An 85,216-nucleotide genomic window follows, 5' to 3' on the forward strand; every position below is an offset into this window, starting at 1 on the left:
AGAGTGAGTACACGGCGGGTAATTGTTGACTGCGAATACGCTCGGTAATCGTCAATTGCTGGAAGCGGGTGGCTTGTTGATAAACCACCTTATCTTTATACAGTAGGTTATTAAAGCCTTGTTCCCATTGCGGCCCATATAAGGTAGAACAACTAACAGTCCACTGGCAAAAATATGGCCAATGAGAATGAGTTTTGCATGGTTGATTTGTGCGTAAAAACGGCCAATAAAGGCAAAGCCTGCCAATAAATTAAAGCTGGCGGTGAGTGCGGCTGCCAATTGAATATCGATTGCCAGCATTAATGCGACCCATATTGCAGCGCCAATACCTGCACCAATATAGTCAGCCCCATAAATAGTGCCAGCATTATGTAGCAGATGTTGTTCACTTAAAGACTGCCTGACTCTGGCAATCAAAGGGATCTCCATGCCAATCATCAAACCTAAAATAACGCCCCACAAATAGGGCAAATACTTGCTGATAAGTTGTAATTGACCGATGAAGCCACCGCTCGGTGACATATCTGGCGCTAAATTAAAAGTTTGATTAATAAATTGCGGTAATTGGTGACTAAAACCGATGACCGCAGCGGTGATCATAATCGCTGAGGCGCCTGTGATTGCGACCAGTAATTCCAGTACGGCAAAACCTGTAAATGCACAGCGTATTTGCCTTGCTGCAAAAGCACCAATCCCCATCGCCACAATCATTAACCCGATCATGGTGTAAATAGCGGCTTCTAGGGCACCCAAAATACGTCCCGCATAATGCGACAGTAAATACTCATAAATCAGACCACAGCCAGCGAGTACCGCCATGATCCCTAGCAATAATACGTCATCAAACCAGCCAAGGCTTTTAGGTTTGGTTAATGCTATTGGTTGCGTCATTAAGCCATGAGTCCAGTCAGAATTAAGGCGATACTGATACTGATTGCCATCTCAACACTGGCGATACCAATATTATGTTGATGTTCTACTTCTATGGCTAAATTGATATTGGCGAGGATCAGTTTTTTGATCAGCGCAATTAACAGTGATAATGCCAATAACATCAGTATTGAGAACACTAACCAAGCAAGAATATTAGTCACGTATGCATTGGGCTCGTAAATAATAAAATGGCTAGCGGCATTAAAGCTTAACGCCATTGATAACATATAACCGCTATGGCGAATCGCTAATGCCATATGGCCTCGGGCTAAAGCGGTTTGCATTGGTGTCCCTTGATTACGACGCTCAAACCGAGATTCACGCCAGCGGGTCAGTATCACTAACATTAATTGTGAGACTAAGAAGGCACTAAAGATGGCAACAAAGGTGCTGAGAGTCAGATCTTCTGCCCACATTATCGCTGCTCTAATAATAATTGCGGTGGCAATTGCTGCGCAGGCATCAACGACTGCAACTGATGTATTGCCTTGCATAATCAATTCATTTTTATTGATTTGATTGAGGGCAACCTTGTCATGTAAATAGCGGCCAAACTTAATGAGGATTAAGCCAAACACACTATAAGTGGTCATGCCGATAGCTTCAGTAATATAGTCAACCGCGGCGGTGCCAGTGACTGAGCCATTAATGACGATAGCTAATGCTGCAATAGCACCTGCAGTACTGATACCAAAGGCAAAATTATCACGCTCTGCTAATTCATTTTTACTGCTAACACTGATACTCCAACCTTGCAGATAGCGCATCAATGTCAGTAGTACTACCGCAATGGTTAAATCGATGGCTAGAATGGTTAACAGGTGCTGATCTAGGCCAAAGGTTTCAAATAAATTCATTGGATATCCTTAATGGTTATTTGCCTCTGCTCACACCACGACTGGTGCGGCTAGATGAGTTACGAAAACTGCTTTCTTTGGCATAGTTAGAGCGAAATTTACTGTTGCTTGTCGCATTAGGTTTTGGGTTACTCATACTTTGGCGTGACAAACTGGTTGACCCCGTGCGTTGCTTTGCATAAGGACTTGCAAAAGGCTTGCCCATATTCTTATAAGTTTTGCTGGTTTGCTGATAAACCTTATTTTGCGCTTTGGCTTGTTTGGGCGAAGTATAGCGATAGCGTCCTACATCGTTGTAGTAGCTGTAATTACGACGTTTAGACCAATTATCATAATAAATTGGCCGATGGAATAGGTTAGAAAACATGGAGTACATGCCATACCAAGCCCAGAATGACATACCACTACTATTAGTTTGCCATTGGCCATAAGTTGGATTACCGACTAACTGGCTACCTGCACCAAAATCTTCAGCACTGTTGGCTAATTGTTCTGCTTGCTTACTAATGGCGTTTACTCGAGCAAGACTACCTTGAGACATATCGGCAATCACGTTGACGGGATCGGATAACATATCGTTAAATTGCGCTGGATCCGCCGCTTGGTAGATATTTTCAACTTCGCTTAATTGCTGATCTAAATCGACAAAATTACTGGCGTTGTAGCTTTGCTGTAATCGCTGTTGCAGGGCTTCAATAAGTGGGCCTGTTGGTGAGGCATCCAATGCTAATTGCTGTGCTAATGGTGCTAGTTGTGGCTGCTGGCTAGCAAGGTTATCGGCATATTGTTTGAGGATATAACCATTTTGCAATTTATTTTGGGACAATACTTGGGTTAAATTAGTTAATCGTTGCTGCGCTAATTGTTGGTATTTTTCAATTTGTTGGGGGCGATCATCTCCACAACCTGAAAGTGCTAGGCTTAATATCAGCGTGACTGCGCAGATAATAAATTTAGTCATACTTACTCCAGTGTTGAGCAGGTAATATAAAGCAATAAAAATATTGTTTAATGAGTCTCTCGCTTAATTTGTTAGAGGTATTTTGCTGCAAAATTATTCAGGCAGCATTAAATTAAGCCTAACCTGTCAATGTAATGATGTTATTTTGTTATAAATATGTACAGCAACTATTGTGCTTATTGGTTAATATTTAGCAAGTTAAATTATTATTTGAGTCAAAAAAGCTGCGTTAAGCCATTGAACATCAGAGGTGTTATGTCCATGGGGCAAGAGTGTAATAAATTATTTTCAGATGAAATGAATACGACCGCTACACAATATTGGCAGCAGCTGCAACAGGTATGGCCTCAAAGTGAGCACTTACTTGAATCGCAACAATCTTCATTAAAATGGGTGTTTGGCTTAAGTGATTTTGTCGCCACTCAATTAATTCGTCATCCGCATTGGATTGAGTGGTTATTTGCTGGCGCACTAGAACACGTAGATAGGGCACTGTTTTTTCAAGATTTGAAAGCCAAATTAGCGACAGTTACTGATGAAGAGCAAGTTAAGCGAATTTTACGAGATTACCGCAATAAGCAATTAGTTTGTTTAGCATGGCGAGAGTTTAGTGGTCGAGTATCGACTGAAGCATCGTTATTAGATATCTCTGCATTGGCAGAAGCGTTAATCATCAGTGCTAGAGATTGGCTTTATCAGCAATTATGCCAACAACTCGGTACGCCAACAGACCGCAAAGGAAATCCGCAACCATTATTAATTTTGGGGATGGGTAAATTAGGTGGTCGAGAGCTCAATTTTTCCTCTGATATTGATCTGATTTTTACCTTTCCAGAACACGGTGAAACCCAAGGTGGGCGTCGCAGTCTCGAAAATCAGCAATTCTTTATCCGTATGGGGCAACGGTTAGTCAACTTATTGGATCAGCATACCGTCGATGGTTTTGTCTATCGAGTTGATATGCGTTTGCGTCCTTATGGCGATAGCGGCCCATTAGTGGTTAGTTTTAATGGTTTAGAAGATTATTACCAGCAGCAAGGGCGTGATTGGGAACGCTATGCGATGGTGAAGGCACGTATTCTAGGTGAAGAAATTGGCTACAACGAAGCATTAAAAGATATGCTAAGGCCGTTTATTTATCGACGCTATATTGATTTTTCAGCGATTGATGCCTTACGTAAAATGAAGCTACTGATCGCTCAAGAAGTTAGACGACGTAAGTTGGTTGATAACATTAAGTTAGGTGCAGGTGGCATTCGTGAAGTCGAGTTTGTGGTGCAAAGCTTTCAGCTAATCCGTGGTGGTCGTGAGCGCGCTTTAAGAGAGCAAAGCTTGTTTGCTGCATTACAAACCTTAGTGGATATTGGTCAAATTGATTATAAATCGGCTGCTGATTTAAAACATAACTACTGTTTTTTACGTCGGCTAGAGAACTGTTTACAGGCGATTGATGATAAACAAACGCAAACATTACCGAATAATTCACTTGATTGGCAACGCCTCGCAGTGATGTTCGACATTGCTGATATTGAGCAATTTAAGCAACAGATTAGTCAAGTAATGGCTCAGAATCATGTGCAATTTCAAGAAACCATTGGTGGTGAAGAATCGCTTGATAATAAGCATGATGATTTAGCACAGTTATGGTTTGCCTTTGATGATGAAGATGGGCTGAGTATTGTAAAGCAATACAACGCTAACGAATCATTATGGCATGCGGTTAAAGATTGGCGCGTGCATTTACGGCAACGTACCATTGGCCCTCGAGGGCGCGATAAAATTGATAAATTAATGCCAACCTTATTATCTGAGGTGAGCCAACATCGCACTCCATACAAAGCATTTTCCTCTATTTTAAAAGTGCTTGATAAGATTTTAACTCGAACAACTTATTTAGAGCTATTGTGTGAAAACCCTGGGGCAAGACAGCAACTGGTGAGTTTATGCAGCGTCAGCCCATGGATTGCGACGCAATTAGCACGTTTCCCTATGTTGCTCGATGAGTTGATCGATCCATCTCATCTCTACGACACCACCTCTTTAGATGACTACCCAAGTGAGTTGAGACAATATTTACTGCGTATTCCTGAAGATGATGTTGAGCAACAGATGGAAGGCTTACGTCAATTTAAGTTGTCACAACAATTAAAAATTGCCGCTGCGGATGTCACTGGTGTCTTACCTATTATGCAAGTGAGTGATCACTTAACTTTCTTGGCTGAAGCGATTATTGAGCAAGTGATTAATCAAGCATGGCAACATGTCAGCAAACGGCATGGAGTTCCTCCCTATTTAGAAGGCGATCAAAAAGGATTTGCCGTTATCGCTTACGGTAAAGCGGGGGGATTAGAACTGGGGTATGGCTCTGATTTAGATCTGGTGTTTTTGCATAACAGTCAAAGCAATGTGCAAACCAATGGCGAGCGTCCAATTGAAACTGGTCATTTTTATCTTAAGTTAGCACAACGTATCTTACATCTATTTTCAACTCGGACAGTGTCGGGTGAGTTATATGAAGTGGATATGCGCTTGCGTCCGTCAGGTTCATCTGGCTTGATGGTAAGCGAGATTAATCGCTTTGATGAGTATCAGCGTGTTGAAGCGTGGACATGGGAACATCAAGCTTTAGTGCGGGCTCGTATGGTGTTTGGCGATAATGCACTGGCGACTAAGTTTAATGACACTCGTGATCAGGTATTATGCCAGCATCGTGATAATGCAGAGCTAAAACAAACTGTGCATGAGATGCGGCTCAAAATGCGTCAGCATTTATTAAAAGCCAATAGTGAGTTTTTTGATTTGAAACAGGGTGTTGGTGGTATCACCGATATCGAATTCATCGTGCAATATATGGTGCTTGCTCATGCAGAGCAGTACCATGAATTAACCACTTGGTCAGATAATGTGCGAATTTTGGCGCAACTGGCTGAGCTCGAATTATTACCAATGCAACAGGCACAATTACTCACACAAGCTTACTGTTTTTTAAGAGATGAGAGCCATCGCTTAACATTAAAAGATAAGCCTACGTTAGTCGCTATTGATGATCCTAAAACTCAGGCGTATGCGGTACCTGTAAAACAGATTTATCAACAAGTGTTTGATTTGACCTCAATATAATGTTGCAGATAAAACCGCTCTAGCGGGCGGTTTTATCTATCTTAATCTACTGTATTATCTATCTTAATCTACGGTTTTAGATATACTTTGCTTATCTTTATATCATGATTTATATGACATTATGCAAACCCTTCAGCAGATAGATGATTGCTCAATGACGACGGTGACGCCGAGCAATTTACCCCAATTATTGAACCTGTCATTGGCACCTTCACAACAGGGTTTTATTGAAACCATTAGCGATTGTTTAGCTGAGGCTAAGCAAGATCCTCGTTTTGTGCCAGTGGCACTGTATTATCAACAAGAGTTAGCAGGCTTTGCCATGTTTGGTGAGTTTTTTGAACCATTACAGCGGGTTTGGTTTGATCGATTCTTGATTGATATTAGTTTTCAAGGGCAAGGATTGGGTAAACGCTTTGCCACGCTAGTCATGACGTATTTGTATCAGCATTATCATGTGTCTGAAGTCTATCTCAGTGTCTATAACGACAATCCGCATGCGATTAGGCTTTATCAACAGCTGGGGTTTGAATTTACCGGTGAAGTGGATCAAAACGGAGAGTTAGTGATGTGCTGTGCTAGATAATAGCACTTGCTAGACACTATGCTATAATCCTCAATCCTTATATATGTTCTCTGTTGAGCCTGTCATTTATGTCGCAACCTGCCTTATTTACCCCAGATAATCTTCAGCATGTGTCTAATCGTATTGAGCTATTAGCACCTGCCAAAAATCTAGAATATGGCATGGCAGCCATTAGTCATGGCGCAGATGCAGTCTACATTGGCGGCCCTGCATTTGGTGCACGCGCAGCGGCAGGCAATAGTATTGAGGATATTGCTCAATTATGCGAATTTGCCCATCGTTACTATGCGCAAGTCTTTGTGGCGGTCAATACCATTTTAACGGATGCGCAATTGCCTGAAGTTGAACGCTTAATCTGGCAGATTTATGAGGCCGGAGCTGATGCTTTAATTGTGCAAGATATGGGTATTTTACAGCTGAATTTACCGCCGATTGCACTGCATGCTAGTACCCAAATGGATAATCGCAGCAGTGAAAAAGTGGCTTTTTTAGAGCAAGTTGGTTTTTCACAGGTAGTGTTAGCACGAGAGCTGAATTTAACTGAAATCCGCAGTATTGCAGCAATGACTAAGATGCAACTTGAGTTCTTTATTCATGGTGCTTTATGCGTCAGCTACAGTGGCCAGTGTTATATCAGTGAAGCCTTTACTGATCGTAGTGCCAATCGCGGTTCATGTTCACAAATGTGTCGTTTACCTTGTAATTTAAAGACAAGGCAAGGTGAAGTTTTAGCAGAAAACAAGCACCTTTTATCACTCAAAGATAATAATCAAACTGACAACCTTGAAGCGTTAATTGATGCGGGTATTCGTTCATTCAAAATTGAAGGTCGTCTTAAAGATTTAAGCTATGTTAAAAACGTGACTGCGCATTATCGCCAGCAACTTGATGCGATTATCGCTAAGCGTGCCGATTTACAAGCTTCATCACACGGCCGTTGTGAGTATCAATTTAGCCCCAATCCGGATAAAAGCTTTAACCGTGGTAAAACCGATTATTTTGTTAATGAACGAACCAATAAAATCAGTGACTTTGAATCGCCTAAATACTTAGGTGAGCCAGCAGGTACGATTAGCCATATTGGCCGTGATTTTATCGAGTTAGATTCACAACTTGAATTTAATAATGGTGACGGTTTCTGTTACTTCGTTAATGAACATCAGAATAAAGCCTTATCAGATGACAAATTAGGTGGCTTACGCATTAACCGCGCCGAAGCGAATCGCCTATATTTGGCTAAAATGGATAAAAACTTACGGGTGGGGATGATGCTTTATCGTAACCACGACCAAGCATTTGAAACCATTATGAGCAAGGATTCTGCTAAACGTCGTATCAAAGTTGATATGCAGTTAGTTGAAACTGAACAGGGATTTAAATTAACCCTAGATGATGGCCGCGGTCATCAAGCTCACGCTGAGCTCATTACCGATAAAGTGGCTGCTAATGATCCAATAAAGGGTAAGCAAACATTAGAGAAACAGCTTAAAAAGTTGGGCTGTACTGACTTTTATTTAGGTGAACTTGAGTTGTCTGGCTGCGAGCAATACTTTTTTGCGGCATCAGCTTTAAATAATTTACGCCGCCAAGCGATTGATGCATTGATCCAGCAGCGCGCAGATGCTTATCAACGACCTGAAAAATGGCAGCTGGATGATAAGGCTAAGTTTCCTGAAAATCATTTAAGTTATTTAGGTAATGTGGCTAATCAACAAGCTAAAAGCTTCTATCAGCAACATGGCGTAATAGAAGTGGAACCTGCTTATGAATTGCAGAAGTTGGAGCAAGATGCGCCATTGATGATCACTAAGCACTGTTTGCGTTATAGCTTTAATTTATGCCCTAAAGAAGTCGAAGGCATTAAAGCTGAACCTATGGTATTAGAGATGGGTAACGAAGTATTAAAGTTAGTGTTTGATTGCCATAAGTGTGAAATGATGGTGGTGGGTAAAGCTAAAATTAAAGCATAATTTATTAATCATTAAGGACAAAAAATGGGATTTTTTGATGCCGTAATGGGCAACGCTACTGAAGTTGATTTAAGTGAGCTAGCACAAGAGTTAGCACCAATTATGGCGGATGATGAGCAGCTAATGCTGGCTTATAAGTTGATCCGCGATATGTTTATCTTCACTAATAAACGGATGATTTTAGTTGATAAGCAGGGAGTCACAGGTAAAAAGACCAGTTATCACTCTATACCTTATAAATCGATGACTCACTTTGAAGTGGAAACTGCGGGCAGTTTCGATATGGATGCAGAGCTTAAGATTTGGATTTCAGGTCAATCAGAGCCACTGGTAAAAGAGTTAAAGCGCGGTACTGATGTGGTTGGTATTCAAAAGACCATTGCCAATATGATGCTATAAGGTGAGTTAAATAACCGCAAAAGCCGACATTGTATGTCGGCTTTTTAGTATGTGTTTAAACAACCGCTTTAATTGCATTGGCTAAGGCATATAAGCCATTGGTTCGTGATGGGCTTAATTGGCCGGCAATACCTAATTCAGTAAAATAAGCTGCAGGATCAAAAGCTGCAATGGTTGCACTATCTTGGCCTTGGCAGGCTCCTAATAATAATGCGATTAACCCTTTTACCACGCGGGCATCACTGTCAGCAATAAAGTAGTGTTTGCCATCAATTGGCATGTGGTAAAGCCAAGCATCACTCTCACAACCTTGTACTTGTGCTTGTTCTACTTTAAGGCTGTCATCCATTTTAGCCAACGACTTACCGAGTAGCATGATTTGGCGGTACTTTTCTTGCCAATGCTGAGCTTGCTCAAATGCAATAAGTAAGCTTTTTGGATCTGCAATAAATTCAAGGAAATGTTGCTGGCTTAAATGATTTTCGCCTTGTGACATGGTGCGAGCCTGTTTTATTAAATCGAGTCATGATATTGAGCCGACATTCTACCAGAAATCATCTTTTAGGGTGATGGTCAAATAATGGGATTCGCAAGATGATACTGAAACATAAATAGCTTGGGTGTAAACATGGATAAAATAAGAAAAATGGTAATGGTTGGTTTGCTATTAACGATGAGTGCTTGTAGTGCTAAAACCTCATTTGAGGCAATGCAGCCTAATGTGACAGTAAAAATTAATCAGTTTTCACCAGTGAATACCAATGATAAACAGAGGCATAAATATAAAACTACAAGTTTTGGTCAATATCGTTTTGTTGTCTATCAGGATAATGAGCCACAAATGTATGGCCTGGTTCCTCTAAAATTCAACGGCGGTTATTTGGCCGCTGATATTTTGTTTTTTGCTCCAGCGATGTTTTTTAATTTACGTGAAACATTTCCTTTTTATCAATTCGATATCGACCAGAAAGTGATTCGTTATAAAAAGAAAATAGATGCCCCTTGGATCACTTATAAACCGACTGAAGCCGAGATAAATCGCACTAAGCAGTATTATAATTAAATCCTGTTCATCTGATGTCAATTCGGGGATGAAAAGCCTATATTCTTCGTATGATATATTGCTTAAGGGTATAAAAATATGTGTGATTCTGGACTCGATAATATTGTGGCTGCTACCGTGTTTGATGAGCTTGCTACGGTTGATGACTGTCGTGTGAGTTTTATTGAATACTATCAAAGCCCACGGGTGCTGAATGCGCAAAATCAGGGATTAACGCAGCCAAGATTAGTATTTACTAGCGCAGCGGGTACTTGTTTAAATATTTGGCCTGCTGGTGGTCAATTATTTAATTTGCATATCGGTTTTGAACACCCTGATTTTGATGATGGCCGTTTTCAAAATCTGTTTGAAGCGTTAAGTGTTGATAATATTTTACTGTTATTAGCGGATGACTGGACTGATTCAGAGTTACTCATGCGCTGGCAACCGGTATAATTGATAAGTAAATGCGCAGTAATACTGCGCATTTTTTTATGAGTAAAACTATTTATTTGGTTAGCCTAATAGTTCAATCACATCTTTAAGTGCATTAATAAATATATCGATATCTTGTTGATTGCTATAAATACCCAGTGAAGCTCGGCAGCAACCTTTAATCTGTAGCGACTCGATTAATGGCATCGCACAATGATGACCACAGCGAATAGCCACCCCTTGCTGATCTAATAATATGCCGATATCTTGATGATGCTCGCCTTGTAAATTAAAGGCCACTGCACCTATGTTATCTGCATGAGCGCCATAGAGTTCGATACCCGTTATAGCTTGTAGTTGCTGCTGCAAATAATTAATCAGTTGTTGTTCGTGTTGCAGACAGGTGGCTCTATCTTGTTGATTAAGAAAGTCTATAGCGCTGCCGAGGCCTATCACTTCGGCAATCGCAGGGGTTCCTGCCTCTAGGCGGTTTGGTAATTGATTAAAACTGGTGTGGTTAAAGCTTACTTGCTTAATCATCTCGCCACCTGTAAGCAGCGGTATTAATTGGTCAAGGGCTGCATAATCCCCCCACAGTACGCCAATACCTGTTGGGCCATACATTTTATGGCCTGAAAACACATAAAAATCACAACCGAGCTGTTGAACATCTACTGGAAGGTGAGCTATGGCTTGGGCACCATCGATTAAGGTTAGTGCGCCAACGGCTTTAGCCATTGCGATCAGTTCAATGACTGGATTAACGGTACCCAGTACATTCGATACATGATTAAGCGCGACAACTTTAGGTTTTTGAGCGATTAATGCTTGATATTGCTCGAGGTCGATACGGCATTGTCCATTGAGCGGAATAGATTTTATGATAGCGCCAGTACGTTGAGCTAATTGTTGCCAAGGCACAATATTAGCGTGATGGGCTGCGCTATCAATGAGGATGATATCGCCCACCTTTAATTGATGGGTTAAGCCATACGCAACCGTATTAATCGCATGCGTAGTGCCTTGAGTGAAAATAATTTCTTCATGACGTTGAGCATTAATAAACTGGCTTAGTTTATGACGTACTTGTTCGTATTGGGATGTGGCTCTTGCTGATAATTGATGAGCTGCACGATGTACATTGGCATTATCAAACTGGTAATAGTGACTGATACTATCGATAACCATTTGCGGCTTTTGGCTGGTCGCAGCGGTATCTAAATAGCATAACGGGTAGTCATTTAAAATTTGATTTAATGCGGGAAATTGCGCCCGCAGTACAGCATGATTCATGGTTAACAAAACTCACATTTAATAGGCGCAGTGATCTTCGGTCATCTACGCCACTAATGCAAGTTTTGTCATTTTGCTATAACTGTTTTTTAAAATACAGCATAGGCGAAAATCCAGATTTAGTATTAGGGTCTTGGAATTGTTTAAAACCTAAATCAAGATAAATTTCGGTGGCGGCATCAATGCCAACAGGAAGTTCTGTCGTGCAAGTGTTAAACCCCATATTCTTAGCTTGTTTGAATGCCATAATGAGCATTCGTTTAGCTAAGCCTCGACCCCTTAATATTGGAGCAAAGAACACATGTTTAAGCTGGCAAGTCTGTGGGTTTTCAGGGGAAGGAATAAAGCCCACAATGCCAAGTGGTTTGCCCTTTAAATTAGCGACCCAATACTGACCATTTGCTTGTTGATAGCATTGATATAAGTTATCAATCCATTGATGTTTATTTTCTTCTACTTGATCAAATTCTATAATGGCTTGACGGATCATACTGGCTAATGCTTTATCTTGATGTGGTTCACCTAGACTCACATCACAATCAGCTTGTAGTTTTACCTGCTGCATTGCCTGTTGGTATAACTTTAAACCATCAATTACCTGTTTGGCATCATTTTCATTCAGTTGTGCCATTATTTGAGCATATTGTTGGTTTTGTTGGCTATCTAATTGAGATAAAAGTATTTTGCCTTTGTTGGTTAGGCTGACAATAAGGCTGCGTTGATCTTCTGGATTAGTGTGAGTTAACACTAAATTTTGATGGACTAAGCTGTTAACAGCACGGCTTGCATTCGATTTGTCTAAGTTTAAATTATAAGCTAACTCTTTGATAGTGAGAGACTTGTCTCCTAACTCTACGAGGCAGTGCCCCTGAATTGGGGATATTGGTAAGTCACCGCATTTGGGGCTCAGCATACCGAAATAGCGGATCATATAGCGTGAGAGTTTACGAACATCTATGGTATTGGCTTCAATAGTCACTAATGGCTTTGTCATTTTAGTTATGCTTAGTTTTTTTAGTCGTGAATAAAGTCATTTGCCTCATTATTTTAGGCAAGTTATTTTGTATAAATGGTGGGGTTTAATATCGGCGCAAGGGCTAATAACATTGCTTGCGTATAAATACTTTCACGTGTTGCTGCGCCGTGAGTTAATAAACCAATTGCCCCACCTTTTTGCTTAATATTTTGAGTATTAAACAATTTATCCATTACCGTTCCTAACTCTTCGCCTGCAACCAATGCATTATATACATTTATTGGTAACGGTAATAAAGCACTACGGCCTAAATAAAGTTGTTGTTGATAATAAATAGCAATACAGGCAAATGTCGCAGCACCTTCAGCAAATTGATCGACGCCGCCTTCAATTGCAACATAAATATCTGCACCGCCTTGTTGTTGGCAAAATTGACTACGATTAATAGCACCTTGCGAGTCTCTGCTTCTGTCATCGGTTGGTCGGCAACACCTGATGGTGCGTTTATACCTTGGCAATTTATCTTAGTATTAGGCCAAAGTTGTTTAAATGCTTGGGCAACCGCATTTATTTTTACCGGATTTTTAGAGCCAACAATTATCGATATTGAATTAGAAAACATATATTTATTAGACCTATTTATAGTAGACACTCGTTTAAATCATTGTTTAAATAAGTGTGATACCTAGTATTACCTGTGATTAGACAAGTTTAACTTGAATAACTCAAGGGTCTATATAGAGATATAAGGAAATTCCTTGGTCTGTTGTCATATTGATCCGTTACTTACAATAATAGAGACGAATATTATGACAATAACAAGACTCATGTACTTAATGAGTATATCCGCTATGGGATTGATGGTGGGTTGCTCTGATAATGACGATAATGATTCTCCTGCCCAAGCTGCTCCTGCCGTCAGTGCTATTCAAGCTTTCTCCTCAGATGGTGTTATTCGAGCAACGATTAAACGTACTGATTATGGCGTACCCCATATTCAAGCTGATAATTTAGAAGGTATTGGTTTTGGCAGTGGTTATGCTCAAGCACAGGATAATTTGTGTATTCTGGCCGATGGTTTTATTAAAGCAAATTCTGAACGCTCGCTCTACTTTGGCCCTCACGCATCATTAGATTTTAATACTGGATTACCGACAGCAGAAGATAATGGTAATTTGATTTCTGACTTTGGCTATAAGGCATTAAAAATTAGGCAGATGGCAGAGCAAAAATTGCCAGAGATGAGTGAAAATAGCCGTGCGCTTATTAGTGGTTTTACTCATGGTTATAATCAATATTTAGCCGATGTGAAAGCGGGTAAGCAAACGGCAGAACTATTTTGTGCCGGCCAGCCATGGGTGAAAGAGATTAGCTCGGTTGATATGTTAACTTACATTTTTTCGATTGCGCAATTACCCGGCGCAGCAAATTTCTTCGATTTAATCTTTTTTGCCAACCCTGGTGATGGCCAAGAATATCTGCCACGGATGAGTACTGCTAAAACGTCGGCTCAACCATTATTGGATGACATCAATCAAAAGTTATTAGCCCAAGCGAATGACATCAAAATGCCACAGAAAAATCCGCGAGATTTAGGCTCAAATGGCTGGGGTTTAGGTAAAGATAAGACCGAAAATGGCCGTGGTATGGTATTAGTTAATCCACACTTTCCTCATACAGGTAATCTACGCTTTTGGCAGTCACATATCACCATACCAGATCAATTGGATATGATGGGGGGCTCATTAGTGGGCATGCCTGGAGTGATTAATATTGGTTTTAATCATGATATTGCATGGACTCATACGTTTTCTACCGCGGAACATTTTGTAGTTTATAACCTTGAACTAACCTCAGGCGATAGAATGCAATATCTGTTTGAAGGTACGCCATTACCAATCACTAAAGAGACGATGACAGTACAGGTTAACGCAGGCCCAGCAGGTATCATTACTTTGGCAAAAGATATCTATTTCTCCGATAAAGGCCCTATTTTGGAAGCGCCAGCAGAGGTGGCGCCATTTGCATGGGATGATGCGCAAGCATTTACCATTCAAGATGTGAATGCGTTTAATATGGACCCGCTCGATCATTGGTTGGCGATGAATTTAGCTAATAATTTAGATGAGTTTAAGCAAGCTTATGTTGATTATGATGGCATGGTATTTAATAACACCATGGCGGCTGATAAAGAGGGCAATGCATTTTATATCGATGATAGTGCGACGCCGGGCTTATCTGATCAAGCAGTGGTCATTCTTAAAACCAGTAAAGAGTTAAAAGACTTACGCCAGCAAGCAGGATTTACCATTTTACCTAATAGCGGTTTATTCCATTTTTCAGGGGCAACGCCATACGCCAAAGTGCCGCAGTTAACACGGACTGACTATGTGCAAAACTCTAACGATTCGTTTTGGTCAACTAATTTAAATGAGCCATTAGAGTACTATTCTCCATTGTATGGACCAGAGCGTGAACAGTTGACGTTACGGACGCGGATGGGGCTTAAGCTATTAGCTGATAGTGCTGGAGATGACGGTAAGTTTAGTTTAGCCGAGTTAGAAACGGCAGCGTTGTCGAATCGTAGCTATTTAGCTGAGCTAGTATTGCCAGCACTATTAGCGCAATGTGAAGCGCATCCCGATAAATTAATTAGCTTTGTTGCTGGTGAGGTTACAACCGTGATTGACGTTGGTCATAGCTGTACCGCTTTGCAAGCATGGAATGGTAAGCAAGACAATGACAGCATTGGCGGCGCACTGTTACGTGAATTTGCGTTTTTATTTGAACAGGATAAGCACCTAACGCAAGGTTTTGATTATACCCAAGCTGCAACCACTCCGGCGGGGTTAATCAATGATGGTTCGGCATTAACAATTTTGGCCCATGCGCAATTTAATTTAGGTAATGCTGGATTTGAGGCTGACGCGCCGTTAGGCACGGTACAGTTTAGTGAGAAATCTTTACCTAATGGCATGCCATCAGGTGCACGCTTACCTTGGCCGGGTACGCATCATCAAGAGGGCGGATTTAACGTGTTTTCGACTCGTTTATCTGGTGATGATACCTTAATTCCACAGCATAGTTACCCTGCGGCTAAGGATGCAGTGACAGGAGTGCCATTGGCATCAGGATTAACTGCAGAAGGTTATCCTATTCGTTATGGTTCAAGTTGGATGATGGCGATTAGCTTTACTGATGCAGGGCCAGTTGCGAGGGGCATACTGACCTATTCACAATCAAGTGATATCACCAAAGCCAGTGCCAGTGATCAAAGCCTATTATATTCTACTGAAAAACGTTTCCGTGATTTACGTTTTGATGCGGCAGATATTGAAGCGAATTTAGTTTCAACCACTGAAATTGAAACTATTAGAAATTAATTTTAACGTTATCAAAGCCAGCTAGTTATTACGATTAGCTGGTTTTTTTTCGAGCTTTTTTATTTGAGTGACTAAGGCGAAGTTGAATGGCACGTCAAGATGATGTTGCTGCGCTCTCGTGACGATATAACCATTAATATAATCAATTTCAGTACGGCGTTGGTGGGCAATGTCTTGGTACATCGACGAGTAGTTATTAGCGGTTAACTGAATGACGTCATAGATACGTGTTAATAATGCCGCTTTATCTAAGACGATATTATCTCTCGTCACAACCTGATGCAGTTCCGTCACGATTTGGTCAATATGTTGTTTGTAGGTAGATGCAGCTAATTGGCCATTTTTGCACTGTTCTAGTGCAGTTAATGGATTGATGGCGGCATTAATTGCGAGTTTTTGCCATAGTGCATTAATAATATCTGGATGCCACTGACTTTGTGGTATCGCCGCTAATAGTTGTTGTTTGAGTGAAGAGTTCAGCGGTTTTCCGTGTAAATGGCCTAGTTGGGTCAAGCCGAGGCCTGTATGTGTTACTCGTTGTGGGCTTGTAAGAAGTGCGCCTTGTGAAGTTGTGCCTAAACTTAAACCGCGTTCGCCAATATGAGCCATTAATGCTAAATGTGGCCCCATGCCATTGTGCAATAATAAAATATGGCAATGAGGATTAAGCTTATCTAAAAGTGGTAATACTGCATCAACAACTTGATAGGCTTTAACGCATACAATAACAAGTTCAAATTGCTGTAAATCATCTGCGGCAGTAATGACAGGGGCTGAATATTGTTGGCGTTGTTGCGATGCGGTTTCAACTTGCCACAGTGAGTTAAAATTGGTGCGGCGAGTAATGAAGTGAACGTCAAAGGTAGATGATAATTGCGAAGCAATAAGCTGGCCTATTGCTCCTGCACCAACAATCGCAAGCTTAGTCATTTTGAGATTGCAAATGACGATAGCGATTGACTAGCCATAAGCAAAAATAAAATGCGGCAACACCGGCCATATCGGCAATCACATCACCCACTGAGGCACTGCGATATGGTAATCTCGATTGAACTAACTCAATAAATACGGCGTAGCAGCCATTGCAGCAGCAACTAAATACCATTTAGGTTTGAAGGCAAAATAGACTAAAAAAGAGAGACCAAAGAAACTGCCAAAATGGCCTACTTTATCAAGATTCGGGATATTTTGTGGATAGTTAGGCTTAGAAAAAACTAAGTAGCTAACCACTAAAATAGCGATTATTAATGCTAATCGAAAGATATTCTGTCTTTTGAACACAAGCGGCTTAATTAATGTAAATTTTGCCAATGATAGAAAAAACTCCAGCTAAAGTCACCAACTAGTCAAATTATGCCGCTAATTTGTGGTTAAAAGCTTATGCTCAGAATAGCATTAGGTTGTAATAGCGCCGTTTTTATCGGACTTTGTTAAATCTAATGGGCATTGCGCAATAGATCAGCGTAAAATAGAGGCATCATATATTTTTGTTAGGGTGAGAAAATGCCTTCATTTGATATTGTGTCAGAAGTTGATGCGGTTGAATTACGTAATGCTGTTGATAATACTAAACGTGAAATTGATACACGATTCGATTTTCGTGGCGTAGAAACTAACGTTGAGTATAAAGATAATCAAGTAACCTTAACTGCAGAAGGTGATTTCCAGTGCCAGCAGATGGTTGACATGCTACGTATGCAATTAAGTAAGCGTAAAGTGGATCCTGCAGCAATGGATGTTGACGAAAAAGCGATTCATAGTGGTAAGAGTTTCTCTTTAAAAGTACGTTTTAAAGAAGGTATTGAAACCGATATTGCGAAGAAGCTGGTTAAAAAAATTAAAGATAGCAAAATTAAAGTACAAGCTGCTATTCAAGGCGACTCTGTTCGTATTACCGGTAAAAAACGTGATGACTTACAAGCGGTAATGGCGCTAGCGCGCGAGGCTGACTTAGGCCAACCGTTTCAGTTTAATAACTTCAGAGATTAATTTTCTGGCAGTAAAAAGGGGAATTAAATTCCCCTTTTTTGTGGCTGAAAATATTAGTTATCCGACAAACTATTGACTTGCTCTGCGCCCTCGTTGGGCTCTGCGGGTTTAGCTTTAGGCGTATATTTTGCCACTAAAGCAATTAATATTAATACGGGGAAGCCAATTAAACTGGCTGCGATAAAGAAGTTAATATAGCCATAGGCATCAACATACTCACCACTAAAACCTGCAATAAATTTAGGGAATAACAACATTATCGATGATAACAGGGCATATTGGGTGGCACTGTAACCACTGCTTGTTAGGCTTGATAAATAAGCAATAAAGGCGGAAGTTGCGATCCCAGAACTAAAGTTATCGATTGAAATAATTACCGTCAGTAAGCTAGGGTCATAACCTATATAGGCTTGATAGGCGAATAACATATTGGTGACAGCAACTAAGAACGCGCCTAAAAATAGAATTTTAAAGGTGCCAAAGCGTGCTAATAATACGCCACCAAACCCTGCACCTACTAAGGTCATAATTAAGCCGTATATTTTGCTGATATAAGCAATTTCTTCTTTTGAAAAGCCCATATCCACATAAAACACATTCGCCATTACGCCCATCACAATATCTGAAATCCGATAACAAGAGATCAGTAATAAAATGAGTATGGCCGCTTTACCATAACGCTTAAAAAAATCTAAAAAAGGTAATGCTGCTGCGGTATAAAGCCAAGCGAATAAACGGGCTAAGGTTGGATTAAATCTTTCGCTAAAGGCTGCTGCGACTTTCGCTTCAGTTGCATCTAGTATATGAGTCGATACTTTGGGTTCTTTACTCATTAAGGTGGTAATGACACCAATTACCATAAATAGTGCCATGACTTTATAAGAGGTCTGCCACGCAAATAGATTGTAGGCATCATCATTCGGTTGCACCCATGCTGCGATTGAAAGCGCACCTGCGGTAGCAATAATCATCGCCACTCTATAACCAGTTTGATATGCCGCAGCCAGTGCCGCTTGCATGCTTTCTGGGGCGGATTCAATTCGAAACGCATCAATGGCAATATCTTGCGTGGCTGAAGCAAATGCCACCATCAGTGCAAATAGGGCGAGGTAAGTGAGATGTAGCTTAGGATCGCTAAAACTCATGCCTAAAATGGCACCAATAATCATTATTTGCGCAAACAGCATCCAACTTCGACGTTGCCCCAGTCGTTTTGATAACCACGGAATAGACAAACGGTCGACTAAAGGTGACCACATCCATTTAAAGCCATAGACCAAGGCTATCCAGCTAAAGTAGCCGATTGCAGCACGCTCAATACCTGCTTCGCGTAACCAAAATGATAATGTTGAAAAGACCAACATTAACGGTAAACCCGCTGAAAACCCCAGCAGTAACAGAACTAAAACACGTTTTTGTAAATAGATAGAAAAAGGTGCAAATACCTGTTTGAGTTGTTGAGCTAACGCCATAAAAAAACTCAAGTAATAATGATAGTGCTAGCTTAAGGTGGCATTGGTCACTATTCAAGTTAATCATCAAAAATGAATGCAGGGGCTAAGCCTATGCAATTGGCTGGCATTGGCCCATCTCCTTGTATAAAGTCACAACAGGCTAATAAGTGTTGTTTTAAGGAATGATTGCTACGCAGTTGATCAATTGACCAATGGTCGAGTTCAAATAGCAGATGCCAAAACACATTTTCTTGATTTTGTGGTGTTTGACTTGAGACGAGATTGAGTGTTTGCCATTGCGCTAATAATGACCAGTAATATTGATGGTATTGTTCTACATTAATTTGTTTTAGCAGCAACTCCTTTGCGTGTTTTGCTAAAGTGGGGGAATGAAAATGAACAAAATCTTGATTAGTCATAACGGCCTCCATGCCTACACTGTACCTATAATTCAGGTACAGTGATTATAGCCATAAATTTTAATTTCGAGGCAGTAATTTGACTGATTTTAATATAATTGGTTTAACGGGAACATCAGGCCAGCCTAATGTCGCATTGTGCGACGTGGGCACTTGGCTCATGGCATCTATAACTTCCATACCACTAACGACTTCACCAAAAACCGTATAGCCCCAACGGCGAGTTGATGGATTTAACGCTGAGTTATCTGCCACATTGAAATAAAATTGGTTGGTGGCTGAGTGAGGTGAGTTTTCTCTGGCCATCGCAATTGAACCGCGATCATTTTGCAGGCCGTTACCCGACTCGTTCACAATCGCATCTCGAATTTTAATTTCTTTAAGGTTTGGTTTTAAGCCACCGCCTTGCACGACAAATTCACTAATAACGCGGTGGAAGATAGTATTGTTATAGTCACCACTGACTGCATAAGTGAGAAAATTATCAACAGTAATTGGAGCTCTAGTGCGATCTAGTTCAACGATTACTTTGCCCATACTGGTATCAAACTCAACTTGTGGATAGAGACTGTTGGGTTGAATATCCAATTTGGCTGCTAGCACGGGAAAGCTCATCGCAGCGGCAACAACCAAACAATATAAACGCTTTTTCATAGGGTACCTTTGTGATTATTATTTTTGTGCGAGAAATTGGTTTAGTTCAGCATCGTTAACAATTTCACCTGTGAGCTTGGATATTAGCTTATTGAGCTCCAACTCCAATTGTGCAAAGTCAGCACTGAATGGCCCCTTTAAGTTGCCTTTGATACTGTATTGCTTAGTGAAAGTATGGCGATCATTAGTCGCTGTCACTTGAATGCTGATGACACTGTATGCATCAAACGAAAACATTGATTCATTAACGGTGGTAAGCAGTTGGGTGATATGCAGTTGCATTCGGTCATTACTGTCACTGTTTAATTGATAGCCGGCCTTTACAAATGCTTGTTTAAATAGGTTATCAACAATAGCTCTTGTTGGCTCTGATGGGCTAATTAACCGAGCAGCATCATCACCATTAGCAAATTTGACGATGTAGTTGGCTTTACGGGCATCGAACGTTTGGATAGCAACATCTTTAGTCGCTGTCGCTTGTTGGTTAATTGATGGCACCATTGGACTTAATGCCAAATGACTTGGCTGGTGGCCTGCGCATCCTGCCAGTGTTGCTAGCAAGGTACTGATTAAAACTAGTCTTTTCATTAGTCATTATCTGTTAGCAAAATATAGCGCTGAGAATATCATAAATTTGAGTGTGCGCATCTAGTCATCATTAGCCTTTTCTTCATTGCTCATTGTCTGTACAGTAAATGGACAATTATATGTTTTTGCAGGGAGCAGCATGATATATGCATCAACACACTAGTTCGTTAATGGATATTCATGGCAAACCAAAATTTGGTTATTTTGATCAAGCTGTGACTTCACTGGGCGTGGAGCAGTTTGAGTATTTAAATGAAATGGATAAGCCAGTATCGAAACTGCGTAAACATTTTTCATTTAAACAATTCCAATTTATAAGTTTGGTATCAAGCGAATGGGTTATTGGTATTGCGCTGGCTGATATTCGTTATGTTGGGAGCGGTTTTTGTTATTTATACAATGTAAAAACTAACGAATTACAAGAGTATTCATGGCTTAAACCATTGGGTATTGGCTATCAGTTAGCAAGTTCACCGTTTTGTGGTGAAGCTTGGTACAGAGTTCAGACTTTAAAGTTCAAATTAGTATCGTCAATGGTTTGTGGCATATCCTATTAAATCACCCCAATATTGTTGCCGATCTGCAACTACAACCGCCTTATCCTGATGAACCTTTGGCGATGTGTACCCCTACTGGATATAGCGGTTGGACTTATACTCAAAAACATAATGCTCTTAACATTGCGGGCTCATTAATCATTAATGGTGTTAGCCAAGATGTTAAGTCATTTTTAGGCGGTTATGATTTTTCAGCTGGATTTATGCGCCGCGAAACCAGTTGGCGCTGGGCCAGTATTAATGGCTTGGTCGGAGATGATCGATTAGGCTCAATTTGGCCGCAGGCGTGAATGAAACTGGATCGCTTGAAAATATATTATGGGTTAATGGTCAGCGTCATTTATTGCCAGCGGTACATTTCCAGTTTGAACGGATGTCTGCTGTACCAAGTTGTTGGCGAATCTACAGTGATGATGGCCGAGTAGAACTTATTTTTAATAGTCGAAATTGTCGTAGTGAGAAGCTGAATTTAGGTTTTTTGAAAAGTAACTTCAGGCAATACATTGGTTCATTTTCGGGACATCTTATTACTGCTGATGGGCGCGAATTTCAGTTACATGAGCAATTAGGTTTAACCGAAGATCATTTTGCAAAATGGTAGGAGAACAGGTGAATTTCTCTCAATTAATCGCACACCCAGAATGGTTACTGATTGTATTGGCGCCAATATTTTTTGTTTGTATTGCACTCGAGTGGTATATCGGTAATAGAAAACAACAGTTACCGCCATCAGCTCAATATCATCAAAAAGAGGTGTTATGCAATATGGCACTTGCGAGTTTGCATCAAGTGGCAGATATCACTGCTGGACTGTTTATCAGTAAAGTATATTTGCTGTTTTTTGGCTGGAAGCTGTTTGATATTGAGATGAATTGGGCGACATTTATATTACTGATGGTGGCGCAGGATTTTTGTTATTACTGGTTTCATCGTGCCAGTCATCGAGTGCGCTGGTTGTGGGCTGCACACGTGGTACATCATAGTTCAGAAAATATGAATTTTAGTACGGCATTTAGGCAGAGTTTAATGTATCCCATTGCGGGTATGTGGTTGTTTTGGCTGCCATTAGTGATATTAGGGTTTGATCCTAATTATGTCGTATTTGCGGTGCTATTAAATCTAGGATTACAGTTCTTTGTACATACTCAAGCAATCAAATCTATTGGCCCATTGGAGTATATCTTTAATTCGCCCGCACACCATCGCGTACACCACGGTAAAAACCCACAATATATTGATAAAAACTATGCTGGGGTGTTAATTATTTGGGATAAGTTATTTGGCAGCTTTGAGCCTGAAGTTGAGACGGTACAATATGGGGTCACTAAGCCAGTGAATAGCTTTAATCCATTGACGGTAACGTTTGCGGAATGGCGTGAGATGTGGCGAGAGCAGCGTCAATCTGAATTAACATTGAGGCAGCGATTAAAGCTAATTTTTGCGCCGCCAGCATCGCAGCAGATAAATAAAAAGGGCAGTTAATGCCCTTTTTAGTTATTTAGGTTTAACTTATTTGGTTTTTTGAGCTTGCAGGATCACAAATTTACCATTGCTGGCGACAGTGGTGCAGTTACCAAATAAACGTTTTAACTTAACGTGATAAGCAAGATGGCGATTGCCTACAATATGCAAGATGCCGCCGATTTTTAAGCGATTTCGAGCATCTAAGAACATCTGCCATGCAATATGATCGGTAATCGCTTCACCTTGATGGAATGGCGGGTTGCATAATACTAAATCGGCATTCACATCTTGAGGTAGGTGGGTGAGACAGTCATCCCAATAAAAATGACCTTTATCTGCAGGCAACGCGTTAAGTTGCCAATTGTGTTGGCAACTGGCAACCGCCATTTCTGAATCATCAACAAAGTGGATATCAGCGTTTGGCCATTGTTTCGCTGCGGTTAAGCCTAATACGCCGTTACCACAACCAAGATCAATAATTTGTTGATAATCACCTTGGGGTAAATTATCTAGCATAATACGCGCACCAATATCGAGTTTATTAGCGGCAAATACATTGCTTAAATTGGTAACGTTAAGTTGGCTATCTTCTATTTGCCATTGTTGAGGCGCAGGTAACTTACGCACTTTACCATCAAAAATAGCCGTGATAATGCGTGTTTTTTTCCAAGTTAAACTTGCGCTTGCTGGGCCGAAATGTTGTTCAATTAAGGCTAAAATAGACTTATTAATTGATTTTGCTTTAGCGCTAATTAACACCTGCATCCCTTGTGGTAATGCCTGTGATAAACGTACTAACTGCTCACTAAAATAGCTTAAGTTTTTAGGCAATTTACATAAAACTAATTGCGGTATTGTTGAAATTGGCTGACGGCTATTAATAAACTCAATATGGTCGCTATTTAATTGGTTACAGCTTAGGTTATGCTTAATCCCTAAATAACTGGTTTTAGCGTCGGTTTCTATTTGCAATGGCCACTGCGGATTTAGACTTTTAAGGGCGCAGGTCAGCGCACCAAAACTATCGTTAATGAGTAGGCTAGGCACGGCTTGTTGTTGCTGTTCTATTAAGTGTTTAATTAGGTGTTCATCAGCAGCATCCCATGCTTGCAAATTTGATTCTTGGGTTGCTGGATAGCGATGTAGTTGTAACTCAATATCAGCTAAACAAAAGTGTGTACTCATTAAGGGGCCTAGCAGTGTTCAATAATGTCGGTGATTATCGCTGATCGCTATGACAGACGCAATTTGTTAAGGAGAGTAAATGCAACAAGCTGACTTATTTGCTGATAAAGCACCTCAGCAATTACCTTTTACGCATATTGCCAATTACCTTAATCTTAAACAGCGACAGCTATTGTTGGCAGAAGCAGAAACTTATCCATTCTCACAGCCGATAGTCACGGTATACGGTAAACAACACCCTATTCCGCGTCAGCAAGTGTGGTTTGCAGATACTGGTTGCCATATCAAGTTTTCACATACGTTAATTGCTGCGCAAACATGGCGCCCGATGTTAACCAAGTTACGGCAAAAGTTGCTGGCAGATTTTGAGGTGGATTTTAATGGGGTGTTAGTGAATCAGTATCGTAATGGCTTGGATCAAATGGGAATGCATTGTGATGATGAACCAGAAATCGTGCCACAGACGCCTATTGTATCTATCAGTTTAGGGGCAAGTAGAGATTTTGTGGTGCAGCACAAACAAACTAAACAACGCCATATGATGAGTTTAAATGATGGTGATTTAGTGTTGATGCCTGCGCGTATGCAACAAACTTGGCTGCATGGTATTCCCAAGCGCAGCAAAGTGATGCAAATGCGCTTAAATTATACTTTTAGGCAAATTATTGCGGGTTACCATCAAGATTCGTTTTAACATTATTACTGCTCATTTGGTCATATCTTGCTATTTCAAAGGCGCAAGATTACTCTGCTAACCATCTTAGTTATTTACATGAGTTTACTGATGATGGATACACCTATTGCTAATCGTTTGACCGAGAAATTAACTGCAGCACTCTCCCCAACGCATCTTGAAGTGATTAATGAAAGTCACAATCATCACGTTCCTGCAAATTCAGAAACCCACTTTAAAGTGGTTATTGTCAGTAATACCTTTGAAGGCCAACGGTTGATTGCTCGCCATCGTGCTGTGAATGGCGCGTTAATGGATGAATTTGAGCACGGTCTGCACGCATTAACGATGCACACTTATACGCCTGATGAGTGGCAAGCATTAGACGCGGTACCTGAATCACCCAAATGTAAAGGTTAAGTTCATTTACCGGAATTAGACTTAACTTCAGGTCAACTTTTAAAAAGCGTATCAGTTTTTGATACGCTTTTTTTATGGCAAAAAATGGTCATTAATCTGTGCATGAAGTGAGCAGTATCTTTGGTTTTATGTTGAATATATGTAATGATTAGATCGATATTTGATTGTGAATAAGCAACGTAGATAGTTCTGTTCATATGTAGAAGATAATGGACCCAATTTATTCATTTAAGTTACTGGAGATAAGGATGCCACTACTCGATAGTTTCACTGTAGATCATACTCGTATGCAAGCGCCTGCGGTACGTATCGCTAAAACCATGGTAACCCCAAAAGGGGATACGATTACTGTATTTGATTTACGTTTTTGCATTCCAAATCAAGCCATTTTAAGTGAACAAGGTATTCATACCTTAGAGCATTTATACGCAGGCTTTATGCGTGACCACCTCAATAGTGAACATGTTGAGATTATCGATATTTCGCCAATGGGCTGTCGAACTGGCTTTTACATGAGTTTAATTGGTGAACCTTCTGAAGAAACTGTGAGTTCGGCATGGTTAAGTGCGATGCACGATGTGATCAATGTTAAACAACAAGCTGATATCCCAGAGTTGAATGAATATCAATGTGGTACCTATACGATGCATTCGTTAACAGAAGCAAAGAATATTGCTAAAAGTATTATTAATGCAGGTATCGCTATCAACAAAAATAATGATTTAAAGCTTAGCTCTGATATTTTGAAACAACTTTAATTAAATCAGATATTAACATTGGTCTATTCAAAAAATTTGAAACTTTACTTATAGCTACTCTTTGTTTTTGTGTAACTGATTGAATAGTAAGTTGTTAGTGTGGTGTAAAGGTCGTTTAAACACGGCCTTTTTTATTGCTTTAAATTTGAGACTGATTAAATAGTAGTAAAACCTAAAATAACAACAATGTTAATAAAAGGTGTTTAATTTTGTGCGATAAGGTTAATATATGCAGTCGTAGAACTGGTAAATTATTGTTATTTTTAAGTTATAAATAATTTATTAGTTAAAATAATTCTAGTTAACTAGCCATAGCTTTGGCTATTTTTAGGGAGTTAGCTACCGTTTTATACGGTTAACAGGGGCGTGCAGGGAAAACGTCTATGGTAACAACAAGGTGTTATTGTAAATTTATTGTTTAAAATGGATGCAATCAGGTTGCCTTATGGATATTTTCGTAGCAGTAAGTTTGTGGTTACGCTAAAATGCACGCGAGCAATTGTGATGTAGGTTGCAATTTTGTGATAAATTTGCGCTAGCTCAATAACCTTGTTGTCTAGGTGTGAGTAGGAACGCGGCGCATTGTCTTTCCTTCATAACGTAGTGCATTTGGATATGATTACAATAAAGAAAGGATTGGAACTGCCTATCGCAGGTAGACCAGAGCAAGTTATTTATGATGGCCCAGCTATCGAGCAAGTAGCTACTTTAGGTGAAGAGTATATTGGCTTACGTCCGACAATGAAGGTTCGTGTCGGCGATAAGGTTGCCAAAGGACAGGTGATTTTTGAGGACAAAAAGAACCTTGGCGTCAAATATACTGCTTTAGCCAGTGGCACTATTAGTCAAATTAACCGCGGTGAAAAACGTGTACTTCAATCGGTTGTCATTGATATTGAGGGTGATGACAAAGTAGAGTTTAGTCGTTACTCACCACAAGAGTTAAACACGTTAGATGTGGCTCAAGTACGAGACAATTTAATCGAATCAGGTCTTTGGACCGCATTGCGCACTCGCCCATTTAGTAAAGTTCCTGCCATAGATTCAACGCCTGCTGGTATTTTTGTGACTGCAATTGATACTCAACCATTAGCAGCAGATCCACAGCTTATTATTAATGAAAATAAACAAGCTTTTGCTGATGGATTGACGGTGTTGTCAAAGTTAACCGATGGCAAAGTCTATCTGTGTAAAGCGCCTAATGCTGATATAGCTTCAGATAATGCTGAAGTTCATGAGTTTGCAGGTGTGCATCCTGCAGGTTTAGCTGGTACTCATATTCATTACCTGATGCCAGCATCTGCAAAACGTACCGTTTGGTATGTTGGCTATCAAGATGTAATCGCAATCGGCATGTTGTTCACAACAGGTGAACTTTATACCAATAAAGTGATTGCAATTTGTGGCCCTAAAGCGACCAAGCCTCGTTTAGTTCGCACCCTTGTTGGTGCTAGCACAACGACACTAACAGCTGGAGAATACAGTGGTGATGATATTCGCGTTGTTTCTGGTTCAGTTTTAAATGGCCGAACGGCAGCAGGACCTCATGCGTTTTTAGGTCGTTATCATCAACAAATTAGTTTGTTAGAAGAAGGTACTGAAAAAGAGTTTATTGGTTGGGCAATGCCGGGTAGTGATAAATTCTCGATTACTCGAACCTTCTTATCTCGTTTAACACCATCAAAGCTTTTTGATATGACCACCACTACAGGTGGTTCTGATCGTGCCATGGTACCAATTGGTAATTACGAGCGAGTAATGCCACTTGATATTTTACCAACGATGCTATTACGTGACCTACTTTCAGGTGATGTTGATGGTGCAGCGGCATTAGGTGCGTTAGAGCTAGATGAAGAAGATTTGGCATTATGCACTTTCGTTTGCCCTGGTAAATATGATTACGGTTCATATCTAAGGGATTGTCTAGATACGATCGAGAGGGAAGGCTAATGAGCTTAAAGGATTTTATCGAACGTATTGAGCCGCAATTTGAAAAAGGCGGTAAATACGAAAAGTGGTATGCACTTTATGAAGCAGCAGCCACTATCTTTTATACACCGGGTAAGGTGAATAAAGGTCGAACTCATGTTCGTGATAATTTAGATTTAAAACGTATGATGATCATTGTTTGGGCATGTACTTTCCCTGCAATGTTTGTCGGTATGTATAACGTCGGTTTACAAGCGCAAGAAGCACTAGTTGCAGGTTTTGGCGTACCAGATGTGTGGCAAACAGCCTTATTTGGTATGTTTGGTACAGAGTTAACCGCCAATTCAGGTGTCGCCGGATTGATGTGGTATGGCGCTTGTTTCTTCCTGCCTATCTATGCCACAACCTTTATTGTGGGTGGTTTCTGGGAAGTGCTATTTGCGTCGGTACGTGGTCATGAAGTGAACGAAGGCTTCTTTGTTACTTCAATACTCTTTGCCTTAACGTTACCCGCAACGATTCCATTATGGATGGTTGCACTGGTATTACCTTTGGTGTGGTTGTTGCCAAAGAAATCTTTGGTGGTACGGGCCGTAACTTCTTAAATCCAGCACTTGCTGGCCGCGCGTTTTTATTCTTCGCTTATCCTCTGAATATGTCTGGCGATACTAGCTGGGTAGTTGCTGATGGTTTCTCCGGTGCAACGGCACTGAGCCAAGCAGCAAGTGGTAGCTTGCAATATAACGGTTTAGACCAACAGTGGTGGGATTCATTCTTAGGCTTTATTCCAGGTTCTGTGGGTGAAGTGTCTACCTTAGCAATCCTAATTGGTGGTGGCATTCTATTAATGACTCGCATTGCATCTTGGCGCATTGTCGCTGGCGTGATGGTGGGTATGTTTGCGGTTTCAGCACTACTTAATGCTATTGGTAGTGATACTAACCCTATGTTTGCTATGCCGTGGTACTGGCACTTAACCTTAGGTGGTTTTGCATTCGGTATGATGTTTATGGCAACAGACCCTGTGTCTGCATCATTTACTAATAAAGCAAAATGGGCATATGGCATCTTAATTGGTGCGATGGCGATATTTGTGCGTGTAATTAATCCAGCTTTCCCAGAAGGCATGATGTTGGCCATTTTATTTGCCAACCTATTTGCGCCGTTGTTCGACCATTTTGTGGTTCAAGCGAATATTAAGCGGAGGGTTGCACGTGGCTAGTAACAAGGACTCGTTCGGCAAAACGTTATTTGTCGTGATTGGATTATGCTTAATCTGCTCTATTTTTGTATCAACAGCAGCGGTATTACTTAAGCCAACACAAGAGCAAAACAAATTGCTCGATAGACAAAAGTATATTTTAGAGGCTGCCAATTTAATTGATCTTAAAGATGGCAGTATCACAAAACAGCAAATTTTAGCCCTTTATAAAAAGCACGTAAAAGCACAGGTTATTACCTTAAAAACAGGTGAAATCGACGCAAACGTCAATGGCGACCTTTTTGATGAAAAGAAAGCAGCTCGTGACCCTGCAACATCGTTTGTTCCTGAGCATGATATTGCTCAAGTAAAACGAGTTGCTAAAGACGCGGTGATTTATGAAGTGTTTGATGACGCTGGCCAACTTAAAACGGTTATTTTACCGATTAAAGGTTACGGTTTGTGGTCAACTATGTATGCATTCTTAGCACTAGAACCAGATCTTAATACCATTCAAAACCTTGTTTACTATGACTTCTCAGGTTCTGGTGAAACACCGGGTTTAGGTGGTGAAGTTCAAAATCCAAAGTGGAAAGCATTATGGGTAGGCAAGAAGTTATTTGATGCTCAAGGTCAGCTTGAGATTAAAGTAACTAAAAACCCTGCCGTTGCACAAACACAATATGGTGTTGATGCGCTTTCTGGTGCAACGTTAACCAGTAATGGTGTGCAGTATTCATTGGATTTCTGGCTCGGTAATGAAGGCTTCGGCCCATTTATTGACCGAGTACGCGAAGGAGGACGCATTTAATGGCTACTTCTAAAGAGTTAAAACAGGTTTTAACAGGCCCCGTTTTCAGTAATAACCCGATTGCGTTACAAATTTTAGGTGTCTGTAGTGCGCTAGCGGTAACCAGTAAGATGGAAACCGCATTGGTGATGACCATTGCATTAACCGTGGTAACAGCATTTTCGAACTTATTCATTTCGATTATTCGTAACCATATTCCTAGTAGTGTTCGTATTATCGTGCAGATGACGATTATTGCATCATTGGTAATTGTGGTTGACCAAGTGCTACAAGCGTACGCCTACGATGTTGCTAAGCAACTATCAGTATTTGTTGGTTTGATTATTACTAACTGTATTGTAATGGGACGTGCTGAAGCATACGCCATGAAAACGCCACCATTAATGAGCTTTATGGATGGTATTGGTAATGGTCTAGGTTACGGTATGGTATTGCTTTCTGTTGCCTTTGTTCGTGAACTATTTGGTAATGGTTCATTATTTGGAGTAGAGATCTTAAATAAGATTTCTGAAGGTGGCTGGTATCAGCCAAATGGCTTGTTATTACTACCGCCAAGTGCCTTCTTCCTTATCGGTATGTTGATCTGGGTTATTCGTATTTATAAGCCAGAACAAGTAGAAGCTAAGGGGTAACAGCGATGGAACATTATATTAGTTTATTTATTCGTTCAGTTTTCATCGAGAACATGGCGTTATCTTTCTTCTTAGGTATGTGTACCTTCTTAGCGGTATCGAAGAAAGTATCAACTTCTATGGGCCTTGGTGTTGCGGTAATTGTGGTATTGGCCATTTCAGTACCCGTTAACCAAATCATCTATCAAGGTATTCTTGCTCCAGGCGCCTTGGCTTGGGCGGGTGTGCCTGATGCCGATTTAAGCTTCTTGAAGTTTATTACCTTTATTGGTGTGATTGCGGCATTAGTACAGATACTCGAGATGACGTTGGATAAGTATTTCCCACCACTTTATAACGCACTGGGTATTTTCTTACCTTTGATTACCGTGAACTGTGCAATTTTTGGTGCGGTATCATTTATGGTCGAGCGTGATTATAACCTCACTGAAAGTGTGGTGTTTGGCGTTGGTTCTGGGGTGGGTTGGGCATTAGCAATTGTATTACTTGCTGGTATTCGCGAGAAAATGAAATATTCAGATGTGCCAGATGGACTTCGTGGCTTGGGTATTACTTTCATTACAGCAGGTTTGATGGCCTTAGGTTTTATGTCGTTCTCAGGTGTGTCTTTATAAACACTGAGGTTGTTGAATAGGATCTTCTAAGGGATAAATGAATGGATATTTTTAAAGCAACCCCAATAGACGTTTATTTAGGCGTGGGTATGTTTACGACTATTGTACTGATTTTGGTGCTGGTGATTTTATTCGCCAAATCAAAGTTAGTTGCTAGTGGTGATATTAACATTGGTATTAACGATGATCCTGAAAAAGGGATTAAGACGGGTGCCGGTGGTAAGTTATTAGGTGCATTGGCTGATAATGGCATTTTCGTTTCAAGTGCTTGTGGTGGCGGTGGCTCATGTGGTCAGTGCCGGGTTAAGATTAAATCTGGTGGTGGTGATATTCTGCCGACAGAACTTGATCATATTAGTAAAGGTGAGGCTCGTGAGGGTTGCCGTTTATCATGCCAAGTTAATGTTAAAAGTGACATGGAAATTGAGCTTGATGAAGAAATTTTTGGTATCAAGAAGTGGGAATGTTCTGTCATTTCTAATGATAACAAAGCGACCTTTATTAAAGAGTTAAAGCTAGGTATTCCTGACGGTGAGTCAGTACCGTTCCGTGCTGGTGGCTATATTCAGATTGAAGCACCTGCGCACCATGTGCGTTATGCTGATTATGATATTCCTGAAGAGTATCGTGGTGACTGGGAACACTTTGGTTTCTTCAAGTTAGAATCTAAAGTTGATGATACAACAATTCGTGCATACTCAATGGCTAACTACCCAGAAGAGCATGGCATTATTATGCTAAACGTACGTATTGCTACCCCTCCACCACGTAATTTGACTTTACCATGCGGTAAGATGTCATCTTACATTTGGAGCCTAAAGGCGGGCGATAAAGTGACTATTTCAGGTCCATTTGGTGAGTTTTTTGCTAAAAAGACTGATGCTGAAATGGTCTTTATTGGCGGCGGTGCCGGTATGGCGCCAATGCGTTCGCACATCTTTGACCAATTAAAGCGTCTAAATTCTAAGCGTAAGATGAGTTTCTGGTACGGTGCTCGTTCTAAGCGTGAGATGTTCTATGTCGAAGATTTCGATATGCTTGCAAATGAAAATGACAATTTTAACTGGCATGTGGCATTATCTGATCCGCAACCCGAAGATAATTGGGATGGCTATACTGGCTTTATCCACAATGTTCTTTATGAAAACTACTTGCGTGATCACGAGGCACCAGAGGACTGTGAGTTCTATATGTGTGGACCTCCAATGATGAATGCGGCAGTTATCGGGATGCTAAAAGATCTCGGGGTCGAAGATGAAAATATCCTACTGGATGACTTCGGCGGTTAATGTCCAATTTATAGATGTAGGTCACGATGACTAAGACCTTAGTAAACTGGCTAACCTTGATTGGGTTAGCCTTTTTTATCACAGCTTGTTCGAATCAACCTGAACAAGTCGCACTTTCTGGCAGCACCATGGGCACGACATACCATATCAAGTATGTGCCTAATAAGCAGACACCGGAGCCACAGTTACTGCAAGCACAAATTGATTTAGCGTTAGATCAAGTTAATGATCAGATGAGTACCTATCGTAAAGACTCTGAGTTATCGCGATTTAACCAATCATTGTATGAGCAAAGTGTACCTGTGTCGGCAGATACCTTAAAAGTGATTCAAGAGGGCATCAAACTTAATGGTATTACAGATGGTGCGCTTGATATCACCTTAGGGCCGTTAGTGAACCTTTGGGGGTTTGGTCCAGATAAAAGGCCAACGACTATACCAACAAAAGCTGAAGTGCGACGAGCTAAGTTAAAGACTGGCATAGATGCACTGCATATTAAAGGCAATATGATCAGTAAAACTAACCCTGACTTATATGTTGATTTATCATCAATTGCGAAAGGGTTTGGCGTTGATAAAGTTGCTAATATTCTGCAAAAATATCACGTGTCTGGTTACCTAGTTGAAATTGGTGGTGAGCTAAGAGTCAAGGGTAAAAAAGCAGATGGGGAACCATGGCGCATCGCCATTGAGCAACCATCAGATAATGGTAGAGCCGTACAACAGGTGATAGAACCAGGTACCATGGGCATGGCAACCTCTGGCGACTATCGTAATTATTATGAAGAGAACGGTAAGCGTTTTTCACATATTATTGACCCACGTACTGGTTATCCAATTAATCATCGATTAGCTTCGGTAACCGTATTAGCGCCGCAATGTATGGTTGCTGATGGATATGCTACTGCGATGATGGTATTGGGAACTAAAGCGTCACTAGCATTGGCCAACAAGCAAGGTTTAGCCATTATGCTAATTGAAAAGCAGGATGATGGCTTTAAGGTGTTTTATAGCGATGCTTTTAAACCTTACTTAAAGCAACATTAAGGAGTTGAAGATGAGTTCGTTTATAGCTGCATTTGTAGTATTACTCGCATTTTTTGTTTTAATGTCAATTGGTTATATTGTAAAACGAAAAGCTGTAGCAGGAAGCTGTGGTGGTTTAGGCGCTGTTGGTATTGCCAAAGCCTGTGACTGTGATGAGCCTTGTGATAGACGCAAAGCTAAAATGGCTAAAGAGCAAGCTAGATTAGATAAACTTAATCAAGATCGAATCATCTAAATAACACTTCTAAAGTCATACTTAAAAAACCGCAATTTGTTGCGGTTTTTTTATATCCACACTATTAATAAGAGTGATAATGATTGCCTTTATTATTCTTAACTAATTGAAAAGTAACATAAATATTGTTAATTCTTTGTTAATTGTACTAAAGTTAATACTAGGTACTAATAAAGGAATTTTGTAATGAAAGGTCAAGTGAACATTATTGGACTACTCAATAGGATGTTAACCATTGAGTTAACAGCGATTAATCAATATTTCTTACATGCGCGTATGTTTAATAATTGGGGACTTGAAGGGTTGAATCATGCCGAATATAAGAAATCAATTGAAGATATGAAGCATGCAGATAAATTAATCGAGCGAGTATTATTTTTAGAAGGTTTACCGAATTTACAGCAATTAGATAAATTGCATATTGGTGAAGACAGTGAAGAGATGCTCAATTTAGATAAGCAGATGATTGAAGGTCAAATCAGTGAGCTTAGGCAAGCAATCGCAGCGTGTGAAGTTGCGCAAGACTATGTCAGTCGCGATCTATTAGAAGATATTCTAGAAGATGAAGAGGAGCATTTAGACTGGCTAGAAGCACAGTTTGATTTGATCCGTATGACAGGTATTGAAAACTACCTACAATCACAAATTAATCAACAATAGGAGGCTATTATGCAAGGACACCAACAGGTTATTGATGCGCTTAATAAACTTCTTACCGGCGAATTATCAGCCATGGATCAATATTTTGTTCATGCCAGAATGTATGACGATTGGGGCATTACTGAACTGTTTGAACGCATTAACCATGAGTCAGACGATGAGCGAGTACATGCTTCCAAGTTAATTGAACGGATTTTATTTCTAGAAGGCACTCCAGATGTTGCCGCGAGACTGCCGCTTACTATTGGTAAAGATGTGCAGCAGATGCTGTATAACGATCTGCAATATGAGTATATGGTGGCTGATAATCTCCGTGAAGTGATAGCCCTTTGTGAGCAACTACAAGACTTTCAAACTCGTGATATCTTGATGGTATTACTCGAGGAAACCGAGTCTGATCATATGTATTGGTTGGAGAAGCAGCTTGGTCTGATTGATAAAGTTGGTTTACAAAATTATATTCAAAGCAAAATGTAGTCATATTTTTGTCCATAAAATAATAAAAAGTGCTGTGATATAGCAATGAATCACAGCACTTTTTATTGTTGTCGGTTATCTTCTACTTAAAAATAGTTACTGTAATTTTATACAGTGTATTATAATCAACTCGATCATAGTTAACCTTACTAATAGCTTATGCAACGAAAGATTATTCACATCGATATGGATTGTTTTTATGCCGCAGTAGAGATGCGTGACTTTCCCGAGTTGCGTGGTATCCCTATTGCGGTAGGAGGACGTAGTGATCGACGTGGGGTAATCAGTACTTGTAACTATGAAGCAAGAGCCTTTGGTGTCCGTTCTGCCATGGCGTCAGGTTACGCGCTCAAGCTCTGTCCACATTTGACCTTGGTAAAAGGGCGCATGGAGGTCTATAAACAGGTCTCAAATCAAATTAGAGCTATCTTCTATCGTTATACCGATTTAGTTGAGCCACTTTCATTGGATGAAGCTTATCTTGATGTGACTCACTGTAGCTTGCATCAAGGTTCTGCCACTCTAATTGCACAAGCTATTCGCGCTGATATTTTAAATGAGACGGGTCTAACGGCATCCGCAGGGGTAGCACCGATTAAGTTTCTTGCCAAAATCGCTTCTGATTTAAACAAACCGAATGGCCAATATGTGATCCCACCTGATGATATTGTGGGGTTTATGCCAAGCTTAGCACTGAAGAAAATACCGGGTGTCGGTAAGGTTACGGCAAAAAAACTGGCTGATATGGGATTAGAAACCTGCGGTGATGTGCAAAGTTTTGATGAAACTAAATTGGTACAACAGTTTGGTAAGTTTGGTCATTTACTGTTTGAGCGTGCACAAGGTATCGATGCTCGTGCAATAGAGCCTAATCGTGAGCGTAAATCAGTCGGTGTTGAAACTACACTGGCACAAGATATTTATACCTTGGCAGAGTGCCAACAAATTATGCCTAAGTTATTGCAAGAATTGTCAGTGCGGATGCAACGGGGCGCCAGTGGCCGACAAGTGCAAAAGCAGGTGGTTAAACTCAAGTTTGATGATTTCAAACAAACCACCATTGAGCAACGTAGCGATAAAGTGTCTGTTAAATTGTTTTATGCATTATTAGAAGAAGCATTAACAAGGCAAGAGGGACGAGGTATACGTTTACTTGGAGTGACGGTCGGGCTTGCGAGCGAGCAACAACCTGCTAGTTCAAATAGATTACAGTTAGATTTAGATTTGTAATCATCATCTGCAATTTCCTTCACTTATAGCCACTTGCCTAATTTACAATCAGCCTGTAGTGTTAAATCATTGTTGCTAAATGGAATGGGAATAATAGGCGGCATTGATGAAATACTTATGGATAACCTTATTAATATTTGTCAGTACAGTAAGTACAGCTGCACCCTCATTGGATGTGATGGTTGCTGACAAACAAGGCCAACTTGTGAGTTTAAGTGAGTTTAAAGGCAAAGTAGTGTATGTCGATTTTTGGGCATCATGGTGTGGTCCTTGTCGTAAATCCTTTCCTTGGATGGAGCAGATGCACAATCAATATCAAGCGCAGGGACTCGCCGTCGTTGCGATTAACCTTGATACAGAACCTCGTTTCGCTGAACAATTCTTAAAGGATCTGCCCGCTAGTTTTTCCATTTTATATAACCCCGATGGTGACATTGCCCGTCAGTTTGATCTGCAAGGAATGCCAAGCAGTTTTATTTTTAATCGTACAGGCGAGTTGGTTTATCAACATGTTGGATTTTTTAATAAGCAGCAGAAACAATATGAGCAACAGCTGATTGATTTACTAAAGGAGTAGTGATGAAGCTTAAAATTTGTCTTGGCTTATTGATGTTAACGTTAGGTGGTTGCTCAAGCCTCGGGGTTGAACCCTGGCAAAAACAGCATTTTGCTCGTGAAGATATGGCGCTTAATCATGAAAAACTCGATCTCTCTTTAGATGACCATATCTATTTTAGTAAAGAAGGCTCTAGTGGTGGCCGGGCTTTTGCTGGTGGGGGCTGTGGATGCAATTAACGCATAAAAAGAACATTGCTCAGGCATTAGCAATCGCCAGTTGTGGCTTAGTTAACCCTGTAGCAGAGGCTGCAACCGATGATCGTTTTTTTAGTGGCTGGGATATTGATGCCGCGTTAATGTATTACGGCGAACAAGATAGAGTTCAGGCCATTGAAGCGATAGGTGATTTTCAAAAACAGTATGACGATGAATCTCAACTTAACCTTAAAGTCGTATTTGATTCTCTAACAGGAGCATCTGCTTCGGGTGCGGTGGCACAATCTCAACATCAAACATTTACCAGACCTTCTGGTGATGGCCAATATATTGTCGGTGCGGGTGATACGCCGTTAGACGATAGCTTTAAAGATACTCGCTTACAGCTCAGTGCTAATTGGATTGAACAATTGTCGTTAGAATGGCAAAGCAATATTGGGGTATATGGCTCGCGTGAATTTGATTACACTTCTTTAGGGGTTAACGGTGGTATTGAGCGTAGCTTAAATAAAGATAATACCACACTGGCCATATCAGCAGCTTATACCTATGACTTGTTAGAACCTGTGGGTGCTAAACCTGTTCCCTTATCAGCAATGGCCATTCGGCAGGACTTTATTTCAGAGCAAGCTTTTAGACAAGCCTTTAACTTAACTCGTGGTGATGATTCTGATGATAAACAAACGCTTGATCTGATTTTAGGCTTAACTCAAATTATTAATGCCAATTGGTTAATGCAGTTTAATTATGGTTTATCGAGTGTTGCTGGGTATTTGACCGATCCTTATAAAATTTTATCAGTGGTGGACAACAGTGGCACCAGTCAACAATATCGTTATGAACATCGACCTGATTCTCGTTTAAAACACAGTCTATTTGCGTTAGCTAAAGGTGTTGTTGCTGGGGATATTGTCGACATATCCTATCGCTATAACAGTGATGACTGGGATATCAACTCACATACGTTTGATGGTCATTATCGACACTATTTTAGTGATGATTTTTATGGGCAATTACATCTTCGCTATTATTTGCAATCGGCGGCTGAGTTCTACCAACCTTTTTTGTTGATGGGATCAATATTACCCGAGTATGCCAGTGCTGATTACCGCATAGGTGAGATGACAACCTATACCTTTGGCATCAAGTTTGGCCATAAACTTAAAGGTGACCATGAACTCAGTTATCGATTGGAATGGTACCAGCAAACGCCTAAAAATAATGGCACAGCATTAGTGGGGCAACTACAGCAGCATGAGCTGTTTCCTAGCCTCACGGCGGTAATTGCTCAGGTGAGTTACTCTTTTTAATGCGTATGAATACTCAATTAAAGCAGCAAACATGGGGTTTTAGTGGTTCGTTCCGAGCAATGGCAAGTCCATGTGAATTACTTATTGCGACTGATGATAAACAAGTCGCAATGCAAATGTTGCAACTTGCCAGCGATGAAGCGCAGCGGATTGAAGCTAAATATAGTCGTTTTATCAGCGCAAATGTATTGTGGCAGATTAATCATGCTCAAGGAAAATCTGTTGCAATAGACGCTGAAACCTATCAGTTATTATTGTTTGCTCAGCAATGTTATCAATTAAGTGATGGTTTATTTGATATCAGTGCCGGTAAATTGATGCGACTATGGCGCTTTGATAAAAACTCAGCTATTCCGACGCCTGAAATATTGAATCAGGCATTGTTGGCGGTTGATTTTGAACAAGTTAAATTTACTACCACAGAGCTGCAAATACCAACCGAGATGTACTTAGATTTTGGGGGGATAGGTAAGGAGTATGCTGTTGACCGGGTAGCCAATACGTTGGCACAACGATGGCCTGATATCTCGGTTTTAGTTAATTTTGGTGGTGATATTGCTTGTCCTGTAAAACGTGTTGCTGAGTGTAGTCCATGGCAAGTGGGCATTGAAGATCCACAGCGGTTAGATCAAGCCTTAGTTAGCTTGCAGATCCGTCAAGGCGCACTGGCAACCAGTGGTGATACTCGTCGTTATATTGAGCTTGATGGTGTTCGTTATGGGCATATTATCAACCCTAAAACGGGCTACCCTGTGGTTCATGCTCCGCGTTCTGTGACGGTATTAGGCCCAAATTGTTTAACCGCGGGGATGTTAGCGACGATGGCGATGTTACAAGGTGAGCAAGCAGAAGATTTTTTAACTGAGCAGCAAGTGCAATTTAAGATTTATCGTTAGCCATAAAAAAACGCAACCGATAGGTTGCGTTTTGTCATATGATTTTGCGATTAAGCTTTTTCAGGAATCGCAACTAATACTGCAAGCAGTAACTGCCAGTACTGATCAACGGTTGTGATATTAACCATCTCATCAGGGCTATGTGGGAAGCGAATGGTTGGGCCAATAGAAACCATATCCATCATTGGATAAGGCTCTTTAAATAGACCACATTCAAGACCTGCATGGATCACCATAATTGTTGGTGACTTGCTGTAAATGCTTTCATAAACATTACGTACAATCGCCATAATAGGTGAGCTGTTATCAGGCTTCCAACCCGGATATGCACCGCTAAATTTAGCCGTTGCGCCCGCAAGTTGAGCTAATGATGTAAGATTACCTTCAATATTGATACGACCAGAATCAATCAGTGAACGAACTAAGCAAAGTAATGTCACTTTATCTGCGTCAGTAGTAACCACACCTAAGTTCAATGATGTTTCTGTCACACCTTCAATTTCATCACTCATGCGGATCACGCCATTAGGGCAAGCATGCATTAAGTTGATTAATTGCTGTTGGCAATTTGCAGTGAACACTTCTGCAACCTGCTCTGCTGCAGTTAGGGTTAGCGTAGTATCACCATCAGCAATGGCAAGCTCTTGTCTTGCTAATGCTTCAAATTCAGTGACTGCAGTTTCAAGTGCATTGAGTTTGTCAGCAGCAATATAGAAACTAGTGTGGGCTTCACGTGGGATAGCATTGCGAAGTGAACCGCCGGTGAAATCAAACATCTCTAAGCCAAGTGCATTGGCATTATCCGCTAAAAAGCGTGCTAATAACTTATTCGCGTTACCACGACCTAAATGGATGTTGACACCTGAGTGACCACCTTTTAAACCTGATAGTGTTAAGGTATAAGCTTCATAACCTTCGGTTGCAGCCTGACGCGTCATCGGTAGTGTTAATTCACCATCAACACCACCAGCACAACCCATATAAATCTCACCTTCTTGTTCAGAGTCGGTGTTGATTAGGATATCTGCATTCAAGTAACCCGCTTGTAGGCCGAAAGCACCTGTCATACCGGCTTCTTCATCAATGGTCAGTAGTACTTCTAGTGGACCATGAGGAATATCGCTAGCACCCAAAATAGCCAGTGCAGACGCCATACCTATGCCATTATCTGCACCTAAAGTAGTGCCTTTGGCTTTTACCCAACCTGTATCAATATACGGTTCGATAGGGTCGGTTAAAAAGTCGTGGATCTTTTCTGCATTTTTCTGCGGCACCATATCAATATGAGCTTGCAGCGCAACTGTTTTGCGGTTTTCCATTCCCTTGGTCGCTGGCTTGCGAATAATCAAATTGCCAACATGATCAATAGTCACATCTAATTGCTTGTCTTTAGCCCAAGCGACAATTTCATCACTCAGTGCTTGTTCATGTTTAGATGGGTGTGGGATAGAACAAATTTTATCAAACCATTGCCATAAAGGTTGCGGTTGTAACTGACTTAATGCTGTCACGAAAAACTCCTCTAACAGAAGTGAGGCGGAAAATTGCCGACATCATATCACAGTCGGACCATAGAAAATAAATGGGGTATTAAATCACCATTTTCAAGTGTAACTTCGAGTTGTTTTGGGGCCTCTGAAAATAGCAATTTTAGCTTGTTTAGGTATATGATTAAAAATCATACTGGATACTATTTCAGTATAAAAATATGAACGGCTATAACAGGAAGGATACCTATGGTACAGGCACACATTATTGATGTTTATGATAAGCAGGCGATCTGCTCTAGTGATTGGGATGCAGTGATTGTTATTGGTGAGCACGTTGAACGACTCAATATTGCTGAAATCGATGATGTTAGCCAACAGGCAAGTCAATATGATCAACGTATAGGTCAACAAACCACCTTGTTAATTGCGCCTGCACTCGCAGGGGGCAAACTGATCTTAGCGCCAGTGGTTGGTGCTAATAATGAATATCAAGATGTGCGCTTATATGCCAAGGCGGCGCAGCAAGCTATTGCTACTGCATTGGCCGCTGGAGCCACAAAACCTTTAATTATTGTTGATGCTCAACCGACTTTCTCACAGGCGCAACTTGTTGCTTTATTAGCTTGTGGTCAAGGTTTATGGCAACCATTAGAACGGCGTGAGGCAAAAGGCGAAGATTTACAAATTAGGCAAATTGGTCTCTTAACTGAGCAAGCCGCCGCAGTGAGCTTAAATGCGTTAGAAGCGGGGCGAATTTTGGCCAGAGATCTGTGTGGTACAGAACCTGAGCGTATGTCAGCAGCAGCGTTTGCAGATTATTGTCAGGCCGCCTTGCAAGACAGTGAACTAACCGTTGAGGTTGTGAGTGATCGTGCTGAACTGGAACGAGACTATCCACTGCTTTGCGCCGTCGCGCGTAGTTCTTTTATGGTGCAGAGGCATCATCCTCGGGTAGTTCGGATCAGTTATCAAAGTAAAGGCCCTATTGAGCGTAGTTATTTCTTTGCGGGTAAAGGCGTAGTCTATGACACTGGCGGTGCTGATATTAAAGTGGCTGGTGGCATGGCGGGAATGAGCCGAGATAAAGGTGGCGCTGCTGCGGTTGCTGGGTTAATGAAAACTTTATCAATCCTGAAACCCAAAGGTGTAAAAGTTGTGGCGGAATTAGGCCTAGTGCGTAATTCAGTGGGCAGCGATGCATTCGTGACTGATGAGATTATAACAAGTCATGCTGGTGTGAGTGTACGCATTGGTAATACCGATGCAGAAGGGCGTTTAGTATTAGCCGATCTGTTATCACATCTACGTTTACAAGCTGAAAATGCACCACAAGCACAATTGTTCTCGGTAGCAACGTTAACCGGTCATGTCGTGCGCTGCTATGGTGGCTATACCGCATTAGTTGAAAATAGCGTGGCTTATCAACAAGGATTTTCAAGTAAATTAGCCAATATTGCCGAGCAAGTTGCTGAGCCAATGGAAGTGTCACGATTACGGTCTGAGGATTTTGCTAAAATAATTGATCCATCGGGCGCGGCGGATGTGATCTCCTCAAATAATGCGCCATCATCTGTTACGGCTAGAGGTCATCAATATCCTGCTGCATTCTTATTAACGGCATCTGGCTTAAATGTACATGGTGTTAATAGTGATAAGCCATTGCCTTATATTCATATTGATATTGCAGGTAGTGCTACGGTAGGTGATCCATTGTATGGCGTACCTACAGCAACACCATTAGTGAGTCTGTTTCAATTAATAAATAATTAATCGCTTAATGCCGTCACCACTGCTGCTGGTTTTTTAGTCATCAGTAGTGGTTTTACAACATAAAAAACTCACAAAACAGTCAAAAACATGAATTTATGTAATTTTATTACGTAAAATTAAGCTATTTTGATTATTTTACAAAAAATACTTGTAAGTAAATTACCGTTATGTATAATTAGTTCCTCAGTCGCGGACGCGGCTGTCTCTAGTCAATCCAGGATGGATATATTCTCCAAGGAACCGAGTGACCAAGTTGTCTTCAAGGATTATGATCTGTTAGTTCCAGGGAACCGAGCCAAGCTTCACTAGAGTTTGCTTATTTACAACTTTGTTAGGAGTAGTGACCATGTCTTTTTTCAGTGGCCCAAACACAATTTATTGGCAGAATACTTGGTTTAACGCAAGTGTTATGCACTCTGGCATTTATGCAATGTCAATCAAAGGCTAACTGAGCCTTTAATCAGTTACTTTTTCCATCAACCTTTGTATCGCCTTTTAGGTGATTTTGGACACAAGTGCATGTTGTTAATGCATAGTTGATTTCTGCTGTACGCGTAATCTATTTCTCGTTTGAGACGCTTGAATTGTCTTTGCCTGCTTATTTATTTAAGCAGGCTTTTTTTTGCGTAAAATTTAGCGTATTTATGAACTGCTGATTAAATATTATCAATATTCATCAATTAGTTAGTGTGAAATGATGTATATCAAAAGTATCTCATTTCACTATCCTATAGTGAATAACCATATCGTTTTACTCTCATCAATAGGAGTTATTAGTTATGGGCGTTTCATTAATTACGCAAGAATATAGATTACAAACTAGCGAGCAACTATTACCCGAGTTAATTGCCAGTCGCGTCGAGTTCATTCGAGTTGGAGCCTTTCAGCGCAGTTGGGATATTACCAATATTCCGCACCGCTTATTAAGCTCACAAGCAATGCTTGATCATATTCGTGATATGGCTTTAGTTTCATCAAAAATATGTATCGGTAAGTTTGAACAGAGAGAAAACCCTAATCGTCAACAAATACCGCAACGCCAAGGCGTTTATTGCGCTGAGATATTTGATACGTTTACCGATAGCCCTATAGGTGAAATCTATGTGGTTTATGATAATCAGTCAGTAGCCGCTATAGAAACCATGTCGAAAGCATTTTCTATTTAATATTCTCAGTAAGATTGCCTATTAAAGAGATGTAATTAAGCACTTTTAGAGTAAGTGTTTAATTACATCGTAAACATAAAATGAATACTCATTATTAGAAGAAGTAAAACAATAGTTCTGTTTTGGAAACAGTGTTTCCCTAATATCTACTAGTTTGCTAGCTAGCCCGAATACCCCATTTTCCCTATAATCCACGCCTTAATGAGACCTATATTAGCGTTTCATACCATTCAATTTCAGTATCTTAAATATTTAGCATTAATATTTGAAATAACAGAAATGATTGGCCACTCCTACCCTTATTAAAAATTATAATCCAAGGCATCTTGTTCAATGTTAGAAAAACTGTTTCAACTTAAGAAAAATCAGACTTCGTTAAAACAAGAAGTGATTGCAGGGTGTACTACCTTTTTAACCATGGCATATATCATCTTTGTTAACCCAATGATGTTAGCCGATGCGGGGATGGATCACGGTGCGGTATTTGTGGCAACTTGTGTCGCTGCGGCGATTGGTTGTTTTGTGATGGGGTTACTCGCAAATTATCCGATAGCACTTGCACCTGGAATGGGACTCAACGCCTTCTTTACTTACACTGTTGTGGGTGAGATGGGCTATACATGGGAAACGGCATTAGGTGCGGTATTCTTATCGGGTATCTGTTTCTTACTGCTGTCGATGCTTAAAATTCGTGAGTGGATTGTCAATAGCATTCCGATGTCACTGCGTATTGGTATTGCTGCTGGTATTGGTCTGTTCTTGGCATTACTTGGCTTACAAAGTGCTGGTATCGTGGTTGCTAACCCTGCGACATTAGTCGCGATGGGAGATATTACATCTTTCCCTGCGGTAATGGCTTCACTCGGTTTCTTTATTATCATTGCGTTAGTGCAGCGTGGTGTTAAATCTGCAGTGATTATCAGTATCTTATCCATTACGCTACTCGGTTTACTGTTTGGTGACTTACAGTACAACGGTATTATGTCAACGCCGCCATCGGTTGCGCCTACCTTTATGCAAATGGATCTTGCCAGCGTGCTTGAAGTGAGCATGATTTCGGTCGTGTTTGCATTCTTATTTGTCGATTTGTTTGATACCTCCGGTACGCTAGTGGCAGTTGCGCAGCGTGGTGGTTTCTTAGATGATAAAGGTCGTTTACCTCGGATTAATCGCGCCCTTACCGCTGACAGTGTGGCAACGATTGCGGGTGCAACTTTGGGTACCTCGACGACTACCAGTTATGTTGAAAGTACTTCAGGTGTCAGTGCCGGTGGCCGTACTGGATTAACAGCTTGTGTGGTTGGATTATTATTCTTAGCAGCATTATTCTTCTCACCACTTGCCGGAATGGTACCTGCTTACGCAACCGCTGGCACTTTGTTCTACGTTGCTATCTTAATGATGTCTGGCCTTGTAAATGTTGAGTGGGAAGATTTAACCGAAGCGGCTCCTGTCGTTGTTGTGTGTATTTTAATGCCATTAACTTTCTCAATTGCCACGGGTATTGCATTAGGTTTTATCTCATATGCAGCGATTAAGTTATTAACAGGGCGCTACAAAGATCTGTCTGTAGGTGTGGTTGTATTAGCGGCTATGTTCGTTTTGAAGTTTATTTTTGAATAAACTTATTTGCATCAATAACGTTATTTTTTAACAAAAAGCCATACATTTGTATGGCTTTTTTATTGTAGCCAGTACAAATATCATTTTTTTTTAAACAACAGCGCATTCGCGGCTATCAATTGGCGACAGGATTGGGTATAAGGTGATTTCGGTTTAATTCTTTATCAGTAAATAATGAACTTAAGTGAAATTGCTTATCGCCGCGTAGTGGTGAAATTGGGTACAAGTGTGCTTACATCGGGTAGTAAACACCTAGATAAAGCACATATGGTTGAGTTAGCACGCCAAATGGCATTGTTAATGAAAGCAGGTGTAGAGGTCGTATTATGTACTTCAGGCGCAATTGCGGCTGGACGTGAACACCTTCAGTACCCCACACTCCCCGACACCATTGCTAATAAGCAATTACTTGCAGCTGTTGGCCAAAGTCAGCTTATTTTGGCATGGGCGCAGTTATTCAGTATTTATGGACTACATGTAGGCCAGCTATTATTGACGCGTGCGGATCTGCAAGATAGATATCGCTACCTGAATGCGCGTGATACCTTAAATGCACTGTTGGCTCAAAACATCATTCCAATTATTAATGAAAATGATGCGGTAGCGACCAATGAAATTAAAGTGGGCGATAATGACAATTTATCGGCTCGTGCAGCCTTACTTTGTGATGCTGATTTATTAATTTTGTTGACTGACCAAAAAGGGTTATTTGATTGCGATCCACGCTCGAATCCAGACGCTAAACTTATCTCTGAAGTGGTCAATATTGATGATAGCTTACGCAAACTAGCAGGCGGCTCTGTTTCTGGTTTAGGAACAGGCGGCATGGCCACTAAACTTGAAGCGGCTGATATTGCTCGCCGTGCAGGGATTGAGGTGGTGATTGCTTCTGGACAAGCTCCAGATGTCATTGGCCGAGTGGTTTGTAAGGAATCTGTGGGCACGCATTTCTGTGCAACGGATCATCCATTAGAGAATCGTAAGCAGTGGATCTTAGCCGGTCCAGCGCCTGAAGGTAAATTAGTGCTAGATGATGGCGCGGTACGTGCGGTATCAGAAAAAGGTCGCAGCTTACTTTCTAAAGGTATCTTAAAAGTGAAAGGCGAGTTTGATCGCGGCGCAACCGTTAAAGTGGTTGATACTAAAGGGCATGAAATTGCGCGTGGTATGGCGCGTTATAGCTCAGTTGCATTATTGCAAATCGCTGGCCATCACTCAGATGATATAGAATCTATTTTAGGTTATGACTACGGTGACGCAGTAGTGCATCGTAATGATATGGTGGTGTTATGACAGTCGACAATCAAGCTTATTTAACTCAATTAGGCCAACAGGCTAAACAAGCCAGTTACGTCCTAGCTAATTTATCAGCTACTGCAAAATCAGCACTGTTGACTGCAATTGCACAAGCATTAGCGGCACATAGCGCACAGATTTTAGCGGCTAATGGTGAAGATATTGCTGCGGCTAAAGCGAATGGCTTGACCGAGGCGATGATTGATCGCTTACTGCTGAATCAAGATCGTTTAGATGGCATTATTGCTGATATCGATAATGTAATCGCACTGGCAGATCCTGTCGGTGAAGAGTTCGGTTCACGTTTACTTGAAAATGGTTTGCGCCTGACTCGCCGCCGTGTACCGCTAGGGGTCATCGGTGTTATTTATGAAGCGCGTCCAAATGTAACCGTTGATATTGCGGTATTAGCATTAAAAACCGGTAACGCGGTTATCCTACGTGGTGGTAAAGAGACATTGCAATCTAACTTGGTGATAAGCCAAGTGATCCGTGATGCGATTAGCGCCCAAGGTTTGCCAGCTGACGCAGTGCAATTGATTAGCTCTGCAGATCGCAGTTTGGTGACAGGTTTACTTAAGCTTGATCAATATGTGGATATGATTGTACCTCGTGGTGGTCAACATCTACAGCGCCTATGTGCTGAACAGGCAACCATTCCTGTTATTTTAGGTGGTATTGGTATTTGCCATATGTATGTTGATGAGCAAGCCGATCTTACCAAAGCACTTGCGGTTATTGCTAATGCTAAAGTACAGCGTCCAACAGTGTGTAATGCATTAGATACATTATTGGTGCACGAATCTGTAGCGGTTTCAGCATTACCTGCTATTTGTCAGCATCTGTCTAATCTTGGGGTACGTTTTTATGCTTGCCCACAAACCATGCAAATTTGTCAGCAACTTGATATTGATATGCAAGCCGCTGAAGCTGATTCATTTTCAACTGAATGGCTATCTTTAACCTTAGGGATTAAAGTTGTCGCCAATTTAGATGAAGCCGTACAGCATATTCGCCAGCATTCAAGTGGTCACTCAGAAGCGATTTTGACCGACAATATTCATACCGCAGCAGCGTTTATGAATGAAGTTAATTCTGCGGCAGTTTATGTTAATGCGAGTACTCGTTTTACCGATGGTGCCCAGTTTGGTTTAGGGGCTGAAGTTGCAGTAAGTACCCAAAAGCTACATGCTCGTGGTCCAATGGGACTTGAAGCCTTAACGACCTATAAGTGGTTAGGTTGGGGCGATTATACTGCGCGTAAATAAACGCGAGTATTATCCAATAAAAAACAGAGCTTCGGCTCTGTTTTTGTTTATGGGTAGAGTCTTAATGTGTGCTAGCGCTTAATAAGATTTTATTATGTTCAACTGTCATTATGGCAATGGCGAGAAAGACAATATCTTTAACTAAAAAGAAGCTCGTTGTGGGTACACCATCAACTATTTTCCACGTATCAGGTGTTGTGGCTAAAAAGCTTAGTGTTGTGATAAAGATGACACTGGCGACAATGCCTGCGTAATAACCAACCTTGGCATTAAATAAGCCATATACAAGTGCCGCTGCGACGACTAACTCCGCTATACCAATCAGGTTTGATACTGCTTGTACTGATAAGATTTGATATAACCATGCCATCAATGGATGATTCGCCACTAAAGGCTCAATTGCGGCCGCTTCTGTCGGGGTAAATTTAAATACTCCAATCCATACTAGTGTTAACACCACCCCAAATACACCTAGCTTATAGCCAAGTTGATTATTGGAATGTAGGGGGGCATTGGAACTTACATCATGTAAAGGCTGGCTTGTATTCATTATAGTTATCCTCTAAAGTGAACTAAACGATTTAGTTCATTTTTGCAGTATCGGTGAATAACTGTCAAACAAAATAAACTAAACTGTTTAGTTTATTTTGTATAAATAGATTTAATTTAGTTATATAGGGAGTTTAGGGTGAGTAGTCGGCGTGAGCAAAAGCAGCGTGAAGCAATAGATAAGACCATTGAACTGTGTTCATTATATGGTTTTCACGGGACCAGTATTGACCGTATTACGCTAGCTACAGGTCTATCTAAAGCAACAATATATAAATATTTTTCATCAAAAGAGCAGCTCATTGCCCTCGCGTTGACTCAATATAGTCAGCAAGCGATTATGCAGTTTAATTTGCTGATGGATAATCAAGAGATGAGTTTTGAGCAACGCTTAGATGGACGTTTTGATAGTTTAATGAGTTTGCTTGAAAATGATTGTTTTCAAGGCTGTTTCTTCCAATTAGCTTACAGTGAATATTGTCATACTGAACCTAACATTGCCAATATCTGTGTTGACTATAAACAACAGCGAGTACAACGTCTTTGTTATTATTTAAATCAGCAAGGTATCGATGATGCGCAGCATAAAGCTGAATTAGCCGAGTTAATTATTAATGGGCTACTGTCATCATTACACCTTACTGGTGATCCTCGCTTAATTGAGTCGGCGAAAGCGTTATATAAACAAGTGATATTAAATTAAAGCGTATGTTGGTATTGCTTGGGTGTCAGTCCAAATTGTTGCTTAAAGCGGGCGCTAAAACGGCTTTCAGATTGATAACCACAAGCAAGTGCCAAACTTAATTGTGAGTGATCGTGGGGATTGGCCTGTGATTGTTGCATGAGTCCTAATGCATAACTCATGCGAATTTCAGCCAATATATCTCTAAAGCTGCAATTTTCAGCGGCGAGTTTCCGAATTAAAGTGGCGCGGCTCATATTAAAATGTGCGGCGACAATATCTAATTTATGATCGGCACCAGGATTCATCGCCAAATAACGACTCATTTTGTCACGTAAGCTATCAATCGCCGATGGAAATAATAGTCTTAATGCATCTTGCTGTTTTAACTCACTATAAAAAGCCATTAATAATTGCTTTTGAGTGTTATAGCCCAGTGATTGTTGACGCATCTCATCGAGCATATTAAAACACCAGCGCAGTTTGTCTGTGGTATTTATTTGTGGCGAGCTATGTAGTTTGTCATGTTCACTTTCTGCGAGCCATTCCATCGGTGGCGGCACTAATAAACTCATCGCTCTTGAGTGAAAACTCTGTTGCAGAGGTTGATTGATAAAGGTTAAGTATTGATTGGCTGGCGCAATTAACCAATGCTGAGCATCAATTTTAAGTTGCTGTTCATGCCACCATAACTGTTTATAACCTTTATCAACCCAGATAATAGTGGGAGCGTGCAGCAGTACGTTGCGCATAGTTTGTGGCTTAGCCGCATTAAAATGCCCAATTTGGATAACTGACTGACTCATATTGCTCCCTTAAAAATATTATTTATTAACGTAAGTTGCGGTTAAACGGGCATGTGCTAAAGATTTTGCATTTAGCATATAGCCGACTAATGCTTGCGAAGCATTTGCTGGAATGGCGAGCTTAGCATCAGGTAATGCCCATACCGTAAATTGATAACGGTGCATTTTGCCATTTGCAGGAGGACATACACCACCAAAACCTTTTACCCCATAATCGTTAGTTAACTCTGTTGCACCTTTAATATGGCCAGATTGATCACGGCTTAATGTATGGGTTGTCGCTGGAATATTAATGACTTGCCAATGCCACCAACCGCTGCCCGCTGTCGGAGCGTCAGGATCAAATGCCGTAATTGCAAAACTCTTCGTCCTTTCGGCGCGCCACTCCAATTTAATTGTGGTGATTGATTGTCTCCAGTACAACCAAAGCCATTATAGGCATAGGTGCTTGCCATTAATTGACCTTCGTGAATATCATGACTGGTTAATGTCATTGCTGAGCTGGTAAAAGAAACAAATGCCAGTAGTGGTAACAGTAGTTTTGCTTTCATGGTTTTATCCTCATCATCAAGTATGCAGCTAGTGTAGAGAAGATGAATACTGTTTTTACACCAATAAGTATCGTATGTTCATTATAAATAGTTATTTTGATACTTTTAGTATGTTTGTAAAAATTAATATGTCGCTAATCAATAAAAAAATAATGATTCAAAATATGATAAATTACTAATTTAGCTTTTAAAATCAGTCGATTAGAACAATCTATAAAATTGTTTACAGTTAAATTTACAAAGCGGTTAATAATCTGGCAGGTAATTACACTAACGCAGCAAAGCAATAAGGGATAACGAAAATGAAAAAATCGCTTTTAGTATGTGCAATGTCTTTAGGACTTATGGGGCAGGCTGTTGCTGCGCAATCTCTTAAGGTTGATATGACTGATTTATCAAGTGGTCAATCAGTAGGTGAAATCACTATTACAGCGAATCAATACGGCACTGTATTTAGCCCTGAGTTATCGGGGTTAGCGCCGGGGTTACATGGTTTTCATGTACATCAAAATCCAAGTTGTGCGCCACTTGAAAAAGACGGTAAAGTGATTGTTGGCGGTGCAGCAGGTGGTCATTATGATCCAACTAAAGCGGGTAAGCATGGTTATCCTTGGGGTAACGACAACCATAAAGGCGATTTACCTGCATTATATGTCAACCAGCACGGTATGGCTGATAACCCTGTTTTATCACCACGTTTAACCATTGACGAGTTAAAAGGCCGTTCGTTGATGATCCATGTTGGCGGAGATAACCATTCAGATCACCCTATGGCATTAGGCGGTGGTGGTGCTCGTATGGTGTGTGGTGTGATTAAATAATTTTATCTAAATTAAACAAGAGGCAGCTAAATTAGCTGCCTTTTTTGTACCTTACAAAAATGTAAACTAGCGGCAAAGTTACTGACAGCTTCTCTAGTTATGATGGCCTCATTGAATAGGGGCTCAGCTTGAGTACCTTATAATTTGAGGATAATCATCATGAATACATTTTTTAAATCTAGTTTAGCCATTGCCATCGTTTCAGCAACCCTAGCAACCGCACCAGCCTTTGCCGATGATCAACCTATGACCTTAGCTACGATTAATCAAGCGAAAGTGAGCCTAACCGATGCCATTAATCGTGCTGAGCAAGCCACTAAAGCAACAGCAATTAGCGCTGAATTCGAGCAAGGTTATATGAGCAATCAATATGAAATTAAGTTAATAAGTGCTAATGGTATCGAACTTGAGCGCTATATTAATACTCAAACAGGTGAGGTTACAGCCCCTACTTTTGCAGATAATGATTATGATCGTGAGGATCAGCAAATTGTTGCAGCATTAAATAGTGGTAAAGTGCAAACCTTAGTGGCGGCAATTAAGCAAACAGAGGCCGAGTTTAACAGCAAGGTTTATGACATTGAGCTTGATATGCACCACGGCAAAATTGGTTATGAAGCAAAGGGGTTAACAGCCAACGGCCGTTATCTTGAAACCCGCTTTTAGCACAAATTTATAACTGTTAGACCAATCACATACTGAGTGTGATTGGATTAAACCTTAAGAGAGGTTGTGATGAAACTACCGAGTAAGCAACAAGCAACATCGTTTTTGATTGGTGCGATTGAGTTAACTACTATGCTATTGAGCATTAGTTTCTTCTTTATTTTAGGCCTAATTAGCTTAGGTGGTTGTGTGTTGATGGGAGCGATTGCGCGCACTTTGCATTGGTTAGAAACTAAAGCAAAAAAGCCACAACAAGCAGTAAAAGCAGTTAATCCGCTTGACCGTCATCATGTAATCACTCCACTATGACCGCTTAAGTTATCGTGATTAATAAGATTATTTATGCAGATATTATTAGTAGAAGATGACCAGAGCTTAAGTCAGTATATTGAAAAAGGCTTAACTGAGTCTGGTCATAAGGTGGAAGTGTGCGATAACGGCAAGTTTGCCTTAGCCTTAATTATGGCAACTCAATATGATGTTGCCATTGTTGATCGCATGCTGCCAGGGCTTGATGGCTTATCATTAGTTAAAGCGATGCGAGCGGCGCAAGTGGCTACGCCTGTGTTGTTTTTAACCGCCTTAGGTGGTGTAGATGATCGTGTTGAAGGATTAGAAGCAGGTGGTGATGACTATCTGACTAAGCCTTTTGCCTTTGTTGAATTATTAGCACGGGTGACGGCATTATCTCGTCGTAATAGCCATGTGCAAATGGCGGCTAACACTGTGATGGAATTTGCAGATATAAAGCTGGATATGACCCAACATACCGTGAGTCGACAAGGTCAATATCTAGATTTACAGCCGAAAGAATATCGAATTTTAGAACTGTTTATGCGACATCCAGGCAAAGTCATTACCCGTACTATGTTGCTTGAGCATGTGTGGGATATCCATTTTGATCCACAAACCAGTGTGGTAGAAACTCACATTAGTCGTTTACGTAATAAACTTGAAAAACCTTTTAGTGATAGCCTGATTCAAACCGTGCGCGGGGCAGGTTATAAACTGGAGTTACGCCCTCTAAAAACGCAGGAGTAATTGATGCGTACTACTGCTTCCCGCTTTATTCAACAATTAAATATCGCTAGATTTATGCCGTCGTGGTTACGAAGCTCCGCTATTCAGCAAGGGATTATGCTGGTGGCGATTTTTTTAAGTAGCTTAGTGCTAATGGCGATGTTGACCTATGCCTATGTTGATCATCAACTTGATGATATGGAACATGATATTACCGAGCAGTCGAAAACCAGTTTGCAGGTTGGGCAGCAGGGCTATGTTGATGGCGATGATATTATTGATAGCGATGAGATGCTAACAGTATTGTCTACTGGTTTTGGTATTGCTGGCGTCTTAGTGTCCATTATTATTGGCTTGATTATGGCCGCCATTAGCCGCCGTAGTCAGCTTAAAATTGCACGTATTGAGCAAGTATTGATTAGCGCAGCTGAAGGCGATTTAAGTGTGCGCACTGGGGTTAAATATGGACATAATGATTTAACTCGAATTGCCCGGTCAGTGGATGACATGCTGGATCGATTACAGGCGACTGTTGCGGCAATGGGGGATATTTCGGCCAATATTGCTCATGAGTTAAAAACGCCGATTAGCCGCTTACGCCATAACTTAATTCAACTTGATGAGCACTTGAATGAACAAGCTGTAGCAGATGAGATGATGCAACAGCAGTTGGATAAAGCGTTGCGAGACTCACAACGGATCACCGATACTTTTGATGCCTTATTACGCATCTCACAAATTGAATCAGGTGCCCGCAGAAGTCGTTTTACCCAAGTTGATATTAATCAGATCTTAGCCTTAGTTGATGATATTTATGTGGATGTGGCTGAAGATGCACAAATGACGTTAACTATCTCGCCACTGACAGCGCAGCCATTGAATGTGTTAGGCGATAAAGAATTATTAACTCAATTACTGATTAATTTGGTTGAAAATGCCATTCGTTATTGTCCGCTACAGGCACAAATAATGCTGCAGGCCAAAATGGTGCGACTTGAACAACAAACAATTGTTCGTATTCGATTAGATGATAATGGTCCCGGTATTGCTAAAGAGCATATTGAGCGAGTATTCGAACGTTTATATCGAGTAGATAAAAGTCGTACTGATGGAGGTTTAGGCTTGGGCTTATCACTTGCAAAAGCGGTTGTTCAACTGCACCACGGACATATTCGCTTGTATGACAATATGCCCGGCCTTGGTGTTGAAATTGATATCCCTATTTGTGAACGCGGATAGAGAAAATCAAGTTGTCTGTTCATTTCATTAGCTTAGGATATGCGCTGTAAGATAAATACAGCGCATATTGTCAGTATTACGCCTGCCTTAAATACTCATCTCTTATTGAATAGTTTTATTAGTTTTTAGTTTTCAAATATTTAGTCTAAGTATTGGATTTGGTATCTGCGTGATTGGCTATTTTTAGCAATTAAGTATTTAGCGTTTTAGGTGCAATACAATCAATATCTGTTTATTTGTCTTTTACTTATGGGTAAGTAAAAGACAAATAAAGAGTTGTTATGAAGACTTGTTTAAGCATCATCATATTACTGAGTTTATTAATCTTAAATGGCTGTGATGGTGATGAAAATGGTATGAATCGCGCAGTGGTTGCTGAATTAATACCTAGCAGATTAACCGCTGAATTTGTCAAAACAGCGGTAAGTTGTGGGTATGAGCAAGCTAATACTGATGCAGTCATTATTGAACATGCGGCAGATGGTAGCATGGCCCAAATTCATCATGTTGATGGTCAAGGTAAGATAGATATTGTATGGCCTGATAATCAACGCCACCTTACGGTTATCGAAGATCCAAATCAGCTCGAACTGCAAAGTCATCTCTATTTAGCTGCTGGCGATTTTGGTAAATTCCGCTTATACCAATATTCGTTAGATGAGTTTTGCCATTGCCGTTCAATGCGCTTTGACCTTAGTCAAATTAAGCAAGATTACCCTAATCATGTTATCACTATTGCGGGTAGTGAAAGCGGCGCAGATGTCGTTGAGCATACTGTATGTGGGACTCGTGATACTGATTTACCTATGCTTGATATCACCTTATTTAGTGAGTCTGGTGATCCATCTTTTGCTGCTTTATTAAATCCCTACCATTATGGGGCATTAACTCAAACCACAGTATTACCCAGTACAATTTTTGAGGGCGAAACACAGCAAGGGGTGGAGCTTGATATCCCTCTTAAGAGTGAATTTCTTCAATATGTACGTAGTTATGCCAATACCATATATGGTCCTTTACAGCTAAGTCACTTTGAGCAACCCCGTGTCGTGATCTTTCCGTTATTACATGTCGATAATCGAGTACGAATGGCAATAGCCAAAATCCATGACGATGATGTTTGGGGGAGATTGTTGCAATATCAAGTTCAGGAATTAAGTGTTGATGTTAATAGTTCAATCGAGTTGGATGACTTTTCATATGACAATACGATATTTACTGAAGCAATACTGGCATTTTGGCAGCAGTTAGATAATGGCGTTAATGAGTATGATTTTAAATCAATAGCGAATGGTCGCAATGTACTTCAGGTCACTCGAGGGGCTAATGATTATTTTTGGCACATATATGCTCCCGTAACTGGCACATTTGTTGAATTAACCTTGCATGAAAGTATCAATAACCAGATTAGGTTATATCCTTTTGTTTCTCTGTCTAGTGCCATATTCGGTCATCAACAAGAGGGTGGCATTGATGAGTATCGGCGTCAACTAGCACTGGAATCTAGATTGGTACACGCTAAGCGCAGTGAATATTTTGCACCTTATCGCTTGGAACAACTTTCTATAATAGGTGCGGCTAATTAATGACTGATTTATATCTGGTAAATATGATTTATTTTAGTGTTTTATCGATGAATAGTTATAAAAATAAGCATTAAACATTATTAGAATTGATAAGTTTTAAAATAAGCATTAGATAAGTGTCACTTCAAATTAGTGCATTTTAGTCTCTTTATACTGTAGCGCTATACATAGTTACCGACTCAAACATGGAAGAGATACCTCATATGAATAACAAACTAATCAATGCATTCATCTTATCAACATCATTAGCTATTTCTGCTGGCGCACAAGCATATAACGCGGAATTAGCGAATAGTTACCAGACATTATTTACCCAAGTTAAAGGCGGCGCTGCGGGTAAACATATTGGGTTAATGCCGGTATCAGCGTTTATTAATGATGTAAAAGCAGGTAAAGATATGGTGGCGATTGATATTCGTACTCCTGCGGAAATGGATGTATTCGGCTTAACGCTGCCGCATAGCATGAGCATTGCAGCAGATCAGATATTTATCAAAGAGAATCTTGCTAAAATCCCGAAAGATAAGCCAGTTGTGATTGTATGTAAGTCAGGCGCACGTGCTACCGCAATTGGTACTGGTTTACGTCATATTGGCTTTACTAACGTTAAAATTTTAAAAGGTGGCATGAAAAGCCTAAGTGCTTACATGGGACCGAAAGAGATTAACTAATACTTGCAATAGTTTGTCTTAAGCCACTCATGTAGTGGCTTTTTTGTTTTTAACTGAATAAGAAAAATAGGGCATAGTAAAAAATAAACAGAGGTTTATACTGACAAACAGTTATCAACCAGTGAGAATATTATCATGTCATCCCCATTAGTCGATTGTGTTTGGTTAGCTGAACATTTAAATGATCAAAACTTAGTTATTCTAGATGCCAGTATGGAACATGTGGTGGCTAAAGAACCGCTAGTCTATGAACATTTTTGTTGCATCCCTAATGCGATAGCATGTGATATTGAACAGGTGTTTGTTGATAAAAATTCAGCACAAGTACATACCATGCCGACGGCTGAGCAGTTTACTCAAGCAGCGCAGCAATTGGGCATCAATCAAGATACGGTTGTGGTGATTTATGATAACCAAGGGGTTTATAGCGCGCCGCGAGCTTGGTGGATGTTTAAAGTGATGGGCTTTGATAAAGTCTATCTATTAGATGGTGGTTTACCACAGTGGCAGGCTCAAGGTTATACGGTATCTGAGCAATATGGCATTGCTAAAACTGGTTATGTCATCGCTGATAGGCAAGTTGAGTGTATAAAAGATGCAACTCAAGTACTTGCTAGTATTGATGATGCAAAGGTGCAAATTATTGATGCAAGAGGTCCCACTAGATTTGATGGCAGCGCACCAGAACCAAGAGCGAGAATGCGTTCAGGCCATATTCCAAATTCGATTAATTTGCCTTTTATGCAAGTATTAAGTGGTGATTGCTATTTAAGTGGCACTGAACTACAAGCCTTATTTGGCAGCCGTGATATCGATTTGAATAAACAACTGATCTTTAGCTGTGGTTCGGGTATTACGGCTTGTATTATTTTATTGGCGGCAGTTATTGCAGGAGCTAAAAAGATTAGCTTATATGATGGTTCATGGGCTGAATGGGGCGCCGATCCAAAGTGGCCCATTGCTTGAGAGCGGATAGTTAATGGCTAAATACAACAAAGGCTGCAATGCAGCCTTTGTTGTATTTGCAGCGTGAGCTTTGAGTATGGATTTAGCTCTCAGCCATAATCGCTAAAAACTCACCACGGCACAATTTCGCTAAATCTTGTGGTGCCATACATATTTCAAGTCCACGGCGACCGGCACTGACATAGATTTTGTCAAAACTAAGCGCAGTGGCATCAATTAACGTCGGTAGTTGTTTCTTTTGGCCGAGCGGGCTAATGCCCCCCACTAAATAACCTGATGATTTTTGTGCTAGTTGTGGGTTTGCCATCACCAATTTCTTTTGTTTTAGCCCTTTGGCAGCCGCTTTTAGGCTAAGTTGATGGCTTACTGGTACTAGTGCAACACCTAATGGTGCGGTTTTATCATCATGCGCGACCAATAATGTTTTGAATACTTGGTCAGGATTTAAATCAAGTGCATGTGCCGCTTCTTCTCCGTAAGAAGGGGCATCTTTACAGTGGGTATATTCAAGTAGCTCGTACACCACTTTGGCTTTCTTTGCCACGGCCGTTGCTGGAGTCATAGTTACATCTCAAACGCGGAGTAAAACGGTATTTTACGCTGTTCTTTATTGAGATGGAAATGTATCCAATGGTTTACTCTAGATCTAAAAGAATAAACAAGCGCTGTCCAGATAATGGTTTCGCGCTTGTTATTTGAGAATAAGGCTAGGTCAAACTAAGGCTTAATTGGCATATGTTTGTCGCACAGTTTTGGTAGTACTTTTTGTAAAATCATGCCACTTAAAATAAAGGCGAGACCAATATACGTAGCACTGGCAATCTGCTCTTTTAAGATAAGTGCGATAAAGACTATCGACATTACTGGGGTTAAAAAGGCTAGGGTGCTGATATTAGCTGTTCGTTCGCAATTTTTAAGTGCCATTAACCATAATACAAAAGTGATGCCCATTTCGAATAAACCAACATAAGCGCCAGCCAGTAATGCCTGAGGATTAAGATCTGGCATACCGTCAGTAAACATGAGTGTGGTAAAAATAAACGGCAATGCGATTAAGAAGCTCAGTAACAGGCTAACGATAGGATCGCCTTATCTTTAGTATTGATAATCCAATATAGACACCAAAATAGGGTACTGGCCAATGCCAGTAAAATGCCCATAGGGCTATCGAAAGTGAAGCTGGCAAGGTTGCCGCCTGTGGCAATAATAAAGACTCCAGCATAAGCAATGCTTGCTGCCAAAATATCAGTGGTTCTTAATTTTTGCTTTAACAGTGGCGCGGCAACCAATGGCAGCAATACCGCCCAAGTATAATTAAGCGACAATGCTTGCTGGGCAGGTAGTAAATCGTAAGCTTTAAATAACACCAAATAATATAGAAATGGATTAAGTAATCCCGTTTGCAGATAAAATAGGGGGCGCTGGTTAAATTGGCTGCATAATAAGCCTATTTTGCCTTGGTATGCCAATATAAGGCTTAGGCTCGTGATTGAAGTGATAACGGCCACAAACACCAGTTGCAGTGGGCTGAAATGGTTAAGGGCTAATTTGAATGCGGTTGCCACTGTTGACCAAAGACAAACGGCAGCAAAACCGTATAGATAAGCTAATGTAGAGCGGTTCAAGGTTAGTCCTGTTGCATCAGTGTGATCTAATGCTAATTATAGGTAGTCAGATTGTATACATTATACAGTGATATTAGCCATTCATCATTTTATTTCAATTTTTTTAGTTTTTTGCCCTTGTAATCTTTTTGGCTGTCCCAATATATGAATCAAGGACGAAATTGGGTACACAAAAAAAGTGTGAAGTTAGGGCTTGAAATTAAATTCGCCTATCCCCATATCGAACAACAGATAAAGATTTAAGTATTATATTAGAAGTTTTTGGAGGACCCCATGGGTAAAATTATTGGTATCGATTTAGGCACAACTAACTCTTGTGTAGCTGTATTAGATGGTGGCAAAGCACGTGTGTTAGAAAATGCTGAGGGTGATCGTACCACTCCTTCTATCATCGCTTACACTGATGATGAGACATTAGTTGGTTCACCTGCAAAACGTCAGGCTGTGACTAACCCAACAAACACATTCTTTGCGATTAAGCGTTTAATTGGTCGTCGTTTCCAAGATGACGAAGTACAACGCGACGTAAGCATCATGCCTTTCAAAATCATTGCAGCTGATAACGGCGACGCATGGGTTGAAGAGCGTGGTCACAAAATGGCACCACCACAAGTTTCTGCTGAAATCTTAAAGAAAATGAAGAAAACTGCAGAAGACTTCTTAGGTGAGCCAGTAACTGAAGCAGTTATTACTGTTCCTGCATACTTCAACGATTCACAGCGTCAAGCAACTAAAGATGCTGGCCGTATCGCAGGTTTAGAAGTTAAGCGTATTATCAACGAGCCAACAGCTGCTGCACTAGCTTATGGTATTGATAAGAAGCAAGGCGATAACGTTATCGCTGTATATGACTTAGGTGGTGGTACTTTCGATATCTCTATCATCGAAATCGACAATGTTGATGGCGAGCAGACTTTCGAAGTATTAGCGACTAACGGTGACACTCACTTAGGTGGTGAAGATTTCGATACTCGCTTAATTAACTACCTAGCTGATGAGTTTAAGAAAGATTCTGGTCTTGATTTACGTAACGATCCTTTAGCAATGCAACGTCTAAAAGAAGCTGCTGAAAAAGCTAAGATCGAACTATCAAGCACAACTCAAACTGAAGTTAACCTTCCTTACATCACTGCTGATGCAACAGGTCCTAAGCACTTAGTGGTTAAAATCACTCGTGCTAAGTTAGAATCTTTAGTTGAGGATTTAGTACAACGTACTCTTGAGCCACTACGTGTTGCACTTAAAGACGCTGACCTATCAGTTTCTGATATCAACGAAGTAATTCTTGTTGGTGGTCAAACTCGTATGCCTAAGGTTCAGGAAGCTGTTACTGAGTTTTTCGGTAAAGAGCCTCGTAGAGACGTAAACCCTGACGAAGCTGTTGCGGTTGGTGCTGCTGTTCAAGGTGGTGTACTAGCTGGTGACGTTAAAGACGTACTACTACTAGACGTGACTCCATTATCTCTAGGTATTGAGACTATGGGTAGCGTAATGACTAAGTTAATTGAGAAAAACACTACGATTCCAACTAAGGCATCACAAGTGTTCTCTACTGCTGACGACAACCAAAGTGCGGTAACTATCCACGTACTTCAAGGTGAGCGTAAGCAAGCAAGCGCTAACAAGTCTCTAGGTCAATTCAACCTAGAAGGCATTGATGCTGCACCACGTGGCATGCCACAAATTGAAGTTGCTTTTGACATCGATGCTGACGGTATCTTACATGTGTCTGCAACTGACAAGAAAACGGGTAAAGCTAAAGATATCACTATCAAAGCATCTTCTGGTCTAAGCGATGAAGAAGTTGAAAAGATGGTACGTGATGCAGAAGCGCACGCTGATGAAGATAAAAAGTTTGAAGAATTAGTTCAAGCTCGTAACCAAGCTGACGGTCTAGTTCACGCAACTAAGAAACAAGTTGAAGAAGCAGGTGAAGCATTACCAGCTGACGAAAAGACTAAGATTGAAGAAGCAATGGCTGCAGTAGACACTGCAACTAAAGGTAACGACAAAGAAGCAATCGAAAAAGCTTCTCAAGCATTAATCGAAGCTTCTGCTAAGTTAATGGAAATCGCTCAAGCTAAAGCACAGGCTCAAGGCGCACAAGGTGGCCAAGAATCTGCTGCTAAAGACGCTGCCGATGATGTTGTTGATGCTGAGTTTGAAGAAGTTAAAGACGACAAAAAATAATTGAGTTTTAACACTTAATTAGCACTGGCGGGCGTTATGGGGAAACTCTAACGCCCGTTCGTATAAAGTCGATATAGTAAAACTTCAATAAAAAGAAAGCGTGGGAATATGTCAAAGCGAGATTACTATGAAGTTCTTGGAGTGGGTCGTGACTCTAGTGAACGTGAAATTAAAAAGGCTTATAAGAAATTAGCCATGAAATTCCACCCGGATCGTAATCCAGGTGATAAAGCTGCTGAAGCAAGCTTCAAAGAAGTTAAAGAAGCTTATGAAATTCTAACTGATAGCGATAAGAAAGCAGCTTATGACCAATTTGGTCATGCGGGTGTTGATCCTAATCGCGGCGCAGGTGGACACGGCGGTTTTGGCGGTAACGCAGATTTCGGCGATATTTTTGGTGATGTATTTGGCGATATCTTTGGCGGCGGTCGTCGCGGTGGTGGACGTCAACGTCAAGCTGCTCGTGGTAATGATTTACGCTATAACCTTGAGCTTTCTTTGGAAGAAGCTGTTCGTGGTTTAACCAAAGAGATCCGTATTCCTACTCTAGCTGCGTGTGACGAGTGTGATGGTAGCGGTGCTAAAAAAGGCACTTCAACAAGCACTTGTACAACCTGTCACGGTGCCGGTCAAGTACAGATGCAACAAGGGTTCTTTGTTACCCAGCAGATGTGTCCAACTTGTCATGGCCGCGGTAAGATTATTCCTGATCCATGTCCTAAGTGTCACGGTGAAGGTCGTGTAGAAAAGAGCAAGACGCTATCAGTTAAGATCCCTGCCGGGTTGATACTGGTGATCGCATCCGTCTAACTGGCGAAGGTGAAGCAGGCGAGTTTGGTGCACCAGCGGGTGACTTATACGTACAAGTCACAGTGCGTGAGCACTCAATCTTTGTTCGTGATGGTAATAACCTATATTGCGAAGTACCAATTTCATTTACTACTGCTGCGGTAGGTGGTTCAATCGAAGTGCCAACATTAGATGGCAAAGTGACATTGAAGATCCCAGCAGAAACACAAACTGGCCGTATGTTCCGTTTACGCGGTAAAGGCGTTAAGTCTGTACGCAGTCATGCAGTAGGTGATTTACTGTGTAAAGTTGTGATGGAAACACCAGTCAATTTGAGCGAAAAGCAAAAAGATATGCTGCGTGAATTTGAAGCAACATTGACTGCAAAATCAAAGAAGCATAGCCCTAAGGCTGAAGGATTCTTTGATGGCGTTAAAAAGTTCTTTCAAGATTTGAATAAGTAATTAATTCAGTGATCTTGCAAAAAGCCCTGCCTTGCGGGGCTTTTTTAAAGGAGTACTTAATGAAATTAAAGCTTATTTTAATCTTACTGATGACCAGTTTTCTGGGTGGTTGTTTATTCGATAAATCACCAACAGGGCGGCATCAGGCGCTGTTATATTCTGAACAAGATATGGCAGCCATGGGTAAGACATCATTTGAACAGATGATTAAGACCCAACAAGTTAATCGTAATCCGGCAGTAAATGCGTATGTAAATTGCATTACTCAGCGGATTATTAACGAACTGCCAGGCCCTAAATTGCATTGGCAAGTCGTCGTATTTGATTCACCACAGGTGAACGCTTTTGCATTACCAGGTGGTTATATTGGTGTCTACACAGGCTTGCTTAGAGTGGCCAATACGCCTGACCAATTAGCGACAGTGCTCGCCCATGAAGTCGCGCATGTATTAGCGCAGCATGGTAATGAGCAGGTTTCACGTGCGCAAGCGACTGATTGGGGCTTAAAGCTCACCGATTGGGCCTTGGGACAAGCGGAAACAGAACATCGTCAGTTAGTGATGGCGGCATTAGGGTTAGGCGCCGAATATGGTGTGATTTTACCTTTTGGCCGCGCACAAGAAACTGAAGCTGATGTGATGGGATTAACTTTAATGGCCAAAGCGGGTTTTAATCCTAAAGCAAGTATTGCACTATGGCATAATATGGCCAAAGCATCTGGTGGCGCTAACCCACCTGAGTTATTGTCGACTCATCCGTCGAATGATAGCCGCATTGAAGAGTTAACTAAGCTGCAACGGGAAGCTGAACCTTTGTACCGCCAAAGTATGAAACAAGGTCTACCGCAGTGTCGACTTGGACGTTAACACAGTAATATACCCAGTGTATTACCTTTTTTTTAATAACATTGAGAGTAAATGATTATGTCTGATAAGTTCAGCACTATTGAACTGCAAGCAAGCTACGGCGTTGGTCGTCAATTAGGCGAGCAACTAGCTGCAAACTCATTTGAAGGTATCGATATCAACGCTGTTCAAGTGGGTCTAGCTGACGCATTTAATGGCCAAGCAAGTGCTGTTGCAATGGAAGATTTGCAAATTGCATTTACCGAGATCAGCCGTCGTCTACAAAAAATTCAAGAAGAAGCTGCTGAAGCTGCTTCTGCTGAAGGTGTTGCATTCCTAGCTGAAAACGCTAAGCGTGATGGCGTGTTCGTTACAGACTCTGGTCTACAGTACGAAATCATCACTGAAGGTACTGGCGCTAAGCCAACTGTTGATTCAACAGTACGTACTCATTACCATGGTTCATTCATCAATGGTGATGTGTTCGATAGTTCAGTTGCTCGTGGTGAGCCTGCTGAATTCCCAGTTTCTGGTGTTATCGCTGGCTGGACTGAAGCATTACAAATGATGCCAGTTGGTTCTAAGTGGAAGCTAACAGTACCTTCTCATCTAGCATACGGTGAGCGCGGTGCAGGTGGAGCAATTCCTCCATTCGCAACCCTAGTATTTGAAGTAGAATTACTTGATATTATCTAATATTGAGCCTAACGCCTGAGTTTATCTCGGGCGTTTTTTTATGGAGAGTTTCATGAGTGATTTGATTAAAGTTGCCATTACAGGTGCCAGTGGTCGAATGGGCCGGACCTTAATTGAGGCTGTCACTGAACATAAAAACCTTGAGTTAGGAGCGGCTTTCGAGCGTACAGGTTCAAGTTTAATTGGAGTGGATGCTGGTGAGTTAGCAGGAGTAGGGACATTAGGTGTCACTATTAGTGCTGATATTCATGCAGCAATAGATGATTTTGATGTATTAATTGATTTTACTGCACCAGAAGCCAGTTTACAGTTTCTTGAACTGTGCGCTCGTTACCAAAAACCGATGGTGATTGGTACGACAGGTTTTAACCAAGCGCAAAAGTTACAAGTGGCAACATTTGCAGAACAAGTTCCCGTTGTGTTAGCGCCTAACATGTCTGTTGGGGTTAATTTGATGTGGAAGTTGCTTGAAATGACTGCACAAGTCATGGGCGAATATACCGATATCGAAATTATTGAGGGTCACCACCGCTATAAAAAAGACGCACCATCGGGCACAGCGCTAAAAATGGGCGAGGTGATTGCCAATACGTTAGGTCGCGATTTAGAACAGTGTGCAGTTTATGGTCGGGAAGGAATCACTGGCGAGCGTAAGCGCGATACCATTGGCTTTGCCACTATTCGTGCAGGTGATTTAGTGGGTGAGCATACTGCTATGTTTGCTGATATTGGTGAGCGTTTAGAGATCACTCATAAGGCATCAAGCCGGATGACATTTGCTAATGGCGCTATGCGTGCAGCCTCTTGGCTCAATCATCAAGATCCTGGGCTTTACGATATGCAGCAAGTGTTAGGGTTGAGTTAAATTTGTAAAAACCGTCAATATGACGGTTTTTTTTGATTTTAAAAGAAAAAGCTGGACAACTTAATTAGTCACCTATAAAATGCGCGGAATTTGTCAAATTTTCGTATTTTTACGGATATTGGTATTTTAAAAATATATAAAAACCTTACATATTAATGGCTTGGCTCTTTTCGGAGGTCGCGTTGACAAAGTCTGCCTTACTCGTACTTGAAGATGGAACTGTATTTTCTGGAACAGCTATCGGAGCTGATGGAATTGCTGTTGGAGAAGTCGTTTTTAACACTTCTATGACAGGTTATCAAGAAATCCTTACTGACCCATCTTATTCTCGTCAAATCGTCACTCTTACTTATCCCCACATTGGCAACACCGGCACTAATAATGAAGATACCGAATCAGATGCAGTTCATGCATGTGGTTTGATTATTCGTGATTTACCGTTAGTGGCGAGTAGTTTCCGTAATCAACAATCGCTTTCAGATTATCTAAAAGCAAACAATGTGGTTGGTATCGCAGATATTGATACCCGTAAGTTGACCCGTATTTTACGTGAAAAAGGTGCACAATCTGGTTGTATCCTTGTAGGCGATACAGACAGTGCGAAAGCATTGGCTGCCGCGCAAGCGTTCCCAGGACTAAATGGCATGGACTTAGCCAAAGAAGTGACTACTGAGCAAAGCTATCAGTGGCGCCAAGGTAGTTGGCGTTTAGTCGGTGGTTTGCCTGATGATTCTCCAGCCACCGAGTTGAAATACAAAGTGGTTGCTTATGACTACGGTGTTAAGCGCAATATTTTGCGTATGTTGGTTGACCGTGGTTGTGATGTGACTGTTGTACCTGCTCAAACCCCTGCAGCTGAAGTATTAGCAATGAATCCTGATGGGATTTTCTTATCAAATGGTCCTGGTGATCCAGCGCCGTGTGATTACGCTATTGAAGCAATTCAAACCATTTTAGACACTAATATCCCGGTATTTGGTATTTGCTTAGGTCACCAATTACTGGCATTAGCGTCTGGTGCGAAAACCTTAAAAATGAAGTTTGGTCATCACGGTGCTAATCACCCTGTGAGTAATATTGATCAAGGTAATGTGATGATCACCAGTCAGAACCACGGTTTTGCGGCCGATGAAAGCACACTACCGAGCAATATTCGAGTGACTCATAAGTCATTATTTGACGGCTCATTACAAGGTATTCACTTAACGGATAAGCCGGCATTTAGTTTCCAAGGTCACCCTGAGGCGAGCCCTGGTCCAAATGATGCTGCTCCATTATTCGATCACTTTATCGAGTTGATTGAACAATATCGTTATTTAGCTAAATAGTCTGTTTCTAGGAGAAGAAATAAGCAATGCCAAAACGTACAGATATAAAGAGTATTCTTATCCTAGGTGCTGGCCCAATTGTGATTGGCCAAGCATGTGAGTTTGACTATTCAGGCGCTCAAGCTGTAAAGCCCTTCGTGAAGAAGGTTACCGTGTTATTTTGGTGAACTCTAACCCTGCCACCATTATGACCGACCCAGAAATGGCTGATGCAACTTATATTGAGCCGATTCATTGGGAAGTTGTGCGCAATATTATTGCCAAAGAACGCCCAGATGCCATCCTACCGACTATGGGTGGCCAAACCGCACTGAACTGCGCATTAGAACTTGAAGCTAAAGGTGTTTTAGCAGAGTTTAATGTGGAGATGATTGGTGCTACGGCTGATGCGATTGATAAAGCAGAAGACCGTAGTCGCTTTGATAAGGCGATGAAAAGTATCGGCTTAGCATGTCCTCGTGCGGGTATTGCCCATTCAATGGAAGAAGCTTACAAAGTTCAAGCTGATGTGGGTTTCCCTTGTATTATCCGTCCTTCATTTACTATGGGTGGCACGGGTGGCGGTATCGCTTATAACAAAGAAGAGTTTGAGGATATCTGTTCTCAAGGTCTTGAGTTATCGCCAACTAACGAATTATTGATTGATGAATCATTAATTGGTTGGAAAGAGTACGAGATGGAAGTGGTTCGTGACCGCAACGATAACTGCATTATCGTTTGTTCAATTGAAAACTTCGACCCAATGGGCGTCCATACTGGTGACTCAATTACGGTTGCACCAGCACAAACCCTAACGGATAAAGAATACCAATTAATGCGTAATGCCTCGTTGGCAGTACTGCGTGAAATTGGTGTTGAAACAGGTGGTTCAAACGTACAGTTTGGTATTAACCCTGTTGATGGCCGTATGGTCATCATCGAGATGAACCCTCGTGTATCTCGTTCATCTGCATTAGCGTCAAAAGCAACGGGTTTCCCTATTGCCAAGATTGCGGCTAAGTTAGCAGTGGGTTTCACCTTAGATGAATTATCAAATGATATTACTGGTGGTTTAACTCCAGCATCTTTTGAGCCTGCTATCGACTATGTTGTCACTAAAATTCCACGCTTTAATTTTGAAAAGTTTGCCGGTGCCAATGACCGCTTAACCACACAGATGAAATCTGTGGGTGAAGTCATGGCGATTGGTCGCACTTTCCAAGAATCATTGCAAAAAGCATTACGTGGCCTTGAAGTGGGCAAAAATGGGTTAGACCCAATTGTCGACTTAGAAGACAGTGAAGCGATGACACGTATTCGTCATGAGCTAAAAGAGCCTGGTTGTGACCGTATTTGGTATATCGCTGATGCCATGCGTGCAGGTTTAACGCTTGATGACATTTTTGCTCTGACCAATATTGACCCTTGGTTCTTAGTGCAGATGCAGGATTTAATTGCCTCAGAAGCTCAAGTTAAAGAACTTGGTTTATCCGGCCTCAATGACAACTTATTACGTCAATTAAAGCGCAAAGGTTTCTCTGATTCACGTTTAGCAGATCTTGCTGGTGTGAGCGAAAAAGAGATGCGTAAGTTGCGTTACCGTTTCAATATTTTGCCTGTGTATAAGCGCGTTGATACTTGTGCGGCAGAATTTGCGACAAATACGGCTTATATGTACTCAACTTATGAAGATGAGTGTGAGGCTAACCCATCAAATCGTGACAAGATCATGATTCTAGGTGGTGGTCCTAACCGTATCGGCCAAGGTATTGAATTTGACTACTGTTGTGTTCATGCGGCATTAGCGCTGCGCGAAGACGGTTATGAAACCATTATGGTTAACTGTAACCCTGAAACCGTATCAACTGATTATGATACTTCAGACCGTTTATACTTCGAACCTGTTACTTTTGAAGATGTGCTTGAAATCGTCCGTATTGAAAAGCCAAAAGGCGTTATCGTTCAGTACGGCGGCCAAACACCACTTAAATTAGCACGTGATTTAGAAGCCGCTGGTGTGCCAATTATTGGTACGAGTCCTGATGCTATTGACCGTGCTGAAGACCGTGAGCGTTTCCAGCAAGCCATCGTTCGTCTTGGCATGAAGCAACCTGAAAATGATACTGTAACAACCGTTGAAGGTGCGGTGATTTCAGCTGAGCGTATCGGTTATCCATTAGTGGTTCGTCCATCATATGTACTGGGTGGCCGCGCGATGGAAATCGTATACGATGAGCAAGATTTACGTCGTTACTTTAATGACGCAGTGAGCGTATCAAATGCATCACCAGTACTACTCGATCGTTTCTTAGATGATGCAATTGAAGTGGATATTGATGCGGTATGTGATGGTGAGAAAGTGGTTATTGGTGCGATTATGGAGCACATTGAGCAAGCGGGAGTTCACTCTGGTGACTCTGGTTGTTCGCTACCTCCTTACACGCTTAGCCAAGAAATCCAAACTCAGATGCGTGAGCAAGTTGCTAAGTTGGCGATGGAGCTTGGTGTTGTGGGCTTAATGAACGTACAGTTCGCGGTTAAGAATAACGAAATCTATATGATTGAAGTTAACCCGCGTGCAGCTCGTACTGTACCGTTTGTTTCTAAAGCAACCGGTGTGCCTCTTGCTAAGATTGCAGCTCGCGTGATGTCGGGACGTAGCTTAACTGAGCAAAACTTTACCCAAGAAGTGATTCCACCTTATTACTCTGTAAAAGAGGTGGTATTACCGTTTAACAAGTTCCCTGGTGTGGATCCATTGTTAGGCCCTGAAATGCGCTCAACAGGCGAAGTGATGGGTGTTGGTAATACTTTTGCTGAAGCATATGCAAAAGCGCAACTTGGCTCAGTTAAAGACATTCCAAAGACGGGCCGCGCCTTATTGTCTGTCCGTAATAGCGATAAAAAGCGTGTTGCAGACCTAGCGGCTAAGTTAATTGAGCTAGGCTATGCGATTGATGCGACTCACGGTACTGCGGTTGTGCTTGGTGAAGCGGGCATTAACCCTCGCTTAGTGAACAAGGTACATGAAGGTCGTCCACATATTCTTGACCGTATCAAGAATGGTGAATACACCTATATCGTTAATACCACGGAAGGTCGTCAAGCGATTGAAGACTCGCGTCAATTACGCCGTGGCGCATTGCGTTATAAGGTTAATTACACTACAACCATGAATGCTGCATTTGCAACGTGTATGGCGCATGCTGCGGATGACCGTTCAAATGTTAACTCAGTACAAGAGTTACATGAGCGTATCTTAAAAGCATAATTTGTTGTGTATTTCGCCCTGAAATAGATTGAAAGGCCACTGCAAAGTGGCCTTTTTACTTATCGATATTTTTATTTACCAACCATCTGTTGGATCTGTTTTATTTTCTCTTCGTCAGAAAGCTCTGATGGTGGTGGGGTTAGTATCCCTATTTGACATGCAGGCCGCTGCGCTAATTCATCTAACCAACGCTGTAGATGGGTTAAACCTGTTATATCAACGCCACTCCATTCATGAATGCGTGCCCATGGCCACGCGGACATATCAGCAATTGAATAATGGTTGCCTGCAAGGAATGGATATTGAGCCAGTTGGGTGTCCATCACTTCAAATAAGCGCCGACCTTCTTTTTGATAACGTTCAATAGCAGCTGGAATTTTTTCAGGGAAATAACGATAAAATACATTCGCTTGCCCCATCATTGGCCCTAATCCCCCCATTTGCCACATCAACCATTGGATCACTTGCGAGCGCTCGTTAGGAGATTGACCTAAAAAGCTGTCAGTTTTTTCTGCTAAGTAGAGCAGGATTGCACCTGATTCAAATACCACAAAATCATCATTACCAGTATCAACAATCGCAGGGATACGACCATTGGGATTAATGGCAGTAAACGCTGGCTGTTTTTGATCTAGGGCACTTAAATCGAGGTGATGGACACGGTAATCAAGCCCCATTTCCTCTAGGGCGATTGACACTTTATGACCATTTGGGGTTGCTGCTGTGTAGAGCTCAATCATGACTATTTCCTTATGTAAAAGACGAACAATAAGGTGCTGCTTTGATGAGCATGTCATTGATTGTTGTTTTATTCAACAGTCGTTTAAGGCGGAGTTATACGGCTTATGAGCAAGTTATAACCTTTGACTATATGGGGTTTGTTTTTTAACCATGATATAGCTATAGAACATAATAATTACTGCTGCTAATAATAAAGTTAACTACTTTGCCGTTTATTTAGCTGAACAGTATTTCTATATAGGGTATGGAGAATATATGCAGCCAAATAAATTGTGTTACCTGTTTTTACCTCTTTTTTTAAGTGCTTGTGGTGGTTCTGATGATAATAGTGCATCGCCAGTTGTCGAAGAAGCACCTGCGCCACAATATATTACCGCTTCATTTATGAAAACGATTAATAAATGTAGGGATGAACAGCCAAACCTCGCTTACGACATTTTTGTACATAATTCTGATGGTACAGTGAAGTCAGAACATAAGCCTGAAGCTGACGGCTCATTTAGTGTTGAGTGGCAAGCTGGAGAGCATATTTCTATTGTGCATAACAGTGATAATTCAGGATTAAGAGTCACGAGTTATGTTGCGGTTCCTGCTGGTGATTTAGGTAAGTTTGTTAGTTATAATCCTGATGCTTATATCGTTGATGAACAGTGTACTTGCCGTAATGTAAAACTTGATTTTACTGATGTAAAAGCGACTTACTCAAATTATGATATTACTGTGGGAGGATATAATCGAAATATAACAGATATTATCTATTCTCATGAAATTTGTAAGACATCTGAACAATTAGCTGAACCTTTATTTGTTCGTCTTCAATCTTTGGATTTAGAGGTAGCCTTTGCTGCAGTAATTGGTAGTGAGCAATTAACCAATGATGAGATTATGGTGCAGCCTAGTTGGTTTGAAAATGATGTTAATCAGGCTCAATTTTTGACTGTAACGGATATTGGTATTGATGGTGCGAGCAACTCAATGAGGACATTTGCGAATACGGAATATGGGCGTCAATATTATTATTTAGATGATGAAATTAATTTATATACTTTTGATGGGCTATATGAGGATAGTTTGCTTCAAGCTAACAATCTTAAATATATAAATAATGTTATGGGAGACTCTTTGTATTTTGCAATACAAAGACAGAAAATTACTGATGTGAACTTAGTTTATAATTTTGGATTTACTGATAACTCTGAAGTATTAATGTCAGAAGCTGAACAATTGTTAACGGGTTTTGAGGGAGATGCCAATCAAGTTGATTATGACTTTTCAGATGATATCCAAAAGCATATAGTCTTTGGGACGTACTTTTATGATGCTACAAATAATTACGGTATAGATGTATTTGCACCAATTAAGGGGACTATGCCTAATTTACGTTTAAATGGGTTTTATGAAGCAATGTTAGATAATATGCAGCCTGATGACTTTTATTTTGATAAATTTGGTTATAGAGGGTTGACTAGTTATTCACATTATTTAAGTGAACGAGCCAAATTTACTCGGTTACCTAATTTCAAATTACCTACTATTTTTAATCAATACAATAATGATTTTCTTTATATCAGTCTGAATAACACCAATAAACAAGCTGCTACTGCAACATCGAATATTAAACAATTAAATCAAAACCGTATGCTTAATAGAGAGGCGAGTATATTAAGAAAGTAACTAGATAATTACTAGCTTGTCTTATTTTTGAATAGATTATTCATTTGATTAGGCCGCAAATATTGCGGCTTTTTTTGTCTGTGGATTATAGAGTATCAAAAATTGTAGTATGGGTTGTAAATAAAAACCGCATCATTTGATGCGGTTTTTTAGTTTAGCTTATTGATAAAGCCTATTCACTCGTGGGCTTATTGGGTTCTGCTACAGAAGCGTCATCTTTAACTTCATTTGACGCCGCATCAGCATCTGGGGCTTTGGTCTCGGTCACCGTTTTAACTTCATCAATCGGGTCTGTTGCATCAAGCTCTGCTGCAAAGCGGCGAAGGTAGAAGCTTGCTAGCGCTAGCATTACACCTGTTACTGCGGCAATTAATGCTAATGAGCCGAACCAAACTAAGGCCACTATGCCGACCATTTGGCGTTCAACTTGCTCAGCAGACTCTTTACCGTATACGTACATCGCTAAACGATATACTTGGTTTTGGTTCATAAGGTGATTGATTTGGGTATTGAGTAAACGCTGATCATTACGCAGTTTGAAGATTTGCTCGTCTAATTCAAAAACGGCTTGGCTAATCACTTCAAGTTCAGCAAGTTTTTTTACTTGGTAACTTTCGATTTCAGCCTTAGTCATTTGGTTAAGCTCAAAATGTTTATTTTTTTCATTTTTAGCTTTATTAACAATGGCATTACGCAGACGTGCATTTTGTGAGTAACGGTCTACAATTTCTTGTTTTTTCTCATCAATACGCTCATTGATATCTTTAATTCGACGCTCGTATTTCTTGTTCACAAATTCAATTTGTTGGCGTAACTGGTTTTCCATAGTTGATTGTTGCTCAAGTGCTGTGCCACCTAAGAAACCTGTGGTAATTGTCGCTAATTGACGTTCTTTTTCAGTCACAAGTGCGCGATATTTTTTCTCAACTGCAGCTCTAGTGAAGAAGTTAGAATCATCTAGTTCACGTTTCATTTCAGCTTTTAATTCATTTAACTCAGTTAATAAGCGTTGGCGTTCTTCTTTACTGCCAGAAACATTACTGACGATGGTTGACGTAAAGCGCTCTTCAATTAACTCTTTTTCAGCATTCCAATCACGGTAATACTCATCACGAATTGCCATCATTTTTTCAATATCTTGCTTTATGCCTGGTTCAAAACCTGAATTAATATTGGCGAGTTGTTTTCTTTGGCTTAACTCTATAACTGACAGTGTTTGGTTAAGTTCTTCATCTGCAGTTTGAGTTTGAGTTTCAATTTCTGATAGCAGCTCATCTTCGGTGAATTTTTGACGATGTTGTTTGCGCTTCTCAAGCAATTCAATTTGCGCATCAACATTGATAATTTCATTTTTACGATTATCAATTGCTCGGCTTAAATTTGAAAAATTACGCTCAAAGCCATTGAGCATAGTTTCAAAAGTGATAATACATAGAAAGAGTACGAAAAATAGAAAAATGCCACGCCATAACAGGTTTTTGACATTCATAAAGGTGAATACTAACGGGATTTTACAGAGTTCAACTACCGCGACGAGTAGGAAGGGGAGACCTGCAATTAAAATGGCAGAAGTGCTGTCAACGGCATTAGTCTGTTCATAGGTTGCAATTGAATTATAAGCAGAAACGGCCATTAAAATTGAAATAGTAAAGCCGATTAGTACTGCTATAACTTCTACTGTCCAAGCCAGTCGAATAAGAAATTTTGAGTAATACTTTATATTTGTTCTGTCGTAATACATAGCAATCATCCGATCGTTAAGTTAAGCAAATCTATTTCAACTGAATGAAATAGCACCCCAAATATGTGGAAGTTGATTTTATGAGTGATCAATTTCTTACCAACATCCGATGTTGAGGGACTAGTTTTGCAGACGCAAGCTTGGGCTTTCACTGAGGCTTAATCGGTACAATTATCTAGTTCTGACTTGCTTCCATTACGTCGCACAGAAATAAAACAAAACAGTAACATATCGTTAAAATTTGTAAATATTATTTTAACTTTATCTTATTAATTTTTTGCTGTTTTAGGTGGATTTAATGCTTTGGTATGACTGACAAAAAGAGATGATGGGCTATGTGTAAAATGGAAGTGAGAAATAATAGATAAGGAGGATAACTATCTCTCCTTATCCTAAGTAATAGTTCATTGACTACTGTTTATTGATAATGACAGGACCTAAACCAATACGACATTTTTGGAAGCCTTTACTAAATGCATTGATATAGTCTTGCTTGCTTCCTGCTAACCCTTTTGGTGCTTGGGCATAATCTTTATCTGCATTTAGTGTACCTTGCAGCGCATTTTTACATCCTTGGTCATAACCATACTGACTAATATTTTTGTAATGAATAACAACAGGTTTAGTGTGAGTTGGTACAGGCGGTAAAGCTGGAGGCGTTTGGGCCTCTGGTAATTTAGCAGATTGTGCCGGAATTTGTGCAGGGCCTAAGCCATTTTGACAACGTTTGTAGCCGTGTCGCCAGCCATCAATAAATGCAGATTGGCTTCCATGATTTTTAGGTGCTGTTAACCATGCACTATCAGGCGATGGTTCACCAGTAAGTGCACTGCTACAAGCCTGATCATAGCCATATTGGTACATTTGGATATTAGCGGGTGTTAATGGATAACTCTCTACAATTTGGTTGAGATCCATTGTTTCTATCTGTTTAGGTACTTGAGGTGAGCTACTACATGCAGATAATAAGGTGACTAAACTTAGGGCTACCCAGTGCATTTTCATGGATTGTGCTCCTTTGAGCAAAATTGTCGCGAAACTGATACATATGTAGCGATTTTAGTCTCAAATACAATAAATGCCAGTGTATTTTAGTTAATCTAAATATATTTGTGGTCAGTTGATAATTATCTTTAAAACAATTAGATACCATACAGATTAATCTTAGTATTATGATGGCTTTATATATCCAGCATGAGTGATAGGGATAATGAGTTTATTGTTGCAGTTATTAACGGGAGGCCGAGAAGGTCGCTTATCACAATATTTAGGTAAAGATTCACAGCAATATATCGATTTATTATTGCAGGCTGAAGCTGATTTTTTTCAATTACATCAACCTAAATATGACTATCTAATTTTTAAAATGCAATTAGTGAGTCGATTATCAGCCAAGCAATTACAACTGTTACCTGAATATCAAGTAGGCGATAAACAGATTGTTCTTGTTGATGATCATAATATGCAGCAAGTCATTGATAACTTAAATCAAGCCAATATATTAGGGTTTGATACTGAAACTAGAGCCAGTTTTGAAAAAGGTCGGCAGTATCCTATTAGTTTAATTCAACTTGCCGATGTAAATGTTTGTTATCTATTTCAAATTGAACAACTTAGTGATTTGTCTTTGTTAGCCGATATTTTAAATAACGATAAAATTACGAAGGTGGGGATTGGTTTACGCCAAGATCAATATCAACTGCAACGTGATCTAGCTATAAGTTTACGAGCAGGATTTGATCTACAGTGGCTAATGCAACAATTAGGTGGGGCTAAACAATTGGGTACTAAAGCGATTGTTTCTCAGGTTTTACAATGCACTTTGGCTAAAAGTAAGCAATTGAGTTTATCTAATTGGCAAGCAATACCATTGACCAATGAACAACAGCTTTATGCAGCGCTTGATGGATTCGTTGCAAGGGAGTGTTTTATGGCTTTAATTGCACAATTGAAGCCATATCAAGCAAGCATGGAACCTGCAATATTACGACGATTAGGCTGTTTTTTTGAAGATTAAAACAACCTCGATTTATAAATTTATTGCGCTATAATGCGCGCCTTGATGCCTAGTTGAATACAACAAAAGTATATGACAGGCCGCCGTTGCAGGCACTTATTTTTTAAGGTATTTACCATGAAGCGAATTTTATCGATCCAATCTCATGTTGTATTCGGTTGTGCAGGCAATAGTGCTGCAGTTTTTCCTATGCGCCGTATGGGTATGGAAGTTTGGCCTATCAATACGGTCCAGTTTTCTAATCACACGCAATATCAGCAAGGTTTTAAAGGTATCGCCATGCCTGCTGGACATATTGAGGCGTTAGTTGAAGGATTAGAGGCTATTGGTGCAACCGCTAAATGTGATGCTGTACTGAGTGGTTACTTAGGTTCTGCGGAGCAAGGTGCTGAAATTCTAACTGCGGTCGCTAAAGTTAAAGCTGCAAATTCAAATGCGATTTATTTTTGTGATCCTGTGATGGGTCATCCTGAAAAAGGTTGCATTGTTGCTCCTGGGGTCTCAGAGTTCTTAGCGAATGATGCGTTGGCTGTTGCTGATGTGATTGCCCCTAATTTACTCGAACTTGAAACCTTAACTAATCAACGTATTGACACTATTGAGCAAGCAATTGCAGCGAGTCAGTCTTTATTAGCTAAGGGGGTTCAGGTTGTTGTTGTTAAGCATTTAAGTCGAGCTGCGCGTGATCATGGCCGTTTTGAGATGTTACTGACAACAAAAGAGGGCAGTTATATTATTGGTCGCCCACTTTATGAGTTTGAACGTCAGCCTGTCGGGGTAGGTGATTTAATCAGTGGTATTATGCTGGCGAATTTAATGGCAGGACACGAGCCTATCGTTGCTTTTGAGCGTATGAATGCTGCGGTTGACGCTGTATTATTAAAAACCTTTAGCGTGAATGAATACGAGCTACAATTGATTGCAGCGCAAAATGAAATTGCTGTGCCAACTATTCGTGTGAGTGCTGAAAAGATTGCTTAAATGCTGACTTAGTCATAAAAAACCGCGAATATTCGCGGTTTTTTTTATGAGCTAAATTGAGCTTATGCTTTATACCAATTCCACTAAATAAGTGATCAATTCAGAGCCACTCAGACTTTTCAATTCAAGGCGCATTGATGAAGAAATGGTTATTCCCTTTTAAGTCAATGCAAAGCAGAAGTGGAAGGTCTGAGAGGCTCACGTAGTGCGGGTTTCAAAGCCCTTCATGCTACGTTGGAGGCTCTCGATATACGACTGCATGGATGCAGAAGGTACTAGTCCATGGATGGACGTAGGTAGAATAATGCAGGAGCAATTATCGAGAGCAACGCAGGAGCTTGTTGCCGAGAATAACTATTAGCTTCAAGCCTCTGCAAGGCACATGGATGTGCCGAATGTCTGTATTGCACGACTATATGGATATAGGAGGTAGAATAACGCAGGAGCAGTTATCGAGGAGCAAATACTGACCTTGCCTACAGGGCTTTGAATTCCCGCTGAAAGAGCACATTATTAATGGAATTGGTATTATATATTCGGCAAGGTAAACCATTAATATAAAAACTACCGATATCACTATGTTGGCCAACATTATTACTGGTTAACACATTGTAATTAGCTTGGAATGCTCCATTAAGTGACTGCGCACCTTGTTCTGGAAACCACCAACTTAAGTCTGCGACAATGAGATTCTCGGTTAAATTCTCATCAAATTGTACTGTTTGATAAATGACTTTATTCGGTGCAGTTTCGATTGCAGCAAGATCGCCTTGATTCAAACCAAATTCATCAGCAAGTTCTGGGTGAATGCGCACTAAAGGTATTGGGTGAGCTTGTCTTAATGCATTAATTTGCCGACCATGAGAAAACATATAATGTCTTGGCTTTGCTGTGGTAACACGTAGTGGATATTGCTCTGTTACCGGTAAATTAGGTCGGTAAATAGGTAATGGATCTAATCCCAACTTAGCCAGTCGTTCACTATATAGTTCAACTTTAGTTGATGCAGTAGGGAAGCCGTGAGAGTGATAACTAATGGTGGCGGACTGGTCATGTGTTTGTAATAAACTGCCCTGTTGTTTTAATTGTTGAAAACTGATTGGACTTGGCGATAAAGCTTGTTGCCAGAATAGATCTTCATCATAAACAGGCATAACCCCCATTGCATGACCAATCTCTGCAATAATTTGAATATCAGCTTTTGCTTCGCCAACTTGAGTCATTGCCTCTTGGTAGTGAATCGACATCTTGACCTTGGCTAATACCTTGATACTCCATAAAGCTTGCTGCTGGAAAAACAATATCAGCCATTAACGCAGTAGGTGTCATAAATAGTTCTGATACTGCTAAAAAGTCCAGTTGCTCAAATGCTTGCTTTACTTGTTGGCTATCTGGCCAGCTTAGTAGCGGGTTGCTACCAACGATTAGGCCCGCTTTTATTGGGTAAGGCTTGGCTGTGAGCATCGCTTGAGTTAAGCCTTGGCTCGTTGCTCTGAAATACTCTGGAATAGCTGGGGTTCCAACACTATTAGCTCGGGCTTTTGCATCACAGTGATTGACATCATTTTCATCATAAGGCCAACGACCATTGATTAATGTGGCCCCTTGTGGGCGGCTGTGGCCTCCCGTCATTTCTAGATTACCTGAAATAGCCATTAACATGGCGATTACGCGGTTAACTTGCAAGCTGTCGGGGTTGTGGTCGAGAGCATTGCCACTCATTATTATTGCTGGTTTTGCTGTAATATAGTGTTCTGTTATTTCTTTAATTAAATCAAGATTAACACCGCATTGATTGGCAAGCTCTGTGAGTGAGAATGCTTGTAAGTGCTCAGATAACTCAGTAAATCCTAAGCAATACTGGCTCACAAATTGATGATCATATTGGTTAGAGTCAATCACTATTTTAAGCATTGCTAGCGCAAGAGCCAAATCACTGCCTGGGGTTAATGCTAACCAATAGTCTGCTTGTTTGGCATGATAACTACGTTGTGGGTCGATGCAAATTGTTGTTGCTCCAGCATCGATCGCTTGGTTAATCGCAGGCATATCAGTAAAGCGAGTATTATGTTTATTTACCCCCCAAAAAATAATGCATTCAGTGTGCTGATTAACATCATTACTCGGGTTATAACCCAAGGTATACTCCCGGCCAAACTTAGTCGGTGCCCAGCAAACTGTTTCTGGCCCATGAATATTCACACTATTACAATGATTAGCAAGTCGAAGTAGTTGAGTGTTAATAAAGTCTTTAGAGTAACCATAACTAAAAAATAAACTGTTATTACCATAGCGTTGTTGGCTTTGGTTAAACTGCTCAGCCGTTTCTGTTATAGCTTGTTGCCAGCTAATGGGTTGCCATTGCCCAGCGCCTCTTGCTCCTATACGTTTTAAAGGTTGGGTTAAGCGTGCTGGGTGTAACATTAAATCGATAGCGTGTAAGCCTTTTTTACATAATGCACCGTGAGTCACCGGATCATTTTTATCACCGCTAACTTTATATTGTTGTGGAGCGGTTTGGGTTATCGTTAGGCGGCAACCTGTACTGCATAGACCGCAAGTCGTTATTTTAGTTTGTTGATTCATGCTGCAGCCTGCATTGATTCTGGTTTTAGAATAGTTTTGCCTATCGCAACCAGCAGTAAGGTTATTAATGGCACCAGCCAAACATATACGGCATAAGGTGCGTATACGAGAGGGCTGACCCCCAATGTTGCAGTCATAAATGCACCTGCAGTCGTCCAAGGTAGTAACATGCCTGAAGTCATAGCACCTTCATTAAGTAACCGACTTAACATTTGCGGTGAAAAACCTCGTTCTTGGTATACCTCTTTATAAAGTGAGCCATTTAAAATCATTGAGATATAGACTTCGCTGGTGGCCATATTGCCTAAAACACAGGTGGCTAATGTCGTTGCAACTAGGCTAAGGTTAGATTTGATTTTAGGTAATATTTGTTTCAGTAGAACATGCAAAAAGCCAACGTGTTGTAGTAATCCACCCATTCCAAGAGCAATAAAAGCCAATGAGAAGGTCCACATCATGCTTTGGATACCGCCACGGATAAGTAGTTTATCCAAAAGTGCATCCCCTGATGTATGACTATAACCATAGTTGAGTGAAGCAAAAATTTGGGCAAGGGATTGGTCTTGTAGCAAGATGGCACAAATACCACCAACAACAACGCCCGCAAATAATGCAACTTGAGAGGCTACTTTTAATAAGGTTAATCCAAGTGTGATAGCAATCGGTAGCAACACCCAAGGACTGATATTAAAAATATGGGTTAAGGTTGTTTGTAATTGGTCTACATGACTAACACCCCCCGTTTCCATACCCATATAGTGATTACCCATAAAGTAATAAATAATGGTCACAATAAAGACAGTTGGTATGCCGACAAGGCTTAGTGATTTCAGATGATCTTGAACTTGGCTACCTACAGTTGCTGAGGCTAAAATGGTGACATCAGATACTGGTGATAGGTTAACACCAAATACTCCGCCAGAAATGATCATGCCAGCGATGACAGGCAGTGGGAATCCTAAACTAAGGCCCATTCCAATTAATGCAACACCAATGGTTGACGCTGCTCCCCAGTTTGTTCCAGTAGCATAAGTGATGGCACAACATACTAAAAATCCTGCAGGGAGAAAATATTGTGCAGATACAAAATTAAGGCCGTAGTAGATCAACGCCGGAATTGTACCAGCCAAAATCCACACACCAATAATCATACCGATAAGGATAAAAGCAAACATTGCCCCTGTCGCATTTTTAAGACTCTCACCAATGAGTTCAATCTGTTGGTTGAGGCTATAGCCGCAGCGCCAGCTCATTAGCATGGTAAATACAACTGCACAAATGAGTAAAATGTGAACATCTAAGTGTAAGGCGAGAATACCAAACATTAATCCAAAGGTAATTGCGCCTACAACGAGTGCAGATTCATTAAAGCTAGGAGGTCTGTGGGAGATTGCTGTCATAGTGATACAAATTGATAAAGATGGCGATTTTACGCTATATTGGATATATTCCAATCTGTAACGAGAAGCTAACGTGTTGTAAATTGCATGAAAAATTAAACTGTAGATAAATAATAAACAATAATGAAGTAGTTGAATGTGGAGTATGTTTATTGTTACTAATAGGTCACGTGCAAATAGTATTGATAACATGGTAATGATGAAAAAAACTATAAATAACATAGTATTACAATTATCGAGAGCGAAAGGTAAAATACAAAATCATCCTACAATATTAAAAGCAAAACAAATATGGCTATCACTTGGCATGGCGAAGAGGTGTTATTTAATTGCCATTATTTCTTTGTTCTGTTTTCAAGTTAAATTATCGGCATTATTAACTGTTATTGGTTTAGTTATAGAGTATTGGCCTAAGTTCGTTAGTTTATGGAACACCTTAATAGGTAAAGCCGTTATTCTATTTTTTTATGCGGCTATTGCCAATTTCGCTTTAGCCTTTAGTGCAATGATTGTTAATGAGGTCACCGGCGTTTCAGCCTCGGAATTTATATATACTCATAACTTTGGTTTACTGCTTTATCTGCCTGTATTAATAGTACTTATTTCACTGACTATGTTATTGGTGATTATCTTTATTGTGATGTTAGCAATACTATTAATGTTGCTATTAAAACCACTTCATTATTTTGGGATGAATTTTCTTAAGCAGCCTTATTTTATCCGATTAACGATTGTTAAAATTATTCTATTAATCAATATATTATCTATATTTGGTGAGTACGAGCAGGCTGAGTTTTTTACCATTAACAATACTAGATTGGTTGCTTTAGATAACAGTGGTAACAAAGAGGTTGAAACAACAAATCTTTCAGAAAATATCGATGTAGCTGAACATCAGGTAAAAACGAATTATCTATATTGGGTAAAACTGTTAGTTGCAAATTTTGCTTATCATTATGAAGGCGATAGCTATAGTCGTTGTCAAAAGAGCGATAATAGTAGTGTGGTTGAGCTTAATGATTTTGAAATTTTAGAAATAGTGCCAGATGATGCTCAACCTTATGGTTATCAATTTAACATCAAAAAGTGTCACTCAGTCGCTTTTCCATTAACATTATAGTTAAGCTGAGCAAGAGTTAAGGTTATCACTTGAGTAAATTGGGTAAAAGAAACACATTTTTTGGTGTTATTGGCAAGTTGCTATTGCTATGGATAGTGCTTTCTATGGCTTTAGTTGCAGTACTACGATTTATTAATCCTCCGACTTGGAGTTGGAAAATAATCCGTTCATTTTCAACGCCCCATGCAGCAGCCAAAGTACAGCATCAATGGTTGATTTGCAACATATCTCGCCCCAAATGCAATTAGCGGTTATTGCCTCTGAGGATCAAACATTTCCTGAAAATTTTGGGTTTGATATTGGCTCAATTATGGCGGCATTTGAACATAATGAACGTAGTGATCAGATTCGTGGTGCCAGTACGATTACTCAACAAACTGCAAAAAATTTGTTTTTATGGTCGTCGCGAAGCTATTTTCGTAAAGCGGTTGAAGCATGGTTTACTTTCGTGATTGAACTTGAGTGGGATAAATCTCGAACCTTAGAAGTTTATCTGAATATTATTGAATTTGGTCCAGGTATTTATGGCGTGGAGGCCGCCGCCCAACATTATTTTCAAGTACCAGCGGCTAAGTTAACGGCCTATCAAGCATCATTACTGGCTGCAATTTTACCTAATCCTTGGGGGTATAAAATAAAACCACCATCGGCATATATGTTACAGCGTTCAAGTTGGATCCAACAACAGATGCGGCAGCTAGGTTTACCTTATTTGAAATTAATGGATTAAAAGGGAGAAAACGATGGCTTATAACGATAAATTTAGATTGAGTTGTCATGCTGTTATTCTCAATGATACTGGGCAAGTATTATTACTTAAAGCAACCTATGGTGATTGTTGTTGGGGACTTCCAGGTGGTGCTATTGATGTTGGGGAAACCATTCACCAAACACTTGTTAGGGAATGTCTAGAAGAGTTAGGACAAACTGTGACTATTGATTACCTTTCAGGAGTTTACTATCACGCTCATTATCAATCACAAGTATTTATTTTTAAAGCGAAGCTAACTCAAGACAATATTTTATTGAGTCATGAACATAGTCAATATGGCTTTTTTGATATTGAGTCGTTATCAAGTGTGCAGCAGCGTCGTATTTACGATTGCTTGGCTTACAATGGACAAGTTAGAAGTTATCATTTTTAAACGATAAGGTAATATTCATCTTAGTTTTAGATTACCACCCGCTCCATGACCTGTAACATGCCAACCTGTATTAGTGCCACTAAACAAGTCAACATAAATGCGCCTTTCAACGTGGGTTGTAATACCCGCCAATAGATAATAAATAACCCTGTAAATATTAATGGTAAGGTGATGACGCCTTTAAAGAATGAAATAACTACAAAAATACATAAGCCAGCTAATATAGCGGCTGTGACGCAAGCTATTAGGCTAGTTAATTGTGCTCCTACAATTTCCGCTGCAAATTTAATTGGGATCAGAGTCAGTAACATCATTAATGCGATTTGCGATAAGTTGGTTGGTTGAATAAGCAGTATGTTTTCAGTTAAAGCCATTAATCTTGTCCATAAGCAATTAATTATATAAGTTGCATATTTGTAACACTTTACTACTAATAAATCGATACCAAGTTAATGTTTTTTACTGATAATCAAATGAAAAATATCGAATTGTTGTATTTATCCTATATTTGAAGGGTAGTAAATATGCATTTATTCAGGCATAACGAGTGTAAATAATAACGATATGTTTTTGAGTAGAATAACGTTTGTATTGTAGTTATTTATGCTAAAAAAAATGCATGTGGCAGTTACATTGGGATATGTATCTTTATGTTTATTATTTTTTATATGAGTAAAACATACTTGAACCATACACGGATTGATTAAAATATAATCAAGATGGTAGTATGTATTGCATAACTGATAATAAGCGCTACAGGGATACGTAGGGTGTAATTGAGCGAGGGGTAACATGCTTAGACATTTTTTGTGTTTATTGATGGCTACACAAGTTATTGCTTGTGCTAGTTACATTGATGATTTTAAACAGCTAATAGGTTTTAGCTCTGCAGAGATATCAAATGTTTATGTTGAACATGTGGTGTCATTTCCTAAAAATACCTACCAAATCAATTTTGATTATGAAATAGATGACTATATGGCGAATACTGGTGAGTATCATTGCCAAATTCATTTTCTTAATATTGATGGTGAACAATTTAATTTTTCAACCATTGATGGTGCCGTGTCTGCTTGTAATATTTCAGAGCAACATGGTGAGAAGTCTGTGACTTGGACTGTAGCTGCTGATGAATATGATCAAGGACGTTTGCCTGAGATTAATTATGTTATATCTATTAGTCATATGATAAATAATAAGAAGGTATGTATTGCCGAAACAAGGTTAAAAAAACTGAATTATTAAGGATTAATATAATATGTTAGCCATTACTCGAATTAATCATGTTGGTCTTAGAGTGAATGATTTAGATCGTAGTCGCCAGTTTTATCAAAAGTTAGGCTTTGAATTTATTGTTGGGCCGATTGGTCCTGAGCCTGTTGCGGTAATGGTACACCCTAGCGGTATCAATATTAATTTTATCTTAAATAGCAATATTGATGATGGCGTTAATATGCTAATGGATGTGACTGATAAATATGCCGGCTTTACTCATATCGCTTTACAAGTTGATAATTTAGCTATGGTAGAACAACAACTTATTGGATTAGGTCTTGAGATTAGTGGTGGGCCAATAAAAGTTGAAACAGGTGCTCAGTTTTTGTTTGTACGAGATCCAGATATGAATGTGTTAGAGTTTCATCAAACGGCTTAATTATGATTGTTGCTATTAAAATGCGATCCATGTTGGGGTCGCATTTTTGTTTTAACGCCTAATTGGTTTGTATAATAATTAGGACGTTTTTAGGTATGTTTTAATCCTACCATAATGATTTTATAGATAATTATTTATATTTATCCCCACCGTTTATTACCTCTGTATACCTGTTTGATTCCCTTTATTATCCTAGCGAAAGTGTCGATTGTCGCGCTTAATTAAATTGTACTTAGCATGTACTGAATTGCTGGTATGAATATTAGCTATTTATAAATGTGTTTAAGATAGTTAATAAATGGAGTCATCATAATTATCAAGATAATGACAAATTAGCTTTAATTGAACAGACGTTATTTGAATATATCTATGGTGCTACAGGTAAAGAGGTTTTCGCATATATGGTTGTTTCTTTGTTCCAAGATTATGCAAGACTAAATGTAGCTAAATATGTATGAGGTTATAGGTTAGTTAGATATTAAAAAACTGGTTATAAATAATAAGTTGGTTATTTAATAATTTATATTATAACAGTCAAGTAATTATTGTTGTTCAATAATAAAATTTTAACAACTAAAGGTGATAAAAATGAATAATCAAAATGAAAAAGTAGAGATCATTGAAGAAGCTTTAATAGATAGTGTCGCTGGTGGTCGTGAAGCTGGCTGTGAACTCGATATATGTCGTATTGATATATGCAGCTGTGAGTGGCCAT

Annotated in this window: 74 protein-coding genes and 10 pseudogenes (1 of these 84 running past the window's edge); 57 read left to right on the forward strand and 27 right to left on the reverse strand. The window is 40.3% G+C overall.

Annotated elements, in window-relative coordinates:
* The 3 genes and pseudogenes from JCM15074_RS21620 to JCM15074_RS08775 form a co-directional block, all read right to left on the reverse strand.
* Positions 1–891 (reverse strand): annotated as a pseudogene (locus JCM15074_RS21620) (polyamine aminopropyltransferase) (it extends 821 nt beyond the left edge of the window).
* Entirely contained in the window at positions 891–1,790 is a 900-nt protein-coding gene (locus JCM15074_RS08770) for a DUF350 domain-containing protein (RefSeq protein ID WP_025820858.1), read from the reverse strand. The pseudogene JCM15074_RS21620 and the gene JCM15074_RS08770 overlap by 1 nt, the downstream one beginning before the upstream one ends.
* 16 nt (positions 1,791–1,806) lie before the next feature.
* Positions 1,807–2,751: a hypothetical protein gene (locus JCM15074_RS08775; protein ID WP_025820859.1), complete on the reverse strand. Its 945-nt coding sequence runs from the start codon at positions 2,749–2,751 to the stop codon at positions 1,807–1,809.
* Between the two features lie 255 nt (positions 2,752–3,006).
* Here JCM15074_RS08775 and glnE point away from each other — a divergent pair, with 255 nt between their 5' ends.
* From glnE to JCM15074_RS08795, 4 genes are all read left to right on the forward strand, one after another.
* Complete coding sequence (gene glnE / locus JCM15074_RS08780) at positions 3,007–5,871, forward strand: bifunctional [glutamate--ammonia ligase]-adenylyl-L-tyrosine phosphorylase/[glutamate--ammonia-ligase] adenylyltransferase (protein WP_025820860.1); 2,865 nt, start codon at positions 3,007–3,009, stop codon at positions 5,869–5,871.
* 121 nt (positions 5,872–5,992) lie between these two features.
* The gene (locus JCM15074_RS08785; RefSeq protein WP_234400198.1) at positions 5,993–6,457 is read left to right on the forward strand and encodes a GNAT family N-acetyltransferase; all 465 of its coding nucleotides are present in this window, start codon (positions 5,993–5,995) and stop codon (positions 6,455–6,457) included.
* A 68-nt stretch (positions 6,458–6,525) separates the two neighbouring features.
* Complete coding sequence (locus tag JCM15074_RS08790; protein WP_025820862.1) at positions 6,526–8,427, forward strand: peptidase U32 family protein; 1,902 nt, start codon at positions 6,526–6,528, stop codon at positions 8,425–8,427.
* Between the two features lie 24 nt (positions 8,428–8,451).
* Positions 8,452–8,826: a PH domain-containing protein gene (locus tag JCM15074_RS08795; protein ID WP_025820863.1), complete on the forward strand. Its 375-nt coding sequence runs from the start codon at positions 8,452–8,454 to the stop codon at positions 8,824–8,826.
* 55 nt (positions 8,827–8,881) lie between these two features.
* On the opposite strand, the gene JCM15074_RS08800 is transcribed toward JCM15074_RS08795, so the two are convergent.
* Positions 8,882–9,322: a SufE family protein gene (locus JCM15074_RS08800; RefSeq protein ID WP_025820864.1), complete on the reverse strand. Its 441-nt coding sequence runs from the start codon at positions 9,320–9,322 to the stop codon at positions 8,882–8,884.
* Positions 9,323–9,454: 132 nt separating this feature from the next.
* Between JCM15074_RS08800 and JCM15074_RS08805 the strand changes: the two genes are divergently transcribed.
* Entirely contained in the window at positions 9,455–9,889 is a 435-nt protein-coding gene (locus tag JCM15074_RS08805) for a hypothetical protein (RefSeq protein WP_025820865.1), read from the forward strand.
* Between the two features lie 78 nt (positions 9,890–9,967).
* Positions 9,968–10,324 carry a hypothetical protein gene (locus tag JCM15074_RS08810; RefSeq protein WP_025820866.1) on the forward strand — a complete coding sequence of 119 codons (357 nt, stop codon included), beginning with the start codon at positions 9,968–9,970 and terminating at the stop codon, positions 10,322–10,324.
* A gap of 60 nt (positions 10,325–10,384) precedes the next feature.
* Here JCM15074_RS08810 and JCM15074_RS08815 read toward each other — a convergent pair whose 3' ends face one another.
* The 3 genes and pseudogenes from JCM15074_RS08815 to yjjX all read right to left on the reverse strand — a co-directional run bounded on the left by JCM15074_RS08815 (position 10,385) and on the right by yjjX (position 13,194).
* Complete coding sequence (locus tag JCM15074_RS08815) at positions 10,385–11,596, reverse strand: cysteine desulfurase (RefSeq protein ID WP_025820867.1); 1,212 nt, start codon at positions 11,594–11,596, stop codon at positions 10,385–10,387.
* A gap of 76 nt (positions 11,597–11,672) precedes the next feature.
* Positions 11,673–12,590, reverse strand: coding sequence for a bifunctional helix-turn-helix transcriptional regulator/GNAT family N-acetyltransferase (locus tag JCM15074_RS08820; protein WP_025820868.1), 918 nt, complete (start codon positions 12,588–12,590; stop codon positions 11,673–11,675).
* Positions 12,591–12,652: 62 nt separating this feature from the next.
* A pseudogene (yjjX, locus tag JCM15074_RS21625) lies at positions 12,653–13,194 on the reverse strand (inosine/xanthosine triphosphatase).
* A 187-nt stretch (positions 13,195–13,381) separates the two neighbouring features.
* On the opposite strand from yjjX, the gene JCM15074_RS08830 reads away from it, so the two are divergent.
* The gene (locus tag JCM15074_RS08830; RefSeq protein ID WP_025820869.1) at positions 13,382–15,955 is read left to right on the forward strand and encodes an acylase; all 2,574 of its coding nucleotides are present in this window, start codon (positions 13,382–13,384) and stop codon (positions 15,953–15,955) included.
* 21 nt (positions 15,956–15,976) lie between these two features.
* On the opposite strand, the gene JCM15074_RS08835 is transcribed toward JCM15074_RS08830, so the two are convergent.
* Together JCM15074_RS08835 and JCM15074_RS21630 are read right to left on the reverse strand one after the other, a co-directional pair.
* The gene (locus JCM15074_RS08835; protein WP_025820870.1) at positions 15,977–16,885 is read right to left on the reverse strand and encodes a ketopantoate reductase family protein; all 909 of its coding nucleotides are present in this window, start codon (positions 16,883–16,885) and stop codon (positions 15,977–15,979) included.
* Positions 16,878–17,236: pseudogene (locus tag JCM15074_RS21630) on the reverse strand (VanZ family protein). The gene JCM15074_RS08835 and the pseudogene JCM15074_RS21630 overlap by 8 nt, the downstream one beginning before the upstream one ends.
* 222 nt (positions 17,237–17,458) lie before the next feature.
* On the opposite strand from JCM15074_RS21630, the gene JCM15074_RS08845 reads away from it, so the two are divergent.
* Positions 17,459–17,944, forward strand: coding sequence for a YajQ family cyclic di-GMP-binding protein (locus JCM15074_RS08845; RefSeq protein ID WP_025820871.1), 486 nt, complete (start codon positions 17,459–17,461; stop codon positions 17,942–17,944).
* 53 nt (positions 17,945–17,997) lie between these two features.
* Here the strand turns inward: JCM15074_RS08845 and JCM15074_RS08850 are convergent, their stop codons facing one another.
* From JCM15074_RS08850 to JCM15074_RS08865, 4 genes are read right to left on the reverse strand one after another with little or no spacing between them, the layout of a single operon-like run.
* Complete coding sequence (locus JCM15074_RS08850; RefSeq protein ID WP_025820872.1) at positions 17,998–19,416, reverse strand: AmpG family muropeptide MFS transporter; 1,419 nt, start codon at positions 19,414–19,416, stop codon at positions 17,998–18,000.
* Positions 19,417–19,475: 59 nt separating this feature from the next.
* Positions 19,476–19,817 carry a hypothetical protein gene (locus JCM15074_RS08855; RefSeq protein ID WP_025820873.1) on the reverse strand — a complete coding sequence of 114 codons (342 nt, stop codon included), beginning with the start codon at positions 19,815–19,817 and terminating at the stop codon, positions 19,476–19,478.
* 60 nt (positions 19,818–19,877) lie between these two features.
* Positions 19,878–20,432 carry a peptidylprolyl isomerase gene (locus JCM15074_RS08860; RefSeq protein ID WP_234400201.1) on the reverse strand — a complete coding sequence of 185 codons (555 nt, stop codon included), beginning with the start codon at positions 20,430–20,432 and terminating at the stop codon, positions 19,878–19,880.
* 57 nt (positions 20,433–20,489) lie between these two features.
* Positions 20,490–21,059: a YajG family lipoprotein gene (locus tag JCM15074_RS08865; protein ID WP_025820875.1), complete on the reverse strand. Its 570-nt coding sequence runs from the start codon at positions 21,057–21,059 to the stop codon at positions 20,490–20,492.
* Between the two features lie 146 nt (positions 21,060–21,205).
* On the opposite strand from JCM15074_RS08865, the pseudogene JCM15074_RS21635 reads away from it, so the two are divergent.
* Positions 21,206–22,217 (forward strand): annotated as a pseudogene (locus JCM15074_RS21635) (DUF2804 domain-containing protein).
* Between the two features lie 8 nt (positions 22,218–22,225).
* Positions 22,226–23,098 (forward strand): sterol desaturase family protein, encoded by an 873-nt coding sequence (locus JCM15074_RS08875; protein WP_025820876.1) that lies wholly within the window; start codon positions 22,226–22,228, stop codon positions 23,096–23,098.
* 27 nt (positions 23,099–23,125) lie between these two features.
* On the opposite strand, the gene JCM15074_RS08880 is transcribed toward JCM15074_RS08875, so the two are convergent.
* Positions 23,126–24,265, reverse strand: a complete 1,140-nt coding sequence (locus JCM15074_RS08880; protein ID WP_025820877.1) for a methyltransferase — start codon at positions 24,263–24,265, stop codon at positions 23,126–23,128.
* Between the two features lie 79 nt (positions 24,266–24,344).
* Here JCM15074_RS08880 and JCM15074_RS08885 point away from each other — a divergent pair, with 79 nt between their 5' ends.
* From JCM15074_RS08885 to JCM15074_RS08970, 18 genes and pseudogenes are all read left to right on the forward strand, one after another.
* Entirely contained in the window at positions 24,345–24,959 is a 615-nt protein-coding gene (locus JCM15074_RS08885; RefSeq protein ID WP_025820878.1) for an alpha-ketoglutarate-dependent dioxygenase AlkB family protein, read from the forward strand.
* Between the two features lie 90 nt (positions 24,960–25,049).
* On the forward strand, positions 25,050–25,358 hold the full coding sequence (locus JCM15074_RS08890; protein ID WP_234400200.1) for a BolA family protein: 309 nt from the start codon (positions 25,050–25,052) through the stop codon (positions 25,356–25,358).
* Positions 25,359–25,606: 248 nt separating this feature from the next.
* Complete coding sequence (gene luxS, locus JCM15074_RS08895; protein WP_025820880.1) at positions 25,607–26,116, forward strand: S-ribosylhomocysteine lyase; 510 nt, start codon at positions 25,607–25,609, stop codon at positions 26,114–26,116.
* A 615-nt stretch (positions 26,117–26,731) separates the two neighbouring features.
* Positions 26,732–28,066: a Na(+)-translocating NADH-quinone reductase subunit A gene (locus JCM15074_RS08900; protein WP_025820881.1), complete on the forward strand. Its 1,335-nt coding sequence runs from the start codon at positions 26,732–26,734 to the stop codon at positions 28,064–28,066.
* A pseudogene (locus JCM15074_RS21640) lies at positions 28,066–29,267 on the forward strand (NADH:ubiquinone reductase (Na(+)-transporting) subunit B). The gene JCM15074_RS08900 and the pseudogene JCM15074_RS21640 overlap by 1 nt, the downstream one beginning before the upstream one ends.
* Complete coding sequence (locus JCM15074_RS08910) at positions 29,260–30,057, forward strand: Na(+)-translocating NADH-quinone reductase subunit C (protein WP_025820882.1); 798 nt, start codon at positions 29,260–29,262, stop codon at positions 30,055–30,057. The pseudogene JCM15074_RS21640 and the gene JCM15074_RS08910 overlap by 8 nt, the downstream one beginning before the upstream one ends.
* Complete coding sequence (locus JCM15074_RS08915) at positions 30,057–30,689, forward strand: NADH:ubiquinone reductase (Na(+)-transporting) subunit D (protein WP_025820883.1); 633 nt, start codon at positions 30,057–30,059, stop codon at positions 30,687–30,689. Before JCM15074_RS08910 ends, JCM15074_RS08915 begins: the two co-directional genes overlap by 1 nt.
* Before the next feature lie 5 nt (positions 30,690–30,694).
* Positions 30,695–31,303: an NADH:ubiquinone reductase (Na(+)-transporting) subunit E gene (gene nqrE / locus JCM15074_RS08920; protein WP_025820884.1), complete on the forward strand. Its 609-nt coding sequence runs from the start codon at positions 30,695–30,697 to the stop codon at positions 31,301–31,303.
* 41 nt (positions 31,304–31,344) lie between these two features.
* Positions 31,345–32,592: an NADH:ubiquinone reductase (Na(+)-transporting) subunit F gene (gene nqrF, locus JCM15074_RS08925; RefSeq protein ID WP_025820885.1), complete on the forward strand. Its 1,248-nt coding sequence runs from the start codon at positions 31,345–31,347 to the stop codon at positions 32,590–32,592.
* A 26-nt stretch (positions 32,593–32,618) separates the two neighbouring features.
* Positions 32,619–33,638 carry an FAD:protein FMN transferase gene (locus JCM15074_RS08930; RefSeq protein ID WP_025820886.1) on the forward strand — a complete coding sequence of 340 codons (1,020 nt, stop codon included), beginning with the start codon at positions 32,619–32,621 and terminating at the stop codon, positions 33,636–33,638.
* A gap of 10 nt (positions 33,639–33,648) precedes the next feature.
* Complete coding sequence (nqrM, locus tag JCM15074_RS08935; protein WP_025820887.1) at positions 33,649–33,873, forward strand: (Na+)-NQR maturation NqrM; 225 nt, start codon at positions 33,649–33,651, stop codon at positions 33,871–33,873.
* Between the two features lie 186 nt (positions 33,874–34,059).
* Positions 34,060–34,533, forward strand: a complete 474-nt coding sequence (bfr, locus tag JCM15074_RS08940; protein WP_025820888.1) for a bacterioferritin — start codon at positions 34,060–34,062, stop codon at positions 34,531–34,533.
* 9 nt (positions 34,534–34,542) lie between these two features.
* Positions 34,543–35,010 (forward strand): bacterioferritin, encoded by a 468-nt coding sequence (gene bfr / locus JCM15074_RS08945; protein ID WP_025820889.1) that lies wholly within the window; start codon positions 34,543–34,545, stop codon positions 35,008–35,010.
* A 159-nt stretch (positions 35,011–35,169) separates the two neighbouring features.
* Positions 35,170–36,240 (forward strand): DNA polymerase IV, encoded by a 1,071-nt coding sequence (gene dinB / locus JCM15074_RS08950; protein WP_025820890.1) that lies wholly within the window; start codon positions 35,170–35,172, stop codon positions 36,238–36,240.
* 106 nt (positions 36,241–36,346) lie between these two features.
* Positions 36,347–36,817, forward strand: coding sequence for a TlpA family protein disulfide reductase (locus JCM15074_RS08955; protein ID WP_025820891.1), 471 nt, complete (start codon positions 36,347–36,349; stop codon positions 36,815–36,817).
* A 2-nt stretch (positions 36,818–36,819) separates the two neighbouring features.
* A complete protein-coding gene (locus JCM15074_RS08960; protein WP_037469444.1) occupies positions 36,820–37,035 on the forward strand; it encodes a DUF4266 domain-containing protein in 216 nt (71 codons plus the stop codon).
* Positions 37,026–38,324: a DUF3570 domain-containing protein gene (locus tag JCM15074_RS08965; RefSeq protein ID WP_025820893.1), complete on the forward strand. Its 1,299-nt coding sequence runs from the start codon at positions 37,026–37,028 to the stop codon at positions 38,322–38,324. Before JCM15074_RS08960 ends, JCM15074_RS08965 begins: the two co-directional genes overlap by 10 nt.
* Positions 38,324–39,220 (forward strand): FAD:protein FMN transferase, encoded by an 897-nt coding sequence (locus JCM15074_RS08970; protein ID WP_037469447.1) that lies wholly within the window; start codon positions 38,324–38,326, stop codon positions 39,218–39,220. The genes JCM15074_RS08965 and JCM15074_RS08970 overlap by 1 nt, the downstream gene beginning before the upstream one ends.
* A gap of 50 nt (positions 39,221–39,270) precedes the next feature.
* Here the strand turns inward: JCM15074_RS08970 and JCM15074_RS08975 are convergent, their stop codons facing one another.
* Entirely contained in the window at positions 39,271–40,731 is a 1,461-nt protein-coding gene (locus tag JCM15074_RS08975; RefSeq protein ID WP_025820895.1) for an aminoacyl-histidine dipeptidase, read from the reverse strand.
* A 225-nt stretch (positions 40,732–40,956) separates the two neighbouring features.
* On the opposite strand from JCM15074_RS08975, the gene JCM15074_RS08980 reads away from it, so the two are divergent.
* The 5 genes from JCM15074_RS08980 to JCM15074_RS09010 all read left to right on the forward strand — a co-directional run bounded on the left by JCM15074_RS08980 (position 40,957) and on the right by JCM15074_RS09010 (position 47,833).
* Positions 40,957–42,480 (forward strand): M17 family metallopeptidase, encoded by a 1,524-nt coding sequence (locus tag JCM15074_RS08980; protein WP_025820896.1) that lies wholly within the window; start codon positions 40,957–40,959, stop codon positions 42,478–42,480.
* A 779-nt stretch (positions 42,481–43,259) separates the two neighbouring features.
* Positions 43,260–43,646, forward strand: coding sequence for a hypothetical protein (locus tag JCM15074_RS08990; RefSeq protein ID WP_025820897.1), 387 nt, complete (start codon positions 43,260–43,262; stop codon positions 43,644–43,646).
* A gap of 333 nt (positions 43,647–43,979) precedes the next feature.
* Positions 43,980–45,269, forward strand: a complete 1,290-nt coding sequence (locus JCM15074_RS08995) for an NCS2 family permease (protein WP_025820898.1) — start codon at positions 43,980–43,982, stop codon at positions 45,267–45,269.
* A gap of 174 nt (positions 45,270–45,443) precedes the next feature.
* A complete protein-coding gene (gene proB, locus JCM15074_RS09005) occupies positions 45,444–46,562 on the forward strand; it encodes a glutamate 5-kinase (RefSeq protein WP_025820899.1) in 1,119 nt (372 codons plus the stop codon).
* Positions 46,559–47,833 carry a glutamate-5-semialdehyde dehydrogenase gene (locus JCM15074_RS09010; RefSeq protein ID WP_025820900.1) on the forward strand — a complete coding sequence of 425 codons (1,275 nt, stop codon included), beginning with the start codon at positions 46,559–46,561 and terminating at the stop codon, positions 47,831–47,833. The genes proB and JCM15074_RS09010 overlap by 4 nt, the downstream gene beginning before the upstream one ends.
* 61 nt (positions 47,834–47,894) lie before the next feature.
* Here the strand turns inward: JCM15074_RS09010 and JCM15074_RS09015 are convergent, their stop codons facing one another.
* Entirely contained in the window at positions 47,895–48,383 is a 489-nt protein-coding gene (locus JCM15074_RS09015) for a DUF417 family protein (protein ID WP_025820901.1), read from the reverse strand.
* Positions 48,384–48,521: 138 nt separating this feature from the next.
* On the opposite strand from JCM15074_RS09015, the gene JCM15074_RS09020 reads away from it, so the two are divergent.
* Positions 48,522–49,085 (forward strand): TetR/AcrR family transcriptional regulator, encoded by a 564-nt coding sequence (locus JCM15074_RS09020; RefSeq protein ID WP_025820902.1) that lies wholly within the window; start codon positions 48,522–48,524, stop codon positions 49,083–49,085.
* On the opposite strand, the gene JCM15074_RS09025 is transcribed toward JCM15074_RS09020, so the two are convergent.
* Complete coding sequence (locus JCM15074_RS09025) at positions 49,082–49,870, reverse strand: helix-turn-helix domain-containing protein (protein WP_025820903.1); 789 nt, start codon at positions 49,868–49,870, stop codon at positions 49,082–49,084. The two genes, JCM15074_RS09020 and JCM15074_RS09025, sit on opposite strands and share 4 nt — an antisense overlap.
* Before the next feature lie 18 nt (positions 49,871–49,888).
* Positions 49,889–50,421 (reverse strand): annotated as a pseudogene (locus tag JCM15074_RS21645) (YbhB/YbcL family Raf kinase inhibitor-like protein).
* A 302-nt stretch (positions 50,422–50,723) separates the two neighbouring features.
* Between JCM15074_RS21645 and sodC the strand changes: the two are divergent.
* The 8 genes from sodC (at position 50,724) to JCM15074_RS09070 (ending at position 57,390) form a co-directional block, all read left to right on the forward strand.
* The gene (sodC, locus tag JCM15074_RS09035; RefSeq protein ID WP_025820904.1) at positions 50,724–51,242 is read left to right on the forward strand and encodes a superoxide dismutase family protein; all 519 of its coding nucleotides are present in this window, start codon (positions 50,724–50,726) and stop codon (positions 51,240–51,242) included.
* A 159-nt stretch (positions 51,243–51,401) separates the two neighbouring features.
* Positions 51,402–51,908: a PepSY domain-containing protein gene (locus JCM15074_RS09040; protein ID WP_025820905.1), complete on the forward strand. Its 507-nt coding sequence runs from the start codon at positions 51,402–51,404 to the stop codon at positions 51,906–51,908.
* Between the two features lie 69 nt (positions 51,909–51,977).
* Entirely contained in the window at positions 51,978–52,217 is a 240-nt protein-coding gene (locus JCM15074_RS09045) for a hypothetical protein (RefSeq protein WP_025820906.1), read from the forward strand.
* 33 nt (positions 52,218–52,250) lie between these two features.
* A complete protein-coding gene (locus JCM15074_RS09050) occupies positions 52,251–52,949 on the forward strand; it encodes a response regulator transcription factor (protein WP_025820907.1) in 699 nt (232 codons plus the stop codon).
* A gap of 3 nt (positions 52,950–52,952) precedes the next feature.
* Positions 52,953–54,167, forward strand: a complete 1,215-nt coding sequence (locus tag JCM15074_RS09055) for a sensor histidine kinase (protein WP_025820908.1) — start codon at positions 52,953–52,955, stop codon at positions 54,165–54,167.
* 281 nt (positions 54,168–54,448) lie between these two features.
* Complete coding sequence (locus JCM15074_RS09060; RefSeq protein ID WP_025820909.1) at positions 54,449–55,753, forward strand: hypothetical protein; 1,305 nt, start codon at positions 54,449–54,451, stop codon at positions 55,751–55,753.
* Positions 55,754–55,956: 203 nt separating this feature from the next.
* On the forward strand, positions 55,957–56,424 hold the full coding sequence (locus JCM15074_RS09065; RefSeq protein ID WP_025820910.1) for a rhodanese-like domain-containing protein: 468 nt from the start codon (positions 55,957–55,959) through the stop codon (positions 56,422–56,424).
* Positions 56,425–56,559: 135 nt separating this feature from the next.
* Positions 56,560–57,390, forward strand: coding sequence for a sulfurtransferase (locus JCM15074_RS09070; RefSeq protein WP_025820911.1), 831 nt, complete (start codon positions 56,560–56,562; stop codon positions 57,388–57,390).
* 82 nt (positions 57,391–57,472) lie between these two features.
* Here the strand turns inward: JCM15074_RS09070 and ybaK are convergent, their stop codons facing one another.
* Positions 57,473–57,952 carry a Cys-tRNA(Pro) deacylase gene (ybaK, locus tag JCM15074_RS09075; protein ID WP_025820912.1) on the reverse strand — a complete coding sequence of 160 codons (480 nt, stop codon included), beginning with the start codon at positions 57,950–57,952 and terminating at the stop codon, positions 57,473–57,475.
* Positions 57,953–58,107: 155 nt separating this feature from the next.
* Positions 58,108–59,015, reverse strand: a pseudogene (locus JCM15074_RS21650) (DMT family transporter).
* Positions 59,016–59,288: 273 nt separating this feature from the next.
* On the opposite strand from JCM15074_RS21650, the gene dnaK reads away from it, so the two are divergent.
* The 7 genes and pseudogenes from dnaK (at position 59,289) to carB (ending at position 69,442) form a co-directional block, all read left to right on the forward strand.
* Positions 59,289–61,205, forward strand: coding sequence for a molecular chaperone DnaK (gene dnaK / locus JCM15074_RS09085; RefSeq protein WP_025820913.1), 1,917 nt, complete (start codon positions 59,289–59,291; stop codon positions 61,203–61,205).
* A 108-nt stretch (positions 61,206–61,313) separates the two neighbouring features.
* A pseudogene (dnaJ, locus tag JCM15074_RS21655) lies at positions 61,314–62,458 on the forward strand (molecular chaperone DnaJ).
* Positions 62,459–62,517: 59 nt separating this feature from the next.
* On the forward strand, positions 62,518–63,324 hold the full coding sequence (locus JCM15074_RS09095) for a M48 family metallopeptidase (RefSeq protein ID WP_025820914.1): 807 nt from the start codon (positions 62,518–62,520) through the stop codon (positions 63,322–63,324).
* 57 nt (positions 63,325–63,381) lie between these two features.
* Positions 63,382–63,999, forward strand: coding sequence for a BamJ family beta-barrel-assembly machinery protein (gene bamJ / locus JCM15074_RS09100; RefSeq protein ID WP_025820915.1), 618 nt, complete (start codon positions 63,382–63,384; stop codon positions 63,997–63,999).
* Between the two features lie 52 nt (positions 64,000–64,051).
* Positions 64,052–64,864, forward strand: coding sequence for a 4-hydroxy-tetrahydrodipicolinate reductase (gene dapB, locus JCM15074_RS09105; RefSeq protein ID WP_025820916.1), 813 nt, complete (start codon positions 64,052–64,054; stop codon positions 64,862–64,864).
* Between the two features lie 155 nt (positions 64,865–65,019).
* A complete protein-coding gene (gene carA / locus JCM15074_RS09110) occupies positions 65,020–66,192 on the forward strand; it encodes a glutamine-hydrolyzing carbamoyl-phosphate synthase small subunit (protein WP_148300767.1) in 1,173 nt (390 codons plus the stop codon).
* Positions 66,193–66,218: 26 nt separating this feature from the next.
* Positions 66,219–69,442: pseudogene (gene carB, locus JCM15074_RS21660) on the forward strand (carbamoyl-phosphate synthase large subunit).
* Between the two features lie 71 nt (positions 69,443–69,513).
* Here the strand turns inward: carB and JCM15074_RS09120 are convergent.
* Positions 69,514–70,182, reverse strand: coding sequence for a glutathione S-transferase family protein (locus tag JCM15074_RS09120; protein WP_025820918.1), 669 nt, complete (start codon positions 70,180–70,182; stop codon positions 69,514–69,516).
* A 256-nt stretch (positions 70,183–70,438) separates the two neighbouring features.
* On the opposite strand from JCM15074_RS09120, the gene JCM15074_RS09125 reads away from it, so the two are divergent.
* Positions 70,439–71,857 carry a hypothetical protein gene (locus JCM15074_RS09125; protein ID WP_025820919.1) on the forward strand — a complete coding sequence of 473 codons (1,419 nt, stop codon included), beginning with the start codon at positions 70,439–70,441 and terminating at the stop codon, positions 71,855–71,857.
* Between the two features lie 172 nt (positions 71,858–72,029).
* Here the strand turns inward: JCM15074_RS09125 and JCM15074_RS09130 are convergent, their stop codons facing one another.
* Positions 72,030–73,598 (reverse strand): coiled-coil domain-containing protein, encoded by a 1,569-nt coding sequence (locus tag JCM15074_RS09130; RefSeq protein WP_025820920.1) that lies wholly within the window; start codon positions 73,596–73,598, stop codon positions 72,030–72,032.
* A 411-nt stretch (positions 73,599–74,009) separates the two neighbouring features.
* Positions 74,010–74,603: a hypothetical protein gene (locus tag JCM15074_RS09135; protein WP_025820921.1), complete on the reverse strand. Its 594-nt coding sequence runs from the start codon at positions 74,601–74,603 to the stop codon at positions 74,010–74,012.
* A 205-nt stretch (positions 74,604–74,808) separates the two neighbouring features.
* On the opposite strand from JCM15074_RS09135, the gene JCM15074_RS09140 reads away from it, so the two are divergent.
* The gene (locus JCM15074_RS09140; RefSeq protein ID WP_025820922.1) at positions 74,809–75,615 is read left to right on the forward strand and encodes a 3'-5' exonuclease; all 807 of its coding nucleotides are present in this window, start codon (positions 74,809–74,811) and stop codon (positions 75,613–75,615) included.
* Positions 75,616–75,732: 117 nt separating this feature from the next.
* Positions 75,733–76,596, forward strand: a complete 864-nt coding sequence (pdxY, locus tag JCM15074_RS09145; protein ID WP_025820923.1) for a pyridoxal kinase PdxY — start codon at positions 75,733–75,735, stop codon at positions 76,594–76,596.
* 476 nt (positions 76,597–77,072) lie between these two features.
* Here the strand turns inward: pdxY and JCM15074_RS09155 are convergent, their stop codons facing one another.
* From JCM15074_RS09155 to JCM15074_RS09165, 3 genes are read right to left on the reverse strand one after another with little or no spacing between them, the layout of a single operon-like run.
* Positions 77,073–77,843, reverse strand: coding sequence for a molybdopterin dinucleotide binding domain-containing protein (locus JCM15074_RS09155; RefSeq protein WP_084266983.1), 771 nt, complete (start codon positions 77,841–77,843; stop codon positions 77,073–77,075).
* Positions 77,791–79,182: a molybdopterin-containing oxidoreductase family protein gene (locus tag JCM15074_RS09160; RefSeq protein WP_025820925.1), complete on the reverse strand. Its 1,392-nt coding sequence runs from the start codon at positions 79,180–79,182 to the stop codon at positions 77,791–77,793. The genes JCM15074_RS09155 and JCM15074_RS09160 overlap by 53 nt, the downstream gene beginning before the upstream one ends.
* A complete protein-coding gene (locus JCM15074_RS09165; RefSeq protein ID WP_084266984.1) occupies positions 79,179–80,804 on the reverse strand; it encodes a Na+/H+ antiporter NhaC family protein in 1,626 nt (541 codons plus the stop codon). Before JCM15074_RS09165 ends, JCM15074_RS09160 begins: the two co-directional genes overlap by 4 nt.
* Here JCM15074_RS09165 and JCM15074_RS09170 point away from each other — a divergent pair.
* The 3 genes and pseudogenes from JCM15074_RS09170 to JCM15074_RS09180 all read left to right on the forward strand — a co-directional run bounded on the left by JCM15074_RS09170 (position 80,728) and on the right by JCM15074_RS09180 (position 82,847).
* Positions 80,728–81,702, forward strand: coding sequence for a hypothetical protein (locus tag JCM15074_RS09170; RefSeq protein WP_025820927.1), 975 nt, complete (start codon positions 80,728–80,730; stop codon positions 81,700–81,702). The two genes, JCM15074_RS09165 and JCM15074_RS09170, sit on opposite strands and share 77 nt — an antisense overlap.
* 29 nt (positions 81,703–81,731) lie before the next feature.
* Positions 81,732–82,432 (forward strand): annotated as a pseudogene (mtgA, locus tag JCM15074_RS21665) (monofunctional biosynthetic peptidoglycan transglycosylase).
* Positions 82,433–82,445: 13 nt separating this feature from the next.
* Positions 82,446–82,847, forward strand: coding sequence for an NUDIX hydrolase (locus tag JCM15074_RS09180; protein WP_025820928.1), 402 nt, complete (start codon positions 82,446–82,448; stop codon positions 82,845–82,847).
* A gap of 26 nt (positions 82,848–82,873) precedes the next feature.
* On the opposite strand, the gene JCM15074_RS09185 is transcribed toward JCM15074_RS09180, so the two are convergent.
* Positions 82,874–83,221: a hypothetical protein gene (locus tag JCM15074_RS09185; RefSeq protein WP_025820929.1), complete on the reverse strand. Its 348-nt coding sequence runs from the start codon at positions 83,219–83,221 to the stop codon at positions 82,874–82,876.
* Between the two features lie 418 nt (positions 83,222–83,639).
* Between JCM15074_RS09185 and JCM15074_RS09190 the strand changes: the two genes are divergently transcribed.
* Positions 83,640–84,092 (forward strand): hypothetical protein, encoded by a 453-nt coding sequence (locus JCM15074_RS09190; RefSeq protein WP_148300768.1) that lies wholly within the window; start codon positions 83,640–83,642, stop codon positions 84,090–84,092.
* 13 nt (positions 84,093–84,105) lie between these two features.
* Positions 84,106–84,501, forward strand: coding sequence for a VOC family protein (locus JCM15074_RS09195; RefSeq protein WP_025820931.1), 396 nt, complete (start codon positions 84,106–84,108; stop codon positions 84,499–84,501).
* Positions 84,502–85,216 lie beyond the last annotated feature (715 nt).

Source organism: Shewanella marina JCM 15074, assembly GCF_000614975.1.
Taxonomy (GTDB): Bacteria; Pseudomonadota; Gammaproteobacteria; order Enterobacterales; family Shewanellaceae; genus Shewanella; species Shewanella marina.

Bases quoted from the DNA above. Each gene is read 5' to 3' on its own strand.
- JCM15074_RS08970 (WP_037469447.1), top strand. From the start codon at position 38,324: ATGCGTATGAATACTCAATTAAAGCAGCAAACATGGGGTTTTAGTGGT.
- JCM15074_RS08810 (WP_025820866.1), top strand. From the start codon at position 9,968: ATGTGTGATTCTGGACTCGATAATATTGTGGCTGCTACCGTGTTTGAT.
- JCM15074_RS09015 (WP_025820901.1), bottom strand. From the start codon at position 48,383: ATGAATACAAGCCAGCCTTTACATGATGTAAGTTCCAATGCCCCCCTA.
- bamJ (WP_025820915.1), top strand. From the start codon at position 63,382: ATGTCTGATAAGTTCAGCACTATTGAACTGCAAGCAAGCTACGGCGTT.
- JCM15074_RS09055 (WP_025820908.1), top strand. From the start codon at position 52,953: ATGCGTACTACTGCTTCCCGCTTTATTCAACAATTAAATATCGCTAGA.
- JCM15074_RS09160 (WP_025820925.1), bottom strand. From the start codon at position 79,182: ATGAATCAACAAACTAAAATAACGACTTGCGGTCTATGCAGTACAGGT.
- JCM15074_RS09130 (WP_025820920.1), bottom strand. From the start codon at position 73,598: ATGTATTACGACAGAACAAATATAAAGTATTACTCAAAATTTCTTATT.
- JCM15074_RS09135 (WP_025820921.1), bottom strand. From the start codon at position 74,603: ATGAAAATGCACTGGGTAGCCCTAAGTTTAGTCACCTTATTATCTGCA.
- JCM15074_RS08785 (WP_234400198.1), top strand. From the start codon at position 5,993: ATGCAAACCCTTCAGCAGATAGATGATTGCTCAATGACGACGGTGACG.
- JCM15074_RS08990 (WP_025820897.1), top strand. From the start codon at position 43,260: ATGGGCGTTTCATTAATTACGCAAGAATATAGATTACAAACTAGCGAG.
- JCM15074_RS08930 (WP_025820886.1), top strand. From the start codon at position 32,619: ATGACTAAGACCTTAGTAAACTGGCTAACCTTGATTGGGTTAGCCTTT.
- JCM15074_RS09060 (WP_025820909.1), top strand. From the start codon at position 54,449: ATGAAGACTTGTTTAAGCATCATCATATTACTGAGTTTATTAATCTTA.
- JCM15074_RS08995 (WP_025820898.1), top strand. From the start codon at position 43,980: ATGTTAGAAAAACTGTTTCAACTTAAGAAAAATCAGACTTCGTTAAAA.
- JCM15074_RS08890 (WP_234400200.1), top strand. From the start codon at position 25,050: ATGATGGATACACCTATTGCTAATCGTTTGACCGAGAAATTAACTGCA.
- JCM15074_RS09190 (WP_148300768.1), top strand. From the start codon at position 83,640: ATGCTTAGACATTTTTTGTGTTTATTGATGGCTACACAAGTTATTGCT.
- sodC (WP_025820904.1), top strand. From the start codon at position 50,724: ATGAAAAAATCGCTTTTAGTATGTGCAATGTCTTTAGGACTTATGGGG.
- JCM15074_RS09095 (WP_025820914.1), top strand. From the start codon at position 62,518: ATGAAATTAAAGCTTATTTTAATCTTACTGATGACCAGTTTTCTGGGT.
- JCM15074_RS09120 (WP_025820918.1), bottom strand. From the start codon at position 70,182: ATGATTGAGCTCTACACAGCAGCAACCCCAAATGGTCATAAAGTGTCA.
- JCM15074_RS09050 (WP_025820907.1), top strand. From the start codon at position 52,251: ATGCAGATATTATTAGTAGAAGATGACCAGAGCTTAAGTCAGTATATT.
- nqrM (WP_025820887.1), top strand. From the start codon at position 33,649: ATGAGTTCGTTTATAGCTGCATTTGTAGTATTACTCGCATTTTTTGTT.
- JCM15074_RS09170 (WP_025820927.1), top strand. From the start codon at position 80,728: ATGTTTATTGTTACTAATAGGTCACGTGCAAATAGTATTGATAACATG.
- glnE (WP_025820860.1), top strand. From the start codon at position 3,007: ATGTCCATGGGGCAAGAGTGTAATAAATTATTTTCAGATGAAATGAAT.
- JCM15074_RS09025 (WP_025820903.1), bottom strand. From the start codon at position 49,870: ATGAGTCAGTCAGTTATCCAAATTGGGCATTTTAATGCGGCTAAGCCA.
- dinB (WP_025820890.1), top strand. From the start codon at position 35,170: ATGCAACGAAAGATTATTCACATCGATATGGATTGTTTTTATGCCGCA.
- JCM15074_RS08775 (WP_025820859.1), bottom strand. From the start codon at position 2,751: ATGACTAAATTTATTATCTGCGCAGTCACGCTGATATTAAGCCTAGCA.
- JCM15074_RS08865 (WP_025820875.1), bottom strand. From the start codon at position 21,059: ATGAAAAGACTAGTTTTAATCAGTACCTTGCTAGCAACACTGGCAGGA.
- JCM15074_RS09070 (WP_025820911.1), top strand. From the start codon at position 56,560: ATGTCATCCCCATTAGTCGATTGTGTTTGGTTAGCTGAACATTTAAAT.
- JCM15074_RS08815 (WP_025820867.1), bottom strand. From the start codon at position 11,596: ATGAATCATGCTGTACTGCGGGCGCAATTTCCCGCATTAAATCAAATT.
- JCM15074_RS09040 (WP_025820905.1), top strand. From the start codon at position 51,402: ATGAATACATTTTTTAAATCTAGTTTAGCCATTGCCATCGTTTCAGCA.
- JCM15074_RS09140 (WP_025820922.1), top strand. From the start codon at position 74,809: ATGAGTTTATTGTTGCAGTTATTAACGGGAGGCCGAGAAGGTCGCTTA.
- JCM15074_RS08835 (WP_025820870.1), bottom strand. From the start codon at position 16,885: ATGACTAAGCTTGCGATTGTTGGTGCAGGAGCAATAGGCCAGCTTATT.
- bfr (WP_025820889.1), top strand. From the start codon at position 34,543: ATGCAAGGACACCAACAGGTTATTGATGCGCTTAATAAACTTCTTACC.
- JCM15074_RS08880 (WP_025820877.1), bottom strand. From the start codon at position 24,265: ATGAGTACACACTTTTGTTTAGCTGATATTGAGTTACAACTACATCGC.
- dapB (WP_025820916.1), top strand. From the start codon at position 64,052: ATGAGTGATTTGATTAAAGTTGCCATTACAGGTGCCAGTGGTCGAATG.
- JCM15074_RS09185 (WP_025820929.1), bottom strand. From the start codon at position 83,221: ATGGCTTTAACTGAAAACATACTGCTTATTCAACCAACCAACTTATCG.
- JCM15074_RS08900 (WP_025820881.1), top strand. From the start codon at position 26,732: ATGATTACAATAAAGAAAGGATTGGAACTGCCTATCGCAGGTAGACCA.
- JCM15074_RS08885 (WP_025820878.1), top strand. From the start codon at position 24,345: ATGCAACAAGCTGACTTATTTGCTGATAAAGCACCTCAGCAATTACCT.
- JCM15074_RS08845 (WP_025820871.1), top strand. From the start codon at position 17,459: ATGCCTTCATTTGATATTGTGTCAGAAGTTGATGCGGTTGAATTACGT.
- JCM15074_RS08855 (WP_025820873.1), bottom strand. From the start codon at position 19,817: ATGACTAATCAAGATTTTGTTCATTTTCATTCCCCCACTTTAGCAAAA.
- JCM15074_RS08820 (WP_025820868.1), bottom strand. From the start codon at position 12,590: ATGACAAAGCCATTAGTGACTATTGAAGCCAATACCATAGATGTTCGT.
- carA (WP_148300767.1), top strand. From the start codon at position 65,020: ATGGCTTGGCTCTTTTCGGAGGTCGCGTTGACAAAGTCTGCCTTACTC.
- JCM15074_RS08960 (WP_037469444.1), top strand. From the start codon at position 36,820: ATGAAGCTTAAAATTTGTCTTGGCTTATTGATGTTAACGTTAGGTGGT.
- bfr (WP_025820888.1), top strand. From the start codon at position 34,060: ATGAAAGGTCAAGTGAACATTATTGGACTACTCAATAGGATGTTAACC.
- JCM15074_RS08915 (WP_025820883.1), top strand. From the start codon at position 30,057: ATGGCTACTTCTAAAGAGTTAAAACAGGTTTTAACAGGCCCCGTTTTC.
- JCM15074_RS09155 (WP_084266983.1), bottom strand. From the start codon at position 77,843: ATGTCGATTCACTACCAAGAGGCAATGACTCAAGTTGGCGAAGCAAAA.
- JCM15074_RS09195 (WP_025820931.1), top strand. From the start codon at position 84,106: ATGTTAGCCATTACTCGAATTAATCATGTTGGTCTTAGAGTGAATGAT.
- JCM15074_RS08965 (WP_025820893.1), top strand. From the start codon at position 37,026: ATGCAATTAACGCATAAAAAGAACATTGCTCAGGCATTAGCAATCGCC.
- luxS (WP_025820880.1), top strand. From the start codon at position 25,607: ATGCCACTACTCGATAGTTTCACTGTAGATCATACTCGTATGCAAGCG.
- JCM15074_RS08830 (WP_025820869.1), top strand. From the start codon at position 13,382: ATGACAATAACAAGACTCATGTACTTAATGAGTATATCCGCTATGGGA.
- JCM15074_RS08795 (WP_025820863.1), top strand. From the start codon at position 8,452: ATGGGATTTTTTGATGCCGTAATGGGCAACGCTACTGAAGTTGATTTA.
- JCM15074_RS09125 (WP_025820919.1), top strand. From the start codon at position 70,439: ATGCAGCCAAATAAATTGTGTTACCTGTTTTTACCTCTTTTTTTAAGT.
- JCM15074_RS09010 (WP_025820900.1), top strand. From the start codon at position 46,559: ATGACAGTCGACAATCAAGCTTATTTAACTCAATTAGGCCAACAGGCT.
- JCM15074_RS08850 (WP_025820872.1), bottom strand. From the start codon at position 19,416: ATGGCGTTAGCTCAACAACTCAAACAGGTATTTGCACCTTTTTCTATC.
- JCM15074_RS08955 (WP_025820891.1), top strand. From the start codon at position 36,347: ATGAAATACTTATGGATAACCTTATTAATATTTGTCAGTACAGTAAGT.
- proB (WP_025820899.1), top strand. From the start codon at position 45,444: ATGAACTTAAGTGAAATTGCTTATCGCCGCGTAGTGGTGAAATTGGGT.
- dnaK (WP_025820913.1), top strand. From the start codon at position 59,289: ATGGGTAAAATTATTGGTATCGATTTAGGCACAACTAACTCTTGTGTA.
- nqrF (WP_025820885.1), top strand. From the start codon at position 31,345: ATGGATATTTTTAAAGCAACCCCAATAGACGTTTATTTAGGCGTGGGT.
- JCM15074_RS08860 (WP_234400201.1), bottom strand. From the start codon at position 20,432: ATGAGCTTTCCCGTGCTAGCAGCCAAATTGGATATTCAACCCAACAGT.
- JCM15074_RS08770 (WP_025820858.1), bottom strand. From the start codon at position 1,790: ATGAATTTATTTGAAACCTTTGGCCTAGATCAGCACCTGTTAACCATT.
- pdxY (WP_025820923.1), top strand. From the start codon at position 75,733: ATGAAGCGAATTTTATCGATCCAATCTCATGTTGTATTCGGTTGTGCA.
- nqrE (WP_025820884.1), top strand. From the start codon at position 30,695: ATGGAACATTATATTAGTTTATTTATTCGTTCAGTTTTCATCGAGAAC.
- JCM15074_RS08980 (WP_025820896.1), top strand. From the start codon at position 40,957: ATGGTACAGGCACACATTATTGATGTTTATGATAAGCAGGCGATCTGC.
- ybaK (WP_025820912.1), bottom strand. From the start codon at position 57,952: ATGACTCCAGCAACGGCCGTGGCAAAGAAAGCCAAAGTGGTGTACGAG.
- JCM15074_RS08805 (WP_025820865.1), top strand. From the start codon at position 9,455: ATGGATAAAATAAGAAAAATGGTAATGGTTGGTTTGCTATTAACGATG.
- JCM15074_RS08800 (WP_025820864.1), bottom strand. From the start codon at position 9,322: ATGTCACAAGGCGAAAATCATTTAAGCCAGCAACATTTCCTTGAATTT.
- JCM15074_RS09065 (WP_025820910.1), top strand. From the start codon at position 55,957: ATGAATAACAAACTAATCAATGCATTCATCTTATCAACATCATTAGCT.
- JCM15074_RS09165 (WP_084266984.1), bottom strand. From the start codon at position 80,804: ATGTTATTTATAGTTTTTTTCATCATTACCATGTTATCAATACTATTT.
- JCM15074_RS09045 (WP_025820906.1), top strand. From the start codon at position 51,978: ATGAAACTACCGAGTAAGCAACAAGCAACATCGTTTTTGATTGGTGCG.
- JCM15074_RS08790 (WP_025820862.1), top strand. From the start codon at position 6,526: ATGTCGCAACCTGCCTTATTTACCCCAGATAATCTTCAGCATGTGTCT.
- JCM15074_RS09180 (WP_025820928.1), top strand. From the start codon at position 82,446: ATGGCTTATAACGATAAATTTAGATTGAGTTGTCATGCTGTTATTCTC.